A 115,343-nucleotide genomic window follows, 5' to 3' on the forward strand; every position below is an offset into this window, starting at 1 on the left:
GATGGGTGTGCTCTACGAGGATCACGCCTTTTTCGCCGAGCTGTCCGACGAGGTGATGACGCACCAGCATGAAAGCGGCCCGCGCGTCGCGCCTGGCCTGGGAAGAGCTGCGCGCCTACATTCGCGGCAAGATGCGGGACAAGCGCCAGGATCCGGGCGACAACCTGCTGACGGATCTGCTTGCGGCGGTCTACCTGGGCAAGGCGACCGAGGAAGAGGCGATGGGCCTGGCGGCGGGCATGCTGGTGGCCGGGCACGAGAGCGCCGTCGCGCAGATCGAATTCGGCCTGCTGGCCATGCTCCGCCACCCGCAGCAGCGCGAACGCCTGGTCGGCGATCCATCCCTGGTGGACAAGGCGGTGGAGGAAATCCTGCGCATGTACCCGCCGGGCGCGGGGTGGGACGGCATCATGCGCTATCCGAGGACCGACGTGACCATCGCGGGCGTTCATATTCCCGCGGAGAGCAAGGTGTTGGTCGGCCTGGCGGCGACGTCGTTCGATCCGCGCCATTTCGACGAACCGGAAATCTTCGACGTCGGGCGCGACGGAAAGCCGCACCTGGCGTTCTCCTTCGGGCCGCACTACTGCATTGGCGTGGCGCTGGCCAGGCTGGAACTCAAGGTGGTGTTCGGTTCGATCTTCCAGCGCTTTCCCGCGCTGCGCCTGGCCGTGGCGCCGGAAGAACTGAAGTTGCGCAAGGAGATCATCACTGGCGGGTTCGAGGAGTTCCCGGTGCTCTGGTGATGCGCGGACGCCGCCGGGGATCGCGATCTTCTCCGCAATTTGCCGGCGCGCCTCGCGCGCCGGTTAGATCAGGTAGCCAACAGGTAGCCAAGATGGACATGCAAGAAACCACGGCAGCATGCCGGGACGCCTTCGCCGAACTAGCGTCGGCGGCGTGCACCCACGACCCGTATCCGTTCATGCGGTGGTTGCGCGAGCACGATCCGGTGCATCGCGCGGCGTCGGGGCTCTTTCTGTTGAGCCGCCACGCCGACATCTATTGGGCGTTCAAGGCCACGGGCGATGCGTTTCGGGCGCCGGCGCCGGGCGAACTGGCGCGCTATTTCCCGCGTGTGGCGACCAGCCTATCGCTCAATCTGCTGGCGTCCACGCTAGCGATGAAGGATCCACCGACGCATACGCGTCTGCGCCGGCTGATCTCGCGCGATTTCACCATGCGCCAGATCGACAACCTGCGGCCGAGCATCGCACGCATCGTCGCTGCGCGCCTGGACGGCATGGCGCCCGCGCTGGAGCGCGGGGAGGCGGTGGACCTGCATCGGGAATTCGCGCTGGCCTTGCCCGTGTTGGTCTCCGCTGAACTGTTCGGCATGCCCCCGGACGACATGTTCGGGCTCGCCGCCGGCATCGGCGCCATTCTGGAAGGCCTGCGCCCGCACGCCAGCGATCCCCAGCTCGCCGCGGCGGACGCGGCCAGCGCCAGGGTGCTGGCCTACTTCGGCGACCTCATACCGCGCAAGCGCGCCGATCCCCGCCACGACATCGTGTCGATGCTGGTCGGCGCACAAGACGCCGATGCCGACACGCTGTCGGATGCGGAGTTGATCAGCATGTTGTGGGGCATGCTGCTGGGCGGCTTCGCCACCACTGCTGCGGCCATCGACCATGCGGTCCTGGCGATGCTGGCGTATCCCAAACAGCGGCACTGGCTGCAGGGAGACGCCGTGGGGGTGAAAGCATTCGTCGAAGAAGTCCTGCGCTGCGACGCGCCCGTTATGTTCAGCTCCATTCCGCGTATCGCCCAGCGCGACATCGAACTGGGCGGCGCGGTGATCCCGAAGAACGCGGACGTGCGCGTGCTGGTCGCGGCCGGCAATCGCGACCCGGACGCCTTCGCCGATCCCGACCGCTTCGATCCCGCGCGGTTCTACGGCACCAGTCCTGGCATGTCGACCGACGGGAAGATCATGCTGAGCTTCGGCCACGGCATCCACTTCTGCCTCGGTGCGCAACTGGCCCGGGTGCAGTTGGCCGAGAGCCTGCCGCGGATCCAGGCGCGCTTCCCCACACTGGCATTGGCCGAGCAGCCGACCCGGGAGCCGTCCGCGTTCCTTAGGACGTTCCGCGCGCTGTCGGTGCGGCTGCAAGCGCGGGGGGGGGGGGGCTGAGATGCGCGTCGTGGTCGACCAGGATCTGTGCGGAACCACCGGGCAGTGCGTGCTGACGCTGCCGGGCACCTTTCGCCAGCGCGACCCGGACGGCGTGGCCGAAGTGTGCGTAGCGACGGTCCCGCAGGCGCTGCACGCCGCCGTGCGGCGCGCGGCCAGCCAGTGCCCGGTCGCCGCCATTCGGGTCATCGAAAGCGACGCTGGCGATGACCAGCGACCCTGCGCCTTCTCCGGCGGAGGCCGAGCGGCATGCCGCGAAAGACCAACGCAATCCAGGAGGACACGATGAGGCGGTTTGAAGGCAAGGTGGCCGTGGGCGGCAGAGTGGTGGTACCTGCCGCCGAAGCGGCGCCGCGCTGCTGATGGACATGCTGCTCAACCCGCTGGACCGTCGGCACCGGCTGCGGTACGATATTCCGGTCGTGCCCGGCGCTTTCCCCTTGGTCGGGCATCTTCCCGCCATCGTCTGCGACTTGCCGCGCCTGCTGCTGCGCGCGGAACGGACGCTGGGCAGCTGCTTCTGGCTGGATTTCGGCCCTGCCGGACACCAGATGACCTGCGTGGATCCGGATGCGTTCGCATTGCTCCGGCACAAGGACGTGTCCTCGGCGCTGATCGAAGAGATCGCGCCCGAATTGCTTGGCGGAACGTTGGTCGCCCAGGACGGCGGCGCGCACCGGCAGGCGCGCGATGCGATCAAAGCGGCGTTCCTGCCCAAGGGGCTGACCGAGGCCGGCATCGGCGACCTGTTCGCGCCCGTCATCCGGGCGCGGGTGCAGGCGTGGCGCGACCGCGGCGACGTAACCATCCTGCGCGAAACCAGCGACCTGTCACTCAGGCTCATCTTCAGACTCATGGGAATCCCCGCGCAGGACCTGCCGGGATGGCATCGCAAGTACCGGCAACTGCTGCAGTTGATCGTCGCGCCCCGGGTCGACCTGCCCGGACTGCCCTTGCGGCGCGGCCGCGCCGCCCGCGACTGGATCGACGCGCAGCTGCGCCAGTTCGTCCGCGACGCCCGCGCGGATACCGCGCGCACCGGGTTGATCAACGACATGGTGAGCGCCTTCGATCGCAGCGACGATGCGCTCTCCGATGACGTGCTGGTCGCCAATATCCGCTTGCTGCTGCTTGGCGGTCACGACACCACCGCCTCGACGATGGCCTGGATGGTGATCGAGTTGGCGCGGCAGCCTGTGCTGTGGGATGCCCTGGTCGAGGAGGCGAAACGCGTGGGCGCGGTGCCGACCCGGCACGCGGACCTGGCGCAGTGTCCGGTCGCCGAGGCGCTGTTCCGCGAGACGCTGCGCGTGCATCCGGCGACCACGCTCCTGCCGCGTCGCGCGCTGCAGGAATTGCAACTCGGCCAACGGCGCATTCCCGCGGGCACCCATCTGTGCATCCCGCTGCTGCATTTCTCGACATCGGCGCTGCTGCACGAGGCGCCTGATCAGTTCCGCCTGGCGCGGTGGCTGCAACGCACGGAGCCGATCCGGCCGGTGGACATGCTGCAGTTCGGTACCGGCCCACACGTCTGCATCGGCTATCACTTGGTATGGCTGGAACTGGTGCAGTGCTGCATCGCCTTGGCGCTGACCATGCACAAGGCCGGGGTGCGGCCGCGGTTGCTGAGCGGCGTCGAAAAAGGCCGGCGCTATTACCCGACCGCACATCCGTCCATGACAATCCGCATCGGATTCTCATGAGCTGGGATCGCATGCCCCGTGTGGCGAGGCAGCGGCGCCGGCGACGCGCGGCATTGCTGCACTCGGTGCGACGCCGGCAACACCGCGGCGGCTCGGGGCTCGCCGTGGCCGTTTCAGGTACCAAGGAGATGAACAACATGCAGACTGGTTCCACGCTACACGACGACCGAACTGGCGTTTCCGCGCTCGGCGGATTGGGCGCGCATGCACCCGGCAGGCTGCTGCCGGAGATCTGGATGCAGGACGGCGCAAAGCGGGTCGAACAGGCGATGGCGCGTCTTCTCTGCGCCGAACACGACGGTGAGACCGAGCTGATGGCGGCGATGCGCTACGCCACCTTGCATGGCGGGAAGCGCACCCGCGCCTTGCTCTGTCTGGCTGCCGGCGCACTGGCCGATACGCCGGTGCACATGCTCGACGACGTCGGCGCCGCCATCGAAATGATGCACGCCTGTACCCTGGTCCACGACGACCTGCCCGCGATGGACGACGACGTGCTTCGCCGCGACCTTCCGACCGTGCACGTCAAGTTCGGCGAAGCCACTGCGATCCTGGTCGGCGATGCGCTGCAGGCGCACGCCTTCCTGACCCTGGCGAGCCTGGATGCGCCGGGCGACAACCGTATCGCGCTCGTGCGCGAACTGGCGCAGGCGGTGTCCGCCGAGGGTGCCGCAGGCGGGCAGGCCATGGATCTGTCGCTGGTCGGAAAGCACGTCGAGCTGGACAGGATCGTGGCGATGCACCGGATGAAGAGCGGAGCGCTAGTGCGCGCGTCCGTTCGCATGGGCGCGCTATGCGCCATCGCGGAGGATGCCGCGCACGCTGCGCTGTACTGTGCGCTCGATCGCTACACCGCCTGTTTCGGCCTGGCGTTGCAGGTGGTCGACGACATTCTCGACGCGACAGCGGATACCGCGACGCTGGGCAAGACCCCCGGCAAGGACGCGGCGGCGCAGAAGCCGACCTGCGCGTCGATCATGGGGCTGCAGGCAGCTCGCCACTTCGCGCTGGATTTGTTGCGCGACGCCGGGGAGGCCATCGCCCCGTTGGGGCCGCGTGCGGAACGGTTGGCGCAGATGCTGCAGCGGGCCAACGCGTATCTGTTCAAGCACGCGCCATGCGCGTGAGCGCGCCCGTCCGCATGGAGTCGCGCCTGTGCCGCTGCGATCGGCCGGCGGCTGCATGCTGCACTGTGTCCGAGTCCGCGGCGCCGATCGCAGCGGTTGCCCAGCACGGCCGTGGCGCGCTGCGCGCAAGCCTATGCGGCGGACCGACATCGGGGCGCGTCGCCACGCCGGAGCAGGGCGGCCGTCCGGCGCTGCCCATGCGCCGGGCCTGCGGTGACGTGCGCGGCGTCTGCCCGATCCTGGTTCTCGTCAACCGTCTGCAGAAGGAACATCCCGCGTGAACTCGCTGTCCGAACAGATCCTTTCCGAATTGCGCCACCTGCTGAGCGAGATGAGCGACGGCGGCAGCGTCGGTCCGTCCGTTTACGACACGGCGCGAGCTCTGCAGTTCCACGGCAACGCCGCTGGTCGGCAGGACGCATACGCGTGGCTTATCGCACAGCAACAGGCCGATGGCGGATGGGGAAGCGCGGACTTCCCGCTGTTCCGCCATGCGCCCACGTGGGCGGCGTTGCTGGCATTGCAGCGTGCCGATCCTCTTCCCGGCGCTGCCGACGCAGTCCAGGCTGCAATCCGGTTCCTCGAGCGCCAGCCCGATCCCTACGCGCATGCGGTGCCGGAAGACGCGCCGATCGGCGCGGAGTTGATCCTGCCGCAGTTGTGCGGCGAGGCCGCATCCTTGCTGGGCGGCGTGGCGTTTCCGCGCCACCCGGCGCTCTTGCCGTTGCGGCAAGCGTGCCTGGTCAAGCTGAGGGCGGTGGCGACGTTCCCGAGCGGCCATCCGTTGCTGCACTCCTGGGAAGCCTGGGGGACGTCGCCGACCACCGCATGCCCGGATGATGACGGCAGCATCGGCATCAGTCCGGCGGCCACCGCCGCGTGGCGTGCGCACGCCGTGACACAGGGGAGCACGCCGCAGGTCGGGCGTGCCGACGCGTATCTGCAGGCGGCATCGCGGGCGACGCGCAGCGGCATCGAAGGTGTCGTTCCCAACGTCTGGCCGATCAATGTGTTCGAGCTATGCTGGTCGCTGTACACCCTGCATCTGGCTGGACTGTTCGCGCATCCCGCGCTCGCCGAGGCGGTGCGCGTGATCGTCGCGCAGCTCGACGCTCGCCTGGGCGTGCGCGGTCTAGGCCCGGCCTTGCACTTCGCGGCAGATGCGGACGACACCGCCGTTGCGTTGTGCGTCCTGCGCCTTGCAGGCCGCGACCCGGCGGTCGATGCGTTGCGCCATTTCGAAATCGGCGAGCTGTTCGTCACCTTCCCCGACGAGCGCAATGCCTCGGTGTCGACCAACATCCACGCCCTGCATGCGTTGCGACTGTTGGGAAAGCCCGCCACCGGCACCAGCGCCTACGTCGAGGCCAATCGCAACGCGCACGGTTTATGGGACAACGAAAAATGGCACGTTTCGTGGCTGTATCCCACCGCGCATGCGGTCGCTGCGCTGGCGCAAGGCAAGCCCCAGTGGCGCGACGACCGCGCGCTGGCGGCGCTGCTGCAGGCGCAGCGCGACGACGGTGGCTGGGGCGCCGGTCGCGCGTCTACATTCGAGGAAACCGCCTATGCGCTGTTCGCGTTGTACGTGATGGACGGGAGCGAAGAGCCGACAGCGCGCAGGCGCATCGCGCAGGCGGTGGCGCATGCGCTGGAGTGGATGCTCGCCCGCCATGCGCATGCATTGCCGCAGACGCCGCTGTGGATCGGCAAGGAACTGTATTGCCCCACCCGGGTCGTGCGCGTGGCCGAACTCGCCGGGTTGTGGCTGGCGCTCCGTTGGGGGCGGCGCGTCCTGGCCGAGGGAGCAGGAGCGGCGCCATGATCCAGACCGAACGCGCGCTGCAGCAGGTGCTGGAGTGGGGGCATTCCCTGACCGGGTTCGCCGACGAGCATGCCGTGGAAGCGGTCAGGGGCGGCCAGTACATCCTGCAGCGCATCCACACGAGCCTGCGCGACACCAGCGCCCGCATCGGCCGCGATCCGCAGGACGAAACGCTGATCGTGGCGTTCTATCGCGAACTGGCGCTGCTGTTCTGGCTCGACGATTGCAACGACCTTGGCCTGATCGCGCCGGAACAGCTCGCCGCGGTGGAGCAGGCGCTGGGGCAGGGCGAGCCCTGCGCGCTTCCCGGATTCGAGGGCTGCGCTGTGCTGCGCGCTTCGCTGGCCGCGCTCGCCTACGATCGCCGCGACTATGCTCAGCTTCTCGACGATACCCGGTGCTACTGCGCGGCGCTGCGCGCCGGACACGCGCAGGCGGCAGGGGCGGAACGCTGGTCCTACGCCGAGTACCTGCACAACGGCATCAATTCAATCGCCTACACGAACGTATTCTGTTGCCTGTCGTTGCTGTGGGGGCTGGACATGGCGACCTTGCGTGCGCGTCCGGCGTTTCGCCAGGTCCTGCGGCTCATCTCCGCGATAGGGCGCCTGCAGAACGATCTGCATGGACGCGACAAGGACAGGTCGGCCGGCGAGGCCGACAACGCGGTAATCCTGCTGCTGCAGCGCTATCCGGCTATGCCTGTGGTGGAGTTCCTCAACGACGAGCTGACCGGCCATACGCGCATGCTGCATCGGGTGATGGCGGAAGAACGCTTTCCCGCGCCGTGGGGACCGTTGATCGAGACCATGGCGGCCATCCGCGCGCAGTACTACCAGACCTCGACCAGCCGCTACCGCAGCGACGCTGCGGGGGGAGGCCAGCGTGCGCCGGCCTGAACGCGCGGGAGGGCGGCGGCGTGCGCGCGCTGCCGTCGGTCCGATCCGACGCAACGCCGTCGCCCGATGCGACGGATGGAGCGAGCATGAGCGACGCCGCCCTGAGCCAGCGCAAGGACGACCATGTGGACATCGTGCTGGATCGGCGAACGGCGCCGGCCACGGTCGCCGCCGGCTGGGACTACATCCGTTTCGAACCTGCGCATTGCCCGGGTTGGACCTGACGCAGATCGACCTGCGCGCCTCGCTACTGGGCAAGACCATGCGCGCGCCGCTGCTGATCAGCTCCATGACCGGCGGCATGCCACGCGTCGAGGCCATCAACCGGCATCTGAGCGAGACAGCGCAAGCCTTGGGGATCGCCATGTGCGTCGGTTCGCAGCGCGTGAGCCTGCAATCCCGCAACTCCCAGGGGCTGACGCGCGCGCTGCGCCGCCTGGCCCCAGACGTCCCCCTTGCTGGCCAATATCGGCGCCGCGCAACTGCGCGAGGCCGACAGCCTGGACCTCGCGCGCCGGGCGGTGGATGCCGATGGACTCATCGTCCATCTCAATCCGCTGCAGGAAGCCGTACAGCCGGAGGGCGACCGCGACAGGCGCGGCGTCCTGGCGCAGATCGCTCGCGCCGCGCGCAGCGTGGGCGTGCCGATCGTGGCCAAGGAAGTGGGGTCGGGCCTCTCCGCCTCGGTGGCCTGTGCGCTCGTCGAGGCGGGCGGTGATCGATGTCGCCGGCGCCGGCGGCACCAGTTGGGCCGTGGTGGAGGGCCAGCGCGCCCGCGATGCCGCCGACGGTGGCGATGGCGTTCGCCGATTGGGGGATTCCGACCCCGGCCAGCGTGCAGGCGGTACGTCGGGCCAACGGTGAAGCTGATCGCGGGCGGGATCCGCGGCGGCGTCGACGTGGCCAAGGCCATCCGCCTGCGCGGACATCGCCGGGCAGGCGGCCGGCGTGCTGCGCGCGGCTAACGGTTTCCACTGAGGCGGTTGTCGCGCATTTCGAGATCGTCATCCGCCAGTTGGCCGTCGCCTGCTTCTGCACCGGCCGGCTGATCTGGCGCGTTGCGTCAGGCGCGCTTGTTGCCCGCGGTGCATCTGCCCGCCGGTTGATGCCGGCGTCGCCCGCACGTGGCGGCGGGCGCCTAGAGCATTTCATTGCTTAACTGAATCGGAGGGGATTGAACGAAGCCGCTGCCGCGGCGTAGGGGGCAAGGTGGCATAGATCGCCTCCTGGCTGAGAGGATGTGGGTGTTGGAGCCCACCCCCTCAGACAGGAGTATCGAGATGGCCGATTTGAGCCCTCTTCGCCGCCGCATGATCGAAGACATGACCGTCCGCAATCTGTCGCCGGCGACGCAAAGATCCTACATCAGCGCGGTTTCGAAGTTCAGCCGCTATTTTGGCCGATCGCCTGACCGGTTAGAGCTGGAAGACGTCCGCGCCTTCCAGGTGCATTTGGTCTCGACCGGCATCTCATGGCCGGCGCTGAACCAGATCGTCTGTGCGCTACGGTTTTTCTACGGCGTCACGCTCGGCGAGGCGCTCATCCCAGAGCGCATTCCCTATGCGCGAGAACCGCGCAAGCTGCCGGTCGTTCTCAGCGCCGACGAAGTGGTTCAGTTTCTTGAAGCGGTATCGAGCCTGAAGAGCCGCGCCGCGCTCACCACCGCCTATGCGGCCGGGCTCAGGGCCTCGGAGGTTGCGGGACTGCGGATCGAAGACATCGACAGCGCCCGCGGCGTCATCCAGGTGCGCCACGGCAAGGGCGCGAAGGATCGCAACGTGATGCTGTCGCCCCAGCTGCTGGGCATCCTGCGCACCTACTGGCGGCTCGCCCGGCCGCGGCTTTATCTGTTCCCTGGTCGTGACGAAGATCATCCGATCGATCAGACCGTGCTGCATGCCGCCTGCCGGTCGGCGGTGAAGGCTGCGGGCCTGACCAAGCGCGTCACGCTGCACACGCTGCGCCACAGCTTCGCGACACATCTTCTCGAGAACGGAACCGATATCCGGATCATCCAGGTCTTGCTCGGGCACAATAATTTGTCGTCGACAGCGCGCTACACGCAGGTCGCCACCGATACGATCCGAGCGACGCAGAGCCCGCTCGATCGCCTGTCGCTGGAGGTGACGCCACCTGGATGACCCGCAGCGGGATGCGGGTCATGACCCGCTCCGACATCCGCTCCAACAGGCCCGCCATCGAGATTGCCGATATTCTGCGCCGGCATGGCGACGCCTATCGCCGTGTACATGCCGGTCATCTGGGGCGGGTCGAGCGGCGCGTGATGAGCGCGATCGTTGCGTGCCGGACCGAGGCGCTCGGCGGCCACATGCAGGCTTGCGACGACTGCGGCACGACACGCGTTGCCTATAATTCCTGCCGCAATCGGCACTGTCCGAAGTGTCAGGGGAGAGCCCGAGCCGCGTGGCTCGCCGCGCGTCAAGCCGACCTGCTTCCGGTTCCCTATTTCCACGTCGTCTTTACACTTCCCGCACCGATCGCCGCGATCGCTTTCCAGAACAAGGCCGTCGTCTATGCCATCCTGTTCAAGGCTGCCGCCGAGGCGATGACGACGCTCGCCGCCAATCCACGCCGGCTCGGCGGTGCGATCGGCGGCGTCGCCGTCCTCCACACCTGGGGACAGACGCTGATGCATCATCCCCACGTCCATTGCGTCGTTCCGGGTGGCGGCCTCTCGCCCGATGGCGCGCGCTGGACCGCTTGCCGACCGAACTTCTTCCTGGCCGTCAAACCGTTGTCCAGACTATTTCGCACACTTTTTCTCAAACGTCTGTCGGCAGCCTTCAACTCCGGTGCCTTGCGTTTCTTCGGCGATCTCGGAGCTCTGGCCGAGCCGGCTGCCTTTGCGGCCCACCTCGACGCCATGCGACGCATCAACTGGGTTGTTTACGCCAAGCGGCCCTTCGGCGGACCCGCACAGGTCCTGGCCTATCTCGGCCGCTACACCCATCGCGTCGCGATCGCCAACAGCCGGCTCGTCGCACTCGACGACGATCATGTCGCCTTCTCATGGAAGGACTATCGCCAAAACAGCGCGACAAAGATCATGAATCTCAAGCCCGATGAGTTCATTCGCCGTTTCCTGCTTCATACGCCGCCTGACGGCTTCCACCGCATCCGCCACTTCGGCTTCATGGCCAACCGCCATCGCGCTGCCAAGCTCGCCCTTTGCCGCGAACTTCTCGATCATGAGCGAACAGCCCCAAACGATGGCCAGCCGTCGCCTGTGGATTCGGAGGCTCAAACCTGGGCCGAGGTTCCTGCCTGTCCCGATTGTGGTGGCGTCATGCGCATCATTGAGCGCTTTCGACATAGCTTCAGACGCCCCAGCCCTCGAACATCACCGTTCCGATGCGACACATCGTGAGCCAAGTCATGTCGTGCACGACGATCATCATTCGTCATTTCGCTCCCAGCGTCTCGATCATCGCGGACGATGTCGAATCCGTGCTGTCACACTGCGCGACAACAACCGTCCGATGCAGCAAAAGGCCTATCGCGATCTCAGGCGAAGCGCGTCTGATCTCAACTCTTCCAGGATGCGCACTCCTGTGTCTCTGCCTCACGCGCCGAGCCAGCAGATCGGGCATGGCGATCTCGAACAATCCCCATAGCTGCAAAACCGCGAATAGCCTCCCGCGCCTTCGTTCAATCCGGCTTCAATGAGGTCGCGTCATAAGCGCCTGCCGCGCCCTCGCGTGAGCGCGACCTCACAGAACCCTCCAGATTCCTTTTAAGGAGCAAATCAGATTCAAAGCTGCTTTTGGGAGGCAATCTTTGGTGTGATGCAGTGGTTGGTTTTGAGCGATGCGGCGTGGGAGCGGATGGCGCCGCTAATCATCGGTCGGCTTGACCAGAAGGGCTCAACGGGACGCGACAACCGGATGTTTGTGGAGTGCGTACTTTGGATCGTGCGCACAGGCTCTCCCTGGCGTGACCTTCCGGAGGCGTTCGGCGACTGGAACAGCGTGTTCCGGCGCTTTAGCCGGTGGAGCATCAAGCGAGTTTGGGCACGGATTTTCGAGGCGATGTCGGACGATCCGGACTTCGAATATCTGATCGTCGACTCCACCGTCGTCCGAGCGCATCAGCACGCCGCCGGAGCGAAAAAAGGGGTCTGAAGATCAAGCGCTCGGACGCTCGCGCGGCGGCCTGAGCACCAAGATACTCTGGCCGTCCGAGGCCTGGGATGCCCGGTGCGATTCACGCTGACCGCAGGCCAGAAAGGCGACGCGCCGCAAGCTGCCGAACTGATCGAAGGATTGCCTGCCGAGGTCGTCATAGCTGATACGGCCGCCGATCATTTGCGCCAAGCCATCGCAGCCAAAGGGGCACTCGCCGTCATCCCCAACAACCCGTCGCGGGCACTCTAACATCCGCTCGACAAGCATCTCTATGCCCAGCGCCACCTCGTGGAATGCTGCTTCAGCAAACTCAAGCAGTTCCGTCGCGTCGCAACCCGCTTCGAAAAGACCGCCCGAAATTAGCTTGCCGTCGTCACTCTCGCAGCCATCGTTCTATGGATGCGACAAGTGTCCACGCCATCTAGTCTGAATGTGTCGATGAGCGAGCTGCCGGCCGGCAAGCCAATCTGGGCTTTTGGGAGTGCCGAATAGGAGCTCCTCCTAGAGAGAAGGGCTGAACGTATATCTTTTTAACCACAATGTCCACGCGGTAGCCAGCGGCGGGAATCTGGAAGTGCAACTTGGCGAGGCGAGTTGCCTCTCGCCGCTTATGCTCACCATGCTCGGCATCTCTCCTCAAGATGCCCAGCATGCGTTTCGTTCGACGTCTGGCGAGCCATGAACAAGAAGCTGCTTGTGCGACGAAGACCCCAATAGAGAATTGTACAACCCGACGCTACGTCTGATACAAGTTTCTGCGAGCGCGCATGAAAACAATTCGGACTGGAGGTCAAAGCAATCGACGAGCCTCAATTCCGCCACGCTGCTTGTCTCATTGCCACAAGCATCATCACGGATGTACTGATGATGTTGGGGCGGACCCGGCGCACTTCCAACCCCGGCAAAGTGCGTCGGGGCGCCTTGGTTCGACGGCGTCTCGCCCTCGCCGAATTCGGGCAGAATGATCTGTCGAGTCCCTCTATGTTGCGGCGCGAATTGCGAGCTGTCGCCGTGCCCCCGATCACTTTGAACTATCGACAGGATCGATTTCGCCAAACTCGAGCAGATCGATGGCTCTGCATAGGTACAATGAGGACCTTCGAGCCAATCGCGCATGAGTTTCGCGCCCTTCAAGACAAGCGGGTGGTGTTCCTCGCGGATGCTGGATGCGATGGAGGCCGTTCAAGCGTATAATGCGTGAGCAGCAGCGCGAGCAGCTCGCTCCAGCGCAGAGAGCTGCAATTGGGCTGACTGATCTCGATTGATTCGTGCTGCGCCATTGTCGCGTTTCCTCCCGATGTCGCGATCGCTTCAATGTGCCTAAGGCGCGCTAACGCGTCGTCCGTCTTTCAAGCCATTGATTAGACGGATGGTTTCGCGTGGCCGGCAATTGGTCCGACGTTTGCTGTTCAGATGCCACGTCCTCTCCTTTCTGGAGATCTGTATGCAAAGTGTCGTCTGCATCAAGCGAGCCTCGCGCCTCCGCGCATGTAAAGTTGCGCCGCCGTCGCGGCCAACATTTGCGGGCACAACCCCTTCGCGCAGGACCTGCCCGACCTTCCCCGTCCGGCACGGGGCACTGATACTAGGCGGCTACCTTCTGCCTCGGGTAGTACCCCGTAAAGCTCATCGATCACCTCTTCGAGGCCGTCGAAAGGAGAGGACCAGTCACGGGCTAACGGCGCCAGTTCGCTGGATTGGGAGAAAGAATAAGGTTGCTGTCGTTGTCACTGGCACGCAGAAGATCGATGGCAACACCGCGACGTTCGATCCTGGCACCGCCAAACCGATCGGTGTGCTCTATCTCGCCTGGATCGCGCGGCGAAGCTTCATTCGGCAGGACATCGGTTTCATACGGCCCAGTCTGAGCAGAGCCGACGTTTTAGCCGCGGCCTGCCCCCTCAACCCAGGGCGAGCTGGGCAATCGTCAATGTGCCCATGCTTCATCAGATGAGCCGGACAGAACATATTGAGGGGGCATCGGCGCGGCGGTTGCCGCATGCGGTTCAACCTTTGATCAAGAATAGCGGCGGCACCTCGCAATGTTTGAAGGATGCGTCACGCGACCACAGCGGACGGGAGGGTGACAAGTTCGGCAATGGCAGATCTGGCGCAGCATCCGAGCGCTCCGGCCTTGACGAAGAGCAACCCAAGAGTTCAGGTCATGGAATGAAACTTGGCCCCGCCTGAAACAAGCGCAATCGAACACACCAACACCGATGGTGATGGGCGTCCTGAGGCGCCTTTGGATCTTTTTAGCTTCACTGAATGCGCAAACCGGACACATTCTCTCAGAGCCCTGTTCGACCTTCTTGTAAGCTGTGCGAGCCAGGAGGGCTTTACTGAAGTTTCCTATGGATCTCTCAACTTCGTCGAGCCACTTCGGCTGGCGGACTACCCACCCCCGACCGTAGCCGTGAAATGGCCAATAGACTGGTGCGACCGCTATTTTAAACGCAAGTACCATACCATCGATCCGGTGGTCCGGCGCACTCCGCTGCTTTCGCGGCCTTATCTATGGGATCAGCTCGGCCAACAATATCAACTTCAGCCGGACGAAAGACGGGTGCTTGACGAGGCTAGAGAGGCAGGCCTGAAGCATGGTATGAGCGTGCCATTGTTTGGTCCGCTGGGCCGGGTATCTGTCGCCTCGTTTGCGTCTCCATCAGAGAATATTGATCCTCAGCATTGCATCAGTCACCTCAACGCTCTGGCTTGGCAATTTCACACTGCCTATGGTGAAATCGCGCGCCGCGCGGATGCTGACTGCGACAAGAAAGTTGCGCTGTCACAGCGGGAAACCAGCTGCATACGATGGGTGGCCGAGGGTAAATCGTCGTGGGAAATCGGAATGATCTTGCAAATCAGCGAGAACACTGTGAACTTTCATATTAAGAATGTGATGCGAAAGCTGGGCGCGACGAGTCGGATCCAGGCCGCCATCATGGCCGTTCGACTCAATGTCCTTTGATACCGGCTGAGAGCAAACGCCGGCTGTTTCACAACTTTCAATATCGCGCTTGCCACCGAAACTGCCGCGCAACGATCGATCGGGAAAAAGCGCATTGAAATCTGACGCCGCGTCAACTTCGGATCCGCTACGTTGCCAATATGTCGGATGAAAAGGCCCTTGAAAAGGTAATGCGTGCGGAACTGATGAGATCCCCAGACCCGCGGGGCGAGTACAGAAGCGGCTCGTCCAACGCTCCGCCTTTGAGACATCGCCGCATCGTATTGGTCGTGATGCCGACGCCCCCAACAACAAAGTGTCGCTCGATGCATCACTCCAATGAGATCGCCTAGGTTTTTAGTCCCGGCATTTGCTGGAGCGGATTGAGTTTGAATCGTTCTGGCTGGGAAGTCCAGCATTTGCAGATGTATTGGTAGGGTGTGAGGCCCTTCAGGGTCTTCAGCCGCCGAGCGTAGTTGTAGGCGGTGATGAAGTCGGCAAGGTGAGCTTCGAGCTGATCGTGTCGATCATAATGGTAGCGTTGGACGGTCACTTCCTTGATCGTGCGGTTCATGCGCTCGACCTGCCCATTGGTCCAGGGATGCTTGATCTTGGTCAGCCGATGTTCGATGCCGTTCTCTTGGCAGCGCATATCGAACATATGTGTCACGTATCTTGCTGTCGGGCCGTCCGCGTAGCGCGGCAAGAAGGTGAACTGGATCCCATTGTCGGTGAGAACCGTATGGATCTTGTAGGGGGCAGCCGCGATCAGAGCTTCGAGGAAGGCCGAGGCGGAGGTCCTTCCCGTCTTCCTAGCCAGTTGTACGAAGGCGAACTTGCTGGTGCGACCGATTGCGACGTAGAGGTAGAGCTTGCCTTCGGCGGTCTGGAGCTCAGCGATGTCGATGTGGAAATAGCCGATCGGATAAGCCTTGAACTTTTTCTTCGAAGGCTTGCCGCCTTCAACCTACGGCAATCGGCTGATGCCGTGGCGTTGGAGGCAGCGATGCAGGGACGACCGCGTCAGATGCGGGATGGTCGGCTGCAGGGCATAGAGGCAACCGTCGAGCGGCAGCAGTGTATGCCGCCGGAAAGCGACGATGACCGCCTCCTCCTCGATGGAAAGGACTGTCGAGTTGGCTTCCTTGGGGCCTGTCGAACGATCGGCGACGGTCTCGCGCTGCTTCCACTTAGCGACAGTCTTCTGGTTGATCCCGTAGCGCTTGGCGAGTGCTCTCAGGCTCTCTTGACTATTTTGTATTGCTCGACGGACTGCCTCCGTCGTGGTGGCGCAGCCGTGTAAAACTTGTCCCATAGCGCATCCTTCGAACCGTGCGACAAGAATGCACCATCAAAGCCCGGGACTAAACACCTAGGGCAAGGTGGCCGCGCCAGTGGCCTACGTCGTCTGGAGCTGCTTGCGCTCAGTCGGCGAAAACCGGTGATCATCCCGGCATCTTGCTCATAAATTTGGTGGCGCCACGTACACCATTTGATGTTAGCTGCCATTTGAGTGACGTCGCGCAGTCCGTCGAGAGACCGAGCTCGGGATTCAGGAAAATTCGGCCGCGGCGGGGCCGCTGCAGAGAGCGCCTCCTGAAGAAAGAGCCCCGACCCAGGTCGAGGCTCTCGATTCACCGCGCTAGTGCGTAGAGATCATTATTTGCCAAGCACTGGGCTGAGCTTGTAATTGAGCCGCGCTGTGATCAGATCGACGTCCTGGTGGACGCGATCCACGCCGGCACCTGGGAAGGCTACATTGGTGCCCTGCATGAACAAACGGTCATACTCGACGCCGGCGGACCAGCTCGGCGTAAGACTGACTTCGACACCGGCGCCCAGCGCGCCACCCCAACGCACATTGCTGCTTTTGGCAATCTCCGTACCAGTCGCCACTGAGTCGATGTGGTAGGTGTTGCTGGTCACGGCGGCACCGCCCTTGGCGTAAAGCAGCACGGCATTGAATGCGTAGCCAATCTGGCCAGCAAGCAACCCGAACGCATCCGTCTTGGTGCGGAGGGTGTCGGCCGGGAAGGCGGTGCCAACATTGGAGCCGCTGAAGTCGGCCCAATTGCCCTGGCCCTCGATGCCGTAAACCATATTGAAGATCTGCCAACGATAGCCAATCTGGCCGCCGATCGAACCACCTGTCGAATTATGACAGCCCTCGGGAGTGACGCCATTGAAGTTCCAGCAATTATGGCCAGCCCCCCAGCCGCCATTGATACCGATATAGTAGCCGGTCCAGTCAGTGATCGGGGCCGCGATGGGCATCGGCGGCGCCTTTATATTGACGGGCTGCACGGCGAAGTCCGCGCCAAGCGCCGGTGCCGCTGCACTGAGCGCGACAATGCTTGCAGTCAGAATCAGAAAACTCTTCATTTCGAGTGTCGTTCCTTTCGGTGCCCCCCGGCGCTGTGCGTCTTAACAACATCGACGCCGATTGCTGTAACTGCAGGACAACAATCCTTCGGGAGAAATGCGTCGAACCGCACGCAGCGTCAGATTGTGGAGCGTGCAAGGACGTCACGCGCACCCGTCAGCGAAATGGCCGAATCTGGCTGGAGCTCACACGCAAAATACGCCAATGGAAATTCGGATCAGTCAAACGTTGGAAGACGTGAGGCATTATGGTGCAGCGTGCTCCTTGGGACTGCGGTTTCGCACCGCGGTGCGCCGTGATATGGGGTGTAAGCTCCCCGTCAAGAACCAGCGCGAGAGCCGAGCTGCGTAAGTCCTGCCGGTGCGTGATGAGCTGCTTGGCGAGTGCTCTCAGGCGGGCCGCGCTTTATCAAACCGTTGAGGATCACCCGATCGCAGGGCACGTGCGATCACAACGCGCGCGGCGTTGCGGCGCCTTCAGCGCGGCGAACGATATGAGTGGAGGAAGGTCAGATCGGTCACCATCGGCGTCGGCGTTCGTTCTTGGCTGAATGACGGGGCAAACCCGGCGAACCGGATCTCTCTTGCCAGTGGATGTGCGAGGAAGCCTATTGCGTGGTCGCATGCGCAAGCTCGGCGCGCAAATTGCGTATCGCCTCGTTTGCAAGATGGAGTGCATTGCGTTCGCCGTTCCTTACCGAGCTCGCCAGTAAATCGCGCAATCGGCGATGAAGGACGGACTTCAGATTGTGCGCTAGGATCGGATCACTCTCGACAAAGCGCCACGCCTTATCAAACGCCACACTCACGAGAGCCTCTGGCGCCTGGACCTGCTGGGATAAGTCGTGATCCATCTCAAACTCCACTGCAACGCCCTTCAAAGACAAATCAGTTTGCCCCAAACGAAACCGAGAGCATGTGGCCAGCGCTCAAATCGGTTTGCGATCTTGCTCGCGCATCGAGCTACGCTCGGCGCCATAATGGACATCATATAGATGCTTGTTGAAGTTCGGATGACCGAGCGTCGTAATGTCAATCAATTGGAATTGATCTCGGAGCGAGTGAAGCTAACAACGCAGTACAAGCGTCTCTAGCGGTACCGCTTGAGGTCCGCTAACGGTGCAAGGCGTTGTTTCAGGCGATCAAACTTCGCTCGTGCTAGTCGCAGCTTCAACACGACCATGGCGGTCGGGGTCGTCCACCATTTGCAGATCTCAAGCGAACAGCCTGGTCGTTTTCTGAGATGTCGGCTTCCGATCAAGCCCGGTATATTCCGGACAAGTCTTGTTGGTGTTGTGACATGTGTCGGGGCATTATCTTGCTCGCATTATGGATCTAAGCCCCGTACAAGCCGAACACGTTAGAAGAGGATGAAAAACGCCAGCGCCGATCGGGCCGGAATTGATCCAGAGTGCGCCGGATCGGGTCCACGGGCGTGGTGTGGCGCGTTGAGGCGCTCGATCGGGTTGGTCGAGTGCAGGTTGGTTCGATGCTGGGGCAGGAACGTCATGTAGGCGAGCACATCGGTCTCGGCCTCGTCCTGGGTGCATGTTTCGCGGGATCGTGAGCACGGATTTCAGGGGATCGTGAGCAGAGATTTCAGACGATCGTGAGCACGGATTTCGCGGGATCGTGAGCAGCTTTTCAGCAACTCAGCCCGCTTCGGCCGACAACTCAACCGGCTTAGGAACTGCCTCGTCAGTGAACGAGGAAGGCCGATGCCCACCCAGAGATTGTCGATGCGCCGGATCAAAGAGGTTCTCCGCTTAAAACATGTTCAAGGCTTGCCGGAGCGAGCCATCGCGCGCACCTTGGGCATCAGCAACGGCGCCGTGCACAGCTATCTACGCCGAGCCGGGGCTGCCGGGCTGAACTGGCCGTTGCCGGCCGGAATGAGCGACGAGGACCTGGAGCTGCTGCTTTTCCCGGCGCCGAGGCCTGCGTCGCAGAGCCCCCAGCGGGCCGTTCCCGACTGGGGCTATGTCGACAAGGAGCTGCGCCGACGCAACGTGACCCGTCGGCTGCTGTGGGACGAGTATCGCGCCACCCATCCCGATGGCTTCGGCTACACCTGGTTCTGCACGACGTACGAGGCCTGGAAGGGGCGAGCCCGGCCTTCGATGCGGCAGACGCATCTGGGCGGCGAGAAGGTTTTCGTGGATTTCGCCGGCGACACCATCGACGTCATCGATCCCTCAAACGGGGAAGTGCAGTCGATGAAGCTGTTCGTCGCGGCGATGGGCGCCTCCAACTATACCTATGCCGAGGCCTGTCCAAGCGAGGGGCTCGCCGACTGGATCCGGGTCCACATCAATCTTTTCGCCTTCCTCGGCGGCGTGCCGACATTCGTAGTCTGCGACAATCTCAAGGCCGCCGTCACCAATCCCGACCGCCACGATCCCGGCCTCAACCGAACCTATGCCGAGATGGCGAGCCATTACGGCACGGCCATTCTCGCAGCCCGGCCGCGGCGCCCAAAAGATAAGGCAAAGGTCGAAGTTGCGGTGCAAGTCGCCCAGCGATGGATTCTGGCGCGGCTGCGCAACCAACGCTTCTTTTCGTTGGCGGAGCTGAACGCAGCCATCAAAACACTCGTCGTCGAACTCAATGCAAGGCAGATGCGCGACTTTGGCGCCAGTCGCGCCGAACTGTTCGCCGAGCTCGACAAGCCCAAGCTTACAAAGCTGCCGGACCAGGCTTACGCTTTCGCACGCTGGAAGCGATGCCGGATCGGCCCCGACTATCATATCGAGATCGATGGACACTGGTATTCCGCGCCGTATCGGCTCATCCGTGAGCTTGTCGACGCACGCATCGATGACAGAACGGTCGAGATCTTCCACAACGGCCGCAGGATCGCCAGCCACGCCCGCGCGCCCAACCGGCGGGGCCACACCACCATCGCCGACCATATGCCCAGCGCCCATCGGCGCTACGGTCAATGGACGCCCGCCGGAGTGATCGTCGCCGGCGAGCGGATCGGTCCGTCGACCGCCGCCTTCTTCCAGGCCGTGATCGCGGCCCGGCCGCATCCCGAGCAAGGCTTTCGCACCTGCCTCGGCATTCTGTCACTGGTCAAAAGCTACAGCGCGGAGCGCGTCGAAGCGGCCTGCCGGCGCGGCATTCTGATCAAGGCGCGATCCGTCGCCTCGATCCGCTCCATCCTCCAGAACGGTCTGGATCGTACCTTTCTCGACGAGCCCTCCGAACACCAACCCCTGCGCCACGGCAACATCCGCGGCCGCGATTATTTTCACTGAAGCCAAGGAGACCTGTATGCTCAACCATCCCACCCACGAACGCCTGATCGAGCTCGGCTTGAGCGGCATGGCCAAGGCCTTCGAGGAGCAGCGACGATCGCCTGATCTCGAAGCCTTGCCGTTCGAAGATCGCATCGGCCTGCTGGTCGACCGGGAAGCGGCGGAACGCGACACCAGGCGGCTCACCACGCGCCTCAAGCTGGCCTCGCTCCGCCAGAATGCCTGCGTGGAGGACGTCGATTTGCGCACGCCGCGGGGTATCGACCGGGCCGTCTTCGCCAAGCTCGCCAGCGGCGACTGGATCGATCGCCACGAGAATTTGCTCATAACCGGGGCGACCGGATTGGGCAAAAGTTGGTTAGCCTGTGCCCTCGGCCACAAGGCCTGCCGAGATAATCGCTCGGTCCTCTATCACCGCGTCCCAAGATTGTTCGAAGCGTTGGGGCTCGCGCGGGGCGATGGACGTTATGCCCGCTTGCTCAAAACCCTTGGCCGCGCCCAGGTTCTGATTTTGGATGATTGGGGATTGTCGGTGCTCACCGCTGCCGAGCGGCGCGATCTACTGGAAATCCTTGACGATCGCCATGGCCGCTCCTCCACCATCGTAACCAGCCAACTCCCTGTGGACACATGGCACGAAGTTATCGGAGATCCCACGCTAGGCGACGCGATTCTGGATCGCCTCGTCCACAACGCTCACCGCCTCCAGCTTGCTGGCGAAAGCATGCGAAAACGCAACGCCAAAACCATCACCCTTGACGAGCAGCCAGAACGCTGACCCTATCACCGCCTCGGCCGGAGCGAGGCTGCTCACGATCGTCTGAATTCGGCGCTCATGATCGCGCGAAATCGCTGCTCACGATCACTGAAATATGCATCCTGGGCAAAGGCGGTGGCGATGAAGGCGGAGACGACGCGCGGTCCGCTCTTGCCGGCATGCGACCAACGCGTTGCGCATGAAGTGCACGCGGCAGCGCTGCCAAGTGGCGTTGAGCACCTTGCTGATGGCGGCCTTGATGCCCTCGTGCGCGTCGGACACAACCGGCTTGACGCAGCGCAAGCCGCGGCAGGCGAGCTTGCGCAAGAACTCCGTCCAGAATGTCTCGGCTTCGGAAGGGCCAATATCCATGCCGAGAACCTCGCGGTGGCCGTCACTGTTGACGCCGACCGCGACAATCACCGCGACCGACACATGCGGCCATTCTGGCGCACCTTCACGTAGGTGGCGTCGATCCACAGATACGGCCAGTCGCCCTCGATCGGGCGGGCGAGGAACGCCTTCACTTTGTCGTCGATCTCGCCGCACAGCCGGCTCACTTGGCTCTTGGAGATGCCGCTCATCCCCATTGCCTGCACTAGGTCGTCTACCGAACGGGTCGAGACACCCTGCACGTAGGCCTCCTGCACGACGGCGCAGATCCTCTTCATGCGTAAGCGTCGTTCTCAGGCCACAGCTTTGAGGTCTTGACGGCAAAGGCCCACGGAAGCAGTTGATCGATGTCGCTGTTTGGATGGCCGTTGACGATCCTGGTGAGGGCGTCGGTCAGGTAAGCGAGCGGATCGACGTCGTTCAGCTTACAGGTTTCGACCAGGGAGGCGATGGCGGCCCAGTGCTCGGCGCCGCCGTCGGAGCCTGCGAACAGCGCATTTTTCCGGTTCAGCGTGATCGGACTGCGGATTCCGATTTATTCCGGCCGGGTATTCCGACTTGAAGCCGGCCACGATTCCGAAATGAAACCGGCCGGCATTCCGATTTGAAGCCGGCCGGGTTTTGGAAGTCGGCGTTTTCGTTTGGGTCAGTCCTTCAGGCATCAAGTCCCTCGTTGATCCACGAGGGGAAGCGGATGCCGGCCAAGAGAGAACTGACCATGCGACAGATACGACAGATGCTGCGGCTTGCCCGTGATGGGGTGAGCGCCCGGGAGATCGGGCGCACGCTCGGGGTGGCGCGCAGCACGATCCAGGACAATCTCAAGCGTGCCTCGACTGCCGGGCTGGCGTGGCCTTTGGCGGGCGATCTGACCGACGCCGTTCTTGAACAACGTCTGTTTGCCCATGCCGGCGTCAGGCGCGGCTTCCGCCGGCGCCGGGAGCCGGATTGGGCCTCGCTGGCCTGTGAGCTGAAGCGGCCTGGCGTCAATCTGATGGTGCTGTGGGAGGAGTACCGGGCGGTCCATCCGGAAGGTTATGGCTACAGCCGGTTCTGCGATTTATTCCGGGAATTCGAGCGGCGGCTGTCTCCGACGATGCGGCAGGACCATCCGGCCGGCGACAAGGTCTTTGTCGATTACTCCGGCAAGAAGATCATGATCGTTGATCGCGCAACCGGGGTTGTGCGCGACGCGGAGATCTTCGTCGCCGTGCTTGGCGCCTCGAATTACACCTACGCCGAGGCGACCTGGACGCAGACACTTCCGGACTGGATCGAGGCTCATGTCCGAATGTTCCGGTTCTTTGGCGGGGTGCCACGCCTCGTCGTCCCTGACAATCTGAAGTCCGGCGTGCACCGGGCGTCGTTCTACGACCCCGAAATCAATCGCAGCTACGGGATGATGGCGTCCCATTACGGCGTTGGCATCCTTCCGGCACGGCCAAGAAAGCCCCGGGATAAGGCAAAAGTGGAAGCCGGAGTGCGTTTTGCCCAGACCTATATCCTCGGGCGGCTTCGCCGGCAGACCTTCTTCTCGCTGGCTGAGGCGAATGCGGCAATCGCCGCCGCGCTGGAGCGCATCAACGCCCACGTCATGCGCCGGATCGGCGTCAGCCGCCGACAATTGTTCGAGACCGTCGAGATGCCTGTCCTGGCGCCGTTGCCGGATGCCGACTATCAGTTCGCGGAATGGCTCCTGGCCCGCGTCTCGCTCGATTATCACGTCGAGGTCGACGGCTTCTTCTACTCAGTTCCACACGGCCTGATCCGGGAGCAGGTCGACGTTCGCGCCACCACCCGGACCATCGAGTTGTTCCATCGGGGTTTGCGTGTTGCTGCTCACCAGCGCCGTTATGGCGGCCGCCGGCACGGCACTGATCCCGATCACATGCCCAGTGCGCATCGGCGTTACGCCGAGTGGACTCCCGATCGATTCCGGCGCTGGGGGCGGTCGATCGGGCCCAACACCGAGGGGCTCGTTCTCGCCATCCTGGCCAATCGGCCTCATCCCGAACAGGGATTCCGGACCTGTCTCGGCGTGCTTCGGCTGTTCAAGGATATTGATCCCGAACGCGCCGAGCTGATCGCGGCCCGCGCGGTCGCGGTCAGCGCACTGACCTACAAGAGCATCGCCTCCATCATCGCCAACAAGCTCGAACGCAGTTCTCGCGATACCGAGGACGCGATCATCGAACATCCCAATCTGCGCGGCCCCGGTTACTTCCATTGAAAGGATTATCCAGCATGCTCACCCATCCCACCCTCGACCTGCTGCATAGCCTTGGTCTCCACGGTATGGCCAAAGGCTTCAAGGACCTCGATGCCCAGTCCGAAGCGCGCAGCCTCGAACACGCCGAATGGCTGGCGTTGCTCCTGGAACACGAGAAAACGCTGCGCCAGCAAAAGCGGTTCGAAAGCAGAGCTCGAGCCGCCAAGCTGCGTCATGCCGCCTGCGTCGAGGATGTCGATTACCGCGCTATCCGCGGCCTCGACCGCACGCTCTTTCTAAAACTCGCCGCTGGCGACTGGATCCGGGCACGACATAATCTCCTTGTTACCGGGCCGTGCGGCGTCGGCAAGAGCTGGCTCGCTTGTGCCCTCGGCAACAAGGCTTGCCGAGACGACTTCTCAGTTGCCTACCATCGTGTGCCGCGTCTCTTCGCCGCTCTCGCACTCGGCCGCGCCGATGGCCGCTATACCAAGATGCTGCGGGCGATCGCACGACTTGATCTGCTGATCCTGGACGACTGGGGACCAGAACCTCACATGGGATGGTTCGTGTCAAGGTCGTTAATCACAACGCATTAGCATTCTCTTTCACTCTCTCTCACCAACGTATCGGTATCCAGGTTCAAGCCCGACTGCATGACGCGGCTCGTTTGCCGAGCCTGATCAACCTCACATTCGGTCGCCACCTATCGCGGCTGCACCAATATCCCGCTTGCGGCGGGCGGGGCCCAAGACGACGAGACCATTCTCTCTGAAGCGGCATTTAGCCAGGGTTCTGGTCGGTCCGTCGACCTGGATCCGCCAGGACTGATCGGGTCCTGGTAGATTTTCAGAATGACTTGAGCAGAAGCCAGGATCAGGCGTTCTTCATGACCACACCTTCGATAACGACGCCGGCGGCCACGAATTTCCAGAGCGCGACCAGCAGCTTGCGCGCCAGCGCCACGATGGTCGACTTCTTCATGCGGCCACCATTGCGCTGGACGCGCTCCGTGAACCATCGAGCCAGCGCAGAGTCGGGCTGATGACGCAGCCACAGCCAGGACATCTGGATCAGCGTCGTGCGTAGTCTCGGATTTCCTGCTTTCGAAACGCCCTGTTCCCGATCAACGGATCCACTCTGCCAAGGCGTCGGCGCTAATCCAGCGTAAGCAGCAACTTGGCGGCGATTATCAAAATGCCGGAATAGGCCTTCGGACCATAGGATGGCAGCAAACTCGGCTCCGATGCCCTTAATGCCGAGCAGCATGGTAACCGGTGATGGCTTGCTCGCGGCAGCCTCGGCCGTGATCAGCGCGTCACGTTCATCCTCGACGACCTTAATGTGTTTGAGCAGGAGTTCGAGCCGATCCAGCTCCCGGCAAATCTGGGCCTTCATATGCGCAGGAAGTGCACGTCCATCGCCGGTCCGGAGTACGTCAAGCCGTTCCCGTCGATCCTTGCCGAGCGGCTCATAGTTCGCGATTCCTTGCGAGAACAGGAGCCCCTTGATGCGGTTCACATGAGCGACGCGCTCAACAATCAGCGCTTTACGCTCGCGGCAGATCCGGCGATGATCCTCTGCCTCAGGTGACGGAGCCTGCACCATGGCACACACGCGTGGCTCGCCGCGCTTGTAGGCCATCAGGGTCCGCAGCAGCGCTTCGCCGTCAATGCGGTCCGTTTTTGCCCGTCTGCGCCGGCGTGATGTCGTGATCGAAGCTGGATCCACGACGTGGCTTTCGACCCCTTCTTTCTCAAGCACCCGATGAACCCAAAAGCCGTCGAGGCCGGCTTCCTGAATGCAGACGATTGGATAGTTGTGCCCGGTCTTAGTCCGGCTCTTCTCACGCAGCTTCGAAAATCGCGCGAACAATGCGGCTAGGTCCCCTGCCGACACCGAATGCTTCGAGATCTTCTCGCCGTTTCCGGGCGACAATGAGGTTATCAGCCAAATAGAACGGCTGAGCTCTAACGAAACGACAATCGCGCCAAGATCGGTGCGGATGGTGGTCGGCTGTGCGGATCGTCCGGTCGTATGCATGGTCACCCTTCGGGATGCGTGGTTTCTGGGGCGACCCTATTCTCCGGGAATATCGGTCGCGGTCCAGCCCATGGGATCTCTCGACGCCGACCAGCGCCGTGATTTGCTCGAAATCGTCGAGGATCGATACGAAGCCCGCTCGATTATCGTCACCAGCCAGCTGCCCGTCGATCGCTGGTACGAAATCATCGGCAACCCCACCATCGCCGACGCGATTCTCGATCGCCTCGTCCACAATGCCTACCGCATCGAACTCAAAGGAGAGAGCCTCAGGAAGCAGAAGCAACCCGCTCAAGATCAACCGGTCTCTTGACCTTCCCAGCCCTCGACGACATCATGAAATTGACCCATGCGAACGACGCCACGGGTGGCCGGCTTCAGATCGGAATACCCGGCCGGCTTCGAATTGGAATGCATGGCCGGCTTCGTCGGAATCCGCAATCGGACGGATCAAGCGCTCGACGACGTTGTTGTCAAGCTCGATACGGCCATCATCGATGAAGCGCGTCAGGCCATCCCAGCGTGTGAGCGCATAGCGGATGGCGTCGGCCAACTTGCCCTTTTGGCTGATCAACGCGAGCTTTGCGCGGAGCCATCGCTCGAAGGCTTCCGCCAGCGCCCGGATTGTCTGCTGCCGAACGAGACGGCGCTCCTCGGCGCCGCGGCCACGGATGTCCCTTTCGATGGCGTAGAACTCGGCGATATGCTTGAGCGCCTCGCTGGCAATGGGCGCGGGGATGGAGTCACTGTGAAGTGCAACGATTGATTTGAGTTTGGAGAATGCCTCGGCGGGTGTCTTGAAGTCCAGGCATTCGCGTGGGGTATCGAGCCGCCTGAGGGCGGCTGCCGTAATGTACCTGAGGTCGGTTTTGCGTGGTAGAGAGCGTCGTAAGCGCCCGATGGAGTTTTCCACGCCGCCTTTTTGCCAGGGACTATGGGGATCGCAGAAGAAGGTTTGGACGCCGAGGGCGTTGTGAAGCCTGTGATGCTCGGCGAACTCGGTTCCGTTGTCGAAGCTGATGGTTTTGCGGATCGCCTGTGGAAGCTTGCCAAGTTGACGGGCGATGGTCCGAGGGGTGAGGACAGCTTTCCGATCGCGTGGATGCAGCACGATGCTGAAGCGGGCTTGTCGCCGGTGGAGAACCAGCAATCCTTGGCCATATCGCGCGAACAGCATGAAGTCGGCTTCCCAATGACCCGGCGTCCCGCGGCCTTCGACCTCGGAGGGGCGTTCATCGATCGAGCGCCGTTGTTTAATGAAGCTGGCAGGGCTGCCGCCTGGGCGTCGCCGGCGCCCTCGTCTGAGTTTATGGCGCGGCAGCAGGCGGTGCCAGTAATCCTTCTGGGCCGTACGATGATAGATGAAACGATAGATTGACTCGTGGCTGATCATGACGCGACCATGCTCTCGCGCCAGTCGACCAGCGATCTGCTCCGGCGAATGTCCCATCGCAAGGCTTTTGCCGACGCAGTCCCGCAGGGCCGGCTAGCGCGCCAGCTTGAAGCGGCCATCCTGCCGTCGCCGACGTTCGGCCAATTGTTGAGCCCGGACAGGTTCGTAACCGCCCCTCCAGACCTTGGTAGGCCGCGAGTTGCGCTTCAGCTCCCGACTTATCGTCGACGTCGCGCGGTCAAGCGCAGACGCAATATCGTTTCGAGATTTACCGCCTGCAGCCAGGCGGTAAATCTCAACGCGCTCTTCAAGGCTGAGCTGGCCATAACATTGTCCCATCGCCACAACACCCTAGAGCGCTTCACATTTTGACTGAAGCATAACCGACGTTTGCGAAGTAGTTTGGCATTCGCGAGGCTGGATGTCCTGAACGAGGTGACCGATTTGGCGCCAAGTGTCTTCGACGGTGCGCCTCTGAGCCTGCCGCATCCAGTGTTTGATCTTGGAGAAGGCCTGTTCGATCGGGTTGAGGTCGGGCGAGTATGGCGGCAGGTACCAGAGCCTGGCGCCAGCAGCCTGGATCATCTGCCTGACAGCTTTCGACTTGTGGCTTCCGAGCTTGTCGAGAATGACGATGTCGCCTTCGCGCAGGGTTGGCAGGAGAAGGTGCTTCACATAAGCGCAGAAGCATTCGCCGTTGACCGGGCCGCCGAAGACGCAGGGTGTGCCGTGAGTTGGTCATGGCGGAGCGCGCCGAGGAATGTGAGGGTATCGCCAGTGACCGTGCGGGGCGAAGCCGCGCAGGCGTGCGCCCTGGGGCCCCAGCCCCGCAAAGGGGCCATGTTGGTCTTGATCCAAGGGTGAGTAGGCCGGGGGATTTTCACCCCCGGCCTCTCGCAGAACGGTGCGTGAACCTCTCGGTTCACACCGCTCCCGTCAGGTGAACGTGGTCGTTCCGAAGAACTGCCAGTGTACGAACAGCTCCGCGTTATTCCGAGCCAGCTTTCGCAAGAACAGCGAAGCACCGGTTTTGTGGAGCCGGAAGCGCTTGTACTTTCGCATGATCCACGCCTTCAGCTTCTGATTGACGTAGTCGACCAGAGAGAACAGCGCTGAACGGCTGAACCGACCATAATAACCTATCCACCCCCGGAGGAGCGGATTGATCTGTTGGGCAATCTCAGCCAGCGTCCCCGGCGTTTGCCGGGGAATGTGCAAGCTTCGGATCGTTGCTCGCATGGCCTTCAAAGCTGTCGGACTGACCGCCGGGGTGTATCCACAAAAGAATTCCTTCCGCTGTGACGTTGCCACCTGCCGCGGCCTGAACTGATATCCGAGAAAGTCAAACTTGACCCTCTGATACGTTCGCCGACGCCTGTTGTCCATGCAATAGACGATCTGCGTCTTTGTCGGGTGCATCTGAAGTCCGCACACCTCCAACCTCGCTTGAAGCTCCGCCCTAATGGCCTCTGCTTCTTGCTCGGTCCGGCAGTGCACCAGTCCGTCGTCGGCATACCGACACCAAGGGAGGTCGGGATGTGTCCGCGCCATCCAGATCAAGCACGGGCTTGCGGTGACCGCCCATCTTGCCAGGCGCAACCGAGCCGGTCGCCCGCTGCCGCTGTGACCACTTCACAACCGACGAGACCGCAACACCAAACCGTTCCGCCACAGATCGGCAGCTCTCGCCCGCTAAAACCGACGCCACCACACGCTCGCGAAGATCCAGGGAAAGAGGTCGGGTCATGCGATGCTGGCCTCCAATCCAGTCAGCATCTTGAATCATAAACCGCCAAAAACCGGAATCCCCTCCGATTCAGTTAAGCAATGAAATGCTCTAGTTGCAGCGCCAGGCAGATGTGCTTGGCACTCAAGGGCCCACAACGATACGAAACCACCCATCAGCGCCGGGCGTTTGGAACAGACGCCGCCGAAGTGCACGCTTTAAGCAGGCGGGCATTTACTCGCTGGCATGCGCGATCGCTCGTGTCGGCCGGCGCATATCGTGCTCTTCAATCGACCGGAAGATGCGGCCTCGACGCAAGTCCTGTCCTCCGCAAGCAGGTAGAGGCGCCGAGCCGTGCTAGCCTCGGCTTGAGCCGATCAATAGTTTCGAGAGAAACTGTCGAGCGGTGTTACTCAAGAGCGGTCTTACCATCAACCCGAACAGGCCGACCGCCGAGACGGCAACAGCAAAGACACCGAGGGCACTCCAAACAGCCATTTTCATTGCGAGCCGGTCTCCTTGGTTTGGTTGATATGCTTGCCTGGGCAGTATCGCCAAAAAGTGTCCGAGTGACGCCTACCAGAAATGGCTGGCATCACAGAACCACCTCGCGCCGCGAATGCTATCTTATTCGGTGGATCGTTGATTGCTTGGAGAAGGCAGCACAGCGCGCCGTGCGCGATGAACCGGGGCCAGCTTGCATGAAAGCCGTCTGTTCGACCAAGTGGTCCTCGGTGCAAAGGCGGCGTATTCGGATTTGTCGCTGCCCACGCGGAGGGACTTTCGGGATGTCATCCGATGTCCGTGATTGTAGAGCGACTTCTGCATCGAGTATGAACGGGGGGCATGCCGCTAGGCACATTAGCAGATCGCAACATGACGCGAGGTTGACGGAATATCCCTTTTGCCGATAATTGAAGGTGTCGAGGTTCTCCGGTCTCATTAGGCCGGAGCTAAGAGGGAAGCCGGTGTCAATTCCGGCGCTGTCCCCGCAACTGTGAGTGGCGAGCTGTCCAACGAAGGCACTGAAGCCTGACGGTTTCGGGAAGACCGGATAGCAGCGCTGAGCCGCGAGCCAGGAGCCCTGCCCCGCCACTATCTTCGTCCACCGGCGGGTGTCCCGGTGGTGCGCCAAGCAGCGGTCGCTCGCGCGGCTTCTTCTGCCCGCGTCCGCCATGGCCTTTGCCACCAATATGGGGTTAACGCTATGTCTCTTCTCTCTCTTCCGGTTGCCACACTCGGAACGCCACGCATCGGTCCAAGGCGAGAGCTCAAGGTTGCGCTCGAAAGTTACTGGGCCGGAAAAATCGCCGAACAGCAGTTGCTCGAGGATGCAGCTGGCCTACGTGCCGCAAATTGGGCTCGCCAGAGGTCTCTCGGTGTCACCGTGATCCCGTCGAACGATTTCTCACTGTACGACCAGGTGCTCGACACCAGTGTCATGGTTGGTGCCATCCCAGAAGCCTACGAGCCGAATGCCGGATCCATTTCGCTCAAGACATACTTCGCCATGGCACGCGGGGCACAATGCGACGGTCAGGATGGGAGTTGCGGTCACCCGTCGCGTGGATATGGCGCACCCGCGCAGGAGATGACCAAATGGTTCGACACCAACTACCATTACATGGTCCCGGAATTTCACCCGGGGCAGACTTTCAGACTATCCTCTCGCAAACCAATCGAGGAGTACGAGGAAGCCAAGGCCCTTGGCTTTCAGACGCGCCCTGTCCTGATCGGGCCGGTTACACTCTTGAAGCTTGGCAAGAGTGCCGATCCTGCGTTCCAGCCACTGTCACTGCTAGATGACCTGATACCGGTCTATATTGAGCTTTTGAAGGAATTGGCCAAACGCGGGGCAAATTGGGGTCAATTCGACGAACCTTGCCTAGTCCTTGATCTGGATGAGAGTTCGCGAAAATCCTTGGTACATGCTTATGGCCGGCTCGCAGGAAGGGCCGGCCATCAAGATCATGGTTGCAAGCTATTTCGGTGGCCTCTGCGACAATCTGGACGCTGCCCTGCGCCTGCCTGTTGCCGGGCTGCACGTCGATCTGGTTCGCGCGCCAGAGTTATTGAGCCAGATCATTGCGAGTGGCGAGTGACCTCGTCATGTCGCTCGGCGTCATAGACGGTCGGAATTTTTGGCGATCGAATTTGTCGGCGCTCCGCCAGCGACTGGCCTCCGCGATTGCGAAGCTTGGTAAGGACCGCGTACAGATCGCCCCATCCTGCTCGCTGCTTCATGTGCCGGTCGATGTTGAACTCGAGACCGGCTCGCCTCCGACGTCAAGAGCTGGCTTGCTTTCTCGGTTCAGAAGATGCGTGAGCTTGCGACCTTGGCGCGGGCACTCGCAGGCGACCAGAATGTTGCGAAAGCTCTTGTGGAATCGGAGTGTGCCGCAGCCGTCCGCGGGACGTCGCCGAAGATCCGAGATGCCAATGTCGTTGTCCGGCTGAGTGCGATCAACCAGGCCATGCGCCGGCGGGCCAGCCCATTTGCCAGTCGGGCCGAGATCCAACGCAAGCGCTTCGGGCTTCCAGCGTTCTCGACCACGACGATCGGATCGTTTCCTCAGACCTCAGAGGTCCGTAATACCCGGGCGGCGCATGCGCGAGGCGCGATGAGCGACGAGCAATACGACAAGTTCCTCAAGGAAGAGACGGCGCGCGCCGTACGTTGGCAGGAAGACATCGGTCTGGACGTGCTCGTCCATGGCGAGTTTGAGCGCAATGACATGGTGCAGTACTTCGGCGAGCAACTCTCCGGCCTCGCATTTACCAAAAACGGTTGGGTGCAATCCTATGGCTCGCGCTGTGTCCGGCCGCCGATCCTGTTTGGAGATGTCTCGCGGCCGAAGCCGATCACGGTGGACTGGTGGCGCTATGCGCAGTCACTAACCAAAAGGCCGATGAAGGCGATGTTGACCGGACCAGTAACGATCTTGAACTGGTCGTTTGTTCGCGGGGATATTCCCCGAAGCGAAGTCTGCCGTCAGATTGCGCTCGCAATTCGAGATGAAGTCGGAGATCTCGAGAATGCGGGTGCTTCCATAATCCAGATCGATGAGGCTGCACTACGCGAAGGCTTGCCATTGCGTAGTGCGCAGTGGACTCGTTTACCTCGAGTGGGCTGGAGATTGCTTCCGCATCTGCTCATCGGGCGTCGCCGAACAAACTCAGATTCATACCCACGTGTGTTACTCAGAATTCAACGACGTCATCCATGCGATTGCTGCAATGGACGCAGATGTCATCTCGATTGAGACTTCGCGATCGAAGATGGAACTGCTCGACGCGTTCAGGAACTACAACTATCCGAACCAAATTGGGCCAGGCGTGTACGACATTCATTCCCCACGCGTTCCCGAGACCGGCGAGATGAAGGAGCTCATGGCCTTGGCTCTGAAGCGGCTGCAGCGGTCGCAGCTCTGGGTCAATCCGGATTGTGGCTTGAAGACACGCAAATGGGAGGAGGTTCGCCCGGCACTTGTCAACATGGTCGCTGCGGCCCGCGAACTGCGCGCTGCATCCGCTCCAATAGGCCATTGATCCTTGGTCAGGTCTTTCGTCGAGCTGATCGGCTTAAGGAGATCTCGATAGTCCCGGGAGAGCCTTGGTGAATACAAAAGGCCCGGCCGCGTTTAGCGGCCGGGCGGAAGTCGAGTCTGGGAGGAGCGACGCTGCTAGGCATCGCGGCCACTTCCATCGGCAGAGGGAGCACGGCCGACGGCTCGATCTCGGCGAGGACATTCGCCGAAAATCTAAGTCCCAGTTAAGGCACAGGATGATCGTAACTCAATTATGCCCTGGTATGCGCCCAATATAGCCAAGGATTAGAAGACTACACCAAGGTTGTTGCTGATGAGGACTGTCTCAACGACTCGCTGAGTCGAGCATGGGTGGGCGATGATGTGGAGCGATCGCCATGGAAGGCAACGAGCCGCAAAACGTGGTGCGCTCTCCTGCCCGCAAACAATACGCTCAATCACCGAGACATATCAAAATCGCGCTCGCAAGGACCTCATCATCACCAATGAAATGAGCAGCTTGAGTTAGGCCAGATTCGGTCGGTCGTTGGTCAAACCGTTGTCGCCCGATTGGAATCCTCGGTTCCAACGAGTGTTTGAAATCTACGTACGGCTCGACGTAGTGGGTGTGACGACGCTTGTAGATAGCTCGGGACCGGATGCCAAATCGGCGTGCTATCAGCCCTGCGATACTCCTAACCAGAAGCCGATTTGGTGATGTTGATCTCCGATCGGAACCGGATCGGGTTGGCTTCGGTTCAAACCGCCCGACTGTGCGTAGCCCTCGACCCAGGGAGGTGCGCGTCGAACGAAGATGCGACGCTCCGGACGAGAAACTCTGCGCCATCGACCACGGAAAGTCGACCGTCGTCCAGTACGGCAACTCCATCTGCGATCAGGTTGGCGAGTCGAGAACGATCGACGACGGCCAGGCTCGGATCCTTGCCGTAACGACGGCATGTCTCGCAAAGATCGACTGCCATGCCGCACATGAGTCGCTCGATGATTTCGGCGCGGAAGCGATCGTCGTCGGCCAGCAAATAGCCCTTCATGGTGGCCAGCCGTTCCTCGGCGATGCGAGCAAGGTAGTCCTTTATCGACACAGCGTTCGCGACGAACCCTTGTTGCATCTGGCCAATGGCGCTGGCGCCGAGTCCAAGGAGGGTGTCCGCCGAATCATCCGTATAACCTTGAAAGTTGCGCCTCAACCTGCCTTCCTGCCGTGCCAGGGCGAGATTGTCGTCCGGCAGGGCGAAGTGATCGATGCCGATGCGTACATATCCAGCGTCGACCAAAGCTTGCGCGATCGTTTCCGATTGGAGGTGTCGCTCGACGCTGTCGGGCAGAGTGGATCCATCGATCTTGCGTTGATGCTTCTTAAAGAAAGGAACGTGCGCGTAGCCAAACACCGAGAACCGATCCGGATGCAGTGCGAGGCATTTGGAGAGAGTGTCGAGGCAGGAAACGACGGTCTGCTGGGGCAGCCCATAGAGCAGGTCGAAATTAATCCGGCCGATGCCGGCGCGGTGTAGAAGATCGACCGATACTGCGGTCTGTTCGAAGCTCTGCAGACGGCCAATGGCCCGTTGAACAACCGGATCGAGGCTTTGGACACCTAGGCTCGCCCTGTTGACCCCGCAATAGCCTAGCGCCTCGGCCATCGGCTCGGTCAATATGCGTGGATCGATCTCTACGGCGATCTCGGCATCAGGCAAAATTGCGAACGAATAGCGCAACGAGGCGACCAGATCAGCAAACGTTTCAGGTGTCATGATCGTCGGCGTGCCGCCGCCGAAGTGGACATGGGAGACCGGTTGTCGTCGACCGATGGTTTCTCCAATGAGGTAGGCTTCAGTTCGCAGTGCGGTTGCATAGGTCGCGAGCGGCTCCTGGCGTTTCATGACAGATGTGTGGCAGCCGCAGTACCAGCACATGCTTTGGCAAAATGGCACGTGCACGTAAATCGAGGCGGACTGCTGGCCGCCTAACGACTTGAGCCACGCTTGATAGTCGGATTCGCTAACTGACGCCGAGAAATGGGGAGCCGTCGGATAGCTGGTGTAGCGTGGCAGGGAGTGCTGCCCGTAGGATTTTGCCAAGTCGGGTCGCATTCTTCTTCTCTGGGTCCAAATCGCAGATACGCCGGATAGGTTTTTGCGCTGCGTCAGTTTAATGGTGGCTGATGGCAGTGGCGAGTCTGAAGCCAAATTGGTAGGGCATGCCCACGGCGTATATCGTCCCTGGATCGCGATGAGCGCTGATGCCGCAGCATTGGGCGGCATGCAAGCCAGTTCTCGTTTTGATCCAATTGCATGAGCGAAGGGAGAAAGTATTCCTCTCCCGAAGGATACTAGCCGTCCCTCGTGAGGCCATGTAGCGGGCTGCCGGCCATTCCGGAGGAAAGAGCGACCGAACTCCGTTCGGCTTCAGCTTCTTGCTCCAATTCTAGGATATGCGCTCTTAGCGCATCGGAGGTCGCCCTTGCTGCTTCGCTGAATAGGGGATCACCATGATCGGTGAGTGCAGAAGCGATGTCGGACCAATCCTGAGGGGATAGAGCCAGAACGGCGGCGGGAAATAAATCTCGTTCTTCCAACATCATGTGGTGCCGCTCGCGTACGATAAAGTCGCGTACGGTATTGCCGACGTCTTGCCGAACGAGTTCACGATCCGCGAGGACCCATCAATAGCTTGAACGGCGTGGTGCAGACGGTCGACGACTTCCTGGTGTTCATGTGCGAGATTGCCGACGATCGCATCTGGATCGCGAGTCTCGAGCTTTGAGAAAATCAAGTCTTCTTGAGGATGATGGTACATCGCCGGGTAAACCTCGAAGTAGCTGAGGATCGCGCGAATGACCTCATAGTCCGGACGGGTCCCATGCTCGAAAACCTCCAATTCGCGTTGGAGGAAAGTCAGAAGAAGATCAATATTGCGATGCTCTCGAAGCAACAGATCGATGGTCATTGTAGGCTCCATGGAGGAACAAGGTAGCAGGTCGCTCGAGCTAAGGGTCAGTGTCCTTCACGGCGCCGCAATTGTTCGCGCTGTTCTTGCAGAATTCGCATTTTCGCCGCGGCTTGCGACTTAACCCAAGTTCTGCGCATAGCGGCTGGATGATCTGCCGTCACGCAACTCGACTCGGCGTGAGGTCGGTAGGGCAATAACGCCATTCTGCTCAAGTTGGGTAAAGGCGTACGACACCGTCTCGATGGTCAACCAAGGTAATCGGCAACATCCTGCCGTGACATGGGAAGTTCGATCGCAGCGTTCTTGGTAGCGCGGCGAGACATATCGAGCAGAAAGGCCATCACCCGATCTTCTGCGCTGCCGATCAGGAGCATTGAATGTTGCTTGAAAGAGGCAGAGCAGCGCCATACCGTCCCACAGCTGTCGCGTGAGCTCCCTCTCGTGACTGGCGCGAACAATGACGGCGGAGCGCTTCACCATGAGCAGATGCGTCTCACAGATCGCCTCGGCCGAAGAGATATGGCTTTCTCTGGCCTCGAAGCCGAAGATGTCACCGGGCAGATAAAATGCGCCAATCTGACGGCGTCCGTCCTCCAGAATCTTGTAGGTTCGCACAGCACCTGACACCACCTGATACAGGTATTCAGCTGCCTCATCCTCGCCGTAGATCTCGCTGTTGCGAGTGAACCGCATCGGTGCCGCAATCATACCAAACGGACCACAACCATGCGGCTGCCTGCGCAAGACGCTAGTCGGATGTCGGCTGATCTCGTGAGAAGGTGCGGCCAGGCGGAAGCGCAATGCCTTAGAATGTGGCAGGTCGATATCGATCGAGCTGCTGGAGGAGCTGCTCACGGACAGTCTTGCCACCAAAATCACCGGAGAGCGGCCAGGCCAGCCGTTGAGCCGGATCAATATGTCACCCGAGCCAAGTTCTCGGGCTCACGCGTGCGCGCGTATCCGATCATACCAAGCTCGTCGTCCAGGTGGACCTGGCGTAACTGATGAGGGGAGCCGCCAATATGCGCGTTGTCACAGCGGCGGCCGGCCGGTGGCTGGAGAAGGATTATTGGCCAGGTCATCCTAAGGCGGAGAGCCGAAATCGGCCGTGGACGAAGGTGCCGGATCCGCCCATCACCAGCAGGTCGAAGCTTTGGTGCGCCGCGAGCGACAGGAGGGTGCACCCCGCTGACCGGGATGCCGGGAGTGAAACGACCTTTTGCAGCAAGGCCGACTTTGTATTGCCCCAAATGCTCCGTACAATTTTCCGCCGGAAGCCTGTTGGAGCGGCGATCGCGACAACGTGACAAAGCGCGTTTGGCTGACGCGCTGGGCGCTGCAGGCGTGCGATCGATCAGGCAGGTCGTGTATACAGCTGCGCTGCCGGGTTCGAGTTTGAATTTATGCTGTTCAAGGAGAACGCAGACACGATAGAAGAGAAGCCCTTTGACAAATGGGTTCCGTTAACGCGTGGTCCATTCGGTTACTCGATTGCGCGCTCTGTCGCACACCAGGAGCTGTTCGGTGAGATCTTGGTGCTTTGTGACAAGGCCAGAATACCTCTTATCGCGCTGCACTTTGAAACGGGGCCTGGCGTCATTGAAGCGTCACTTCATTATTGTGTTGCTGGAGGCCGCGGATCGAGCATCGCATTCAAATCGATGATAAAGGCGTGGGCGCAAACGCGGGGCATGATGGCCACTTTCATGGCCAAGGTTTCTGAGAAATGGCCCGGCCGGTCCGGACATATTCACATCTCAGTTGCGTCCGACGGTGACAATGCGTTCCACGACCGCGACAGGTTCCGCAGTATCTCAAAACAGATGAGTCAATTCATTGGCAGACAGCTGAAATACATGAGTGTTTTCTGTGTGCTCGCCGCACCGAACTTCAATAGCTACAAGCGGTTGGTGCCCGGCTGCTGGGCTCCAGCCTGTCCAATAGGCGCGGACATGAACCCATATCTCGCGCTCTCGTGCGCGATCGGTTCAGGCATTCTCGGAATCGAAGAAGATGCTGCATTGCGGGCTTCGATCGTCGGTGATGCAAGCGAGAAAACCTGCCATACTTCCGCTAGACTTCCGCAAAGCACCTAGCGTAAGCTCCATGCTGCTCCAATGGTTCGTGATGTCGGCTTGACCTCGGATCCTTGTCAGGATGCACAGCGCCTTGCAAGCCCGCGGGCCCGAGCGTATCGGCGATCGGCATCACCAACCGCACGTTTCCGGCTGTTCGATCGGCCATTCTGTTCCAGTTCGTCAGCTCCTCGAAAGCGAACCTTCTTACCCTTCGAACCTCGGCTCAAGAGGTCGATGCTGCCTATAACCGAACGTCGCGAATCTGGGATGTCCGCTCCGCAAATAGGCTACCGGCGAGAGCTTTATGGTCTTCAGTTGGATAAGCGGTGCTGGCTCGCCAGGAATTCCAACGGAGTACGCCGGCAGAGAGGGGGACAAAACTCTATTCAAGCAGGCCGTGAGCGCCACCAGAACAAACCATGCGGAGATGAAAGCGAAGATTGAGCTGACGCGCGCAAGCGGGCCAGCTGCAAAGGTCGCCGGCACAACACGTGCGTCATCGACGCAATGGTGTAAGTCGGGTCATCATCTGCTCCAACTGTACCGGCAAAGGCTCCGATTTGGAGCTCGAGCGATCCATACGGCAACTTTTCACGGTGACTACTCTGGGAACAACGACGTATGGGGCGCGTGCGCTGGACCTCAGACGATTTCAGCGGGAGCAGTCAACCAGTGGGACTCAGCGGGAATAGCTCCGTTCAGCCAGGCTCGCTCGATTGTCCAGCTTGGAGCATGATGGGCGGTATCGAGGGCGGCTGCTTGGTGATCTTGAGCCGCGTTATGCTGCGCCTGCCGTCGACGCTTACGGGCACGTCGCCATCGATCGTGGCCCGGCGCATGACGCGATGCTGATCGCCATAATCGTTGACCGCGTAGTGCAACGTTGCGCAGTTGTCCCATATCGCGACGTCGCCCTCCGTCCAGTTCCAACGCACGGTGTTCTCGGCTGCAGTGATATGATATTGGAATAAGTCGAACAGTTTCTGACCGTCATATTTGGGAATGTCGACAAAACGCTGTACCAACGCGCCGAGCAATAGCGTGCGTTCACTGGTCTCGGGGTGGACGCGGACGAGAGGATGCTCGGTCTCAAAGATGGTTCTGGTGAAGACATCGTCAAAATGCTTCTTGTCGACTTCGCGGACACGGGCCATTCCGGCGTAATCGAAGAGGTTGCTGTGAACGGCCCAGAGGCCGTCGGCAAGCCGTTGTAGCGGAGGCGGCAGATCGAGATACGCGGCTGCTGTATTCGACCACAGCGTATCGCCGCCGAACGATGGGATTACAACGGCTCGTAGAACCAGAATCTTCGGATATGCGTCGGCAAAGGTCCCATCTGCGTGCCATATGTCAGCGCGACCTCCGCCGCGGGTGGAGTCGAGCTCAAGGAGCGACGCAGTTCCGTTGGCAGCACCGAGCATCGGGTGCGGTACCAGCTTTCCGAACCGAGCTGCAAAGCGCTCCTGCCCAGCATCATCAAGATGGCTCTGGTTACGGAAGAAGATCACCTTGTGCTCGAGTAACAGACCACTGATCGCAGCGATGATCTGGGTCGGCAAATCGCCCGTGAGCCTCAGATCTTTGATTTCGGCGCCGATGCGCGCTGCCCGTTTCACAACGTTGCCGCGCGGAATGACATCATCGATCAAAGGTGTTGCACTCATCGTGACATATCTCCCACGTCTGGTCGTCGCTTCCTCGTCCCAGCCAGTGAATGATCCACAGCAAGCATTGTGCCAGGCGAAGGGACCGCGCCCCAGGCGGCCATGTACGACACGGACACTAAAGGATTGGAATATTTGGCGCGAGCCGGCCAGGGACTGAGCTCAGGCGCAACTATGCCGCTTCTAATCGTGGCTCTAGCCGGGCAAGGCGCGGCCGTTGAGCAACTTCGGATGCTCCAAGGCGTGGATCTGAGCGCTTCTCGTCCACGCATAGCGCCTTCGCTGGCGGGGCGACGTAAAGGCCGACTACATCGGCGGCTTTGGCCGCAACGTTCGGGTCATTGCTCTCCCACCAGACTGGCGAGCCGCGAGGTCAATCTTGTGGTTGTGCAGGGGCCGCCAGACATATTGGACATCAACATCGCCCGGCGCCTCGGCCAGCAGAGGGCGGGTGGTCCAGCGCGCAAACCCTTGCGCGGGGCGCCTTATCCAGCAGCTTGAGAATCCGCTTGTCGGTCGTCTTCGTATAGATCGCAGCTTGCCGGGCCGCGGCTTGTCTTGCAGCCCTTCAAGACGTTGCTCAGCATAGCGATGCCGCCAAAGGCTGACAATCCGCGGCTAGACCCCAACTTCCTTGGCGATCGACCGGGGGCCGCGTCCGGCCGCCGCCAACAGAAGTATCCGCGCTCGCTTCAAATCACGCTGCAATGTCACCGGTGAGGGGCAACAGGTTTCAGGCACTTGCGATCTTTCCTCGAAAAGCGCACTTCTCTTGCTTCGGGTATTATCTCGCTTGAATCACGACTCTCGTTCCACGAAAAGTGGGTGCTAGGGTGAGCAGGGGTTGATCGAGGCGGGTGTGGAGAGCCTTTCGTTCGAGCAGCACAAGAAAGCCTGTTCAATCGAGATCGCGCAGAGTCATCGAAGGGGAATACACCTCAGTTGATAAGCGGTCCAATCGACATGTGAAAGCGGCAGTCGTGACGCCGTCACGGCGACTTCAACGCCTCGTCGATCCAGTTCCGCGGCATCCTTGTAAGCAGATCAACGTCCCCGGGTGTGCCAAGATACTGTGCTCCAACGGTTTCACGGCCGATTGGCCCGGCCGGCTTTGCCGGAGCTTGCGCTCGCCACGCCGGGCCGCGGCAGAAACGGTTGTCAAGAGTCCAAGCCGCGCCGAGCGTCGAAGCTTCTATGGGTGTACCGCGCAAGGCGGAAGCGCGCTGTTTGGAGCTTGGAGGGCTGCGAGAAGAAGGGAGGCGGGCCGTTGTCCAAGACGCTGCAAATCTGCTACTGGCGGGGCGAAGAGCGGCATGATGAGGGCGCGCTGCGCGGTTTACGGAATGTGGAGCGCGTCATGGTCGAGTAGGTTGCAGCTTGGAACAGCAGCGGCGACACGAAGCACGCCGGGTGGAGAATTGTGGACACACGATGCGAGGTTGGCAAAGTTGGCTGGGATTGAAAAAGAGACGCCGAGAGTAGCGTGACACCATGGTCTGGCCTTATTTGAGGCGGAAGTCGCCGGTCAAAAGTGCAGGTGCTATATTGGGAAAGGCGGAATATGTCGAATGAGCGGAAAAGCATTGTCTGCGCAGGACAGATCTTGGTTGATGGCAGTCCAATGCGCTGCAAGGTCCGCCACCTCACGGCATCCTCCGCAATCGTTCAGACGCCTGACGCGCGTTTCATGCCCGCAACCTTTGGGCTGCGCGTTCTAAGCGCGGACGTCGATACGATATGCCAGGTAGTTTGGCGTGATGCGCGCCGACTTGGCGTGACATTTTTGAGTTAGTCGACAACAGTTGCCCAGACGCATCACCGTCCTGAACTCGGACCCTATTGAGTTGTAGGTTTGCAGGACACTTCGACTTGATTTCGGCCGGTGCCGCCGCATGAGGCGCATCGAATCGCTCCTGAAGAGCAAGCGTCAACCACGGAGTGAAAGACCTGAAGACAATTTGAGCTGGACGTGCGGAGCCTTCATCGACCACGCGTCGACGGTCACTCTCCTGCGTAACTGTGAGTACTACAGATATCCGCGAGCAGCGCACCGCTACCGAGCCGATGCCAGTTATGATCTCTCGCTCGGGCAGATGGCCGTGGCGCACCAGCCGTTGGCGGCCATCATCGGTAACCTGCGGCGTGCCTGCCGAGCCAAGCCGCCACTTCGGCCTCCACGGCCTCCATCAGCAGCGCTCGCGCGCCGTTGCGAAAAACCTCGGTAAGCGGGTCCGCGAAACTTCCTGGCTGGGAAAATTGAAAACCGTTAGTGTCGGTCACGGCGTATCTTCCTTCGATAGAAACTGGAGGCTTCGAACACCACCACGATACGCCGCCTTACCTCTTCATGCTGTCACCAACTTTCGCCCATAGCCCATCCGGTCGATCCACTTGGATGACCTTATCGAATCATCGATTCAGCAATTGTCCAGAAACCTGTTCAGCCTCTTCAACGCCTCCGGGATGCGACCTGTCAATAGGTTCCGTCGTATTTGTTTCTGCTGGCGGAGACGCAGGACTTTCGGAAAGGAGTGCGCCTTTTGGAGGTCAAGGACTTCATTCCAACAAAGGTGTACCTACAAGTTCGTTCTTCGAATTCTTTGTTGATTTCTAATGCCTCTGACAGGCTCACGCCTGTCGATGCCAGGACCAGAAAACGGAGCTGATTCTCTTCGGCCAGCTCGGCGTGGCAAAGCTTCATGTCGGCTTCCAAGAGGGGAAGTCTCACAGTTCTAGGCCACGCTCTGCGAGCAGCCGGTGCATGACCTCGCCTTTTATCTCGGCTGCGATTTGGTTTCGGACTTGGGCTCCGAGCACCCGCTCGGCATCGACGTCGCCTACCAGACCATGTTCGGCCAGTCGCTGATCCAGACGGCTTTGAAACTCTTCGCCCATGGCTTCGACAAGCCGGTCCTGCATCGCTGCATGTTCGTCCGGTGCGATGCGCCTCAGCACCGTCTCCCAAGGTTGCCAGCGGGTGGCCATATAGTCGGTGAATTGGTTCGCTTCCCGCTCCCGGACCAGGTCCAGCGCCTCCGTCGCATCATCCTCGCTTACGCGAGAGACCGCCAGGAAGCGCATGTCAGGGGCGACGTGACTGAGCTCCAGCGGCTCGCGCAGCCGATGTTGATAGGCCAAGTAGACTTCCACGTCGTCTATGTCTGGGTCGAGGCTGAGGAGCGAGTTGACCCTGTCGCGCGCGATCTCGTCAAGCGCCTCCAAGCGGAACGCAACACGGCCGCGCTGGATCAGTTCGCCAAGACGATCGTCATAGACGCCGCGCCTCGACATCAGCGTTGAGGCGCGCGGTCTGCATACCGTTCCAGTGCAAGGTAACTCGATCCTCGCAGCTCGCGTTGGCCTCGGAAGCCTGTGTAAAAAACTGCTCGCGCAATCTCGGATTGGCCGCCGCCTGCCGCAGATCATCAGCCACTCTCTGCCGAAACTCGTGATTGCCATAGTTAACGGTTGCATGTTTCGCGGGATCGTGAGCACGGATTTCAGGGGATCGTGAGCAGAGATTTCAGACGATCGTGAGCACGGATTTCGCGGGATCGTGAGCAGCTTTTCAGCAACTCAGCCCGCTTCGGCCGACAACTCAACCGGCTTAGGAACTGCCTCGTCAGTGAACGAGGAAGGCCGATGCCCACCCAGAGATTGTCGATGCGCCGGATCAAAGAGGTTCTCCGCTTAAAACATGTTCAAGGCTTGCCGGAGCGAGCCATCGCGCGCACCTTGGGCATCAGCAACGGCGCCGTGCACAGCTATCTACGCCGAGCCGGGGCTGCCGGGCTGAAGTGGCCGTTGCCGGCCGGAATGAGCGACGAGGACCTGGAGCTGCTGCTTTTCCCGGCGCCGAGGCCTGCGTCGCAGAGCCCCCAGCGGGCCGTTCCCGACTGGGGCTATGTCGACAAGGAGCTGCGCCGACGCAACGTGACCCGTCGGCTGCTGTGGGACGAGTATCGCGCCACCCATCCCGATGGCTTCGGCTACACCTGGTTCTGCACGACGTACGAGGCCTGGAAGGGGCGAGCCCGGCCTTCGATGCGGCAGACGCATCTGGGCGGCGAGAAGGTTTTCGTGGATTTCGCCGGCGACACCATCGACGTCATCGATCCCTCAAACGGGGAAGTGCAGTCGATGAAGCTGTTCGTCGCGGCGATGGGCGCCTCCAACTATACCTATGCCGAGGCCTGTCCAAGCGAGGGGCTCGCCGACTGGATCCGGGTCCACATCAATCTTTTCGCCTTCCTCGGCGGCGTGCCGACATTCGTAGTCTGCGACAATCTCAAGGCCGCCGTCACCAATCCCGACCGCCACGATCCCGGCCTCAACCGAACCTATGCCGAGATGGCGAGCCATTACGGCACGGCCATTCTCGCAGCCCGGCCGCGGCGCCCAAAAGATAAGGCAAAGGTCGAAGTTGCGGTGCAAGTCGCCCAGCGATGGATTCTGGCGCGGCTGCGCAACCAACGCTTCTTTTCGTTGGCGGAGCTGAACGCAGCCATCAAAACACTCGTCGTCGAACTCAATGCAAGGCAGATGCGCGACTTTGGCGCCAGTCGCGCCGAACTGTTCGCCGAGCTCGACAAGCCCAAGCTTACAAAGCTGCCGGACCAGGCTTACGCTTTCGCACGCTGGAAGCGATGCCGGATCGGCCCCGACTATCATATCGAGATCGATGGACACTGGTATTCCGCGCCGTATCGGCTCATCCGTGAGCTTGTCGACGCACGCATCGATGACAGAACGGTCGAGATCTTCCACAACGGCCGCAGGATCGCCAGCCACGCCCGCGCGCCCAACCGGCGGGGCCACACCACCATCGCCGACCATATGCCCAGCGCCCATCGGCGCTACGGTCAATGGACGCCCGCCGGAGTGATCGTCGCCGGCGAGCGGATCGGTCCGTCGACCGCCGCCTTCTTCCAGGCCGTGATCGCGGCCCGGCCGCATCCCGAGCAAGGCTTTCGCACCTGCCTCGGCATTCTGTCACTGGTCAAAAGCTACAGCGCGGAGCGCGTCGAAGCGGCCTGCCGGCGCGGCATTCTGATCAAGGCGCGATCCGTCGCCTCGATCCGCTCCATCCTCCAGAACGGTCTGGATCGTACCTTTCTCGACGAGCCCTCCGAACACCAACCCCTGCGCCACGGCAACATCCGCGGCCGCGATTATTTTCACTGAAGCCAAGGAGACCTGTATGCTCAACCATCCCACCCACGAACGCCTGATCGAGCTCGGCTTGAGCGGCATGGCCAAGGCCTTCGAGGAGCAGCGACGATCGCCTGATCTCGAAGCCTTGCCGTTCGAAGATCGCATCGGCCTGCTGGTCGACCGGGAAGCGGCGGAACGCGACACCAGGCGGCTCACCACGCGCCTCAAGCTGGCCTCGCTCCGCCAGAATGCCTGCGTGGAGGACGTCGATTTGCGCACGCCGCGGGGTATCGACCGGGCCGTCTTCGCCAAGCTCGCCAGCGGCGACTGGATCGATCGCCACGAGAATTTGCTCATAACCGGGGCGACCGGATTGGGCAAAAGTTGGTTAGCCTGTGCCCTCGGCCACAAGGCCTGCCGAGATAATCGCTCGGTCCTCTATCACCGCGTCCCAAGATTGTTCGAAGCGTTGGGGCTCGCGCGGGGCGATGGACGTTATGCCCGCTTGCTCAAAACCCTTGGCCGCGCCCAGGTTCTGATTTTGGATGATTGGGGATTGTCGGTGCTCACCGCTGCCGAGCGGCGCGATCTACTGGAAATCCTTGACGATCGCCATGGCCGCTCCTCCACCATCGTAACCAGCCAACTCCCTGTGGACACATGGCACGAAGTTATCGGAGATCCCACGCTAGGCGACGCGATTCTGGATCGCCTCGTCCACAACGCTCACCGCCTCCAGCTTGCTGGCGAAAGCATGCGAAAACGCAACGCCAAAACCATCACCCTTGACGAGCAGCCAGAACGCTGACCCTATCACCGCCTCGGCCGGAGCGAGGCTGCTCACGATCGTCTGAATTCGGCGCTCATGATCGCGCGAAATCGCTGCTCACGATCACTGAAATATGCAAACTTTCTTGAGGCGACCGCGCCAGCGGATTGCACTGGCCGCGCTGACACCAAAGCGCTCAGCAGCCTGTCGACAGGACATGCCACCGTCAATCGCGGCTACCACCCTTTGGCGAAGATCAACCGAAAGCGCCCTGGCCATACATGCTGGCCTCCCTCGCCAGCATGCAGCTTGAATCTGACTCGCGCCGTTTTGGGAATCCCCACCCGATTCTTTCCGGTCGGAAAATGCTCTATCTGTTGTCCGGAATCGATTGGCGCGACCCGCAAGAAGCACAGCGTCCGACACGGGTCGGATAGCTGTTTTTGGTTTGAATCTGCGGCTTGATCTGATTCAATGGCTTCATGATATCGAAGCCGGACGATCTTCCGTCGGACCTTGTCAGCGGTCTAGCGGCGCTGCAGGCCGAGCGTGAGGCGCGGCTGCGAGCCGAAGCGGTGGCTGCCAGTGCGTTGGCGGAGCTGTCGGACAACGAGGCGCTGATTGCGCATCTTGAGCTACGAATTGAGAAGCTCAAACGCGAACTGCACGGGCAGCGATCCCAGCGCTCGGCACGGCTGCTCGAGCAGTTGGAGTTGGAGCTCGAGGAACTCATCACCACGGCGAGCGAGGACGAGCTGGCCGCACAGGCGGCGGCAGCGAAGACGCAGAACGTCCGTCCCTTCACGCGTAAGCGGCCGGTGCGCAAGCCTTGGCCCGACGATATCGAACACAAGCGCGTCGTTGTTGAAGCTCCAACGACCTGCGCCTGCTGCGGTGGATCGAGACTGGCGAAGGTCGGCGAGGAAGTGACCAAGACCCTGGAGGAGATCCCGCGCCGCTTCAAGGTCATCGAGACGGTGCGCGAGAAGTTCACCTGCCGGGATTGCGAGAAGATCAGCCAGCCGCCGGCGCCGTTCCATGCCACACCGCGTGGCTTCATCGGTCCACAATTGTTGGCGACGATCCTGTTCGACAAGTTCGGCATGCATATCCCGCTCAACCGCCAGAGCGTGCGCTTTAATGCCGAGAGGATCGATTTGCCGTTATCGACACTGGCTGACCAGATCGGCCACGGGACCTTTGCCGTCATGCCGCTCTTCCACTTGATCGAACGTCATGTGCTTGCGGCCGAGCGCCTACACGGCGACGACACCACCATCCGTATCCTGGCCAAGGGCAAATGCAAGACTGGGCGGATCTGGACATATGTGCGGGATGACCGGCCCTTCGCCGGGCCTGCACCGCCGGCTGCGGTCTATTATGCCTCGAGCGACCGACGATGCGAGCATCCCCAAAAGCATCTGGCGGTCTTCGCCGGCATCCTGAAAGCCGACTGCTACAATGGCTTCGAGCCGCTGTTCGATCCGCAGAAGAAGACACTGCCAATTACGCCGGCGTATTGCTTTGCCCATGCACGGCGAGGCTTCTTCGAGCTGGCTGACATTAAGAAAAATGCTTGGGAAGGCACGAAGGACAAACCGGTCTCCCCGATCGCACTGGAGGCGGTCAGGCGGGTGGACGCGTTGTTCGAGATCGAGCGGCCATCAACGGCTGCAGCGCCGACGAGCGACGCGCCGTGCGCCAGCAACAGAGCAAGCCGCTTCTCGACGACATGCACGCCTGGCTGCTGCGCAAGCGCGAAACCCTCTCGCGCTCGTCCGAGGTCCTGAAGCCGATCAACTACATGCGCAGGCGCTGGGAGGGCTTCGCCCGCTTCCTCGACGACGGGAGGATTTGCTTGACCAACAATTGCGCTGAACGCGCTTTGAGAGGCATCGCCTTGGGACGGCGCAACTGGACCTTCGCTGGCAGCCAGCGTGGTGCCGACCGTGCCGCCATCATGCTGACAATGATCACGACGTGTCGTCTCAATGACGTCGATCCAAAGGCCTGGCTTGCCGACGTCCTCGCCCGTATCGCTGATCTTCCTGCATCGCGGCTGCACGAACTGCTGCCCTGGGAATGGAAGCTTCTGCGCCAAGCCGGCAAATCCGACGATCAGCAAGCCGCCTGACCTTCACCCAACGCCATCACATATAGCTCGCCGTGCCCGCGCGCGCACACGGCGATCAGGCGGCCTTCGTCTTAGGCGTACCGAGGAAGTCGCCGTCCCAGTTGTCCATTTCGACGATGCGCCAACGGCCAGCAAAGGCCTTGGCGAAGCCGGGCACCTTGGCCATCAGCGGCCTCCGCGATCAGCTTGGGCAGCCGCACCAGATTGTAGGCGGCGGCAGCGGAGGTAAAGGCCCATCCGACGCGTTCATGGCCAGGGAAGCGGGTCTTCTCTTGGCCGGCGACCGTCTTGATCCAGCCGAATGCCTCCTCGATCCGCTTGCGGATGCGCTGGCTGGCGGCATAGCCCCCGTGCCGGGTCGTTCGCCCGTCGATCGCAGAGCTGCGGCCGCTGGTGTTCTGCGCAACATGCGGCGTCACGTTCATCGAGCGCAGCTCGTTGACGAAGTCTTCTGCGTCGTAGGCTTTGTCGGCGCCAAGCGTGATCGCTGTCGGCCGGTCGGCGCGCGGCTCGATCAGGTGCAGCGCGGCCACCCGTTCGGCGTGCCCGTCGGCCCGCGTCAGGCAGGCGTCGACCAGCAGGCCGTGGCGGTTCTCCATCAGCCCATGCCCGATGAAGCACAGCTTCGTTTCGTTGCCCTTTCCTTTGCGGTAAAGCCTGGCATCCCGATCGGTGGTCGAAGCATGGGTGCCGTTCGAGCGCTTCTGGCCATGGAAGTCCGCTTCGGCGTTGCGCCCGCCGCCTTGCGCCGGCGGCGCGCCAGAGCCATCCTTCGGCTTCACGCTCTTGATCGAGGCCCAGGCCTCGATCAGCGTGCCATCGACCGAGAAGTGATCGCTCGACAGCAGCTTCTTCACCTTGGGCTGCGCCAGCACCGCCGCGAGGAACTTGGCCGCGATGTCGCCTTCCGGCAACCGGTCGCGGTTTTTCGAGAGCACCGAATGGTCCCAGGCTCCGTCGTCGACGCCAATTCCGACGAACCAGCGGAACAGCAGGTCGTATTCCAGCCGTTCGATCAAAAGCCGCTCCGAACGGATCGAATAAACGCTTGCAACAGCATCGCCCGCAGCAACTTCTCCGGCGGGATCGACGGCCGCCAAATCGGCGAATAGAGCGCGGTAAACTCGCGCTCCAGCGTCGACAGCGCCTCGTTCGCGATCGTCCGGATCGCTCGCAGCGGATGGTCACGCCGCACCCGCCTCCAGATCAACGTAGCTGAACAGCTCGCCCGTTCGATTGTCGCCGCCGCGCACGCACCATCTCCGAATCTCGTCGGAGCCAATGAATCACGGTCGCTGGTCGGCGGCGAGCACCTTTTTCAACAGCCTGCTAGTCTTACTGCGTCACAAACGGTGGTCTGTGAAATGGGCGAACTTGATTGCACAACAAGGACATCTCGACAACGTTCGGACCAGCCCTTGTTCGAGTCGCCGTCGCATCGTCGTGATCGAATTTGGAATGTGACGTTGGGTCCGTAGCGGCAGAACCGCGGGGTCTGTAATCCGCGGAAACGCGAGCGAGCGGGATCGGCCGGGCGCGCCGAGCGCCCGAGGGGGGAAACGCCTCCCGCTCGGAGATCAGGAATCCGAAGGCTGCAATGCACATCGTTGCGTGATGATGAAAGCCGCGCCAGCCGCGTCCCTCGAAGTGGCCAAGCCCGACCTCCTGCTTGAGTTCCTGATAGTCGCGTTCGATGCGCCAGCGCAATTTAGCCGTCTCTACGAGAGTCCGGAATGCCACATCCTCCGGCAATGTCGAGAGCCAGTATTTGGTAGGCTGGTCCTCGCCTTTCGGCCATTCGATCAGCAACCATTCCTCCAACCGCTGGGTGGTTTGCCAATAATCACGGTGCGCGGCACGGACCCGCACGCGGGCAAAGCGCGAGCTCAGCTTTTCGTTCGTTCCTTGCCGCCACGTGATGGTGCGCCAAGCTTTGGCCGGCAGGCCGATCGCGAGCGCTTTAACGGCGGCCGGCCGACGCTGACGGTTGCGGCGCATCAGTTTCGGGGGACGGCCGCGGCCCGACCATGGCTTCGGCGGCAAGGGACCGGTGCCGGGCGCCCATACCGTTGTGCTCGACAGAAGACCCGCCACATAGGTCAATCCCAGCGCCGTGATCTCCGTGCGCAGATCGCTGTTGTTGCCATAGCCCGCGTCCATCAGCACGACACCACGCGGAAGGCCGGTCGCACAGGCCCACCGCAACTGCTCCAGCGCGATCTCCGGCTTGGTCCGGAAGCCGACTTCGGCAGGAATGCCCACCTTGCGCCGCCGATCGCAATCCTCAGTCCATTCCTTCGGAAGATAAAGGCGGTAGGCAACAGGCAGGCTGGCGTGGTGATTGGCAATCGATAATGACACCGCCACCTGGCAATTATCCTGCTTGCCGAGCTGCCCGCAATATTGCCGTGCAACTCCAACCGAATGTCGCCCCTGCTTGGGAAATCCGGTGTCATCGATGATCCAAGCTTCGATCGGGCCCTGGCGTTCGATCGCCGGCAGGACCATCTCTCGTACCTTGCCCAGCACCTTCTCATCCGACCAGGCGCCGCTGCCGACGAAATGCAGCAGCGATTGATGTTGGGCGGCCGTCCGTTCCGGAGCCGTCATCGCCGCCATTGGCTCCACGCTCTTACGACCGCCACAGGCCATGAGGCCGACGCAATAGTCGCGCAGCGGTGCCTTCCGATCAGCATGACCGATGACGCTGGCAAGCCCTTCCAAATACGTCGCAAATCGCATCTCACTGGTCTTGGTGCCACGCCCGCTCATGTAGCCTCCTCGGCTGATGGTCCATGCTTCAACCATCGCTGATTCCGGCCGGATAAAGCCTGCGGTTTTGTGACTCAGTCGTACTAGGTCGTCAGGCGCCTCGAAAGCACAAGAGACCTGATCAACGGGTCGCGAATTAGGCTTCTCGCCCGCCGTTGTCAAAACGAACTCTGCCGGCCGGCCGCGCGCAGCATCTCGTTCTGGGCGGTGGCGTAAAGCATCCGCCACGATTCCCTCAGCTCGGGGGTGAAAGAAGGGCCGAATTTGCAATCAAAGCTCCACATCAACGCCTCGCCCATTGCGACGAAGTGCGATGGCTGAACGCAAAGTCTGGCGTGCTTGTGACCTGAAAGCGTGATCAGCGATTGGAACATCGGTCTTTCGTCGAGCGAGGCGGGCAGCGCGGTGATCATATCCAGCGCCTTCATCCGCTGCTGCTCGATATCGCCGCCGAACATATCTCTTGCATCAGGAGCTAGTTCAACGAACCTGTTGTAACACAGGTCAGCGAGGTCGCGACGGACCGCCACATCGCGTCAAACGATATCCTGATAAGGTCGACCAGCTCGGGCGTCATTGGTCAGACGAGCAGGCTCGTAAAGAATGGTTTTGTGATCTCAGCGACTGACGGCTCCCTTTCGTGAGAAGTGACGACGGAGATAAATTGGTGTTTGCAGCTCCAGCAGCGCCAAAGAACCTGAACTTCGTTCGCACTGACGCGTTCATGCCATTCGCTGGTGACTAACCCAGAACCACAGCGAAGGCATTCTTTGTGATGTGGTATTGAGATTGGTGTCATGTGGAACCTCGTTTCGTATGCACAAGCGACGCTAACGGTCGAAACGCGATAGTCGTCCGTTAAGAATCCGAATTGAGCGGGATGGGACATGTGAACGTGCGCCATATCCGGATCAGGAACAGGTCCAAGAAATCTCTCAGCCAGGCGAGGATGCGGCGGAAGTTGTGGCCTACGGCGGAGAGGACGACGTTGGCGGCGTCTCCTGCGCGGCCTTTGAGGTAGCAGCGCCCGAGGTGACCTTCGGCCTTCAGGTGTCCGATGATGGGCTCGATGGCGGATCGGCGGCGCAACTCGCGCTTGATGATCCCGAAGACGCCGCGCTTCTGGCCGGAGATGAAGACGCGACGTGGATTTTGAGCGTCGTGGCCGCGATACCCCTTGTCGACATAGGCCCGCTCGATCGGACAGCCGGTGAGTGCCTCGGTGCGGTCGATGACGTCGCGCAGGGTGTGACCGTCATACGGATTATCGGGCAGCGCCCTGACGTGTAGCACGAACAGACCGCCGGGAGCTCGGCGGTTGTTGGTGACGATGGAAGCCTTGACGCCGAACTCGTACGGCGCGGAGGCCTTGCCCTTGCCGATGCACTCCACCTCCGGGGCATGGAAAGAATAAAGCTTCCAGCCGCGTTGGCGCTGCTGCTGCGAGCGGATCTGGCTGGCCCGGCCAAGCGGAAGGGCGAACGCCTCCTCCAGGGCTGGCTGGCCGTCGATCTTGCGGCGGATATCGCGGATGATCCGGCCGAGCCTTGAGCGCAGGATACGCAACTGCCGCTGATGCCGCCTGAATTGTTTGGCATGGGCGTAGCGGCCCGCCATCATCGCGGCGGCCTTGGCGATCCGAGAATAGGACTGCCGCAGCCTGACGCCGTGCCTTCTCGCCAGGCGATTGAGCCCCTTGATGGCCGCATGCAGCAGCTTGGCGTCGGTCGGAAAGGTGATGGCCTTTGGCTGCACCGTGGTATCGACCGTGACCCGCTTGAGGTCCTGGCCGCGTAACGCGCCGGCCTCGTGCGCCACCCGCAGGCTCTCGGCCAGCAGCAGTTCCAGCTTGTCGCCGAGCCGCTTGCGCCAATGGCTCAGGTCCGATCGCTCGTGCGGGAAGGCGTGCTGGAAGAACTCTTCGCCGGTGAAGTACTGGAAATACGGGTCGTGGACCCAGCGCTCGCAAATCCCCTCATCGGACAGCCCGTAAATCTGCTTGAGCAACAGCAGCCCGATCATGAAGCGGGTCTCGATCCCCGGCCGGCCGTTCTCGCTGTAGAGCGGCGCGATCTCGCCGTCGATCCAGTCCCAATCGATCTTGCCGGCCAACAGAACCAGCTCGTGCTTCAGATTGATGATCTGGTCCAGCCGCGCCCGGAACAGGTCGTTCGATCCCGTCGTCTTGTGCTTCTTCGGTCGCATCGTCCCCTCCGATGCAACACAGAATCATGGTCCGCTGCGAAAGGGAATCTGGAGGGTTCTGTGAGGTCGCGCTCACGCGAGGGTGCGGCAGGCGCTTATGACGCGACCTCATTGAAGCCGGATTGAACGAAGGCGCGGGAGGCTATTCGCGGTTTTGCAGCTATGGGGATTGTTCGAGATCGCCATGCCCGATCTGCTGGCTCGGCGCGTGAGGCAGAGACACAGGAGTGCGCATCCTGGAAGAGTTGAGATCAGACGCGCTTCGCCTGAGATCGCGATAGGCCTTTTGCTGCATCGGACGGTTGTTGTCGCGCAGTGTGACAGCACGGATTCGACATCGTCCGCGATGATCGAGACGCTGGGAGCGAAATGACGAATGATGATCGTCGTGCACGACATGACTTGGCTCACGATGTGTCGCATCGGAACGGTGATGTTCGAGGGCTGGGGCGTCTGAAGCTATGTCGAAAGCGCTCAATGATGCGCATGACGCCACCACAATCGGGACAGGCAGGAACCTCGGCCCAGGTTTGAGCCTCCGAATCCACAGGCGACGGCTGGCCATCGTTTGGGGCTGTTCGCTCATGATCGAGAAGTTCGCGGCAAAGGGCGAGCTTGGCAGCGCGATGGCGGTTGGCCATGAAGCCGAAGTGGCGGATGCGGTGGAAGCCGTCAGGCGGCGTATGAAGCAGGAAACGGCGAATGAACTCATCGGGCTTGAGATTCATGATCTTTGTCGCGCTGTTTTGGCGATAGTCCTTCCATGAGAAGGCGACATGATCGTCGTCGAGTGCGACGAGCCGGCTGTTGGCGATCGCGACGCGATGGGTGTAGCGGCCGAGATAGGCCAGGACCTGTGCGGGTCCGCCGAAGGGCCGCTTGGCGTAAACAACCCAGTTGATGCGTCGCATGGCGTCGAGGTGGGCCGCAAAGGCAGCCGGCTCGGCCAGAGCTCCGAGATCGCCGAAGAAACGCAAGGCACCGGAGTTGAAGGCTGCCGACAGACGTTTGAGAAAAAGTGTGCGAAATAGTCTGGACAACGGTTTGACGGCCAGGAAGAAGTTCGGTCGGCAAGCGGTCCAGCGCGCGCCATCGGGCGAGAGGCCGCCACCCGGAACGACGCAATGGACGTGGGGATGATGCATCAGCGTCTGTCCCCAGGTGTGGAGGACGGCGACGCCGCCGATCGCACCGCCGAGCCGGCGTGGATTGGCGGCGAGCGTCGTCATCGCCTCGGCGGCAGCCTTGAACAGGATGGCATAGACGACGGCCTTGTTCTGGAAAGCGATCGCGGCGATCGGTGCGGGAAGTGTAAAGACGACGTGGAAATAGGGAACCGGAAGCAGGTCGGCTTGACGCGCGGCGAGCCACGCGGCTCGGGCTCTCCCCTGACACTTCGGACAGTGCCGATTGCGGCAGGAATTATAGGCAACGCGTGTCGTGCCGCAGTCGTCGCAAGCCTGCATGTGGCCGCCGAGCGCCTCGGTCCGGCACGCAACGATCGCGCTCATCACGCGCCGCTCGACCCGCCCCAGATGACCGGCATGTACACGGCGATAGGCGTCGCCATGCCGGCGCAGAATATCGGCAATCTCGATGGCGGGCCTGTTGGAGCGGATGTCGGAGCGGGTCATGACCCGCATCCCGCTGCGGGTCATCCAGGTGGCGTCACCTCCAGCGACAGGCGATCGAGCGGGCTCTGCGTCGCTCGGATCGTATCGGTGGCGACCTGCGTGTAGCGCGCTGTCGACGACAAATTATTGTGCCCGAGCAAGACCTGGATGATCCGGATATCGGTTCCGTTCTCGAGAAGATGTGTCGCGAAGCTGTGGCGCAGCGTGTGCAGCGTGACGCGCTTGGTCAGGCCCGCAGCCTTCACCGCCGACCGGCAGGCGGCATGCAGCACGGTCTGATCGATCGGATGATCTTCGTCACGACCAGGGAACAGATAAAGCCGCGGCCGGGCGAGCCGCCAGTAGGTGCGCAGGATGCCCAGCAGCTGGGGCGACAGCATCACGTTGCGATCCTTCGCGCCCTTGCCGTGGCGCACCTGGATGACGCCGCGGGCGCTGTCGATGTCTTCGATCCGCAGTCCCGCAACCTCCGAGGCCCTGAGCCCGGCCGCATAGGCGGTGGTGAGCGCGGCGCGGCTCTTCAGGCTCGATACCGCTTCAAGAAACTGAACCACTTCGTCGGCGCTGAGAACGACCGGCAGCTTGCGCGGTTCTCGCGCATAGGGAATGCGCTCTGGGATGAGCGCCTCGCCGAGCGTGACGCCGTAGAAAAACCGTAGCGCACAGACGATCTGGTTCAGCGCCGGCCATGAGATGCCGGTCGAGACCAAATGCACCTGGAAGGCGCGGACGTCTTCCAGCTCTAACCGGTCAGGCGATCGGCCAAAATAGCGGCTGAACTTCGAAACCGCGCTGATGTAGGATCTTTGCGTCGCCGGCGACAGATTGCGGACGGTCATGTCTTCGATCATGCGGCGGCGAAGAGGGCTCAAATCGGCCATCTCGATACTCCTGTCTGAGGGGGTGGGCTCCAACACCCACATCCTCTCAGCCAGGAGGCGATCTATGCCACCTTGCCCCCTACGCCGCGGCAGCGGCTTCGTTCAATCCACAATCGAATTTGCAGGCTTTGGCGGTCTTTACCTCCCAATCCCTGCAATCTCAAACCGTCTCAAATCCGAAAAACAGACTCTCGCTCAATCGCTTAGAGCCTTGTTCACGGACGACGCGATAATTTGTAAGCCATCACTTGCGCTTCCTTGAGCAGTTGTGCTGGATCAAATCTCCGTTTCAACGCTCGTGCCGATAAGCGAGCATACTGTGACCGACAGCATGCTGGAAACCGGAGCGGGTCACAGTGTCTTGAGGTATTCAAGCAACGCCTTTTTGTCTCGGTCGCTTAAACTGGTCCCGTACTCGTGTCCGCATCGGCTATTTCCAGAATTGATATTACTACAATCCGTGACAGACAGAGTTTCGCTCAGCGGCTTCCTGGGTCGCAGCAAGACCAACGTCTTCAATGTCGTATTTCCGTCCAACGCTGAACTGCGGTTTGCGTATCCCCTGATGGCTTGAGCAATTCCGCCAGGGTAGGGACCGAGCCGTTATGAAGATAAGGTGCGGCGGCCCAAATACCCTGCAGAACACGAGCCTCGTAGGCGCCCCACGGCTGCTCCCTGCCGCTTGGCCTTTTTGATTGCTTCGGAGGTGCTGGCAGTATCGAAAGCCGTTAGCAAATCCTGCAGCGTTGGTGGTAGTCGCACGAGCCCCAGAGACTCCGGTGTGTCCGACGATCCCAGGTCTGGCGCCGCTGCCACCCGTGCGTTAGTGGAAGGTGCGCCGCCGGCCAACAGGTGTTCTGCGATCGAACCAATGATCGAGGTCGCAAGAATGTTAAGGACCTCATCGTTCTCCTTGAGTGGGACGGTCGCGAAGGGATGTACGCTCCCTTCAGCACGCCCGTCTTCGCTTTCCAGGCGAGGACGTCGTATTCTCGTGTATCGTTACCAACGTTCTGGACCGTAGTCCTCCATGTTTTGATGAATGGAATGCGTTGCTCTCCGTCTTCAATCCCGGGGCATTCGCGACATCCCCCTTCAGCGGAATCCCTTTCACCATTGCCTCGGGGGGCTAAAGCAGCGTCAATCTTCCAAGGCCATTTCGGAGTGCCGATTCACTTCACCAAGTTTCAAGCTCGCTCAGGCCGTCGAAATTGGCGGAGTTATTGTCGAGGAAATTGATGATCGCGCCCTGACGCATCGGCTCGAACGTAGTGAATACCCCCAGAACCTCGCCAACGTTCCGAGCTAGCCCCAAGATGTCACTTCCATCTTTGGCGAATCCAGGCCATTGTCTTTTGTCCTGTCGCGGCGAATTCCAAAGGAATGGGTATCTCACGGGAGCGTCCGCGGTTTTCATGTTTTCCGGGATCATGAAGTCGGGTGGCGGGCCGATGTCCAGTCCGGATATGCGCTTGAAAATCATACCTACAGCATCCAGACGGCCAACTCCCCAGCCGTTCTTGGGCAGCGCACGCACCATGAGCGTGTGAAACCGCAAGTACCACCCATCTACCTGTCGACGAAGATCCGCAACATCGGCCGCATCCGGCGTTGCGGACCGCAGAACAGCTGCAGAAAACGGAGCGAACGAGCTGTCGCTGGCGATCACGTCGCCGACTGCCTTGTCCAGATCGCCAAGCAGTGCGTAGAAGTCTCCAAACCCCGGACCGCCATCCACCCGATACACCTTGCCGTCAACTTCGATCTGGCGCGAGTGACATGCCGAGCAGGTCATTCCGACGACCTGGAAGTCTTGAGGGCCAGAAGCGTGAAAGCCGACGGGAAGGTTGGCCGTGTTTGCAGGATTCCGTAGATACCCGTACCGTGACAAGCCATCCGCGAGGAACGGCTGTCCGTTCGTTTGCTTCAGGGCCTGCATCCAAGATAACGAAATCAAACGCGAACCCTGATCGCACGAATAGAAATCCGCTCTCGCTGCCGCGGTCCAATCCATACCTTGGTCAACATAGATAGGGTTGGCGTCGGTACCCTGAGCGCTCGATCTTGTCGTGACGAAACGCTAAGGCAATTAGAATGAGAGTACGGAGCATCGTGTGGCCTACCGCTTCCATTGTCAAAATCGCCCGAAGAGACGTTCGCCGAAACCCCACGCCGTCTCCGGCAAACTTGGGCTCGCCTTTCGGCTTGCAGGTCGCCTGATCATTGGTCATTAGAGGGCGCTCTCCAACTAAGTTCAACCTACCAAGTCTTGGGAGAAGGCACCGGCTAGCGGTGTATCGGTAGCCTTACTAATCGCAGAACCTGCCGTAGCGAACCAGACCCACGCCGATTTGTCTCCAGAGACTGACGATCGCTTTGGAGGCCTGGCTAGGTATTGGCGTGCGCTGCCGGGCAACATGCGTCTCACCGCATCGGGGTATCAAAGTCTCGGACCGTGAAATCGTTGGCCAAGCTCTCGTCTGAAAAGCACAAAGAGTCGTTGGGCAGACCTCTTGTTGCTGATTCCGCAACGAGCGCGGTACGATACGATCGATCATCGTACCGGATCTTTGTGTGTAGGGCGTCGACAATTGATCAGCATCAGCCTCATCGCCCAAGGGCCAGTCCTCTTGCGTCGCCGTTCCCCAGATCGTACGTGCGGGGACATAGGGACGTAGGGGCGGGCGGCGCAAGCGCATCTGCACCTTCGATCGCAACGAATTTTCGTCGCAGGTCGTGTTACGTCGCCCAAGGCCCCGCCCCCCTGACCGATCGGGTTGGATCAACGTAACCGGCATGAAGCCCCCACCTCGCCATCGTGAGGCTCGCCTGCGATACAGCCTGGCATGAGCTGATCGGCGGAGGTGCAACGATGGCAAATACCATGCTTGATGCCAGGCAGGAAGGTGATTCCTATCGTCGGGTCGAGGTGAGCACCGGACAGCGGCGGCGATGGACGGGCGAAGAGAAGGCCCGGATCGCAGCGGAGAGCTTCGAGGAGGGGGCGAACATCTCCGAGGTGGCGCGGCGCAATGGCGTTGCCCGCGGGCTGCTCACGGTGTGGCGACAACCAAGCTCTCCGGGGTAATCGAGATCGAGATGAAATCCAGCTTCGTGCACCGCGTCCTGAAAGCGATCACGTCGTGTACCTGGAGCCGGCTGTTCAGGTCGCTTTCGTCAAGTTCATTGAGCGTATCGTGGAGGGCCGCAAATGACCGAGCGGCTGGCACGTTGATTGCGGAGGCGCAGCGGCTCACTGCGCTGAAGCGCGAGCAAATCGAGTTGGTCGTCGCCGAGACGGCCCGCAGCAGTGAAGCCATCGACCTCGCTGCTATCGACCACATGCACGACAACCCAGTGACGGACGACGACTGCGAAGTGATCGCGTTTGATCGCCATCGTCTTGCGCAACGTCTTCCGCTGCGGATACCGAACCTGGAAGCCGTGATCCTGCCCGCGGGGTCACCTCGAGCGAGTACTCGATCCTCCGCGCCGGGGTCGCGCTCGCCATCGTCTCCTCGCTCGGCGGCACGCTGGGCGCGGCGTTTCAAAGCATCTCGGCGTACCTCAGGGGGGAGATGGAGAGCAAAGAGATCATTCGACGGACGGCGACCGAGTTCATTGAGGCGGTTCGTGCCGGCCTCGTTCAATACATCGAAAAGCACATAGGAGCGTCCATTGATGGCCGTTCTTTGGTGAATACGAGGCGACGATATCCGATGCTCCCGTACGTGTCGTTCCGGCTTGAGGAGGACAGGGGCATGTCCGTCCCGCCAGAACGCCAAGCGCTACTAGCTGAGGTATGGACCATTCTCTCAGCCGCCCGCGATCTCGGAGATATCGTTACGCACTTGGTTGCGCGCCGCATTGTGGACGCTCACTTGACTGACCGTCAGCCCCGCATCACTTCGGATATCGAAGTGATTATGATGTACGTCCGTTGAGCATATCAAGCTATTGAAGATTTGCGGGGCCGGCCACTGCGCCGGCTTTTCGTTTTGGTCGATCTCTTCGCTTTCGCTTATGGTCCGATCACTTGTGCCTTCTCTGTCGGTCCGGACGTGCAGCCGCCATGCTGTGCAAGCCGTATTAACGACAGATACGGCCGCGTCTGCGATGAGAATGCTATAGCTTCGAGAAGCTGGGTTGATGCTCATGTGCGCCTCCCCTCATCGGCAGACGAATAGCAGCCTCGAAGGCCAGTATAAATGTGGTCTGTCCATTGCACCAGCCTCCAGCGATCGTGAGCGCTGGCGTAGGAAGTGACTTTCCGTTTTCGAGGCCGTCTGGGCGGTAGTCAGTTCGAGCTTCGGGATCGCGGCAAGCACGACAGCTGTTGCGACCGTCCCTTGGGACCACTGTGTGAGTGCCTCAATGGCGTTCTTCAACGCCTCTTCACGGGTCATAGCATGATCTCCACGCCGCGCCGCTAGGCCGATGCTACGGAAAGACGCGCGAGCGGCTGGAGGAGCCGCTAGCGCTAGTTAAGGCTGCGCGGACTTGGACATCTCACGGGGGTTGTGCAATAGTATGAGAATCCAAATCCAAACGTCTCTCAGCAACTCGCGTGCCAGACAGTCAGGGAGGCGAAAAGCTGCACAGCCTCTTCACGGGTCATGATCGACACGAAACGCGGCGCTAGGGCGATCAATAAAAAGCGTGCGGACGGCGGAAGGAGCCGCCCGCACGAGTTGCTGGTGGAGACTTGGCCGTCTCACGAGGGTCATCAATAAGCAACCAAGCCAACAGGGCTCAGCAACTCGCGTGCCAGACGGTCACGCTGCAGAGACGCAAAACGGCTTGCTTTCACACCTCGTGCAGACTGACTACCTGCACTGTGGTGGTAGCTTCCGGACGTACATGTCATGAACCGGACGCGACTGAACGAGATCAGACGTGCGGCGCTTTTAGTCACTTCTGGGGCGCGGGATGATTGGATCAACCTCGTCATCGTGTATAGCTATCAGCTCGCCGGGCTCCACGCCGAGCCTTTGCAACTGCTCCTTTTCGATCGGCCAGTTAGCATTGCGGCCTTTGCGCCGCAGTCTTTCAGGGGCAGCTTCACGGCTTCCGCCGGATCGGTGACCGCAACCGCGTAAGTTACATGCCCGAAGTCTTCGTCGTCGTCGCTGTCTTTCTTGAAGATGGCGACAGTCACTATCCAACCATCCACCTTGCTGCCCTCGGGAGCAGCCCTCGTCATGTGAAATCGGCTCGGACCGATGATCCTGCAAATTCGGAGCCATCGGGCGTGCATGCCGTCAACCGATCGCGGCTGCACGCAAACAAGAAACATACCCAGACTAGCCTCAACGGCTCGCGGGAGGCAGGTAACGAGGCATGATGCGCATTGCGCACTCATTAACCTGTGCGTGGAACGCGTCGGCGGTGTCGCTGTTTCCGAAAAATATTCGACGGCGGTCACGGCCAAGAGCTTCGATACAAAATTCGCGCGCTTTGTGGATAGCTCCACGTTCCGCGTCAGTTAGTGCGCTTTGGGCATTCACAGACGAATCGGTCAGGAGGAGGAGCGCGGCGGCGATCAACGGTCGTTTCATATCGGAGGCTCAACAAAGGCGCAGGCGAGATTGGTCCGGAATACTAATCGAGCCATCCCTCGTTGTCGAATTCGGCCGGTCTTGATTAATCCGTATCATCCCGGGAACCTCCTCCACACGAGCCGGGAGTTGCGCTAGGCTCATAGCCCCAAGAGGAGGCGACTGGAAGTGCCGAGCGAGAAGCGGGTCAGTGTTGAAGAGCGGCCGGCAATCCTCCCGCGCCTTCGTCCCATACAGGCGTGACGCAAGGCGCGTTTCCAGCGTCTCCTAGCTGATCCTGACATCGCTCAGAATGATCCGGGGCGGTTCAAGTCCATCAAGGCGGCGCAGCACCACACGGCCGTCGGGATGCGCGCGGAAGCCATCCTGCGCAGGCTGATCGAGAGTTAAAGCGTGTCCGCCCGTTATCGGCCTCGCCACGATGTGAGAGCTTATTTTGAGGATGAAACCGGGGTGCTTCGCGATCACATCATCATCAGCGAGATGCGAGCATAATCAATGGCCGTGACAAACGAACAGATAAAGTCTGTTGCCGTGCTCGGGACCAAAGGTATTGAGTTGCAGCTATCGCTGGCGGACAAGACAGTGCAGGAAGTTCTCTATCAAATCTGGCCATTCGCTTATTGCTACGGAGTTACGACCGCCGTCACTACTGCCTCGGCAGCGCCGACGATCATCCGGCTCGCGATGATGTGATAGATGTCGTTAAGCCAGACCGGCGCCGATTCCGCGATCGCGTCGCTATCAAAGTACTCTTGCGTGCAACGCGCTTGACCAAAACGCCTACGAATGGCGACAGGATCGCGATGATCACCGCCGACCCGGCAAGCACCGTCGGAACCAATACTAGCGCTTCCGTGTTCTCCGCAAGATCTTTCATCATAAACGGCAGGACTGGCGATACAGAACCACTCCAAAAATCGTCATCCATGGGGCAGATGTCAAAATCCATCCCTGCAGCGACCCCGCCTGTCTTGTCATACATTTCCCCTTCTCGTGACATACTTGTTGTGGGCCGAAGTGAGTACGGAGTTTGCGTTCGGTCCACGGACGTGGCCCTGCCACCGCGGAATCGACGTCCGTCCCTTTCCAGCTGACTTCGCCTGCTTCCGATCAGACGGGCGTAGCCAGAAACGCGTAGCCTTCACGAAGAAGGCCCATCGAATGGTCCCGGCCAGCTCCGATTTGCGTTCTTCCCGGCAAATGGCGCATGCGATGTCGTATATGCGACTGACCCTTTGCTCGCGCCGACGGCAATAGGTCACGAGCGAAGTCTACAAGTCGTCGTTGCGATCCAGTTCCTGGGCAAGAACCAGTGCATCCTCGATTGCCATACCGCCGCCGGATGTCATTTGCGGCGTCAACGAATGGGCCGCGTCGCCCAATAGCACGACACGGCCACGGTGCCAGGGGGCTGGCATCATCAAGACATCAAATGGGCGATAGCTATGTAAATGAAATGGGCGGTAGCTTATGTGCTTGTCTTCGCCGATCACCTTGGCAGCCGCGACCAGTTCGGGCGCCGTAAAGGGGGCGAGCAGTTTCGTGGGTCTCCGGTCGGCTGGAGACACACGAAAAAACCTTGTCGCGCGAACAGTGCTCGTGCTCCTGAGCTGACGTTCCGAGATTCGCTGAATTGGAAACACACGCCACCGCGCTTCGATGAGTCCTGCGGAGAAATGAAATTCGTAGTGACCGCCTTGACGTTCCGCCATACCATCGATGACCCATCGGCGTTTTCGATCGGCATCGAGCGTGGGTGCGTATCTGGGGCTCCAGCCCGATTAGCCGGACGGTGGGTATAGGTCTTAGTGCCATATGTCCACTCGTTTCTGAACCTGTGGTCATGGCCCTGAACTAGAACCTGAGCGTCGCGTCCTGCCTTTCCCTCCTTGTGGGCTGCGTCGACCGCGGCGCGGATCGCCTCTTCCTCAGTGGCGTAAGCGCCGGAGTGCTCACAATGAGCGCAACCCTCCACTGGCCTTCATGGCGCGTGACGAAGTACTGAACGCTTTCCATAAAGCTTGGCTCCGGCATCGCCCCCGTGATCGATAGACGGGTCGTACTCTGCAAATCTGCCGCGGTCGCCTCAACTACCGTTTTGGTGGGCCCCCAAGGAGCAGTGCCTTGTAGTGATAGGGCTGGCCTGTTTGCTGTGACCGCGGAGACCAACTGCCGCGCCTTGGCCGCTTCCCTTATTACGAGAGCTGGAACGTAGCGGCTTCAATCGGCGAGATCGAGTATCGAGAGCGAGATGTCGCCTAGCTGCTAGCCAATCTTCTCGCTCTCTCTCGTTGGAGTCGAAGGCTGGATTGATGACGGATTGGGAGACGATCCATTTTTCCATTATGACCGTGATCCCAAGCTCTTTTTCCGTCTCCACCCTTGCTGCGTTGAGGGCTGCGACTGCTTGCGTTTGATCGACAACAAGCTCTCCGGTCCGGTTCTGATAGCGAACCCTTATTGCCAGCGACGATGCTGCCGACCTCGGTTGTGAAACTATGCGATTTTTTGCGCCCAGCGACGCTTCAATCTCCACACCGGCACGCGTTCCGCAACGGCTTCGGCATAGCGGTCTCGTGCAACAATCTGGCCTGGGAATGCGTACTTTCCCGCTTCGCGCAAGAGCTGCTCTAAGTGCGTCCGTTGACGAGGCGACTTGGTATTGAAATTCGAATGTAGCAGGCCGAGATTCTCGTGTCCTGGCGACCGCACCGTCGTTGGACACCGATCACGGTCTGCATCAGGCCTTTAATCTTCCAGGTAAATTGGCGCCAGCGCATGCGAGGCGGCGACCAGGCAAGCGGCGCTGCGAAGCCAAGCGATGGCGGGGTATCGATCATTCAGATATCGAACCGCTCGGCGGCATCGGCGAGATTGCTGTCAGGGTCATGACGGCAGCAGCGTTGCCGCGATCGATATCCGTAAAGTCACTGTCGGCCGGCGCCAGCGTGATACCGTTGTTTTCACCAGCGACTCGGGTCGCCGGCTTGAAGAGATCGGCCGGCGAGATCGCCCCTGTATTCTGCTTGATCGTGTCGGTCGCGCTGCCCTGCGCGTCAACATCGATCATCAGACCCCGGTGGCCAGCTTCCGCCATGAACCAAGCCAGATGCACAGCAAGCGTCGTCTTGCCGACACCCTTTTTAGTCGTCCGTGAAGAGCGGCTAAGCGATTGAGCTGGAATCGCATTTGTCGTTTTGGATTGTTAGGATTGCAGGGTTTTGATGCTTCGGACATCGGAACCTTGCAGTTTCATTTTCGGGTTTCCGTCGAATCGCCAGTCATGATTCCGTCGTTGCGTCGGAGGTGGCGATGCGACCGAAGAAGCACAAGACGACGGGATCGGGCGATCTGTTCCGGGCCAGGCTGGACCAGATCATCAATATGAAGCACGAGCTGGTTCAGCTCGCCGGCAAGGTCGATTGGGACTGGATCGACGGCGAGATCGCGCCGCTCTATAGCGAGAACGGCCGGCCGGGCATCGCGACCCGCTTCATGATCGGGCTGCTGCTGCTCAAGCACATTTACGGCCTGTCCGACGAGGGGGAGCGTTGGGTCCACGACCCGTATTTCCAGTACTTCACCGGCGAAGAGTTCTTTCAGCACGCGTTCCCGCACGAGCGCTCGGACCTGAGCCACTGGCGCAAGCGGCTCGGCGACAAGCTGGAGCTGTTGCTGGCCGAGAGCTTGCGGGTGGCGCACGAGGCCGGCGCGTTACGCAGCCAAGACCTCAAGCGGGTCACGGTCGATACCACCGTGCAGCCGAAGGCGATCACCTTCCCGACCGACGCCAAGCTGCTGCACGCGGCGATCAAGGGGCTCAACCGCCTGGCGAGGAAGCACGGGGTCAAGCTGCGGCAGTCCTATCTTCGCATTGCCAAGACCGCGGCAATGATGGCGGGACGCTACGCCCATGCCAAGCAATTCAAGCGTCATCATCGGCAGCTGCGCAGCCGGCTGGGCCGGATCATCCGCGATATCCGCTGCAAGATCGAAGGTCAGGCTGTGCTCGAGAACGCGTTCGCCCTCTCGCTCAGCCGGGCCACGCAGATTCGCGCGCAGCAGCAGCGCCAGCGCGGCTGGAAGCTCTATTCCTTCCACGCCCCGGAGGTGGAATGCATCGGCAAGGGCAAAGCAGCCGCGCCTTACGAGTTCGGTGTCAAAGCCTCTATCGTCACCAACAACCGCCGGGCTCCCGGTGGCCTGTTCGTGCTGCACGCCAGGGCGCTACCCGATAACCCGTACGACGGTCACACCTTGCGGGACGTCATCGACCGCACCGAGACACTCACCGGCTGCGCGATCGAGCGGGCCTATGTCGACAAGGGATATCGCGGCCACGACGCACAAAATCCCCGTCGCGTCTTCATCTCTGGCCAGAAGCGCGGCGTCTTCGGTGTCATCAAGCGCGAGCTGCGCCGCCGCTCCGCCATCGAACCCATCATCGGACACCTGAAAGTCGATGGTTACCTCGGCCGCTGCTACCTCAAAGGCCGTGCCGGCGATGCGGCCAACGTCATCCTCTCCGCCGTCGGCTATAACTTCCGCCGTATCCTCGCCTGGCTCAGGAAGCTCTTGCGCTTCATCCTGACCGTCCTTTGGCGCGCCTTCGCAACCCCAGTCGCCCTCAATCCCGCTTGTTAACGGACGACTTTTTATTGTTGATGACGATCGTGTTCATTGATGACTATTCCTTCCGATCGTGGCTCCTGCTGGCACGATCTCGATGAAACCGGCCTCTTCTGCGGATTCCGATGATCTCGCCCGGGTGTACCGATTTGATCTCGCCCAGGATTCCGAGATGATCTCGCCCACCATTCCGATTTGATGTCGCCCGGGGCGCGAGGCGTTCTGGCTGTCTGGTTTCTGGCATCGGCGAAGCCGCGTGGTCAATCTTGAATCGCGGCTCGAAGGACTTGTTTTTTGCTGCTCCTGCTGTGGGCATGTGGGCAACGCCCTTCGCGTCGTCCAAGCGCAGCGGCATGTCCACAGGGCCACGGGCTCAGGCCTTTCGGCCAGGCTTACGGGTTCGCCGCAGGCTCTCGCCGTTGAGATCGATCCGGTGGGCGTTATGGACCAGGCGGTCGAGAACGGCGTCGGCATAGGTGGGGTCGCCGATCAGCGCGTGCCATTGATCGACGGGAAGCTGGCTGGTGACGATGGTGGAGCGGTGGCCGTAGCGTTCCTCGAGGATCTCCAGGAGGTCGTGGCGGGCCGCGGCGTCGAGCGGCTCGAGACCCCAGTCGTCGAGGATGAGGAGATCGACGCGGCCGAGCGCGCGCAGCAGGCGGGGGTGGCGGCCGTCACCGCGCGCCAAGGCCAGATCGCTGAACAGTCGCGGGACGCGCTGATAGAGCACGGAGCGATTGTCGCGGCAGGCTTTGTTGCCGAGCGCCGAGGCGAGCCAGCTCTTGCCGACGCCGGACGGGCCACAGATCAAAAGATTGGCGTGGTCGTCGATCCATTGGCCTTCGACCAGCATCGTCAAGAGGCTGCGGTCGAGGCCGCGCGGGGTGCGATAGTCGATGTCCTCGATGCAGGCCTGCTGGCGCAGCTTGGCATATTGAAGCCGCTTCGACAGTCGCTTGTCGCGTCGCAGCGACGCTTCACGTTCGAGCAAGAGCGCAAGCCATTCGGCGTGACCGAGGCTGGCGGCCTCGCCGCCGGCTTCGATGTCGGCGAAGGCCTTGGCCATGCCGTGAAGGCCGAGTTGATGGAGCTGATCGAGGGGCGGATGGGTGAGCAAGGCGTGATCTAGTAGCGCGGCCCGCGGATGTTGGGATGGAGGATCGGCGCGTCGTCCGCGGAGCGCTTGGGTGAAGGACGCCGATCAAGATTGTTGGCGAGGATCGATTTGACCGAACCGTAAGTGCGCGCGCCGATATCGATCGCCCGCATGGCGGCGGCATCGAGCCGCTCTTGCCCGTAGGAGCGGGCCAGCCGGATGATGCCGAGGCAGGCGCGGAAGCCCTGCTCGGGGTGTGTGCGTTCATCCAGGATCAGATCACACAGCGCCGCGGTGGCCGGCCCGATCGTGGCGGCATCCTTGCGGATGCGCTCGATGGTCCAGCCGGCGTAGCGCCGATGACTGGAGGCCATGTGCTCCGGCACGGTCGTGTGCTTGTGGTTGCCGCTCACGCGTTGATGCGCGGCGATCCGCTCGCCCTTGTGGAAAATCTCCACGGTGCGGGCGGTGAAGCGCACCTCGACCTCGGCGCGGACGAAGCGATGCGGGACGCTGTAGTAATGCGCCTCGACCTCGACGTGATAGTCGATGCTGACCCGGCAGATCCGCCACTCGGCGAACACGTAAGGGCTCTCCGGCAAGACCTTCAGTGCCGGCCGGTCGATCTCCTCCAATAGCTTGCGGCGGGTGACGCCGAGCCGCCGGATCGGCCGCTCCTCGTTGAGCCGGGTCATTAACTCGGCGATCGCCGCGTTGACCTCGGCGAGGCTGTGGAAGATCCGGTGGCGCAGCCGTCCGAGCAGCCAGCGCTCGACCATGAGGACCGCCTGCTCGACCTTGGCCTTGTCCCGTGGCCGTCGTGGCCTGGCAGGCAGAATGGCGGTGCCGTAATGCGCCGCCATATCGGCGTAGCTGCGGTTGATCTGCGGATCGTAGAGGCAGGCCTTGATCACCGACCTTGGTGTTGTCCGGCACCAGCAGTGCCGGCACGCCGCCGATCGCCTCGAAGGCGCCGACGTGCCCGCTGATCCAGTCGGCGAGGCCCTGCGTCCAGGTCGCCTGCGCGTAGGTGAAGCTCGATGCGCCGAGCACCGCGACGAAAATCTGCGCGGCGCGCCGCTCGCCGGTGAGCCGGTCGATCACCACCGGCACGCCGTCGCCCGCATAGTCGACGAACAGCTTCTCGCCGGCAGCGTGCGACTGGCGCATCGTCACCGACAGCCGGCCTTCCCAAGCCCGGTAGAGCTCGCAGAACCGCGAATAGCGATACCCGCTGGGTTCGCCCGCGATGTACTCCTCCCACACGATCGACAGCGTCACGTGCTTGCGCTTGAGCTCGCGATGCACCGCCGCCCAGTCCGGCTCGGCCTGCCGCCGATGGCCCCGCCGGGTGCCCGGACCGGCTCCGGCGCTGGCGAACAGCCGGGCCTCCAGCACCGTGTCGGTGACGTCGTCTGGCAACGGCCAGGTCAGCCCCGCCGCCTCGAACCGGCGGATCGTCAACCGCACCGTCGAAGGGGCCGTGCCGACCCGCCGCGCAATCTCGCGGGTCGGCATCCCGGCCGACTTCAATCTGATCACATCGCGCACATGGCGCATCGCAAACCTCTCCGTCGGCATCCAGGTCCCCCTTCGCAAAGCCGAAAGGCGGGACCGTATCGGAGCCAGAAGAGGCCTCGTCACCCCGGGCGACATCATCCCGGAATGGTGGGCGACATCAAATCGGAACGGTGGGCGAGATCATTCCGGAATGGTGGGCGACATCGAGCGGAATCAGCACTCTTCATCCCTGCTGTTGGTTGGAACCAACAGCCGCTACGGACCGGCGCTTTCTAGATAATCTTCAAAGCCCGGCACAAATCCCCTGCCAGAAGAGTCAGGTCGGCCCAGCCAAAGAAAAAAGACGCGCCGGATCGAAAACCAGTCCGCACGGGTCGACAGGCGGTTGACGTTGTCACCGAAGCGCAGCCGCCCTCCCCGGCGGGTTGGTTTGAACTTCCAACACGTTCCGGGCCTGCACCATATAGACAGGAAATCCCTGCTCCGCGCGAGTCAAAGGGTCCCAGCGCGAAGAACACTAAATGGCGTCAGCTCAGTTGGTTGGGCTTTCCATCTGTTGAGCGTAGTGAAGGGGTTGAGAGCCAGGAATTGACTCCCGCAGTTCTACAAAGTTCCAGTTTGAGACATGAACCTTGGCACGCTTTGTGCTGACCCATCCTTGTCGGGATTTTGCATCACCTTCGCGGGGCTGGGAGCCAACGCCGCTCGAATCATTTCAAGCGAGCGGCGTTGTATTGTCGAAGCTCCTCGGCGAGTGATCCTGAATCCACACGTGGGCGACACTCGCCGGACCAGGTATCAACCGCCTTGCCGAGGAAACCCCGCCAAGATCGTCTTTGGCGGCCGACAGCAATGTGAGCGTCCACAGATCGCTAACAAATCCGGAGAGGCTAGCGGGCTTATTTGTTGGCTCGCATGGGGAGCCGTCACTGCCGTCGCTTCGCGCGAGCGAGCCTTTGCGACTTGGTGCGAGACGACAAGCACAATGGCTGAATCTCGAATCTTTAAGAAGCGCCTCCTTCAGCTCGGCGGTCGATTAAGTTGACGATGCCGTTACGCCGCTTGTGCGGCACCAGCAACCGGTCGGCTCTCTGCTGAGATGTTTCGTTGTCGTGCAACACTTCGACTGCAGACGCGCGCGATCGCCACGGCGCGAGATTCGCTGATGGTTCATGGATTTTGCTTTTAGCTCTGATGCCGGTAGCGGACTGGCTGCCGGCGGTTCAGAAACCGTAATCCTGAACGGCCAATGTGCTTTTGGGGTGCCCCTTCGACATGGGCGCACCGTCCCACCGAACGGGGCTGTTATACGCTAGCCCATTGATGGCCACTGATGCTATCTCGGGTTTCTGACACCCAAGTCTACGGTTGCATACAACCTAGACGTTTGCAACAGTCATTGCCTACTCAGGGCGCGACGAAACCGCGCGCTCTCCCTTGGGTTTTCGTGCACACGGCTGCGCTCGGCCGCTCGGCTTTATCAAACCCGAATTGCTCAAGCTCCTGCCGAAAGCGCGGACAACGAACCTGCAAGCCGTGCTGCCGTGGCCTACTGCACTTAGGATCGAAAGCCCGACGCGGATATAGACGCAAAAGACGGCGAACATGGTCAGTCCAAAGACGTGCCGCACTCCTAATTCGCTGCGTCCTCTCTGAAAAGAACGCAGCCTGTTCGTCTTAGAGCCTGACTCAAAATTGCATTGCTGTTTTTATCGCTGCGATGCGCCTTGTCATGAGTTGGACAGAGGCGAGGAAGAGCCAGGCAGTTGCGCTTTCGATGGTTCGCTCGAAGTCCTTGGCCAATCTGCGGTTGCGGCCGAGCCAGGCGAAGGTTCGTTCGACCACCCAGCGGCGCGGAAGCACCTCGAAGCCCTGTGCGGCATCGGAGCGCTTGATGATCTCGACAGTCCACCGGCCGATCTTTTCCAGCACCGCCTTGAGCTTTTCGCCGGCATAGCCGCCATCGGCGAAGATATGGCGCAGCCAGGGGAAGCGGTAGCGAATGCTGCACAGGACATCTGGCGTGCCGTCACGATCCTGGACGTCGGCAGCGTGAACGATCGCTCCGACCAGGAGCCCTTGGGTGTCGGTGACGATGTGGCGCTTTCGACCCTTGATCTTCTTTCCCGCGTCGTAGCCGCGAGGGCCGCCACTTTCCGTGGTCTTGACCGATTGGCTGTCGATCACGCCGGCCGTCGGCGAGGCCTCCCGGCCGATCGCCTCGCGCGCCAGCATCAGGAGTGCGTGGTTGATCGATTGCCACAATCCGCTGTCGCGCCATTGGTAGAAATAGTACTGCACCGTGGTCATTGGTGGAAACAGAGTGGGCGGCAGCATGCGCCACGGCAATCCGCCGCGCAGCAGATAGAGTACTGCCTCGACGATGTCGCGATAGCTCCATTTCGGGCGCCGCCCGCGCTTGGCCCGCACAGGAAGCAACCTCTCCAGCACGCCCCTTCCGCATCCGTCAAGTCGCTTGGCAAACGCAGCTCCTCTCGGGCAAACTGTGCCCGGGTGATATCAGTCCACATTCTCGATCCCTTTGATGCTTCGCAACACCGATGGAATCAGAACTCGCTGATATCACTCAACTTATTTTTCGGTTGGACACTTAGCGATTGTTGCCGGAGATCTATCACAGGCGGACGTGATCAGACCCGCAGGTTTTCTGCGCTGCTTTTGCTCGCTTGGGGGCGACTTTGACTTCGTAAGAAATCTTTTGGCCTTCTGCCAAACCAGAGGGTCCAGCGCGCCCGCCAAGGCTCACCGCGCTTTCGGCAGCAATCGACGCCGATCGATCGCCAGCCTGTTTCGGTCCGGGTTCCTAAACCCGCGGTCAGCCTGCACCTAAAAATCCATCTCCTTTCGGGGGTGCGTTCGCTCGCCCGTTCGGGTTGTATCGTCATCATGACAGAACACCCGGGCGTTTCAGAAAAACCAGACTTGGGAACGAGCCGCCGATGTCACGACCGCCGAAGCGCGATCGGTGCTGTCAATCGTACCCGTCGTCGGACAGGACCTCCAGGAAGTGGTGACAGCGCTCGTCCCCAACCAAAGAGCCGAACGCTTCGAAAAATACCTTCTCCTGCTATCCGACGAGCTCAACAGGCTGGCGGTTGCTTCATAGTCCCCTCCGATTCGCGAGCTTGCGGGAAGGCTTGAAGATAGCTGACGTTTTGAGCCGCAGGCGCTGACCGCAATTACGTCATCGTATGCACGATTGACACGTTTAATTGCGTGGGCCACTTCTTGCAATTGCGAAGGCATCTCGTCCAGCAATGCGCCTACAGTGCAGACAATCAATGCGCCGGGCTGATTATCCCCTTCGCCTAGGTCAAGGACAAACCGCAGTCGGTCAGCTCGACCACGACGTCGGTTGTAGAAATGACGCCTTTGTGATGAGTGATTGCCAGCACGGTCACATCTTCCGCCAGGCTGCGAATACGGTCCAAAATGTCGCGCTCGGTTCGTTCGTCAAGCGCGGAGCTGGCCTCGTCGAGAAGAAGGATCGCCGGCTCGCCATAGAGCGCGCGGGCAATAGCAACACGCTGGCGCTCCCCGCCTGAAAGCTTCAAACCGCGTTCTCCAACGGTTGTTTCAAATCCTTCCGGCAGAGCCTCGATAATGCGGAGAATTGCGGCTTTTTCCGACGCACCGCGAAGGCGCACCTCGTCGCGGGGCCGTCCTAGCAGAATGTTGTCGGCTACCGACTCATTGAGCAACATCACGTCCTGCGGCACAACAGCAACTGCGGCATACCAATCCGTGTGATCGATGGTCGCTATATCGGTTCCATCGACCAGAATACGGCCGCAGTCTGGCTCGATCGATTTCAGGACGAGCTTGAATATTGTCGACTTCCCCGATCCGGATTCGCCGACAAGGAAGGTAATGGCGCCGCGCCTAGCCAGAAACGAGACATTCGTAACGCCACGACCGTTGTCGTAGGCATACCGAATGCCCTCGAAGGATAGCTGGCCAGCGGAGGGCGTGAAATCATGAGCATGAGATGTTCGCCGCTCTTCTGGTGCGACCCACAGTCTGGCGAGAGGAATGAGGTCGGCTCGCGACCGCGCCGCGTCAGAGATCGCGCGCGCGACCATCTCGAAGGGCGTATTGAGTTGGAGTAGAAGCGTGTTGAATAGCACAATATCGCCGATCGTGACCGCGCCGGCCCGGTATTCAGGCATTAGAAGGAGAAGTGTGACGGCAAATTGTAGCGCGATGGCTAAGCCGAGCACGGCTATGTAGGCCAATCGTTGAAACACGTAGGCTCGCCAGTTATCGCGCACCTCCCGCGCCTTCATCGTAAAGCGCTGACTCATCCAGGAATGACTGCCGAAATGGCGCAACGTGTCCATGGAGTTCATGACGTTGCCGACGAAACGCGCATTCTCCTGTCCGGCTTCGATGGCCCGGTCCAGAAACACGCGCGCCCGACGCGTGGAATTCCACCCCAATGTAATCGCGACAGCCCCATAAGCGAGGACGATTGCAGCGACTTGGATATTGACGAGCACACCGAGAGTAGCGAGCGTAAGCAGAAGTTGCGCTGCAGCCGGGATGAATATCATAATTCCAAGCTGGACCAACGTCGTCAACCCGCTGCACCCGCGCGCGGCCGCACTCTGTATCTCCACGGGATTGTGCTCAAGAAAAAAGGCCGAGGTTTTTCTCAGAATGCGATCGAAAAAGCGAGTTGCAGCGATGAAGCCCAGGTTCTCGGCTGTCATGAAGGAAAGATACTGCAGCATGCGCTGCAATGCGGAGGCTATGCCGAGCAGGACCGCATAGCCGGCGAATCCCCAGGCAAGCGCCGACATGCCTTCCCCCCGCGGGAGACGATCAATGAGACTCGAAAATACATAGGGGGCTGCGACGCTGCTCGCGCTGGAGATCAGCACCACTGTGGCAACGATGAGAAGCAAGCGCCGATCGGATCGCCAGTACGCATGCAGAATTTCGGAAACCGGCGACAATGCGCTGTCGTTGACCTGATCTGCGGTTGATCCAGGGAATGGGGCTTTGCTTACACTGAGAGAGCCGACATGGCCTTGCGATCTGGATTCCATACGATCTCACGTAAAGATGCGGCTCTGTGGAATTTGCTGACGTTTACCGTTACTAGACTCCAACCCAGTTTTGTCCAGCACCGTCATCCAACCCCGCCAAATCTTGGTAGGTTGTCGCCCGGGTTCTCACATGAGAGAAGTTATAGTGTGGCTCGACACGCTGCCGCGCCACACGACGAGAAGCCCGATCACGCTATCAATAGGAACAGACATGAAGAGCGCAACTGCAGACACGTCTAAGCGGCCATCGCGGCCCGATACAACTGACCTCCTCTTACCGGTGCTGCCACCTCCCACTATTGTGGGGCCGAAGGGCCCCTCCCTAACGACAGCGCTAACGAAGGCTACCTTTAAGATCATTCTTCACTCCGTTACCGCCTCTCACACGAGAGGCGGTAACGTTTAAGTCGAGGAACAAATGCTCAAGGCCACTCTGAAAATAGCCGACTTGGAAAACTATGGCGTTCATTCGGTCGTAATAGCCCTTGCGTCTACGGATCAGTTTCGTCAGCACTACCAGAAATGCATGTACTGGCCCGCTCGATTTTATCGTGATCGAGGCCGCTCGCCGGGGGCCTCGGTTGCGTGTACGAGCAGGCCATATAGGTAGCCTCCCAATTTACTTCCATGTGGAGGAGCGCACTCGTACGGTTACGCTCTCCTGGGATTTCGTGGATCTTTTGGATAACTCGGGAACGATTGATGCAGAAATCATAGCCCATCATCCATCTATGAGAACGTTCTATTCTGCGCGGCAGGCCTGCGTTGGCGCTAATCAGTTAATCTGCTGCGGCTGCATGGAACATCTCGGCCGTCCCGGCAGCGGCCATGGTGCCGAACGGGGCGTTTGCGTAGGTGATGATACGAACCGCCGCGCGATTTTCGATGGAAACAAGGGCCATCGGCGTCCTCTCTCCTGCCGCGCACCGGCTGCTCGGGGCCGTGGTCTCCATCGGAGGCGCCCTCACATTCTGGATGAACTTTCCAACTTTATAACGGATGCAAAGTGACCGCGGATGAGGGAGCCAAATCGGCATCCGGCGGTCGCTCGAACAAGCTCGCTTGAAAAAGGCTGGCCGATCTCCGCGTTGAGGTGGCCCGGTACTACGTGCCGAAAGACACGCTGGGTGCACCTGAGAAGCGCGTTATCGACGCGATCAATGCCGCCGGCAGTGCATTCACAGCCTGGCGAAACACGGCAGCACTAAGATTCTGTCACTGATGAAAATCGGCTACATTCGATTCTTGTTCTTCAGTGGGCGCAGGGGCTAGAGCATTTTCCGACCGGAAAGAATCGGGTGGGGATTCCCAAAACGGCGCGAGTCAGATTCAAGCTGCATGCTGGCGAGGGAGGCCAGCATGTATGGCCAGGGCGCTTTCGGTTGATCTTCGCCAAAGGGTGGTAGCCGCGATTGACGGTGGCATGTCCTGTCGACAGGCTGCTGAGCGCTTTGGTGTCAGCGCGGCCAGTGCAATCCGCTGGCGCGGTCGCCTCAAGAAAGTTGGCGACATCGTTCCTAAACGCCAGGGCGGTGACCGCAAATCGCAGCGCATCGAAGCGCATTCGCAATTGATTCTGGAGGCGGTGACAGCGAGGCCGGATATCACGCTTGCCGAGTTGCGAGAACTGTTGAAACGTCGTGGAATATCGACTGGCATCGCGTCGCTCTGGCGTTTTTTCCAGCGCAGAAAGATCACACTTAAAAAAAGACAGCGCACGCCGCCGAGCAACGGCGCGGCGATATAAATGCCGCACGTGAGGAGTGGTTCGAAGGGCAAATCGACCTTGACCCTGAGCGTCTCGTCTTCATCGACGAAACCAGCGCCAACACCAAAATGGCGCGGCGTTACGGGCGCTCGCCACGCGGCGAGCGATGTCGTGCAGCTATCCCACACGGACATTGGAAGACGACGACGTTCACCGCTGGATTGCGCTCCGACGGTCTGATCGCGCCGCTTGTTCTGGACGGTCCAATGGATGGCGACGCTTTCCTGGCCTACGTCGAGCAATTGCTCGCCCCATCGCTGCGGCCGGGCGATACCGTTATCATGGACAACTTGCCCGCTCACAAGGTCCATGGCGTTCGAGAGGCCATCCAGGCGGTCGGAGCTAGCCTGCTCTATCTTCCGCCCTACAGTCCAGACTTCAACCCGATTGAAATGGCCTTCTCCAAACTGAAAGCGCTGTTGCGGACCGCCGCAGCCCGCACCATGCCCGATCTCTGGCAAGCAATCGCCAACGCTCTCAAACGCTTCTCACCCGAGGAATGTCAAAATTATCTCGTCGCGGCTGGTTACGACGCAACGTGATCGGAAAACGCTCTAGCGAGCCATCGGCCTGAACGATCATCTTGGGCGAGAGGGGCGCGCCAAGCGGCGGAACTGCCGATCGCCGGATCTGCGGCGGATATCGCCGGGAAAACACCGCAATGAGGCGCTGGCGGCGGCCAGCTTTTTCCACCACCTTCTCGATGGTCTTCTCTTTGGAGCGTAGCGCGGCGCGGTGCGTCGGCGTTGGCGATTCCACTCCTGTACGTCCGTTAACAGCCACATTACCTCACCTGCTGAAGTGCTCGCGCACGGAAAATTTGGCTCTTCAGCCCAACGAGCGATTGTTCGAGGCGTGGTCTTGAAGTGCGCGGCCAGTTGGACCGCTGTCATTAAGATGCCGATAAGGCCGATCGATGTCGGTCCAACATCCGCAGTGATGCTCCCCGTGCTGTCTTTCATTGCTCGCGAGCCGCCCCTAGCCAAGCGACCACGAGCGGGCGGCAGCTTGCCATTCATGAGCGATACTCTTCGTGCACGCCGCGAGAATATGATCTTGATCAGCCTAAAGAGCTAAGTGCTCGTCACCGCGAACTCATCAGGGCCTCCGCGCTGGCGGATGACCTCTCGGAGTGCAGATGGCTTCTCAGGGGCGGAAGAGCGAATAGCGGCCTCGAAGGCCGGTATGAATTTGAGCCGGTCCATTACAGCACGCTCCACAAAGCCATCGTGAGTGTCAGTCGGGGAAACGAGCTTTTGGTTTTGAGGCCGGCTAGGGGGCGGCCCAGTCGCCGTGAGCTGCGCAATCGTCGCGAGAACTACGCTCGTTTCGGTCGTTCCCCCGGACCAATCTCCGAGCGCCGCGATGGCGCCTTCCAAAGCCTCTTCACGACTCATGTGAACTATCTCCCCAGCGAGCCTGTTGCAGAAGACCGGTAGAACCCAGGAAAAGAGGCGCGGGCGTCTGGAGGAGCCGCCCGCGCGAAGTTTGCTACGCCAAGCTTGGCTGCTGGGGTTGCGTGAAATAAACAGCCAAGCCAAAAGGCTCTCAGCAACTCGCGTGCCAGACGGTCACGAACTTCAAGTGTAGAGATAAGCGGTGCCAGTCTTTTCGCCCGTCGTAGCCTGACCTCGACAGAGCATGGCGGCTAGCGCCACGATGGAACCGCGCGGGCGGTAGCTGAGAGACCGCCCGCACGAGTTGCGTTACGCATGATGCTTGGCCCTCAAGAGATTCAGTAAGCGACCAAGCTATACATAGCTCAGCAGTCCGCGTGCTAGATAAACGTAAGGGAACAAGGGACACGCTTTCACACGCAGATCCGCAGGCTGCTCGCGCTGCTGTCCGAGAAAGCATGTTGTCCGCGCCATGCTGCGCAAACCACCTCAACGACCGATACAGCTGCGTCTGCGATGAGAATAGTGTAACTTCGAGAAGCTAGCTTGATGCTCATAGTCCATGCTCCTCATGCGCCGCAACGGAAATGATCGTAAGCAGCCTAAAGAGCGTAAGCGGGTGTTTACGTAAGAGTTCTGTGCTCGCCTTCGCGAACGCGTCACGGCCTCCCGCAGTGCGGCGAGCTTGTCGGGATCGGCAGAGCGAACAGCTGCGTCGAACGCAGGCATGCATGATCTCCACACCGTGCCTCCGATGGCATGAAAAGATGCACGGAGGAGAGCCCCCCTGCGCAGACTTGGCCATCTCATAGAGGTCGCGCGAATTATGAGGAGCCAAGCCCAATTGGCTCTCAGCAACTCGCGGGCCATTCAAGATGCAAGAGAGGCGAAATAGTGCGCACCACCATGAAAAGCGTGCGGGCGGTGCTGACGACCGCCCGCACGAGTTACGGTGTGAGGACTTGGCCCTCAATCAATAAGCGACCAAGCCATACTTGGCTCAGCAATCAATGGGCCAGACGGCCACATTGCGCAGAGAGGCAAACGGCGCGCTTTCATACCTTGTGCAGACTAACTACTCGCGCGAGCGGTGCTTTCCGGACGACAATGTCACGAACCGGACGCAACTGAGCGACATCAGACGTGCCGCGTTAATGACGACGAGCGTGCGAAATAGTCGGACTGATCTCGTCATCGTGCACGATGAGAAGCTCGCCGGGCTTCACGCCAAGTCTTCGCAACTGCTCCTCTTCGATTGGGCAGTTGAGCATTGCGGCCTTTGCGCCGCATTCCGCGATGGTCATCCTCACCACTTCCGCCGGATCGGCGACGGCCCCCACGCAAGTTATGTGCCCGAATTCTTCGTCATCGTCGCCATCTTCCTTGCCGCTGTTACTATCCAACCATCCATCTTGTTGAGCTCCGTGGGCCCTGAGCTGCCGAACCTCTGAAGATCCCGAGGCATCGGACACCGCGGCTGAACACGAGGACTGAGCTGCTGCCGGTTTGATGGACACCGAGATTAGGTGTTTCATGAAGCCGGAGGTGGCGATGAAAAGACGGAAGTTCAGCCGCGAGTTCAAGGTCGAGGCGGTCAAGCTGGTGCGGGACCGTGGGGTGTCGGTGGCGCAAGCCGGCCGTGACCTGGATGTTCATGAGAATGTTCTCCGCAAATGGGTGAAGGAGTTGGGCTCCGACCCGGCGCAAGCCTTTCCCGGCCACGGGCAGATGAAGCCGGAGCAGCAGGAGATCGAGCGGCTGCGCCGTGAGGTCGCCAAGCTGAAGGCCGAGCGGGATATCCTAAAAAAGGCCGCAGCCTACTTCGCGAAGGAAGCGACATGAAGTTCGCCTTCGTCGCGAAGCACCGGACGATCTGGCCGGTGGCATGGCTATGCGATGCGCTGGGAGTGTCGCGGTCGGGCTTCCATGCCTGGCTGAATCGCTCTCCCAGCACCAGATCCCGCAGCGACGAGGAGCTCGGCGGCAAGGTCAAGGCCAGCTTCGCCGCCAGCGACCGCACCTATGGCGCACGCCGGGTGTGGCGTGACCTGCTCGCCGACGGGGCGGATTGCGGCCTGCACCGGATTGAGCGGCTGATGCGCCTGCAAGGCTTGCGGGCGCGGCCGCGACGTCGGCGCTTGCCGAAGGACAGCGGCGATCGACAGCTCGAGACCGTACCGGCGAACCTCCTTGACCGGCAGTTCGCCGCCGAGCGGCCGAACCAGAAGTGGATCGCCGACTTCACCTATCTCTGGACGGCCGAAGGCTGGCTCTATGTCGCAGCGGTGATCGACCTGTTCTCACGCCGCGTGGTGGGCTGGTCGATGAGTGCCGCCATGACGGCACAGCTCGTGACGGACGCATTGTTGATGGCCGTCTGGCGGCGCGGCAAGCCGGATGCACTGTTGCATCACTCCGACCAGGGCAGCCAGTACACCAGCGAGCAGTTCCAGCGCCTGATGGCCGACCACGGCATCGTTTGCAGCATGAGCTGGAGAGCTTCTTCTCCTCGCTCAAGACCGAGCGTACGGCCAACAAGATTTATCGAACCAGAGATGAGGCACGCGCCGATGTGTTCGACTACATCGAACGATTTTACAACCGCGCATCAGAACACCCATCTGTCTATGTTGTTGAAGAGAAGAGACTTTGCTGATTGGGATGCGATCCCGTGGGGTATCTTGGGTTCTGTCGCGCTCGTTCGGCGATAGATTGAGCGGCAGTTGTTATCAGCGAGGCGCGGGCGAAGATCCACGGGCCGTCCGACAGCGGATGGAAGGCTTCGATTTCGCCGGCTTCAGCGGCCAGCCGGAGCGTCTTGGGCGCGATCTTCAGGAGCTTTGCGGCGTTGCTAAGGTTGAGCCAGGGTTCGATCCCGTCATCGGCGGGCTTGAATACCGGGAGGTGGTAGCTCGAGCGCATTGATGTGACGCGCTCGCGGGTCCAGCGATTGCCGTTGCCCGTCTTGAGGCCGTTTCGGTTGAGGAGGCCGGCAATCAGATCGTCGCTGGCGATCAGCACCAGTTGACGCACGGCTTGGATAATATCGGCGGAAGTGCTGTTGCGCTGTCCGCGCCGGCGCTTGGGCAAGCGCAACTCGCTGTGAGCGCCACCCACCCAGTGGACGATGAGAACGATCTCGGACGCCGCGTCGTCTATATCGGCCACGACCTCATGGACGAGGGTGCGTACAATGCGCTTCTTGAGACGAGCATCCGTCGTCGGCGCATCCCAGACCGTTTTGAGGTTCGAGGCCAGTACGCCGAGCGAAGCTGGATCAGCAATGGGTGCGGGCGTCGCCGCATCATGCATGGCGATCTTGCCCTCGACCTCCGCCGCGTGAGCGAGTGCCCTGTTCCAGCGCGCTTCCAGCTCACTCGCCACCAACCGGTTCGCGGGGTCAGCGGCATCGTATTGCCGGAAAGCCCGGTCGGCGGCATAGCGCGCCGCTTCCAGATCGCGACTGAGCGCATCGCGCACCTGATCCCGCCGTTCCCTGGCTCCTTCGGCGGCAGCGGTTGCAGCGGCGATAGCGCCCGGACCGACGACGCCAAGCAGTGCGTCCTCGATTGCATCATCGACACGCAATCCGCCGAAGGCGATGCAGTGGGCCCCGCCATTGTCCATCCAGGCGCGGCTGCAGCTGTAGCGCGGGATATGGTTTTCCATGCCGGAGTACCGGAGTGTGAGCTTGCGGCCGCAGCGCTTGCACCGGATCAGACCGGCCAGCAGCGCGTCCCCATGCTTGGGTGCGCCGTGATGCCGACCGGTGGGAACGTTGCTGCTGACCATGGTGCGGATCGCCTCGAACCTCTCCCAGCTCACATACCCGTCGTGGGTGTTGGGCATCAGCGCCAGCCATTCGTTCCGCGTCTTGCGGCGGATCTTCACGCTCACGCCCCCGGCGCTGTATCCCGCCGCCACAGCCGTCTTACCATAGGCATAGGCGCCGCCGTAGACCGGGTTCTCAATGATCCGGTGGATGGCGGAGTAACTCGGTCGCCGCCAGGCTGTGTCGCCGTTGGACTGCTTCACTGGTAGATCGAGATTGTACTCGTGGAGCCAGCAGAGCGCCTGTCGCGCGCTGCCCAGTTCCTCGACCTTGTCGAACACCAGCTTGATCGCTTCCTGGACACGCCGATCCGGATCTTTCTCATAACGGTCGCCGGCCTTCACGAAACCGACGGGCGCCGCCACAACCAACTCGCCCCGGCGCGCCTTCTCGTAGCGGGCCGAGAGCGAGCGTTGGCGCAACAAATCCAGTTCGTACTCGTTGAGGCTGCCCTTGAGCCCGAGTAGCAGGCGATCGTTGCCGTGCCTCGGTGCATAGATCGTCTCCTGATCGACCAGAACGGTATCGACCACGCGGCACATCTCGATGAGTTGCTGCCAATCCCGGCTGTTGCGGGCGAAGCGCGAGACCTCGCGGGCGCAAACCGCACCAACCTTACCGAGGCAAACCTCCGCTACCATTCGCTCGAAACCGGCGCGTTGCACGCCGCCGGCGGCTGAACGACCGAGATCATCATCGATCACTTCGATCTCTGACCACCCGAGTGCCGTCAGCCGGTCCCGCATGGCGTATTGCAATGCGCTGCTCTCGCGATTGTGCAACACCTGATGTGCTGAGGATTGGCGCACGTAAAGAATCGCCTTACGCTCCAGATGATGAGGCCTGACCTTGTCAGAGATCATGATCGACCCCCTTCGCGGGCGGCGTCGCTGTCATCGCAGCATGGTCGAGGATCAACTGCGTCATCAGGCTTGTGAGGGCCGCCCGGGCTTCCGCCGGCAACTCCGGCCATGCTGGCGCGCGGATGGCGCCGTTCGGCAGGCCGCTCCCGAACAGATCCATCTGTTGCTGCGGCCGCGGTTGTCGATTGTGTCGGTATCCGCTCCCTGGCATTGCCGTCTGCCGTGACATGGGTCTCTCCCCGATTCTGGTCGTGAGAGGCTCTGGATGCGCTAGAAAGCAGGGCAGCTGATGGCGTTCGATCCATCAACACCAGATCGAGAAGCGCAGAAAGCGCTGCAAGTGCGGTTATGCTGACAAATGGCCGAGCTGCCAAAAGCTCCGCCTCAGGGCATGCCGTCCGGTCGAACATCCATGCTGGAACCTCCAGCCAACGATCTGCTTGCGATCCATCCAGTGTGCAGCGGAAGGCGACATCGCCAGCCTTGTCGACGGCCCCATGAACGCAAACTCGGCAACCAAACCAAGGATGATATCGATAAAGAACCACGCGAAGAGCGGTCCTGTGGGCGTTCTCAAACCTCGTTGTACAACCGAACAAGGCTCCATTCCGCCGTGGGATATATCGCCCCGATCGAAATGGAGCCAAAAGCCGCCTAAACCAGTCCACTTTCTCGGGGGAAGATCAGACGCAGAGTGCGCAGACTGGCGAGAGGTAGCGGAGAGTATTGCGCATCAATCCTAAACGCGAGCCGCAGCGCGCCCGCCGAGCGTATGAGACGTATATCGCCCGGACCAAGTGGATGACTAATCAAGGATACCGGCACATCTTGCGTGACGGCGGCCCGGCCGTCGTGGATAACTAACTTCAGGTATCCATGTTCTTTAGCCCGCAATTGCTTTGTTGAGCAGGCTTGCCTGAGGCCATCCACATATTCGGCTGTGTCAACGGCCTCGGAGCCGTCCACCGCATGGACGCGGACTTGGCGACCTCAAGATCTGCCAAAAGCTGATCAATGTTCGCTCGCTCTCGCTGCAACTCTTCAATGATCGAACCGTGTTTTGTCATCCCGCTTCCTTACTCATCAGGTTTGACTGTGTGTTCGCAGCCACCGTTAAACTCGACGAGCGGGCGTGTTCGGTGATCGTATCGCCAGCACGCTCGGGAGTGTGGCCGATTGTGAACGTGCCGCGATACCCGAAGAAGAAAAGATGCATGTCGCCGAAATCGGGGCGGTCACCTTCGTAGTCGTCAAGCTCCACTTCATTCCACGCAAGTCCGTCATCCAGATCATTGCGGGGCTCGCCAGGCATGAGGACAGCAGAGCTCGCAGGGGGATGGTTGTGGTCGTAGTTGACCGGAGCTGGCGGCTCTGCGTGCACGCTCAGGCTTACTTGCATAGCTTCGATGACGGCAGGGAGCTTCCCATAGTTTGCGACCGAGTAGGAAGGCCATACCCACCGCGAAAGTGGCGACCGTAAGCAAGCAACCTATAACAATCTCGGGCACTCAGAACTTCATACTCGCTCGTCTGATTGAGAGGTGCCATTGCGTCCGTACAATCGAAGGGTGCTGCACCAAATGGTGGTTCAATTGAATAGCTGGCTTCCAGCCCGATCCCTATTGGGATTCGGTTGCGGGAGGACGGACCTTCTCCCCGCGATGCGTCAACGAGATACTCCGCAGGTTGAGCGCGTGCTAACGTCTAATGGCGTCGCCGTCAGGTTGGCACCTATGCAGACAAGTAGGTGTAGGGCTCGGGTTGCCGTGTCAGGGTGCGGAACGCGTGCCGGCCTGTGCTGGTGTGCCGCGTCTCGGAGTGCAGGCTCCGTCAAGTGCTGGAGCTGTGTAGTGCGTGGCGACCTTCCGTATATCGCATACGTCATTTTGATAGGACTAACCTCGCTCGCCATCGCCGCGGTCGTAATATTTATGCAATGAGGTGGCCGTCTGAGCTGCTGCCGGTTTGATGGACACCCGGTTAAGCTAATCCCACCTTGCGCTCGAACTCAACCGGGCTGAGATAGCCGATGGTCGAGTGCCTGCGGGTCGTGTTGTACAACGAGGTTTGAGAACGCCCACAGGACCGCTCTTCGCGTGGTTCTTTATCGATATCATCCTTGGTTTGGTTGCCGAGTTTGCGTTCATGGGGCCGTCGACAAGGCTGGCGATGTCGCCTTCCGCTGCACACTGGATGGATCGCAAGCAGATCGTTGGCTGGAGGTTCCAGCATGGATGTTCGACCGGACGGCATGCCCTGAGGCGGAGCTTTTGGCAGCTCGGCCATTTGTCAGCATAACCGCACTTGCAGCGCTTTCTGCGCTTCTCGATCTGGTGTTGATGGATCGAACGCCATCAGCTGCCCTGCTTTCTAGCGCATCCAGAGCCTCTCACGACCAGAATCGGGGAGAGACCCATGTCACGGCAGACGGCAATGCCAGGGAGCGGATACCGACACAATCGACAACCGCGGCCGCAGCAACAGATGGATCTGTTCGGGAGCGGCCTGCCGAACGGCGCCATCCGCGCGCCAGCATGGCCGGAGTTGCCGGCGGAAGCCCGGGCGGCCCTCACAAGCCTGATGACGCAGTTGATCCTCGACCATGCTGCGATGACAGCGACGCCGCCCGCGAAGGGGGTCGATCATGATCTCTGACAAGGTCAGGCCTCATCATCTGGAGCGTAAGGCGATTCTTTACGTGCGCCAATCCTCAGCACATCAGGTGTTGCACAATCGCGAGAGCAGCGCATTGCAATACGCCATGCGGGACCGGCTGACGGCACTCGGGTGGTCAGAGATCGAAGTGATCGATGATGATCTCGGTCGTTCAGCCGCCGGCGGCGTGCAACGCGCCGGTTTCGAGCGAATGGTAGCGGAGGTTTGCCTCGGTAAGGTTGGTGCGGTTTGCGCCCGCGAGGTCTCGCGCTTCGCCCGCAACAGCCGGGATTGGCAGCAACTCATCGAGATGTGCCGCGTGGTCGATACCGTTCTGGTCGATCAGGAGACGATCTATGCACCGAGGCACGGCAACGATCGCCTGCTACTCGGGCTCAAGGGCAGCCTCAACGAGTACGAACTGGATTTGTTGCGCCAACGCTCGCTCTCGGCCCGCTACGAGAAGGCGCGCCGGGGCGAGTTGGTTGTGGCGGCGCCCGTCGGTTTCGTGAAGGCCGGCGACCGTTATGAGAAAGATCCGGATCGGCGTGTCCAGGAAGCGATCAAGCTGGTGTTCGACAAGGTCGAGGAACTGGGCAGCGCGCGACAGGCGCTCTGCTGGCTCCACGAGTACAATCTCGATCTACCAGTGAAGCAGTCCAACGGCGACACAGCCTGGGGGGATGTCCCGATCGCTGTTGAACTACGTCGGGTCGACGTTGCCGGAATGAATATTACGCAGCCCTCGTGACGTGGGCAACGGACTTGATTGTCATGCGATCGTGGTGAGCTTGAAGGGCCGCACGCAGAACCGACAATTGCTTATGCGCCTTCAATCGTCGGAAGCCCTTGTTGGCCTCGATCATACCGGCCGCGACCCATCGCAAGGCCATACCGGCATCCCGCCAGCGTTTAACGTTGCGCGTGACGCGGCGAATGGTGCCCATCATGTTCTCGGCGATATTGGTACAGGCGAGCGATCGGCGAAGCTCCTTCGGCAACTTCAACCGGACGACAGTCAGGATTTCGTCGAGGCCTTCGAGGATACTGGCCGCAACGCCGGGCCATTGCTGGTCGAGTCGACGCGCGAGATTGCGGATCAATTTTTCAGCCTTGTCGGCGTCATCGAGCTCCCAGGCCTGGCGCAGCACCCGGCGGGTGGCCGCATGATGCTCTTTCGGCAGGCGTTCCATGATGTTGCGCGCCTTGTGGATCTGGCAGCGCTGGATCGCAGCGGCCGAACCGAAGGTGCGGCGGATCGCCTTCGACAACGCCTTCGCGCCGTCGGCGATGAACAGTCTTGGCACCGTCGGGTCGAGCCCGCGCGAGACCAGGTTGTCCAGCAGGGCCTGAACCGTTGCTGCATTCTCGGTCGCCCCTTCCACCAGCGCCAGCGGATGCTTGTTGCCTTCGCCGTCAACCCCGATCGCGGCCACCAGCACGAGATCGTCGTCGAGATGCAGCCCGTCGATTTGGACCACCAGAAGGTCGAGCGCGGACAGATCGGCAGCCATGAAGTCGGCCAGCCGCGCCGCCGACAGAGCCACGAACCTCCGCGAGGCCGCCGACTTCGAAATCCCCGATCCGGGCGGTGCCGGCACGTCACCCTCGGGCAGCCGGACGGCGCGGCCGAACCGGCGCGTCGACACATTGATCAGCATCAGGTTCATCGCCCAGCGACCGAGCCAGTCCTCCTGCGCCGCCGTTTCCCAGCTCGGGATCGTGACCTCGCGGCCGTCCATGCCCCGGACCCGCGGGCGATCGACCTCGATCTTGCCGCCGTGGAAACCGATCCGCCCCCGCGTTCGGCCCCAACGGTGCGCCCGCCGCGCCGCATCACGACCGTGGCGCGGCCCGCAGGCCGCTGTCACATCCGCCTCCATCATCGTGCCGAGCGCCTCGATTCCTGCCGCAAGGCAGAACCGATCGAAGCTCGCTCGCACTTCCGCAAATGATTTCTCCACAGCCCCGGTCGCCGGCCAACCAGCCGGTGTGATATCTCTCGTCATGGCGTTGCTCTCCTTTGTGGAATCAGCACCCCGAGCCTACCGGCTCAAGGTGGGCAACGCCGACCTCTTCAGAAATTCAACAGAACCCGGGACATCCCCCAGCCTGGCGGCGACCGAGTTACTCCGCCATCCACCGGATCATTGAGAACCCGGTCTACGGCGGCGCCTATGCCTATGGTAAGACGGCTGTGGCGGCGGGATACAGCGCCGGGGGCGTGAGCGTGAAGATCCGCCGCAAGACGCGGAACGAATGGCTGGCGCTGATGCCCAACACCCACGACGGGTATGTGAGCTGGGAGAGGTTCGAGGCGATCCGCACCATGGTCAGCAGCAACGTTCCCACCGGTCGGCATCACGGCGCACCCAAGCATGGGGACGCGCTGCTGGCCGGTCTGATCCGGTGCAAGCGCTGCGGCCGCAAGCTCACACTCCGGTACTCCGGCATGGAAAACCATATCCCGCGCTACAGCTGCAGCCGCGCCTGGATGGACAATGGCGGGGCCCACTGCATCGCCTTCGGCGGATTGCGTGTCGATGATGCAATCGAGGACGCACTGCTTGGCGTCGTCGGTCCGGGCGCTATCGCCGCTGCAACCGCTGCCGCCGAAGGAGCCAGGGAACGGCGGGATCAGGTGCGCGATGCGCTCAGTCGCGATCTGGAAGCGGCGCGCTATGCCGCCGACCGGGCTTTCCGGCAATACGATGCCGCTGACCCCGCGAACCGGTTGGTGGCGAGTGAGCTGGAAGCGCGCTGGAACAGGGCACTCGCTCACGCGGCGGAGGTCGAGGGCAAGATCGCCATGCATGATGCGGCGACGCCCGCACCCATTGCTGATCCAGCTTCGCTCGGCGTACTGGCCTCGAACCTCAAAACGGTCTGGGATGCGCCGACGACGGATGCTCGTCTCAAGAAGCGCATTGTACGCACCCTCGTCCATGAGGTCGTGGCCGATATAGACGACGCGGCGTCCGAGATCGTTCTCATCGTCCACTGGGTGGGTGGCGCTCACAGCGAGTTGCGCTTGCCCAAGCGCCGGCGCGGACAGCGCAACAGCACTTCCGCCGATATTATCCAAGCCGTGCGTCAACTGGTGCTGATCGCCAGCGACGATCTGATTGCCGGCCTCCTCAACCGAAACGGCCTCAAGACGGGCAACGGCAATCGCTGGACCCGCGAGCGCGTCACATCAATGCGCTCGAGCTACCACCTCCCGGTGTTCAAGCCCGCCGATGACGGGATCGAACCCTGGCTCAACCTTAGCAACGCCGCAAAGCTCCTGAAGGTCGCGCCCAAGACGCTCCGGCTCGCCGCTGAAGCCGGCGAGATCGCAGCCATCCATCCGCTATCGGACGGCCCGTGGATCTTTGCTCGCGCCTCGCTGATAACAGCTGCCGCTCAATCTATCGCCGAAGGAGCGCGACAGAACCCAAGATACCCCACAGGATCGCATCCCGATCAGCAAACTCTCTTCTCTTCAACAACATAGACAGATGGGTGTTCTGATGCGCGGTTGTAGAAGTCGAGGTATCGGCCGATCGAGGCACGAGCTTCGCTGACGTTCTCGTAGGCCCGCAGATAAACCTCCTCGTACTTGACGCTGCGCCACAGCCGTTCGACAAACACGTTGTCTCGCCAGGCTCCCTTGCCGTCCATGCTGATCGCAATGCCGTTGTCGGCGAGCACGCCGGTAAAGGCCTGTCCGGTGAACTGCGAGCCCTGATCCGTATTGAAGACGTCCGGCTTGCCGTGACGAGCCAGGGCATCCTGAAGCGTCTCGACACAGGACGTCGCCTCCATGGTGATCGATACGCGCCACGACAGCACGCGGCAGCTGAACCAGTCGAGCACAACCGCCAGATAAACGAAGCCGCGGGCCATCGGGATGTAGGTGATGTCCATCGCCCACACCTGGTTCGGCCGCGTGATCTCCATTCCGCGCAGCAGGTACGGGTAGATCTTGTGGCCCGGCTCGGGCTTTGTCGTGCGTGGACGGCGATAGAGCGCTTCTATCCCCATCCGCCGCATCAACGTCTTCACATGCCGACGGCCGATCTTGCACCCATCGGCAGCCAGCAGCCCTCGCAACATGCGAGAGCCGGCAAAAGGGAACTCCAGATGCAGCCGGTCGAGGCGCTGCATGATCGCAAGGTCGGCGTCCGGCACCGGCCGCGGCAGGTAGTACACGCTGCCGCGGCCGATGTTCAAAGCCTCCGCTTGCCTGGTGATCGACAGCTCGTGCTCACGGTCGATCATCGCTTTGCGCTCAGCAATCCCGCCGCTCCTTCTAAAAAGCTATGCGCGGCGCTGCGCTCCCCCTGTGGGATAGAAACGGACCGGCGCTAGATTGCCGACCGGGAGGGAGCGGCCGATACGATTTTGGTGGCACGTGACCCCGTTAAAAAACCTGGTCCATGGGTTGTCGCGCACTTGAGAGTGGTGACGCCATCCGGCGATCCCGTTTAGGAATCTGACGGATAGCGCAGCCCAGCCTTCCGCCGCCGTCAGCAGGAGGATTAGAGATGAACCCCAAAAGATCGAAGTCGAGGAACTGAGCTGCTGCCGGTTTGATGGAGATGAATCTTCAGCTGCACCACGTCGTCACCGACATCACCGGCGTGACCGGCCTGCGTATCATACGAGCGATCCTTGCCGGCGAGCGCGATCCTGAGGCGCTGGCGTGCTTGCGCCATTATAGTTGCCGCTCCAGCGCCGAGACGATCGCGAAGGTGCTCACCGGAAGCTACCGCGCCGAGCATCTGTTTGCGCTCGAGCAGGCACTTGCGCTTTACGACGCCTACCACGAGAAGGCATCTGCCTGCGACGCCCGAATTGAAGCCGTGTTGAAGGAACTGAGCTTCCATCGCGGTCATGGCCACGGATCAGCGCCGCAGGTCTCGCGGCGTCGGAATCGAACCGATCAGGCGAACGCTCCAGCTTTCGACGTCCGCGAGGCGCTGTTCGCGTTGCTCGGAAAGGACCTCACCGCGATCGACGGCCTCGGTCCTTTACCTCTCGCTGAAGCTGATCGCTGAATGCGGCGACGACCTCTCCTCGTGGCCAAGTGCAAAGCATTTTACCTCCTGGCTGGGACTGGCGCCGGCGGCAAAATGCTCTCGTCCCGAACGCGCCGATCCGGCGGCCGAGCGGCGGCACTTCTGCGCCTTGCTGCCGTGACCGTGGGGCGTACAGACACTGCGCTCGGCGCCTTTTATAGACGGCTCTCAGTGCGCATCGGCAGGGCCAAGGCCGTGACCGCCACGGCCCGGAAGATCGCAGTTCTGTTCTACAATGCTGTGCGATACGGAATGGACTATGTCGATCCCAAGGCCTCGTCCTACGAGACGCGTTACCGGACGCGAGTGGTCAACAATTTGCATTGGCGTGCCAAGCCATTCGGCTTTGTTCTCCATCCCTTGGAGCCGAAAAGTAGATGCTGCCGTTTCTTAGTGTCTGTTCCAAAACATGTTGAGTCGAATGAATCGGTTGTGATTCAAGGTGAGCGGCCTGATTCGATGGGGACGCGCCGCCAATGTGGACTACCGAGAACCGTGCACGCTACGACCGCAGCCGCCTGCGCTATCCGAGCGACTTGACCGACGAGGAGTGGGCGCTGATCGCGCCTCGCATCCCGCCGGCCAAGCGCGGCGGCAACAAGCGTACGGTGGACCTGCGCGAGATTGCCAACGGGCTGATGTACATCCTGAGCACAGGTTGCCAGTGGCGCGCGATCCCCAAGGACCTGCCGCCGCGCTCGACGCTGTATGGCTACTTCGATCTGTGGAGCTGGAACGGCACGCTCGATAAAATTCATCACGCCCTCTATGTCGAATGTCGCGAAAGGGCCGAGCGCGAGGCTTCTCCCACCGCCGCCATCATCGATAGCCAGAGCGTGAAAAGCGCTGAAAAAGGGGGCCTCATGATCTCCATGGCTACGACGCGGGCAAGAAGATCAAGGGCAAGAAGCGGCACATTCTCGTCGACACGCAAGGCCTCTTGATGCACGCCATCGTGCATGCGGCGGACATCCAGGATCGCGACGGCGGCGTGCTCCTGATGGCAACGTTGTTCGGCCTCTATCCCTTTCTTCTGAAGCTCTACGCCGACGGCGGATATCAAGGGCCACATTTCCAGAAGGGGCTGCGTAGCGCTCTGAAGCGCGTGAACCTCGAAATCGTCAAACGCTCCGATCAGGCTCACCGTTTCGTCGTCTTGCCCAAACGCTGGATCGTCGAGCGTACCTTTGCCTGGCTCGGGCGATGCCGAAGACTGTCCAAAGATTGGGAATGCTTCAATCACAGGGCGCTCGCCTTTCTCAAGCTGGCCTCCATCCGACTCATGCTGCGAAAGCTATGCAATCCAAGGTAATCTTTCCGGACAGACTCTTAGGAATCGTTCTCCAGCGTCAGTTCGCCGATCTTGGCGTGCAGCGACTTCACATCGATGGCTGCTTGTTCCGCTCCGGAGCCGCCGCCGGGACCGAACGCATCGGCGGCCTTGCTTTCAAGCTGAGCCTTCCACGCCGTGATCTGATTGGGGTGGACGTCGAACTGCTCGGCAAGCTGAGCCAGCGTTCGATCGCCCTTCACGGCGGCGAGCGCCACCTTCGCCTTGAAGGCCGGTGTGTGGTTCCGGCGTGTTCTTCTGCTCATTGTCGCTCCTGATTCGCAGGCACAGCGTGCCCGCTGTCAGGCAGAAACTCCACTTATCGCCCTGTGCAGAATTCCGGGGCCGGCTCTGTTGACTCTGAGTACGTGATCGACTGCGGGCGCACCTTCCCAAGCGTGAACTCTGCAAGCAGCCGCTTGGCTTCCGTCCGAGCTTGGGAGAGGGAAATCGTGGGGAAACGGCCGATCGTAATGAGCGAGTTCTTGCGGTTGAGGACGAATGTCTTGGAGCCGCCCTGCGACACACGAAAGCCAAAGCTCGGAAGCTTATCGTCCCAATAGCAAATCTGGCCCTTGGGAGGCGGCGATATGCTCCGGAGGCCAACATCAGAAAACGCCATCTTAGCCATCGGCTAGCCATTACCAACGAGGGGAATGGAGCGGCAATCTATGATGCACCAAGGCGGTAATTCTTCAATAGAATTAAAAAAGGTAGCGGTCGCTATGGCGCAGTATGTTTTAGGATGTAGATGCGAAAATTAGGAATCATAATCCTGGGGTCGGGGGACCAATCCCATTGAAAGCACCTTCGCCACCGTGCGCCACCACACGATCCGATCGAAGGGCTGCCTGTCCAACACGACCGCGCTAGCTTCTTCAAATTGCTTGAGGGCGCACAGAAAAGCTGGCGACGGCTCGACGGACACAACCAGTTGCCAAAACTCGTTCTCGGTGTGACATTCAACGACGAGATCGAGGTCATCGCCAAGCCGACCGACCGTCAGCCCGCAACCGCCGCCGCCTGACCGGCCCGGTCGTCTCCAAAAATTGGCGATAGCTCATTGCGGGCTTCTGCTAGCGTGGCGCCCGAAACCCTCAGAACTTACTGAACATCAAGGCTGCGGTGAGATGTTTCCTCACCAACGACGCGCACGCGGCAGATAACTGCATTGTCCGGCTCGGCTACGGCCCTTTGGCCATGTCAGGTTCTCGAAAGCTTGCTCGAGTAGGAGGCCTGCTCAAGGTGATCAGACATGAGGTTAGCGTGGACCGTCAAAATTTTGACCCATTTAATCTACCGGCTTGGTTACAGGTGGAGCACGCTGTCTCGGAAGAGCCCCAGACGGACCAGGCCGGGCAAGACGGCTTTGAGCAACACTTGGCCGAGGCAAACCAGACCGATTCTGCTCCCGTCGCCAGTGAGGGACGAGACAACCAGTTTTACCCCCATCTGTCTGAAGAAGACCGGGACATTATCGATAGGGCGATTACTCAGTATGCGACTCAGAAAAATCCACAACCGAGCACGATTAAGTTTTATACTCAGGCACTTCGTCGATTGGGGAATGATCTCCGCGCTCGTGGCCAAACGACTGATCTAAGGGACCACCGGTCCCTGCTCGATCACGTAAATAGCTACTTTCCGAGAGACGTAAACATGAAGACAGGGGTGGGCGTCCTTCGCGCGTATCACGATTCCGGCCATATCGTTTCTCGCGGGCGGCCGCGCACGATCCCCTCAGCGAAAGACGCGTCTAGCGAAGGCCAGCCGTTCTGGGACGAGCCGATGGTTGCACTCGCCAGGAGCAACGTCCTGCCAAGCGAGGAGGTCCTCATCAACTTTGAGCAGGAGGCAGCTCAGTCGAGAGCAGCGAAGAGGCCGAGGAAGCTAAATAACTCGCAAACGGTTGTAATTGAGCGGCAGCCGACCGAGATCGCGACTTCAGGAGAGGGGGGTGGAGCAATGCCAGCGGCCTCGGCGCTGCAGCCGGCTGAGTCAACGGGAATTGTCGGGCAGAGGGACGAGCAGCCTCTTTATCCGGAGGATGCTCCAGATATCTTGAGGCTTAAGGACGCCCTCATCGAAGGCGGGATGACCTCCGCCGCGGCGAAGCAATATGTAAGCTGTCTTCTTGGCTTTAGCCGTTGGCTGTTCGCAAAAAACAGACCGAGCATCGTTGCTCGGATGGACAGCAAGTCGCTGAGCGACGGCGGTGACATACACGAGTTCGCCGGAGAGGGTACGAAGAAGAAACTCCTTGCAGCATTAGGGCATCTCCGCACCCTTCGGTCAACTGGTGCGCCGATCGTACGCCCAGGGCGCGCTCGCGCCAACCACAATCCTCCTCCCCCGAACGTGGTCCTCACTAATCCCGAAAGCACGGCACTGGTTGGTCCGAGGCGCCTCGACGATGCCGCCGCGCAGCGCAACGCGCCGCACGAAGCTGATAGTCGGCTAGAAGAGCTGCAGGAACAACAGGATGATCAACCCGCGCCGTCGGTTTTCGGCCAAGAGCTCGCCGCATTTGATCCAGAGCAGCTTCCTCAGGAGCAGCTTCGGCGAGTGCTGGATCATCTGGATGATAAACGCATTCCTTCGCCACTCTCCGTCGTTCCAGAGGAGCTTCAGCGACTGGAAAAGGACCTCCATGAGGAGCTTCACGGACGACGGGACAACCATCCCGCGCCTTCGTTCTCAGTTGATCCTGAAGAGTTCACTTTCAATCCAGAGCTGTTCGCCCCAGGGGAGCTTTGGCGACTGCTTGGTGATGAATCCGCCTCGGAGCTTGAGGGAGGGCGTGATGATCAATCGGCTCACCCGTCGGTTTTCGTCCAGAGGCAGGTCGCGCTCGATCCAGAGCAGCTTACTCCGGAGCAGCTTCGGCGAGTGCTGGATCATCTGGATGATCAACCCATTCCTTCGCCAGTCTCCGTCGCTCCAGAGGAGCTTCAGCGACTGGAAAAGGACCTCCATGAGGAGCTTCACGGACGACGGGACAACCACCCCGCGCCTTCGTTCTCAATTGATCCAGAAGAGTTTACTTTCAATCCAGAGCTATTCTCTTCAGGGGAGCTTTGGCGACGATGAATCCGCAGAGCAGGAAGGGTGAGATGATCACCTCGCCCCGTCCGCTTTGGTCCAGGGGGATGTCGCATTCGATGCAGAGCAGAGCTCTCAGGAGGGAGCTAGGGCAAGTGCTGGATCATCTGGATGACCATCCCCCTCGCCAGTCTCCGTCCTCTCAAAGCGGCTTCCCGGTCGCATCGTCCCCGGGGAACCAAAGGCGGCGTCCCGTTTCGGGATCACTTCCAGTCGGCGCGCCGTCAAATCCGACGCGAGCGTGGTATCGCTCCAGCGTAGGCCGCCTTGCGCGGTGTGGTGCTTAGCCCGTCCTATTCGTGAGAGTGCGTTTTTTTGGGTCCGATTGATGTGGCCGCACATCTGCTCTGACGAGGCGCGCGGGATTGCCTTCGGCTTTTCATCGCCTGACGACCGGTACTTTGCAACGCGCTTGAGGTGTAGGTTGGGCGAACGGGGGCGGACGCCTCGCCGGTCAAGGACCGAGCGGCAGCAGCGCGCCTGGCAAGCCGCGGATCAGGTCGGCTTCGGGACATGCCGCGGCAAACGCAAGGCGAATGCGGCTCGTGGTCTCGACGACACGGGCAGCGAGTTTCAAGAGACGAAGACGCAGCGTCGCGAACTCGGCTGTGGCCAATTCCCGGGCTTTGGGAATCGCGTCGCGCACGGTCAGCATCAGCCAATAAGCGGCGGTGTCGAGAACGAGGCGGACTTGATTGGCGAGCGCCGAACGGCAGCTGGTGCGATCGGAGGCGAGCTGCGTCTTATGCAGCTTGATCAGATTCTCGGCTTGGCCGCGCGCGCAATACAGGCTGTCGTAGATCCACTCGGCCGAGCCGACATCGAGGCTGGTGACGACGAAACGGATGTCGAGGCCGAGCATCGTCGCCTCAATACGGGCGACGGTACGTCGTTCGCGATCCCAGGACTTTGCCTTGTGGCGCGTCTCGGTATAGCCACGCAGAACCGGCAGGTTCTCGATGGCGCGTCGCGTGCGGATGCCGTCGGCGGCCTCGTCGACTTTTCTGGCGAGCGGCTTGGTGCCGGACAGACCGAAGATGTAGTCGATGCCGTTGGTCTCGCACCACGCCATTGCCTCCGGCCGGGCATAGCGCCCGTCGCCACGGAACGTAATTCGCGTGTTGTGCCACCGCGTCCGGATATGCCGTATCAGGCGGCGCAGATGGGCACGCACCTCGACGCCGCCCGGCGTCTTGCCGGGCCGCAGCACGACCGCCACGGGCCGGCTCTTCTCCGTGTCGTAGACGTAGATCGGCAGGAAGCAGCGTTCGTCATAATGAGCGTTGAACAGCGAGAGCTGCTGATGGCCGTGGACGACATCGCAGGTATCATCGATGTCGAGCGTGACGGATGCCGGCTCGCGCGGGTAGCTATCCATCCATGCGTCGAAGGCGCGGAGCATTCTCCAGCCGCGACAGCGTCGGTTGGGAACACAGATCGCGACCCGTGTCCGGCAGCCGTCCGCAGGCCAGCTTGAATGCGGGATCGGACCGCGGATGATCGAGGTCGTCGGCGTCCTCGCCCACATCGCCGACCTTCCGCATCGCGTCTGCACGAACTGCTGCCCTAGGAATGGAAGCTCCAGCACCAAGCCGACAAGCCCGGCGATCAGCAGGCTGCCTGACCTTCACACGCTATCATAGAGCTCGCCGTGCCCGCGCGCATGCGTTGATCAGGCGGCCTTCGTCGTTTTACGATTACCCACATCTTTTGCGGTGCACTGAGCCGAAAACTTGAGTCGCCAGAATCGCTAGTGATTCTTTGATGTACCAACCGCTGGTACATGCCGATTCCGAGGCCCAGAAAATTGGAACTATGCCTCATGATATTTGGATTCATGGCATGATAATTGGAACCATGTCGGCAGCGCCTTTGAGGTAGGCGATCGAGGGGTAGGCCTTTCCCTTGACCGGCGCTCCAGTCACCGGCACGCCCCTTCTGCGGGGGCATCCCACAACGCTCCGAGAGTGTGGGCGCGGATGGGCCTTTTCGTGACGGGTTGAAGGCTGGGAGAAAGCCTCCCGGCGCCGTCGCGGAGCCCCCTGCGATGTCCAGCGAAACCATACGGCCTTGACAACGCCAACCGGACGAGCCTTTAGCCTGCCCTGTTCTCCCTCTCTTCGAGGCATCTGAGAGCCCGTTGGTATTCAAATTCGCACCATGCAAGCTCGAAAGGTTCCATCAGTGTCTCTACCCACGCCTCGGCAAAGGCTGCCATTCCGACGAAAAACAGAATCCGCGACCTCCTGACTGACTATCGTTGACGTCGCCGGCGAAGTCGAATGAGATGTCCGCCACGGCCAGCGACATATGCAGCTAAGAGGATCGCCATCAGCGCTTCAATTGGACCTTGGTAAGCGTTAGGCAACTCAAGGAAGGCTCGGAACGATACGAAGGTTTATGGCGATCCGTTCGCCTGGCACGCCTAACAACTTCCACGTATCCAACGGCTGGCCGAGCAGCGAAATCGACCGCGCTTATGCGAGGAACCACCCGCCTGACGCCTCAGCTTGCCGCTTACGGGGAACAGGTTGCATTCGGGGCGAGGATAGCGAAAACTGTAGCGCTGATAAGAAGGCGGTGGCGCAGCACAATGCGGAATTGCCCGGCTAGGTGGTTGCGGCGTAAGCGCGACTTTCTCGTCACATTGAATCTCGCGTAGAATCTGGAGGGTTCTGTGAGGTCGCGCTCACGCGAGGGCGCGGCAGGCGCTTATGACGCGACCTCATTGAAGCCGGATTGAACGAAGGCGCGGGAGGCTATTCGCGGTTTTGCAGCTATGGGGATTGTTCGAGATCGCCATGCCCGATCTGCTGGCTCGGCGCGTGAGGCAGAGACACAGGAGTGCGCATCCTGGAAGAGTTGAGATCAGACGCGCTTCGCCTGAGATCGCGATAGGCCTTTTGCTGCATCGGACGGTTGTTGTCGCGCAGTGTGACAGCACGGATTCGACATCGTCCGCGATGATCGAGACGCTGGGAGCGAAATGACGAATGATGATCGTCGTGCACGACATGACTTGGCTCACGATGTGTCGCATCGGAACGGTGATGTTCGAGGGCTGGGGCGTCTGAAGCTATGTCGAAAGCGCTCAATGATGCGCATGACGCCACCACAATCGGGACAGGCAGGAACCTCGGCCCAGGTTTGAGCCTCCGAATCCACAGGCGACGGCTGGCCATCGTTTGGGGCTGTTCGCTCATGATCGAGAAGTTCGCGGCAAAGGGCGAGCTTGGCAGCGCGATGGCGGTTGGCCATGAAGCCGAAGTGGCGGATGCGGTGGAAGCCGTCAGGCGGCGTATGAAGCAGGAAACGGCGAATGAACTCATCGGGCTTGAGATTCATGATCTTTGTCGCGCTGTTTTGGCGATAGTCCTTCCATGAGAAGGCGACATGATCGTCGTCGAGTGCGACGAGCCGGCTGTTGGCGATCGCGACGCGATGGGTGTAGCGGCCGAGATAGGCCAGGACCTGTGCGGGTCCGCCGAAGGGCCGCTTGGCGTAAGCAACCCAGTTGATGCGTCGCATGGCGTCGAGGTGGGCCGCAAAGGCAGCCGGCTCGGCCAGAGCTCCGAGATCGCCGAAGAAACGCAAGGCACCGGAGTTGAAGGCTGCCGACAGACGTTTGAGAAAAAGTGTGCGAAATAGTCTGGACAACGGTTTGACGGCCAGGAAGAAGTTCGGTCGGCAAGCGGTCCAGCGCGCGCCATCGGGCGAGAGGCCGCCACCCGGAACGACGCAATGGACGTGGGGATGATGCATCAGCGTCTGTCCCCAGGTGTGGAGGACGGCGACGCCGCCGATCGCACCGCCGAGCCGGCGTGGATTGGCGGCGAGCGTCGTCATCGCCTCGGCGGCAGCCTTGAACAGGATGGCATAGACGACGGCCTTGTTCTGGAAAGCGATCGCGGCGATCGGTGCGGGAAGTGTAAAGACGACGTGGAAATAGGGAACCGGAAGCAGGTCGGCTTGACGCGCGGCGAGCCACGCGGCTCGGGCTCTCCCCTGACACTTCGGACAGTGCCGATTGCGGCAGGAATTATAGGCAACGCGTGTCGTGCCGCAGTCGTCGCAAGCCTGCATGTGGCCGCCGAGCGCCTCGGTCCGGCACGCAACGATCGCGCTCATCACGCGCCGCTCGACCCGCCCCAGATGACCGGCATGTACACGGCGATAGGCGTCGCCATGCCGGCGCAGAATATCGGCAATCTCGATGGCGGGCCTGTTGGAGCGGATGTCGGAGCGGGTCATGACCCGCATCCCGCTGCGGGTCATCCAGGTGGCGTCACCTCCAGCGACAGGCGATCGAGCGGGCTCTGCGTCGCTCGGATCGTATCGGTGGCGACCTGCGTGTAGCGCGCTGTCGACGACAAATTATTGTGCCCGAGCAAGACCTGGATGATCCGGATATCGGTTCCGTTCTCGAGAAGATGTGTCGCGAAGCTGTGGCGCAGCGTGTGCAGCGTGACGCGCTTGGTCAGGCCCGCAGCCTTCACCGCCGACCGGCAGGCGGCATGCAGCACGGTCTGATCGATCGGATGATCTTCGTCACGACCAGGGAACAGATAAAGCCGCGGCCGGGCGAGCCGCCAGTAGGTGCGCAGGATGCCCAGCAGCTGGGGCGACAGCATCACGTTGCGATCCTTCGCGCCCTTGCCGTGGCGCACCTGGATGACGCCGCGGGCGCTGTCGATGTCTTCGATCCGCAGTCCCGCAACCTCCGAGGCCCTGAGCCCGGCCGCATAGGCGGTGGTGAGCGCGGCGCGGCTCTTCAGGCTCGATACCGCTTCAAGAAACTGAACCACTTCGTCGGCGCTGAGAACGACCGGCAGCTTGCGCGGTTCTCGCGCATAGGGAATGCGCTCTGGGATGAGCGCCTCGCCGAGCGTGACGCCGTAGAAAAACCGTAGCGCACAGACGATCTGGTTCAGCGCCGGCCATGAGATGCCGGTCGAGACCAAATGCACCTGGAAGGCGCGGACGTCTTCCAGCTCTAACCGGTCAGGCGATCGGCCAAAATAGCGGCTGAACTTCGAAACCGCGCTGATGTAGGATCTTTGCGTCGCCGGCGACAGATTGCGGACGGTCATGTCTTCGATCATGCGGCGGCGAAGAGGGCTCAAATCGGCCATCTCGATACTCCTGTCTGAGGGGGTGGGCTCCAACACCCACATCCTCTCAGCCAGGAGGCGATCTATGCCACCTTGCCCCCTACGCCGCGGCAGCGGCTTCGTTCAATCAGTCGGCCCCTACGAGAGCCAGTGGATTCGCTGCTGGACGAGAGATTATGTTATATCAGGCCGGGTTTTCGGCGCTGCGGCTTTTGGGGAAGTTGAGAGGGAGTAGATCTTCAATATCGTCGTCGTCGCGGCGCTGGGGCAATTCGGTGAGGACATGTCGCAACCATGCGAAGGGCTCAACGCTACAGGCGCGACAGGTCAGCACCAGGCTATAGACAACGGCACTGGCGCTGGCTCCATCAACGGTATCGCTGAAGAGCCAATTTTTCCTGCCACAGGCGAAGATTCTGATGTCGCGCTCAAGAAGGTTGTTGTGGATCGGCATCTCGCCGTCCTCGTTGTAGCGCGTCAGATATTCCCACTGATTGAGCGTATAGGAGACAGCATCGCCGAGCTTGGTGTCGGGCACGACCTTTGCGGCGATTGCTTCGAGCCATGCCTTGAGAGTGTTCAGGACAGGAATGCTGTGTTGCTGGCGGAAGCGGCGCCTGTAATTGGCCCGCGTTTCGCCGTCATCCGGTTTTTCTTCACGCACCTGTCTTTCAATCCGGTAGAGTTGGTCGAAGAACTTGAGGGCTTGCGCCGGCAGCCCGCCGGGTTTCTTCCTCGCTTTGAGGGCGTCGACAAAGCGCCGCCTGGCGTGGGCCACGCATCCGATATGCGTGGCGCCTTTCAACGTGCGCCAGGCCGAGTAACCGTCACTCATCAAGATGCCGCGGTAGTCGCCAAGGAAGGTCTGCGGGTGTTCCTGCCCACGACCAGGCTGATAATCGAACAGCACAATCGGCTGCTCACTGTCCTCGCCGCTGCAATAGGCCCACATGTACGAGGTGCTGGAGGCTTCCTTGTCCTTTTCCTTCAATACCTGAACCGTTGTTTCGTCGCCGTGGATGAGGGCCTGGCACGCTCGGGTGCACAACCGTCACCCGCAGCTTCTGTCCTTCTTCCATCACGTAGTGTCCACCTCACATTTGGTGGCCACCTCATGCATCAGCTCTCTCAACATAAAAGGTACGCGAATGAGGAAGCTAAAGTCCTCGCATTTTAAATCGCCGTCCAAGGAAACGGTAGTGAAGCGATCGATTACGATGTGATGGCTGCCGCCTATCGGGCTGACAATGAGCACGGCGCTTGGAACACGCTATACGAAATGTGCGCCATTCTCACCTTATTCGGCGCTTGCCTATACCCAACGATCGAGACGATGGCAATCGACAGGATCGAACGACGGAGCGCATCGCTCTGTGCTCACTCCGGCCATCATCGTGCCATCAACGTGTGGTCATCGCGATCGCTGTCGATCGACAGCGTTGCTCCATCGTCTCATACGTACTCTCAGCCCCTCTACTTCATGAAGCGCGATTGAAAAAAACGAACGATGGGGTTTATGCGTCGGCCAATCTCTGCGACAAGGCACCGAGTCGCTTGAAGGCACAGCCGTCGGCTGGTTTGCAAAATGAATAGGAGGCATCGGGTTGCTAATAGATTTTCCGCGCATCAATCGGTCTAAGGCTGTCTTCGATGATATTTATGCTTCGGATGATCCCAGGGCATATTTCACCGTGCTGGGAGACCTGGATTATATGATCCCGGACGTGGCTGAGCCGGTTGTGCGCCAGATTCTCGCGGCGAACGCATCGGCAACTGGCGTTAAGCCGACCGTGCTTGACATTGGCTGTTCATACGGCATCAACGCTGCTGTGCATCGGTTTCCACTGACGTTCGGGGGCTTGCGTCATCGCTACGCTCGGCGCGAGATGAGGGCAATCAGCTCTGATACACTGGTGCGTCTTGATCGCAGTTTCTATGCGTCTTGGCCGGATGTCGGACTGGCACGATTTATCGGTCTCGATGTATCGGCACCGGCGATCAGCTATGCAACAGGTGTCGGTCTCCTTGAGCAGGGTATTGTCGCTGATCTTGAAAAGGAGACGCTATCGACGGACAGCGCGCACATCATCCGCCCCACTGACGTTATCATGTCGACGGGGTGCATCGGCTACGTTACCGAGAAGACGTTCAGCAAAATTCTCGATGCGACAGAGAAGCGTCCATGGATTATCTCATTCGTGCTACGAATGTTCCCATTTGATTCTCTTTGCTGCAACGCTCGCGAAGCGTGGCCTTGTAACGGAACGTCTTACCGGCGCGACATTTATCCAGCGTCGCTTTCGCGATGCTGAAGAGTTTGAAAGTTGTTTGGCCACCTTGGCGGCTCTTGGCGTCGATACTACCGGTCTTGAGTCGGAAGGGCTGTTTCACGCCGATTTGCTCTTGTCCCGCCCTGAGATGGATGCTCGCGCCACCCCTCTCGAAAACATTGTCACCGTCGCCAGCGGCAGGGGTCGGCCTATCGGGCCCCGTTATGTGCATATTGGAGGCAACGCGGGCTTGCAGGTTGCGTTGGAGCCGTGACGGGTTCCTTTTCCGAGGATAGTTGTGGGTATGCCCCAAGGAACTGTACACCGAAGTGGATCATACCCTGACTTCCTGAATGATTACTTTCTATCAGGTCGGTAGTCTTACAGAGAAGCCTTGGTTATGACTACTTCGCCGATTGCGAATCCATGTGTTGCCGTGCCGTATGATCGAGGTCGCCGCTGCGTCAGATTTCTACGATCGAGTGCGGCGTATTGCCGTTTCCAACGTATCGTTCGAAGTGCGGCAAGCGAAGAAGTTCGCACTGCGGCCGACGCCAAGGCTAGGGCGAAATCGATAGCAAAGGTCAGCACGAGCCAGCCGATTAGCGCGCCAGCCAGAGCCTGTTCCAGGCCAGCCAGATCACGCCCGCAATCGCGGCCCAGAAATGGAAGCCGGTCGCGTACGAAGACGAATTTGTCGGCCGCCGCAAGAGCCGCGCCGTTGGCCGCGGGGGCATGCACTGTATAGACCGGCTTCGAACGCTCCGCCGAGGATGGACTCTTACTTACAGCATGATCTTCCGGAAAACCGGCACGACCTTTTCCGGATCATGCACCCGGAGATCAGCCGCCGAGCTGCCCCTTGGTTGAGACGCCAGCATGCATTCGCTGTGGTCTTCCATGCGAGCCTGCAGGAAGACGCCGTCTTGAGGTCTGAGGTCGAATACCCGAGCGGGTCTCGCATCGGACCCGCCTGACGACAGGAGGGGGGCGCTCCGATTCTGTCGGCACTCGACACCGCCGCTTATTGGCTGATGCTGACCGTGCGCGACGCGATTCCCAAAGCCCGGGAATTGGCGACAGCCGAGTTCGCGACGCTGCGTCTTCGTCTCTTGAAACTCGCTGCCCGTGTCGTCGAGACCACGAGCCGCATTCGCCTTGCGTTTGCCGCGGCATGTCCCGAAGCCGACCTGATCCGCGGCTTGCCAGGCGCGCTGCTGCCGCTCGGTCCTTGACCGGCGAGGCGTCCGCCCCCGTTCGCCCAACCTACACCTCAAGCGCGTTGCAAAGTACCGGTCGTCAGGCGGTGAAAAGCCGAAGGCAATCCCGCGCGCCTCGTCAGCAGATGTGCGGCCACATCAATGGGACCAAAAAAAACGCACTCTCACGAATAGGACGGGCTAAAGGGTAGTTTGTTGCTGATTCCCAGCGTGTCAAATTCGAGCCCGGCTTCGAAGGCCTATATTTTGAAAGTGAGAACGGATGGATTTCCCCTCGACGAAGTGGGTGAGCACGGGCCCGCAAGAGAGTTCACCCGCGGCGCCGTCCGCAGATACGGCGACCTTTGAGCGGCAGCTGAGCGAGATCGCCAATTCAGGTGGAGGTGGTGGAGCAATGCCGGCCGCCTCGGCGCTGCAGCCGGCTCAGTCAGCTGGGGTTTTGAAAGGGCACAGCAAGCAGCCTCTTTATTCCGAGGATGCTCGCCTTATTTCGGGGCTTGAGGAGGCCCTCCGCAACGGCAACGCCGCCAACCACACCGCCAGGGATTATGCAGGTTCTCTTCTCAGCCTTGGCCGCTGGCTCTTCGCAAATAACAAAGATCCGATCGCTGCTCGGCTCGACGACCAGTCGCTAACCAATGATGCGCGCGAGGCCATCAAAAAGGGTCCTAACAGGAGACGACTCCTTCTGGCAATAGACCATCTCCGGACCTTCCAGTCGACGGGCGTCGTGCCGATCACAGGCCGGGCTGAGCTAAATCCTCACCCTCAGGACGTAGCTCTCATCAAAGAGTACAAAAACGAAGCAGCGACAGGGACCGGCAGAGGGTATGCAACTGTTCTTCGCAGTTTCAGTGACTACCTGCGTGAAAACAACAAGAAGGGCATTTCTGCTCGGCTTTCCGGCAAGGCGTTGGATGGAGATGTCGAGAGCTATAGGAAAGACGCCGGGGGTAATCGGAATATCGGTGCCGCACTGGCTGATCTCCGAAAATCGCAGGCTGGCGCTAAAGCGATGGAGCGCGAGCGCCATATTTCCCCCGTTCCTGATCCCGAAGACGCGGCACTGATGGAGCCGATGCCCGTCGGCGGCGCCGCTGCGCAGCACAGCGCGTCGCAGGACGCGGGCAGTTGGCCAAAGGAGCTGCTTCCTGTAGAAGGCTACGATCAGGATTTGCTTTGGGAGCTGATGGACGAACCCGGCCCGTCGTCATCTCTTCTTGAGCCAGCCGCGCGCCATGACCAGTCATCGGATCCCGGAGAGTCCATTCGTCCCTTGAATTGGGGCTACGACCGCCAGCAGTTCCCGGACGAGCCGATCGGTGCACTTGCCAAGAGCAACCTCCTGCCAAGCAAGGAGGTCCTCATCAACGATGAGCATGACACAGCTGAATTGAGGCCAGCGAAGAGGCCGAGGACCCTAGACAATCTGCACGGCGTTGCCATTGAGCGGCAACTGAGCGAGCGTGGTGGAGCAATGCCGGCCGTCTCGGCGCTGCAGCCTGCTCAGTCAGCTGGAGTTTTGATAGGGCGGAGCAAGCAGCCTCTTTATTCCGAGGACGCTCGTCTTATTTCGGGGCTTGAGGAGGCCCTCCGCAATGGCAACGCCGCCAACCACACCGCCAGGGATTATGCAGGTTCTCTTCTCAGCCTTGGCCGCTGGCTCTTCGCAAATAACAAAGATCCGATCGCTGCTCGGCTCGACGACCAGTCGCTAACCGATGATGCGCGCGAGGCCATCGAAAAGGGTCATCACAGGAGACTCCGTCCGGCAATAGACCATCTCCGGACCTTCCAGTCGACGGGCGGAGTCGTGCCGATCACAGGCCGCGCTGAGCTAAATCCTCATCCCCAGGACGTGGCTCTGATCAAAGAGTACAAAAACGAAGCAGCGACAGGGACCGGCAGGGGGTATGCAGCTGTTCTTCGCAGTTTCAGTGACTATCTGCGTGAAAACAACAAGCCGAGCATTGCTGCTCGGCTTTCCGGCAAGTTCCTGGATGGAGATGTCGAGAGCTATAGGAAAGACGCCGGGGGTAAGAATATCGGTGCCGCGCTGGCTGATCTCCGAAAATCGCAGGCCGGCGCTAAAGCGATGGAGCTCGAGCGCCATATTCTCCCCGGTCCTGATCCCGAAAACGCGGTACAGTTGGAGCCGATGCCCGGCGGCGGCGCCGCTGCGCAGCATGCGTCGCAGGACGCGGGCAGTTGGCCAAAGGAGTTGCTTCGTCCCTTGAACTGGGACTACGACCGCCAGCAGTTCCCGGACGAGTCGATCGGTGCACTTGCCAGGAGCAACCCCCTGCCAAGCGAGGAGGTCGTCATCAACGATGAGCATGACACAGCTGAGTTGAGGCCCGCGAAAAGGCCGAGGACCCTAGACAATTTGCACGGCCTTGCCATTGAGCGGCAGCTGAGCGAGATCGCCAATTCAGGTGGAGGTGGTGGAGCAATGCCGGCCGCCTCGGCGCTGCAGCCGGCTCAGTCAGCTGGGGTTTTGAAAGGGCACAGCAAGCAGCCTCTTTATTCCGAGGATGCTCGCCTTATTTCGGGGCTTGAGGAGGCCCTCCGCAACGGCAACGCCGCCAACCACACCGCCAGGGATTATGCAGGTTCTCTTCTCAGCCTTGGCCGCTGGCTCTTCGCAAATAACAAAGATCCGATCGCTGCTCGGCTCGACGACCAGTCGCTAACCAATGATGCGCGCGAGGCCATCAAAAAGGGTCTTAACAGGAGACGACTCCTTCTGGCAATAGACCATCTCCGGACCTCGCAGTCGACGGGCGGGATCGTGCCGATCGCAGGCCGCGCTAAGCTGAATCCTTATCCCCAGGACGTGGCTCTCATCAAAGAGTACAAAAACAAAGCTGCGACAGGTACCGTACGTACCTATGCAGTTGTTCTTAACAGTTTCAGTGACTACCTGCGTGAAAATAACAAGAAGGGCATTGCTGCTCGGCTTTCCGGCAAGGCGTTGGATGGAGATGTCGAGAGCTATAGGAAGGACGCCGGGGGTAATCGGAATATCGGTGCCGCACTGGCTGATCTCCGAAAATCGCAGGCCGGCGCTAAAGCGATGGAGCTCGAGCGCCATATTTCCCCCGGTCCTGATCCCGAAAACGCGGTACTGATGGAGCCGATGCCCGCCGGCGGCGCCGCTGCGCAGCACAGCGCGTCGCGGGACGCGGGCAGTTGGCCAAAGGAGCTGCTTCCTGTAGAAGGCTACGATCAGGATTTGCTTTGGGAGCTGATGGACGAACCCGGCCCGTCGTCATCTCTTCTTGAGCCAGCCGCGCGCCATGACCAGTCATCGGATCCCGGAGAGTCCATTCGTCCCTTGAATTGGGGCTACGACCGCCAGCAGTTCCCGGACGAGCCGATCGGTGCACTTGCCAAGAGCAACCTCCTGCCAAGCAAGGAGGTCCTCATCAACGATGAGCATGACACAGCTGAATTGAGGCCAGCGAAGAGGCCGAGGACCCTAGACAATCTGCACGGCGTTGCCATTGAGCGGCAACTGAGCGAGATCGTCGCTTCAGGCGGTCGCCTGCTGACGTCGGCCCCCACCCATCAACTGGGTGCATCGCCATGGCAGGCGCAGCCGACGATGCAGGGGAGTGGGTACCAAGATGCCACGGCGCTGCAGCGAGCTGTCAGTCGGCCATTGGTCCTCCCGGAAGGTTATGATCAGGATCTGCGTTTGATGGTGGAAGACGGCCCACCGTGGCCCGGGGTTCCCCCGGAGCAGGCGCAGGACATAGTCCAAGCTGGACAGCAGGAACCTGCCTGGTCCGCCTCAACCTGGTCGCCGCAGATGCCGCTCAACTTTGATTGGAGTATGTGGCCGATGCTGGAAGCATCGCCAGCGCAGGCTGCCAGGGCTCGTTCAAGCACCTACGCTGGTCTTGAGCCATTTCTTGCTCTGAATGCGCCGACACCGTCCGAGTTGGGCGACGACGCTCACTTTGCGCCAGCGCACTCTACCAGGGCTCCCTCAGACATCTACGCTGGTCTTGAGCCATTTCTTGCTCTGAATGCGCCGACACCGTCCGAGTTGCGCGACGATGCTCACTTTGAGCCAGCGCAGGCTGCCGGGGCTCGCTCAAGCACCTACGGCGGTCCTCCATTGGTTGATCTGACTGCGGCCACGCCGTCTGAATCACGCGACGATGTTAATTCTGTGCCGGCGTTTCCGAGCACCTCCTACGATGCTCAGATCGGGGCTTTAGGTCCGACAGCCTCGCCTCACGGCCGCGGGCTGGTGCTCGAGGACACGGAATGGCTGGGCGACGAGCATGTCCTGAGAGATTACCAGCTCCTGGCGCAAGAGTTGCGGGGGAACAATCCGAATCTCGCCGCCCGGACGCGGTTCGTGGATCCTCTCATAACCCTTGTTAGCCTGCGCTTGGGCACCGAGAGCGAAATGCTACGCGCATTCCAGCGCATCGTCCATGATCAGAATGGTGACGACACAGCCGACTTCCTGTTCCTGCCAGTGAACAATGCCCGTGCTACGAATCTCCCCGGCACCCATTGGTCGTTGCTGTTTGTTGATCGCCGCGACCGCGAAAGGCCGGTTGCCTATCGCTACGACTCCATGGGGGAATACAACAACAGGCCCGCAGCAGAGCTCGCAGCAAGGCTGGGCGCCCGCCTGGAGTCACGCGGCATGACCCAGCAGCTGAACACTTATGATTGCGGCGTCTTCGTGGTGGACGGCACGCGGGCGCTGGTTAGGCAATTGGAGCAAGGACGAGCACCACACCTGCTGAACCTCAGCAGCCTCGTTGCCAATCGGCAGGCGCTGCAGAACCGACTCAGCGGCTGATGTCGTACGCATACGACGAAGCTTTCAATTACCCATAATTTCGCCGACTCGCGCTGATCCGCGAAATCTTGAATCGAAAGTATCACTTGTGATTCCTTGCTGAGCACTTGATTCGCGAGGGGGCGCTCTATGGGGCTGACATTAAGGGATCAATCCGCAAAAGGCTGTTTGCGGTCCTGGAAAGGCGAATGTTGGATTGATCGAGAGAGTAGTGGATGCGAGTTTAGGGACGCGGGCTCGGCGACAGATTCCGCAAACTGCTCACGCAGATTGGAAGCGCCATGGGACAAAGCATCCAGCTCGTCTGCCAGGATTGGGCGAATACCAAGGCAGCCTACCGCTTCTTCTCCAATGACCGGGTCAGCGAAGCGGACATTCTGACCGGCCATTTCCAATCGACACGTGATCGTGTCGTCGCCGCTGAAGGTTTGGTTCTTGTGCTGCACGGTACAACCGAGTTCAGCTATCAACGCGAGAAGTCAGAAGTGATCGGCATCACCAAGAGCATAAACAGTGGACGGGATAAGGCGGGAATTGCGTCAAATTCCGCTTACGAAGCTTCTCGCCGAGAGCGTTGACGAGCTTCGCGAGGAGCTATCGCTGAAAGTTGGTGACGGCGGGAATCGGGAAGGCGGCATATCGTGGGGGTGCTTGACGCCTCCACTTCTCCACCGAAGGAGCGATATGCCGTGTCCAAAGATAACATCATCAAGTTGATTCAGCCAGGAAACGTCGACGATCAACTCACCGAAATCTTGCGCAATGGGGCGCGTGCTCTGTTGGCCCAGGCGGTCGAGGCCGAGGTCGCGGACTTTCTCGGCAAGCATGCCGATTTGAGGACTGCGGACGGCCACCAGCGCTCGTGCGCCACGGTCACCTGCCGGAACGCGAGGTGATGACCGGTATCGGTCCGGTCGGCGTCCGCCAGCCGCGTGTACGCGATCGCGAGGCGGAGGCTACCGATCCCGACCGCATCCGGTTCTCTCCGTCGATCCTGCCGCCCTACATGCGCCGCTCGAAATCGATCGAGACGCTGCTGCCGATCCTTTACCTGATCCACTTCTGGTTCGGCCGCTCGGCGGCGAACTGCCGGTCAAGGAGGTTCGCCGGTACGGTCTCGAGCTGTCGATCGCCGCTGTCCTTCGGCAAGCGCCGACGTCGCGGCCGCGCCCGCAAGCCTTGCAGGCGCATCAGCCGCTCAATCCGGTGCAGGCCGCAAACCGACTGACCGTCAGCCCATAACCGCCGCCGCCTGACCGGCCGCGCCGTCACCAAAATTTGGCGATAGCTCCTTCGCGAGGACGTCGGAGAGCCAGTGCTCGGCGCTGACGCTATTGAGCTTACAGGTCTCGATCAACGAAGCTAACTAATCTCAAACCTTTGAGAAGCGCTCCTTCGGCTCCCGGTCGATTAAGTTGACGATGCCCCGCTACCTCCAGCAGCACCCCAGACGCCATAGAATTGCAACCCATGGTGAGCTGGGTTTTCCTGTGCATCCGGGGAAAACGCTCTTGGTCAGCTTCTCGTCAGCCGAGCTGTCTATCCAAACAGGCTGCGCATTATGGACCTGATTGGAGGTGGAAGATGGCGGGCATTGTTGGGCCTTCAGGAGCCGACAGCGCATGGGGATCGAGCAGTTCGAGCCCGGAGCCCGGTCCCGCCCCTGGGGAAGGCGGGCAATCTTTCGACAGGGAATTGGAGCGGATGCGCTCCGGAGGAACCGCGCTCATGAGTGAGCCACCCGCGTCCGGTGTGGCAGTCCGGATGCCCTCGAGTGTCGACGGAATCAAGGCAGCGAAGCAAAAAATGCGCAGCCTGCTTGAGGGCCTTGATAGTTCTCGAAATGCAGCCACACAAGCCCGGAATCCGTCGGAGACGCAAGAGCTGATCGATCAAATCGTCAAGGCGGGCTCGGAAGTTCTGGAGTATTACGCGAGCCTCACCCCGGACATGGCGCGCAGGCTTCTTTCCGACAGTCAGGCTCGTCAAGTCCGCGCCGAAACTATCGCTGCGGGAGACGAATGCAACATCGCGGCCACCTGGATTGTCAACAACCTGGAGGCGAACAGGAGCAAAGCAGCAGCCGTGCTCGGCCGGATGCGAGATGCCGGCGCTCCGTCCGACCAGCTGGGCCGGGCGGTATCCAGCGTGGCGAAGCATTACGAAGCCTGCTTGGATTGGTGGGGAAAGAAGGTGTTGCGCTCGGAGCGGATGCGGTCCGTTTATACGGACACCGCCAACTTGCCCAGCACCACGTCCAAGATGCGGGAGGAAGAAGAGGCCGCGCTACGCCAGCATACCGGCTGGGCACTGTATACGAAGTGCATGTACCTGGAATCGCGCATCGCTCTCGCGCGACTCTTGATCGAGTCGAAGGCGGCCACGTTCGGCCCAGCCGTGAACGACGCCCTCATGGGTGAGGATGGGCGGGTGCGACTGCTTGGGACCTTTATCGCGGATTTTTTTCCGGCATTCAACTCGACTTCCCACGCCGTTCTGGAGGGAGCGGCGCTCGACGCAGACCACTGCACCGTTCTGGAAGGAGTCATGGAAAGGCTTTCGGAATTTGCCTCAGGGGTGCACGGCATCGTTACCCGACTAAGGGGCGCCGGAACGGATGCCGACCTTCCGTTGGAACTGTTGGGCCAGATCGCGGAAGGTGCATGGGTCACCGCGGACGACGTCACGCGTCTTTTGGTCGTGCAGCCAAAGACGCCCGCCATGATTGAGCCGCTGGCCCGGACTGCCGTAGTGGTTGAAGGGGGCGCGGCGCGGAGGAAGGGGAAAGGCAAGCGCGCCCCGGCCGCAGGCGAGCGAAGTTCGGCGGCCGGGCTGCGCGAGCCGCAGCTCGCCACGCCCGACGCTGCCACGGCCCCAACAGGCAAGGTGATCGTACTCTCGGATTTGGGTACAAAGAAACTCGCGAGCGCGGAGGAGGCAGACGCGAGGGTGTCATCGTCGGCGACTGGGCACCTGGAGATATTGCAGGCTCCGCCCTCCAGGAAAGCACTGACCGGATTAATCGAGCGATTGGACGAACTTTTGCAGTTCGATCTGCCCGCTCAGCAAAGCACCGTCTCGCAAGCGCGCCAGATGAAGCCCGAGGACGCCGATCACGTCGTGGATCTCGTCGTTAAGCGACTGCAGACGCAGGCCTCCGAGATTGAGGCCAGTGTAGTCGCGCTGGAGGAGCCTCGCCGACGTGTCCTACTCACGCCTGCGCAAGTGCCGGAAGTGCATGACAAAATAACCCGGCTCAAGGCGATGTTGTCCGAGGTGCAGGGACAGGCGAGCTCTTTGAAGGCGCGAAAGGTGGCGATCACGATCGATTGCATGAAGACCTACGCGTTTCCGTCCCAGAAGTATCTTGAACAGTTGCGGGCGGCCGGGGAGCTGGCGTCTGTGAATCCACCGCGCGCCTTGAAGGATGATCCGGGGACACTGTTCGAGATCAAGCTGCAGCCCAAGGCCCTGCGCAATGGCGCGATGCCAAGCCCGATGTGGGTGCACATCCATACCAAGCGGCCGGTACATGCCTGGCAGTTGGCAACGCTGAGCGATGCCGAGTTCGCCGCTTGCCACGTGAAGTCCAATGACCAACGCGGCTACAATCAGGACTGGCAGAGCGCTCGAGCTGCGACGGGGCGCGAGAACGTCGTGATCCACCGCGGGAAGCTCACGCCGGCGTTCTGTAGGTCCTTGATGAGCACCGCAGTTGGTGGCCATCCGTGGTATCCCCTTCCCGAGACGGAGCACATGTCGACCCAGATGGCGCGCCTGGGGATGTAGCTACAGGTGGTTTGTCTCGCGCCGGAGCGCCGCTGTGGTGACACGATCAAGTGGCCGTTATCACCGAGAGGAAATCCTCGATGAGCTCGAAGTCGGCACGAACTCCTCGAACAGATCGACAGCGGGGTCCGATTGAAATTCGATCGGGAGCGTCGTGACCACGGACTTCCTTTCGCTTGGCGGCTGAACCGTCAAATGCCGGCGCTCAAGTCCAGACGCATACGATCAGCGCTCCTGGCCCTTCATCTTCGAAAGTGAGTACAGATGAACTTCGTCTTAATGAATCGCGTGCGTCAACAAACGGATAGCGTGGACGCGCAAGATGCCTCTCCGGCCGACTCGTCGGCAGAGGCGGCGGCCTTTCACCGGCAGCTGAGCGAGGTCGCTGTCCCGTCCTCTCCCGTGCTCATGCAGGTCCGCGCCCATCAAGCGGATGCATCGCGATCTGAGGCGCGGCCCATCATGCGGGCGAGCGGGCAACCATATACGCCGGCTACGCACGGTGAATGCGGTGGAGCGATGCTGAATGCGTCGGCGCTGCCGCTCGGCCATGCAAATTTGGCCTTCGCAGGTAGCAGCATGGATCCTGTTTATTCCGAAGATGCGTCTCTTATTGAGGGGCTCGGGCCGGCACTCTTCAAGGCTGGGGCCTCCGAGCGCACCGTCAGGCGCAATGTACGTTGTCTTCTCGGATTGGGGCATTGGCTCGTAAAGAACGGAAAGCCGGGCATTGCTGCCCGGCTTTCCGAAGAGTCGCTGGACAAGGATGCCCAGGAGTTCGGCAAGCAGGAGGGGCAGGCCATCGCTACGCCACTGGATCATCTTCGAGCCGCCCAATCGCCGGGCGGCATCGCGCCGATTGCAAGCCGGGTTGAGCTGAATCCCTATCCCCAAGATGCGGATCTCATCAAAAGGTACAAGGAAGATGCAGCGTCAGGCACCGCCAACACCGTCAGGACCTATGCAGCTCTTCTTATCGATTTCAGTGATTACCTCCGTGAAAACGATAAGCCCGGCATTGCTGCTCGACTTGGCGACGGCTCGCTGGATAATGATGTCAGCCAGTATAAGGAGGCGGACCCCCGTGGCCGCAGAAAAGCCGGGGCCGCACTGGCTCATCTCCTGAGGTCGCCGGCGGGTGCTAGAGCGATCGAGCTCCGGCCTCATATTCGCCCCGTTCCTGATCTCGAAGACGCGGTTCGCGCCGAGCCGAGGCGGACCCGGGCCGCGACTGCACAGCACAGCGGCTCGAATGGAGCTATCAGCTGGCCGGAGACTCTGCCTGCGAACCAGCAGGATCTGCTTTTGGAGACGATGGACGGACCCAGCTCCTCGCCGCCTCTCGAGACAATCGCGCACCATCAACAAGCAGCGGATGCAGGAGGGTCTTTTCGTGACTTGAACTTGCCCCGCGACGACCATGGGGTTCCACCGCGGCATAGCCTGGCATTGGATCCTGCAGAATCCCTTCGCCCCTTGAACTGGCGCCACCATGATCACGAACTGTCGGATGAACGTCACAGGAACACCCTCGTGCCAGGCGAGCAGGTTCTCATCAGCGATGAGCATGATACAGGGGAGTTGAGATCAGCGAAGAGGCAGAAGACGCTAAGCAACCCCCAGGGCGTCGCCGTTGAGCGGCACCTGGTGCAGACCCCATCCCATCAACTGGCGGCGTCACCATCGCAGAGGCAAGCGCCGATGCCGTCGCGTGCGCACGAATACGCCCCAGCGGCACATTCAGTAGCGAGGCATGTCCGAGACACCGCTAGGCGGCACGACGCATCGCGTGACGCCGTCAGGAATCAGCTTTCGGTGATGGTGGAAGGCGGCCCATCATGGTCCGTCTTGGTCCCGCCTGAGCGGCTCCAGGGGGCAGAACAAGCCGGACCGCAGGAACCCGCCGGGTCCACCTCAACTTGGTCACCGCAGATGCCGCTCGACTTTGATTGGAGCATGTGGCCGAGCTCGGAAACTGCGTCATCCTTGCCTGTCCCAGCTCAGCTTCCATCCAGATCGTACCAGTTGCGTGATGATGCTACCTTTCGGAACACACTGAACACGTTTGCGCCCGAAAGCCTGCGGTCGTCGGACGGACTAATCGGCGAGCAGCTCCCGGGCGAAGACGAGGAGCTCTTGGCGAAGTTTCGTGTAGACGCCGAGCGGCGCAAGCTCACCCCAGGAGCCATCAAGAACAGTGTTTCCGGGCTTGGGATATTTGTTCGCTGGGTCAACGCAAGTCATAGGGGGCCCGTAGCTTCTCGGCTGCGAGGCGGTTCATCGCTGGATGAGGAAATTGCGGCGTACAGGAGCTTGGGGCGGGACCGTCAGAACAGCATCAAATCGAATCTGAATGTTCTCCGGCGGCTCTTGCGTGGGAGTGAAGAAGCCGAAGCCCCCGAACCCCGAGTCCTTGGTCGCCCCCGTCGCGTGGTTCCTCATCCCGAAGACGCCACCTTCATCGAGGGAGCGCTCGGCCAAGCCTTGAACGATCTTAGAACCACGATTGCGGCGCAGAGGCAGTCTGCGCAGAAGCGGGCTACACGTCTTCGTGCGCTGAGTGCGTGGCTTAAAGAAAACGGCAGGGGGAGCATAACTGGGCGACTTAACGGCTCTAGCAAGGAGCAGTTAACGCTGGACAACGATGTGCTAGCGTTCCAGCGGACTGGAAGCAGAATACACGGTCCCGATTTGTCGCATCTTCGCAGCTACTTAAAACTCATCGAGGCGAACCGAGGGCTGGGGTTGCCAGGCCCTGAGCAGCCGAGCTCGCCGGCCGCGCAGTGCGATCGGCATTCCGGCTCGGCGCAGGATCTTCCCTCAACGCCAGCCAGCGCGGGAGCTTGGGCTTGGTTGGGTGAACAGCTGCAAGAATCAGCATCACCATCCAGGCCCCCGTCACATGCTAAGGGCAGGCTTGAGCCATCTGTTGATCTGAATGCGCCGACGCCGTCCGAGTTGCGCGACGATGCTCACCTTGAGCCAGCGCAGGCTGCCAGGGCTCGTTCAAGCACCTACGCTGGTCTTGAGCCATTTCTTGCTCTGAATGCGCCGACACCGTCCGAGTTGCGCGACGACGCTCACTTTGCGCCAGCGCACTCTACCAGGGCTCCCTCAGACATCTACGCTGGTCTTGAGCCATTTCTTGCTCTGAATGCGCCGACACCGTCCGAGTTGCGCGACGACGCTCACTCTGCGCCAGCGCACTCTACCAGGGCTCCCTCAGACATCTACGCTGGTCTTGAGCCATTTCTTGATCTGAATGCGCCGACACCGTCCGAGTTGCGCGACGACGCTCACTTTGCGCCAGCGCACTCTACCAGGGCTCCCTCAGACATCTACGCTGGTCTTGAGCCATTTCTTGCTCTGAATGCGCCGACACCGTCCGAGTTGCGCGACGACGCTCACTTTGCGCCAGCGCACTCTACCAGGGCTCCCTCAGACATCTACGCTGGTCTTGAGCCATTTCTTGCTCTGAATGCGCCGACACCGTCCGAGTTGCGCGACGACGCTCACTCTGCGCCAGCGCACTCTACCAGGGCTCCCTCAGACATCTACGCTGGTCTTGAGCCATTTCTTGATCTGAATGCGCCGACACCGTCCGAGTTGCGCGACGACGCTCACTTTGCGCCAGCGCACTCTACCAGGGCTCCCTCAGACATCTACGCTGGTCTTGAGCCATTTCTTGCTCTGAATGCGCCGACACCGTCCGAGTTGCGCGACGATGCTCACTTTGAGCCAGCGCAGGCTGCCAGGGCTCGCTCAAGCACCTACGGCGGTCCTCCATTGGTTGATCTGACTGCGGCCACGCCGTCTGAATCACGCGACGATGTTAATTCTGTGCCGGCGTTTCCGAGCACCTCCTACGATGCTCAGATCGGGGCTTTAGGTCCGACAGCCTCGTCTCACGGCCGCGGGCTGGTGCTCGAGGGCACGGAATGGCTGGGCGACGAGCATGTCCTGAGAGATTACCAGCTCCTGGCGCAAGAGTTGCGGGGGAACAATCCGAATCTCGCCGCCCGGACGCGGTTCGTGGATCCTCTCATAACCCTTGTTAGCCTGCGCTTGGGCACCGAGAGCGAAATGCTACGCGCATTCCAGCGCATCGTCCATGATCAGAATGGTGACGACACAGCCGACTTCCTGTTCCTGCCAGTGAACAATGCCCGTGCTACGAATCTCCCCGGCACCCATTGGTCGTTGCTGTTTGTTGATCGCCGCGACCGCGAAAGGCCGGTTGCCTATCGCTACGACTCCATGGGGGAATACAACAACAGGCCCGCAGCAGAGCTCGCAGCAAGGCTGGGCGCCCGCCTGGAGTCACGCGGCATGACCCAGCAGCTGAACACTTATGATTGCGGCGTCTTCGTGGTGGACGGCACGCGGGCGCTGGTTAGGCAATTGGAGCAAGGACGAGCACCACACCTGCTGAACCTCAGCAGCCTCGTTGCCAATCGGCAGGCGCTGCAGAACCGACTCAGGGGCTGATGTCGTACGCATACGACGAAGACCGCCTGATTGAAGCGTGCGCGCGGGCACGACGAACTCTATGATGGTTTGCGTGAAGGTCAGGCGGCTTGCTGACCGGCGGGCTCGGCGCAGGGGCTTCCATTCCCAGGGCAGCAGTTCGTGCAGATGCGATGCGGGAAGATCGGCGATACGGGCGAGGACGTCGGCGAGTCAGGCCTTGGGATCGACTTTGTTGAGGCGACAGGTCGTGATGATCGTCAGCATGATGGCGGCACGGTCGGCGCCACGCTGGCTGCCGGCGAAGGTCCAGTTGCGCCTTCCCAAGGCGATGCCTCTCAATGCGCGCTCAGCACAATTGTTGGTCAAGCAGATCCTGCCTGTCATTCGGCCCAAACAGGGCTCTGCGTCGAGGGTAGAGGGGGGATGTCCCGATCGGTGTTGAACTACGTCGGGCCGACGTTGCCGGAATGAATGTTACGCTGCCCTCGTGACGCGGGCAACGGGCTTGGTCGTCATGCGATCGCGGTGAGCTTGAAGGGCCGCACGCAGAACCGACAATTGCTTATGCGCCTTCAATCGTCGGAAGCCCTTGTTGGCCTCGATCATGCCGGCCGCGACCCATCGCAAGGCCATACCGGCATCGCGCCAGCGTTTGATGTTGCGCGTGACGCCGCGAATGGTGCCCATCATGTTCTCGGCGATGTTGGTACAGGCGAGCGATCGACGAAGCTCCTTCGGCAGCTTCAGCCGGACGACAGTCAGGATTTCGTCGAGGCCTTCGAGGATGCTCGCCGCTACACCGGGCCATTGCTGGTCGAGTCGACGCGCGAGATTGCGGATCAATTTTTCAGCCTTGTCGGCGTCATTGAGCTCCCAGGCCTGGCGCAGCACCCGACGGGTGGCCGCATGATGCTCTTTCGGTAGGCGTTCCATGATGTTGCGCGCCTTGTGGATCTGGTAGCGCTGGATCGCAGCGGCCGAATCGAGGGTGCGGCGGATCGCCTTCGACAACGCCTTTCGTGCCGTCGG

At 60.9% G+C, this 115,343-nt stretch carries 61 protein-coding genes, 37 pseudogenes and 1 riboswitch (2 of these 99 cut by a window edge); of the genes and pseudogenes, 43 read left to right on the forward strand and 55 right to left on the reverse strand.

The window, feature by feature from the left end; all coding sequences use genetic code 11:
* From HAP41_RS06565 to HAP41_RS06625, 13 genes and pseudogenes are all read left to right on the forward strand, one after another.
* Positions 1-746: pseudogene (locus HAP41_RS06565) on the forward strand (cytochrome P450); it begins 452 nt to the left of the window's first position.
* Between the two features lie 92 nt (positions 747-838).
* Complete coding sequence (locus tag HAP41_RS06570; protein WP_166104110.1) at positions 839-2,134, forward strand: cytochrome P450; 1,296 nt, start codon at positions 839-841, stop codon at positions 2,132-2,134.
* 1 nt (position 2,135) lies between these two features.
* Positions 2,136-2,433 (forward strand): annotated as a pseudogene (locus HAP41_RS06575) (ferredoxin).
* Between the two features lie 63 nt (positions 2,434-2,496).
* Positions 2,497-3,840: a cytochrome P450 gene (locus HAP41_RS06580; RefSeq protein ID WP_166104107.1), complete on the forward strand. Its 1,344-nt coding sequence runs from the start codon at positions 2,497-2,499 to the stop codon at positions 3,838-3,840.
* Positions 3,841-3,977: 137 nt separating this feature from the next.
* Positions 3,978-4,967 (forward strand): polyprenyl synthetase family protein, encoded by a 990-nt coding sequence (locus HAP41_RS06585; RefSeq protein WP_166104103.1) that lies wholly within the window; start codon positions 3,978-3,980, stop codon positions 4,965-4,967.
* A gap of 65 nt (positions 4,968-5,032) precedes the next feature.
* The gene (locus HAP41_RS06590; protein ID WP_166104100.1) at positions 5,033-5,248 is read left to right on the forward strand and encodes a hypothetical protein; all 216 of its coding nucleotides are present in this window, start codon (positions 5,033-5,035) and stop codon (positions 5,246-5,248) included.
* A complete protein-coding gene (locus HAP41_RS06595; protein WP_166104097.1) occupies positions 5,245-6,792 on the forward strand; it encodes a hypothetical protein in 1,548 nt (515 codons plus the stop codon). Before HAP41_RS06590 ends, HAP41_RS06595 begins: the two co-directional genes overlap by 4 nt.
* A complete protein-coding gene (locus HAP41_RS06600; RefSeq protein ID WP_166104093.1) occupies positions 6,789-7,691 on the forward strand; it encodes a terpene synthase family protein in 903 nt (300 codons plus the stop codon). Before HAP41_RS06595 ends, HAP41_RS06600 begins: the two co-directional genes overlap by 4 nt.
* 86 nt (positions 7,692-7,777) lie before the next feature.
* A pseudogene (gene fni, locus HAP41_RS06605) lies at positions 7,778-8,797 on the forward strand (type 2 isopentenyl-diphosphate Delta-isomerase).
* 174 nt (positions 8,798-8,971) lie between these two features.
* On the forward strand, positions 8,972-9,832 hold the full coding sequence (locus HAP41_RS06610; protein ID WP_029085027.1) for a tyrosine-type recombinase/integrase: 861 nt from the start codon (positions 8,972-8,974) through the stop codon (positions 9,830-9,832).
* A 20-nt stretch (positions 9,833-9,852) separates the two neighbouring features.
* The gene (locus HAP41_RS06615) at positions 9,853-11,079 is read left to right on the forward strand and encodes an IS91 family transposase (RefSeq protein WP_166053869.1); all 1,227 of its coding nucleotides are present in this window, start codon (positions 9,853-9,855) and stop codon (positions 11,077-11,079) included.
* A gap of 418 nt (positions 11,080-11,497) precedes the next feature.
* Positions 11,498-12,199 (forward strand): annotated as a pseudogene (locus tag HAP41_RS06620) (IS5 family transposase).
* A 1,882-nt stretch (positions 12,200-14,081) separates the two neighbouring features.
* A complete protein-coding gene (locus tag HAP41_RS06625; RefSeq protein WP_166106170.1) occupies positions 14,082-14,807 on the forward strand; it encodes a LuxR family transcriptional regulator in 726 nt (241 codons plus the stop codon).
* A 328-nt stretch (positions 14,808-15,135) separates the two neighbouring features.
* On the opposite strand, the pseudogene HAP41_RS06630 reads toward HAP41_RS06625, so the two are convergent.
* The 4 genes and pseudogenes from HAP41_RS06630 to HAP41_RS50530 all read right to left on the reverse strand — a co-directional run.
* A pseudogene (locus HAP41_RS06630) lies at positions 15,136-16,101 on the reverse strand (IS481 family transposase).
* Positions 16,102-16,445: 344 nt separating this feature from the next.
* Positions 16,446-17,168, reverse strand: a complete 723-nt coding sequence (locus HAP41_RS06635) for an outer membrane protein (RefSeq protein ID WP_166104089.1) — start codon at positions 17,166-17,168, stop codon at positions 16,446-16,448.
* Positions 17,169-17,776: 608 nt separating this feature from the next.
* The gene (locus HAP41_RS06640; RefSeq protein ID WP_029085045.1) at positions 17,777-18,022 is read right to left on the reverse strand and encodes a hypothetical protein; all 246 of its coding nucleotides are present in this window, start codon (positions 18,020-18,022) and stop codon (positions 17,777-17,779) included.
* A 593-nt stretch (positions 18,023-18,615) separates the two neighbouring features.
* Positions 18,616-18,708: pseudogene (locus HAP41_RS50530) on the reverse strand (transposase); the annotation flags it as partial.
* 178 nt (positions 18,709-18,886) lie between these two features.
* Between HAP41_RS50530 and istA (HAP41_RS06650) the strand changes: the two are divergent.
* Both istA (HAP41_RS06650) and istB (HAP41_RS06655) read left to right on the forward strand, forming a co-directional pair.
* Positions 18,887-20,428, forward strand: coding sequence for an IS21 family transposase (gene istA / locus HAP41_RS06650; RefSeq protein WP_166065845.1), 1,542 nt, complete (start codon positions 18,887-18,889; stop codon positions 20,426-20,428).
* A 16-nt stretch (positions 20,429-20,444) separates the two neighbouring features.
* The gene (gene istB / locus HAP41_RS06655; protein ID WP_166063422.1) at positions 20,445-21,206 is read left to right on the forward strand and encodes an IS21-like element helper ATPase IstB; all 762 of its coding nucleotides are present in this window, start codon (positions 20,445-20,447) and stop codon (positions 21,204-21,206) included.
* A gap of 98 nt (positions 21,207-21,304) precedes the next feature.
* On the opposite strand, the pseudogene HAP41_RS06660 reads toward istB (HAP41_RS06655), so the two are convergent.
* Both HAP41_RS06660 and HAP41_RS06665 read right to left on the reverse strand, forming a co-directional pair.
* Positions 21,305-21,868 (reverse strand): annotated as a pseudogene (locus tag HAP41_RS06660) (IS256 family transposase); the annotation flags it as partial.
* Positions 21,853-22,098: pseudogene (locus HAP41_RS06665) on the reverse strand (transposase domain-containing protein); the annotation flags it as partial. The pseudogenes HAP41_RS06660 and HAP41_RS06665, both read right to left, overlap by 16 nt.
* Before the next feature lie 198 nt (positions 22,099-22,296).
* Between HAP41_RS06665 and istA (HAP41_RS06670) the strand changes: the two are divergent.
* Together istA (HAP41_RS06670) and HAP41_RS06675 are read left to right on the forward strand one after the other, a co-directional pair.
* Positions 22,297-23,808, forward strand: coding sequence for an IS21 family transposase (gene istA / locus HAP41_RS06670; RefSeq protein ID WP_166105319.1), 1,512 nt, complete (start codon positions 22,297-22,299; stop codon positions 23,806-23,808).
* Between the two features lie 14 nt (positions 23,809-23,822).
* Positions 23,823-24,341, forward strand: a pseudogene (locus tag HAP41_RS06675) (ATP-binding protein); the annotation flags it as partial.
* A gap of 322 nt (positions 24,342-24,663) precedes the next feature.
* Here HAP41_RS06675 and HAP41_RS06680 read toward each other — a convergent pair.
* On the reverse strand, positions 24,664-25,830 hold the full coding sequence (locus HAP41_RS06680) for an IS110 family RNA-guided transposase (protein ID WP_166104086.1): 1,167 nt from the start codon (positions 25,828-25,830) through the stop codon (positions 24,664-24,666).
* An 85-nt stretch (positions 25,831-25,915) separates the two neighbouring features.
* On the opposite strand from HAP41_RS06680, the pseudogene HAP41_RS06685 reads away from it, so the two are divergent.
* Positions 25,916-26,143: pseudogene (locus HAP41_RS06685) on the forward strand (ATP-binding protein); the annotation flags it as partial.
* Between the two features lie 123 nt (positions 26,144-26,266).
* On the opposite strand, the pseudogene HAP41_RS06690 reads toward HAP41_RS06685, so the two are convergent.
* From HAP41_RS06690 to HAP41_RS06710, 5 genes and pseudogenes are all read right to left on the reverse strand, one after another.
* A pseudogene (locus HAP41_RS06690) lies at positions 26,267-26,566 on the reverse strand (IS66 family transposase); the annotation flags it as partial.
* A 9-nt stretch (positions 26,567-26,575) separates the two neighbouring features.
* Positions 26,576-27,562, reverse strand: a pseudogene (locus tag HAP41_RS50970) (IS30 family transposase); the annotation flags it as partial.
* Between the two features lie 22 nt (positions 27,563-27,584).
* A pseudogene (locus tag HAP41_RS06700) lies at positions 27,585-28,080 on the reverse strand (IS630 family transposase); the annotation flags it as partial.
* Positions 28,081-28,159: 79 nt separating this feature from the next.
* Positions 28,160-28,774: a group II intron maturase-specific domain-containing protein gene (locus HAP41_RS06705; protein ID WP_166106168.1), complete on the reverse strand. Its 615-nt coding sequence runs from the start codon at positions 28,772-28,774 to the stop codon at positions 28,160-28,162.
* A 4-nt stretch (positions 28,775-28,778) separates the two neighbouring features.
* Positions 28,779-28,970, reverse strand: a pseudogene (locus HAP41_RS06710) (helix-turn-helix domain-containing protein); the annotation flags it as partial.
* A gap of 888 nt (positions 28,971-29,858) precedes the next feature.
* Positions 29,859-30,055: riboswitch (cobalamin riboswitch) on the forward strand.
* A 101-nt stretch (positions 30,056-30,156) separates the two neighbouring features.
* On the opposite strand from HAP41_RS06710, the pseudogene metE reads away from it, so the two are divergent.
* A pseudogene (gene metE, locus HAP41_RS06715) lies at positions 30,157-32,498 on the forward strand (5-methyltetrahydropteroyltriglutamate--homocysteine S-methyltransferase).
* A gap of 736 nt (positions 32,499-33,234) precedes the next feature.
* Here metE and hemN read toward each other — a convergent pair.
* From hemN to HAP41_RS06730, 3 genes are all read right to left on the reverse strand, one after another.
* Positions 33,235-34,587, reverse strand: a complete 1,353-nt coding sequence (hemN, locus tag HAP41_RS06720) for an oxygen-independent coproporphyrinogen III oxidase (protein WP_166104083.1) — start codon at positions 34,585-34,587, stop codon at positions 33,235-33,237.
* 487 nt (positions 34,588-35,074) lie between these two features.
* Entirely contained in the window at positions 35,075-35,443 is a 369-nt protein-coding gene (locus HAP41_RS06725) for a hemerythrin domain-containing protein (protein WP_224580942.1), read from the reverse strand.
* Between the two features lie 120 nt (positions 35,444-35,563).
* Positions 35,564-36,301 (reverse strand): cyclic nucleotide-binding domain-containing protein, encoded by a 738-nt coding sequence (locus HAP41_RS06730; RefSeq protein WP_224580941.1) that lies wholly within the window; start codon positions 36,299-36,301, stop codon positions 35,564-35,566.
* A 548-nt stretch (positions 36,302-36,849) separates the two neighbouring features.
* Between HAP41_RS06730 and HAP41_RS06735 the strand changes: the two genes are divergently transcribed.
* Positions 36,850-37,542: a glutamine synthetase gene (locus HAP41_RS06735; RefSeq protein ID WP_248577184.1), complete on the forward strand. Its 693-nt coding sequence runs from the start codon at positions 36,850-36,852 to the stop codon at positions 37,540-37,542.
* A gap of 680 nt (positions 37,543-38,222) precedes the next feature.
* On the opposite strand, the gene HAP41_RS06740 is transcribed toward HAP41_RS06735, so the two are convergent.
* The 4 genes and pseudogenes from HAP41_RS06740 to HAP41_RS06755 all read right to left on the reverse strand — a co-directional run.
* Entirely contained in the window at positions 38,223-39,188 is a 966-nt protein-coding gene (locus HAP41_RS06740; protein WP_166104080.1) for a TauD/TfdA dioxygenase family protein, read from the reverse strand.
* A gap of 198 nt (positions 39,189-39,386) precedes the next feature.
* Positions 39,387-39,976, reverse strand: a pseudogene (locus tag HAP41_RS06745) (helix-turn-helix domain-containing protein); the annotation flags it as partial.
* 1,245 nt (positions 39,977-41,221) lie between these two features.
* Positions 41,222-41,468 (reverse strand): annotated as a pseudogene (locus tag HAP41_RS06750) (IS256 family transposase); the annotation flags it as partial.
* A gap of 444 nt (positions 41,469-41,912) precedes the next feature.
* Positions 41,913-42,657: pseudogene (locus tag HAP41_RS06755) on the reverse strand (NEL-type E3 ubiquitin ligase domain-containing protein); the annotation flags it as partial.
* Between the two features lie 173 nt (positions 42,658-42,830).
* On the opposite strand from HAP41_RS06755, the gene istA (HAP41_RS06760) reads away from it, so the two are divergent.
* Both istA (HAP41_RS06760) and istB (HAP41_RS06765) read left to right on the forward strand, forming a co-directional pair.
* The gene (gene istA, locus HAP41_RS06760; RefSeq protein WP_166063394.1) at positions 42,831-44,372 is read left to right on the forward strand and encodes an IS21 family transposase; all 1,542 of its coding nucleotides are present in this window, start codon (positions 42,831-42,833) and stop codon (positions 44,370-44,372) included.
* A gap of 16 nt (positions 44,373-44,388) precedes the next feature.
* The gene (istB, locus tag HAP41_RS06765) at positions 44,389-45,150 is read left to right on the forward strand and encodes an IS21-like element helper ATPase IstB (protein ID WP_166063422.1); all 762 of its coding nucleotides are present in this window, start codon (positions 44,389-44,391) and stop codon (positions 45,148-45,150) included.
* Positions 45,151-45,261: 111 nt separating this feature from the next.
* On the opposite strand, the pseudogene HAP41_RS06770 reads toward istB (HAP41_RS06765), so the two are convergent.
* Positions 45,262-45,390 (reverse strand): annotated as a pseudogene (locus HAP41_RS06770) (helix-turn-helix domain-containing protein); the annotation flags it as partial.
* A gap of 203 nt (positions 45,391-45,593) precedes the next feature.
* On the opposite strand from HAP41_RS06770, the gene tnpC (HAP41_RS06775) reads away from it, so the two are divergent.
* Positions 45,594-47,245 (forward strand): IS66 family transposase gene (tnpC, locus tag HAP41_RS06775; protein WP_166104076.1). Its coding sequence is split into 2 segments (ribosomal slippage): positions 45,594-46,773 and positions 46,773-47,245, totalling 1,653 coding nucleotides; the frame shifts between segments, so codons are not numbered across the junction.
* A gap of 167 nt (positions 47,246-47,412) precedes the next feature.
* Here tnpC (HAP41_RS06775) and HAP41_RS06780 read toward each other — a convergent pair.
* The 8 genes and pseudogenes from HAP41_RS06780 to HAP41_RS06810 form a co-directional block, all read right to left on the reverse strand.
* Positions 47,413-48,498 (reverse strand): annotated as a pseudogene (locus tag HAP41_RS06780) (IS5 family transposase); the annotation flags it as partial.
* 82 nt (positions 48,499-48,580) lie between these two features.
* On the reverse strand, positions 48,581-50,017 hold the full coding sequence (locus tag HAP41_RS06785; RefSeq protein WP_166105276.1) for an IS701 family transposase: 1,437 nt from the start codon (positions 50,015-50,017) through the stop codon (positions 48,581-48,583).
* A 158-nt stretch (positions 50,018-50,175) separates the two neighbouring features.
* Positions 50,176-50,475 carry a globin domain-containing protein gene (locus HAP41_RS06790; RefSeq protein WP_224580940.1) on the reverse strand — a complete coding sequence of 100 codons (300 nt, stop codon included), beginning with the start codon at positions 50,473-50,475 and terminating at the stop codon, positions 50,176-50,178.
* Positions 50,476-50,875: 400 nt separating this feature from the next.
* Positions 50,876-52,222, reverse strand: a complete 1,347-nt coding sequence (locus tag HAP41_RS06795) for an IS5 family transposase (protein WP_166053956.1) — start codon at positions 52,220-52,222, stop codon at positions 50,876-50,878.
* 407 nt (positions 52,223-52,629) lie between these two features.
* Positions 52,630-53,856 (reverse strand): IS91 family transposase, encoded by a 1,227-nt coding sequence (locus HAP41_RS06800; RefSeq protein ID WP_166053869.1) that lies wholly within the window; start codon positions 53,854-53,856, stop codon positions 52,630-52,632.
* 20 nt (positions 53,857-53,876) lie between these two features.
* The gene (locus HAP41_RS06805) at positions 53,877-54,737 is read right to left on the reverse strand and encodes a tyrosine-type recombinase/integrase (RefSeq protein ID WP_029085027.1); all 861 of its coding nucleotides are present in this window, start codon (positions 54,735-54,737) and stop codon (positions 53,877-53,879) included.
* Positions 54,738-55,252: 515 nt separating this feature from the next.
* Positions 55,253-55,456 (reverse strand): c-type cytochrome, encoded by a 204-nt coding sequence (locus tag HAP41_RS50535; protein WP_349770486.1) that lies wholly within the window; start codon positions 55,454-55,456, stop codon positions 55,253-55,255.
* A gap of 458 nt (positions 55,457-55,914) precedes the next feature.
* Complete coding sequence (locus HAP41_RS06810; RefSeq protein ID WP_224580939.1) at positions 55,915-56,751, reverse strand: di-heme-cytochrome C peroxidase; 837 nt, start codon at positions 56,749-56,751, stop codon at positions 55,915-55,917.
* An 858-nt stretch (positions 56,752-57,609) separates the two neighbouring features.
* Between HAP41_RS06810 and HAP41_RS06815 the strand changes: the two genes are divergently transcribed.
* Positions 57,610-57,825 (forward strand): transposase, encoded by a 216-nt coding sequence (locus tag HAP41_RS06815; RefSeq protein WP_166104072.1) that lies wholly within the window; start codon positions 57,610-57,612, stop codon positions 57,823-57,825.
* Between the two features lie 95 nt (positions 57,826-57,920).
* On the opposite strand, the gene HAP41_RS06820 is transcribed toward HAP41_RS06815, so the two are convergent.
* The 3 genes from HAP41_RS06820 to HAP41_RS06830 all read right to left on the reverse strand — a co-directional run bounded on the left by HAP41_RS06820 (position 57,921) and on the right by HAP41_RS06830 (position 59,940).
* On the reverse strand, positions 57,921-58,136 hold the full coding sequence (locus tag HAP41_RS06820) for a hypothetical protein (protein WP_166104068.1): 216 nt from the start codon (positions 58,134-58,136) through the stop codon (positions 57,921-57,923).
* Between the two features lie 416 nt (positions 58,137-58,552).
* A complete protein-coding gene (locus HAP41_RS06825) occupies positions 58,553-58,894 on the reverse strand; it encodes a hypothetical protein (RefSeq protein ID WP_166104065.1) in 342 nt (113 codons plus the stop codon).
* A gap of 806 nt (positions 58,895-59,700) precedes the next feature.
* Complete coding sequence (locus HAP41_RS06830; protein WP_224580938.1) at positions 59,701-59,940, reverse strand: hypothetical protein; 240 nt, start codon at positions 59,938-59,940, stop codon at positions 59,701-59,703.
* Positions 59,941-60,793: 853 nt separating this feature from the next.
* Here HAP41_RS06830 and HAP41_RS06835 point away from each other — a divergent pair.
* Positions 60,794-60,991: a hypothetical protein gene (locus HAP41_RS06835; protein WP_166104062.1), complete on the forward strand. Its 198-nt coding sequence runs from the start codon at positions 60,794-60,796 to the stop codon at positions 60,989-60,991.
* Between the two features lie 578 nt (positions 60,992-61,569).
* Here HAP41_RS06835 and HAP41_RS06840 read toward each other — a convergent pair.
* From HAP41_RS06840 to HAP41_RS06845, 3 genes and pseudogenes are all read right to left on the reverse strand, one after another.
* Positions 61,570-62,010 (reverse strand): FAD-dependent monooxygenase, encoded by a 441-nt coding sequence (locus HAP41_RS06840; RefSeq protein WP_224580937.1) that lies wholly within the window; start codon positions 62,008-62,010, stop codon positions 61,570-61,572.
* A 158-nt stretch (positions 62,011-62,168) separates the two neighbouring features.
* Positions 62,169-62,273 (reverse strand): annotated as a pseudogene (locus tag HAP41_RS50670) (hypothetical protein); the annotation flags it as partial.
* Between the two features lie 861 nt (positions 62,274-63,134).
* Entirely contained in the window at positions 63,135-63,395 is a 261-nt protein-coding gene (locus HAP41_RS06845) for a ParA family protein (protein WP_231168619.1), read from the reverse strand.
* Between the two features lie 215 nt (positions 63,396-63,610).
* Here HAP41_RS06845 and HAP41_RS06850 point away from each other — a divergent pair, with 215 nt between their 5' ends.
* Complete coding sequence (locus HAP41_RS06850; protein ID WP_166072938.1) at positions 63,611-64,942, forward strand: IS5 family transposase; 1,332 nt, start codon at positions 63,611-63,613, stop codon at positions 64,940-64,942.
* Positions 64,943-65,300: 358 nt separating this feature from the next.
* Here the strand turns inward: HAP41_RS06850 and istB (HAP41_RS06855) are convergent, their stop codons facing one another.
* The 5 genes and pseudogenes from istB (HAP41_RS06855) to HAP41_RS49975 form a co-directional block, all read right to left on the reverse strand.
* Complete coding sequence (istB, locus tag HAP41_RS06855; protein WP_166104059.1) at positions 65,301-66,044, reverse strand: IS21-like element helper ATPase IstB; 744 nt, start codon at positions 66,042-66,044, stop codon at positions 65,301-65,303.
* An 8-nt stretch (positions 66,045-66,052) separates the two neighbouring features.
* Positions 66,053-67,583 (reverse strand): annotated as a pseudogene (gene istA, locus HAP41_RS06860) (IS21 family transposase).
* Between the two features lie 1,650 nt (positions 67,584-69,233).
* Positions 69,234-70,075 (reverse strand): IS5 family transposase gene (locus HAP41_RS06865; protein ID WP_206706213.1). Its coding sequence is split into 2 segments (ribosomal slippage): positions 69,234-70,000 and positions 70,000-70,075, totalling 843 coding nucleotides; the frame shifts between segments, so codons are not numbered across the junction.
* Positions 70,076-70,873: 798 nt separating this feature from the next.
* Positions 70,874-72,616, reverse strand: coding sequence for an ABC transporter ATP-binding protein (locus tag HAP41_RS06870; protein ID WP_166104056.1), 1,743 nt, complete (start codon positions 72,614-72,616; stop codon positions 70,874-70,876).
* A 779-nt stretch (positions 72,617-73,395) separates the two neighbouring features.
* Positions 73,396-73,518: a hypothetical protein gene (locus HAP41_RS49975; protein WP_256459633.1), complete on the reverse strand. Its 123-nt coding sequence runs from the start codon at positions 73,516-73,518 to the stop codon at positions 73,396-73,398.
* A 461-nt stretch (positions 73,519-73,979) separates the two neighbouring features.
* Here HAP41_RS49975 and HAP41_RS06875 point away from each other — a divergent pair.
* The 3 genes and pseudogenes from HAP41_RS06875 (at position 73,980) to HAP41_RS06885 (ending at position 78,437) form a co-directional block, all read left to right on the forward strand.
* Positions 73,980-74,926 (forward strand): IS630 family transposase gene (locus tag HAP41_RS06875; protein ID WP_166063836.1). Its coding sequence is split into 2 segments (ribosomal slippage): positions 73,980-74,319 and positions 74,319-74,926, totalling 948 coding nucleotides; the frame shifts between segments, so codons are not numbered across the junction.
* Positions 74,927-76,776: 1,850 nt separating this feature from the next.
* On the forward strand, positions 76,777-77,232 hold the full coding sequence (locus HAP41_RS06880) for a hypothetical protein (RefSeq protein ID WP_166104051.1): 456 nt from the start codon (positions 76,777-76,779) through the stop codon (positions 77,230-77,232).
* A 100-nt stretch (positions 77,233-77,332) separates the two neighbouring features.
* Positions 77,333-78,437: pseudogene (locus HAP41_RS06885) on the forward strand (IS3 family transposase).
* Here HAP41_RS06885 and HAP41_RS06890 read toward each other — a convergent pair.
* The 3 genes from HAP41_RS06890 to HAP41_RS06900 form a co-directional block, all read right to left on the reverse strand.
* Complete coding sequence (locus HAP41_RS06890; RefSeq protein WP_166065785.1) at positions 78,407-80,476, reverse strand: recombinase family protein; 2,070 nt, start codon at positions 80,474-80,476, stop codon at positions 78,407-78,409. The pseudogene HAP41_RS06885 and the gene HAP41_RS06890 sit on opposite strands and share 31 nt — an antisense overlap.
* Complete coding sequence (locus HAP41_RS06895) at positions 80,466-80,636, reverse strand: hypothetical protein (protein WP_206706209.1); 171 nt, start codon at positions 80,634-80,636, stop codon at positions 80,466-80,468. The genes HAP41_RS06890 and HAP41_RS06895 overlap by 11 nt, the downstream gene beginning before the upstream one ends.
* Positions 80,637-81,539: 903 nt before the next feature.
* Positions 81,540-81,788 carry a hypothetical protein gene (locus HAP41_RS06900; RefSeq protein WP_166104048.1) on the reverse strand — a complete coding sequence of 83 codons (249 nt, stop codon included), beginning with the start codon at positions 81,786-81,788 and terminating at the stop codon, positions 81,540-81,542.
* 1,172 nt (positions 81,789-82,960) lie between these two features.
* Here HAP41_RS06900 and HAP41_RS06905 point away from each other — a divergent pair.
* Positions 82,961-83,131, forward strand: coding sequence for a hypothetical protein (locus HAP41_RS06905; RefSeq protein ID WP_206706209.1), 171 nt, complete (start codon positions 82,961-82,963; stop codon positions 83,129-83,131).
* Positions 83,121-83,882, forward strand: a complete 762-nt coding sequence (locus tag HAP41_RS06910; RefSeq protein WP_166104045.1) for a recombinase family protein — start codon at positions 83,121-83,123, stop codon at positions 83,880-83,882. The genes HAP41_RS06905 and HAP41_RS06910 overlap by 11 nt, the downstream gene beginning before the upstream one ends.
* On the opposite strand, the gene HAP41_RS06915 is transcribed toward HAP41_RS06910, so the two are convergent.
* The gene (locus tag HAP41_RS06915; RefSeq protein WP_166064748.1) at positions 83,866-85,140 is read right to left on the reverse strand and encodes an IS256 family transposase; all 1,275 of its coding nucleotides are present in this window, start codon (positions 85,138-85,140) and stop codon (positions 83,866-83,868) included. The two genes, HAP41_RS06910 and HAP41_RS06915, sit on opposite strands and share 17 nt — an antisense overlap.
* Positions 85,141-85,154: 14 nt before the next feature.
* Between HAP41_RS06915 and HAP41_RS06920 the strand changes: the two genes are divergently transcribed.
* Entirely contained in the window at positions 85,155-86,627 is a 1,473-nt protein-coding gene (locus tag HAP41_RS06920) for a recombinase family protein (RefSeq protein WP_224580936.1), read from the forward strand.
* On the opposite strand, the pseudogene HAP41_RS06925 reads toward HAP41_RS06920, so the two are convergent.
* A pseudogene (locus HAP41_RS06925) lies at positions 86,597-87,418 on the reverse strand (IS3 family transposase); the annotation flags it as partial. The gene HAP41_RS06920 and the pseudogene HAP41_RS06925 sit on opposite strands and share 31 nt — an antisense overlap.
* Positions 87,419-87,705: 287 nt before the next feature.
* Between HAP41_RS06925 and HAP41_RS50675 the strand changes: the two are divergent.
* A pseudogene (locus HAP41_RS50675) lies at positions 87,706-88,554 on the forward strand (transposase); the annotation flags it as partial.
* A 116-nt stretch (positions 88,555-88,670) separates the two neighbouring features.
* Positions 88,671-89,506 (forward strand): annotated as a pseudogene (locus tag HAP41_RS06935) (IS5 family transposase).
* A gap of 23 nt (positions 89,507-89,529) precedes the next feature.
* On the opposite strand, the pseudogene HAP41_RS06940 reads toward HAP41_RS06935, so the two are convergent.
* Both HAP41_RS06940 and HAP41_RS50680 read right to left on the reverse strand, forming a co-directional pair.
* Positions 89,530-89,790, reverse strand: a pseudogene (locus tag HAP41_RS06940) (transposase); the annotation flags it as partial.
* Between the two features lie 53 nt (positions 89,791-89,843).
* Positions 89,844-90,155, reverse strand: a complete 312-nt coding sequence (locus HAP41_RS50680; protein WP_414643363.1) for an Arm DNA-binding domain-containing protein — start codon at positions 90,153-90,155, stop codon at positions 89,844-89,846.
* A gap of 151 nt (positions 90,156-90,306) precedes the next feature.
* On the opposite strand from HAP41_RS50680, the pseudogene HAP41_RS06945 reads away from it, so the two are divergent.
* Positions 90,307-90,551 (forward strand): annotated as a pseudogene (locus tag HAP41_RS06945) (IS256 family transposase); the annotation flags it as partial.
* Between the two features lie 239 nt (positions 90,552-90,790).
* Entirely contained in the window at positions 90,791-92,614 is a 1,824-nt protein-coding gene (locus HAP41_RS06950; protein ID WP_224580935.1) for a hypothetical protein, read from the forward strand.
* Between the two features lie 466 nt (positions 92,615-93,080).
* Here HAP41_RS06950 and HAP41_RS06955 read toward each other — a convergent pair.
* The 4 genes and pseudogenes from HAP41_RS06955 to tnpC (HAP41_RS06970) all read right to left on the reverse strand — a co-directional run.
* A pseudogene (locus HAP41_RS06955) lies at positions 93,081-94,146 on the reverse strand (IS1380 family transposase); the annotation flags it as partial.
* Positions 94,147-95,650: 1,504 nt separating this feature from the next.
* Positions 95,651-96,877: an IS91 family transposase gene (locus tag HAP41_RS06960; RefSeq protein WP_166061603.1), complete on the reverse strand. Its 1,227-nt coding sequence runs from the start codon at positions 96,875-96,877 to the stop codon at positions 95,651-95,653.
* 20 nt (positions 96,878-96,897) lie between these two features.
* On the reverse strand, positions 96,898-97,758 hold the full coding sequence (locus tag HAP41_RS06965) for a tyrosine-type recombinase/integrase (protein WP_029085027.1): 861 nt from the start codon (positions 97,756-97,758) through the stop codon (positions 96,898-96,900).
* A 163-nt stretch (positions 97,759-97,921) separates the two neighbouring features.
* Positions 97,922-98,767 (reverse strand): annotated as a pseudogene (gene tnpC, locus HAP41_RS06970) (IS66 family transposase); the annotation flags it as partial.
* Positions 98,768-99,347: 580 nt separating this feature from the next.
* On the opposite strand from tnpC (HAP41_RS06970), the pseudogene HAP41_RS06975 reads away from it, so the two are divergent.
* Positions 99,348-100,281, forward strand: a pseudogene (locus tag HAP41_RS06975) (class I SAM-dependent methyltransferase).
* A gap of 328 nt (positions 100,282-100,609) precedes the next feature.
* On the opposite strand, the gene HAP41_RS06980 reads toward HAP41_RS06975, so the two are convergent.
* Positions 100,610-100,744 (reverse strand): DUF2628 domain-containing protein, encoded by a 135-nt coding sequence (locus HAP41_RS06980; RefSeq protein ID WP_371821700.1) that lies wholly within the window; start codon positions 100,742-100,744, stop codon positions 100,610-100,612.
* A gap of 273 nt (positions 100,745-101,017) precedes the next feature.
* Between HAP41_RS06980 and HAP41_RS06985 the strand changes: the two are divergent.
* The 4 genes and pseudogenes from HAP41_RS06985 to HAP41_RS07000 form a co-directional block, all read left to right on the forward strand.
* Positions 101,018-101,242 (forward strand): annotated as a pseudogene (locus HAP41_RS06985) (transposase); the annotation flags it as partial.
* A 247-nt stretch (positions 101,243-101,489) separates the two neighbouring features.
* A complete protein-coding gene (locus HAP41_RS06990; RefSeq protein WP_224580934.1) occupies positions 101,490-106,055 on the forward strand; it encodes a Ulp1 family isopeptidase in 4,566 nt (1,521 codons plus the stop codon).
* Between the two features lie 281 nt (positions 106,056-106,336).
* Entirely contained in the window at positions 106,337-106,633 is a 297-nt protein-coding gene (locus HAP41_RS06995) for a transposase DNA-binding-containing protein (RefSeq protein ID WP_231168567.1), read from the forward strand.
* Positions 106,634-106,744: 111 nt separating this feature from the next.
* Positions 106,745-107,109: pseudogene (locus HAP41_RS07000) on the forward strand (transposase); the annotation flags it as partial.
* On the opposite strand, the pseudogene HAP41_RS07005 reads toward HAP41_RS07000, so the two are convergent.
* Together HAP41_RS07005 and HAP41_RS50685 are read right to left on the reverse strand one after the other, a co-directional pair.
* Positions 107,109-107,303 (reverse strand): annotated as a pseudogene (locus tag HAP41_RS07005) (IS3 family transposase); the annotation flags it as partial. The pseudogenes HAP41_RS07000 and HAP41_RS07005 sit on opposite strands and share 1 nt — an antisense overlap.
* Positions 107,304-107,346: 43 nt before the next feature.
* Positions 107,347-107,421, reverse strand: a pseudogene (locus HAP41_RS50685) (transposase domain-containing protein); the annotation flags it as partial.
* A 218-nt stretch (positions 107,422-107,639) separates the two neighbouring features.
* Here HAP41_RS50685 and HAP41_RS07010 point away from each other — a divergent pair.
* Both HAP41_RS07010 and HAP41_RS07015 read left to right on the forward strand, forming a co-directional pair.
* Positions 107,640-109,844, forward strand: a complete 2,205-nt coding sequence (locus HAP41_RS07010; RefSeq protein ID WP_166104034.1) for a T3SS effector XopP-like protein — start codon at positions 107,640-107,642, stop codon at positions 109,842-109,844.
* A gap of 264 nt (positions 109,845-110,108) precedes the next feature.
* On the forward strand, positions 110,109-114,332 hold the full coding sequence (locus tag HAP41_RS07015; protein WP_224580933.1) for a Ulp1 family isopeptidase: 4,224 nt from the start codon (positions 110,109-110,111) through the stop codon (positions 114,330-114,332).
* Positions 114,333-114,434: 102 nt separating this feature from the next.
* Here HAP41_RS07015 and HAP41_RS07020 read toward each other — a convergent pair.
* Positions 114,435-114,692: pseudogene (locus HAP41_RS07020) on the reverse strand (transposase domain-containing protein); the annotation flags it as partial.
* Between the two features lie 96 nt (positions 114,693-114,788).
* Positions 114,789-115,343 (reverse strand): annotated as a pseudogene (locus tag HAP41_RS07025) (IS256 family transposase) (it continues 713 nt past the right edge of the window).

It is taken from the genome of Bradyrhizobium barranii subsp. apii, assembly GCF_011516635.5.
Taxonomy (GTDB): domain Bacteria; phylum Pseudomonadota; class Alphaproteobacteria; order Rhizobiales; family Xanthobacteraceae; genus Bradyrhizobium; species Bradyrhizobium barranii.

Coding starts and splice junctions, on each gene's coding strand:
- HAP41_RS06615 (WP_166053869.1), top strand. CDS start 9,853: ATGACCCGCTCCGACATCCGCTCCAACAGGCCCGCCATCGAGATTGCC.
- HAP41_RS06805 (WP_029085027.1), bottom strand. CDS start 54,737: ATGGCCGATTTGAGCCCTCTTCGCCGCCGCATGATCGAAGACATGACC.
- HAP41_RS06800 (WP_166053869.1), bottom strand. CDS start 53,856: ATGACCCGCTCCGACATCCGCTCCAACAGGCCCGCCATCGAGATTGCC.
- HAP41_RS06735 (WP_248577184.1), top strand. CDS start 36,850: ATGCTGTTCAAGGAGAACGCAGACACGATAGAAGAGAAGCCCTTTGAC.
- HAP41_RS06905 (WP_206706209.1), top strand. CDS start 82,961: ATGGATCTGTTCGGGAGCGGCCTGCCGAACGGCGCCATCCGCGCGCCA.
- istB (WP_166063422.1), top strand. CDS start 44,389: ATGCTCAACCATCCCACCCACGAACGCCTGATCGAGCTCGGCTTGAGC.
- HAP41_RS06980 (WP_371821700.1), bottom strand. CDS start 100,744: ATGCCCCCGCGGCCAACGGCGCGGCTCTTGCGGCGGCCGACAAATTCG.
- HAP41_RS06815 (WP_166104072.1), top strand. CDS start 57,610: ATGGCAAATACCATGCTTGATGCCAGGCAGGAAGGTGATTCCTATCGT.
- HAP41_RS06895 (WP_206706209.1), bottom strand. CDS start 80,636: ATGGATCTGTTCGGGAGCGGCCTGCCGAACGGCGCCATCCGCGCGCCA.
- hemN (WP_166104083.1), bottom strand. CDS start 34,587: ATGCGACCCGACTTGGCAAAATCCTACGGGCAGCACTCCCTGCCACGC.
- HAP41_RS06840 (WP_224580937.1), bottom strand. CDS start 62,010: ATGGCGGAACGTCAAGGCGGTCACTACGAATTTCATTTCTCCGCAGGA.
- HAP41_RS49975 (WP_256459633.1), bottom strand. CDS start 73,518: ATGGCCCTTGTTTCCATCGAAAATCGCGCGGCGGTTCGTATCATCACC.
- HAP41_RS06825 (WP_166104065.1), bottom strand. CDS start 58,894: ATGAGCATCAACCCAGCTTCTCGAAGCTATAGCATTCTCATCGCAGAC.
- HAP41_RS06580 (WP_166104107.1), top strand. CDS start 2,497: ATGGACATGCTGCTCAACCCGCTGGACCGTCGGCACCGGCTGCGGTAC.
- HAP41_RS06850 (WP_166072938.1), top strand. CDS start 63,611: ATGCGACCGAAGAAGCACAAGACGACGGGATCGGGCGATCTGTTCCGG.
- HAP41_RS06890 (WP_166065785.1), bottom strand. CDS start 80,476: ATGATCTCTGACAAGGTCAGGCCTCATCATCTGGAGCGTAAGGCGATT.
- istA (WP_166105319.1), top strand. CDS start 22,297: ATGCGACAGATACGACAGATGCTGCGGCTTGCCCGTGATGGGGTGAGC.
- HAP41_RS06740 (WP_166104080.1), bottom strand. CDS start 39,188: ATGAGTGCAACACCTTTGATCGATGATGTCATTCCGCGCGGCAACGTT.
- HAP41_RS06910 (WP_166104045.1), top strand. CDS start 83,121: ATGATCTCTGACAAGGTCAGGCCTCATCATCTGGAGCGTAAGGCGATT.
- istB (WP_166063422.1), top strand. CDS start 20,445: ATGCTCAACCATCCCACCCACGAACGCCTGATCGAGCTCGGCTTGAGC.
- HAP41_RS06705 (WP_166106168.1), bottom strand. CDS start 28,774: ATGGCGCGGACACATCCCGACCTCCCTTGGTGTCGGTATGCCGACGAC.
- HAP41_RS06835 (WP_166104062.1), top strand. CDS start 60,794: ATGGCCGTGACAAACGAACAGATAAAGTCTGTTGCCGTGCTCGGGACC.
- HAP41_RS06680 (WP_166104086.1), bottom strand. CDS start 25,830: ATGCATACGACCGGACGATCCGCACAGCCGACCACCATCCGCACCGAT.
- HAP41_RS06820 (WP_166104068.1), bottom strand. CDS start 58,136: ATGGCGATCAAACGCGATCACTTCGCAGTCGTCGTCCGTCACTGGGTT.
- HAP41_RS07015 (WP_224580933.1), top strand. CDS start 110,109: ATGAACTTCGTCTTAATGAATCGCGTGCGTCAACAAACGGATAGCGTG.
- HAP41_RS06795 (WP_166053956.1), bottom strand. CDS start 52,222: ATGCGACCGAAGAAGCACAAGACGACGGGATCGAACGACCTGTTCCGG.
- HAP41_RS06870 (WP_166104056.1), bottom strand. CDS start 72,616: ATGGAATCCAGATCGCAAGGCCATGTCGGCTCTCTCAGTGTAAGCAAA.
- HAP41_RS06990 (WP_224580934.1), top strand. CDS start 101,490: ATGGATTTCCCCTCGACGAAGTGGGTGAGCACGGGCCCGCAAGAGAGT.
- HAP41_RS50680 (WP_414643363.1), bottom strand. CDS start 90,155: ATGGCTAAGATGGCGTTTTCTGATGTTGGCCTCCGGAGCATATCGCCG.
- istA (WP_166063394.1), top strand. CDS start 42,831: ATGCCCACCCAGAGATTGTCGATGCGCCGGATCAAAGAGGTTCTCCGC.
- HAP41_RS06915 (WP_166064748.1), bottom strand. CDS start 85,140: ATGACGAGAGATATCACACCGGCTGGTTGGCCGGCGACCGGGGCTGTG.
- HAP41_RS06830 (WP_224580938.1), bottom strand. CDS start 59,940: ATGACGAGGGCTGCTCCCGAGGGCAGCAAGGTGGATGGTTGGATAGTG.
- HAP41_RS06600 (WP_166104093.1), top strand. CDS start 6,789: ATGATCCAGACCGAACGCGCGCTGCAGCAGGTGCTGGAGTGGGGGCAT.
- HAP41_RS06635 (WP_166104089.1), bottom strand. CDS start 17,168: ATGAAGAGTTTTCTGATTCTGACTGCAAGCATTGTCGCGCTCAGTGCA.
- HAP41_RS06845 (WP_231168619.1), bottom strand. CDS start 63,395: ATGGCGGAAGCTGGCCACCGGGGTCTGATGATCGATGTTGACGCGCAG.
- HAP41_RS06640 (WP_029085045.1), bottom strand. CDS start 18,022: ATGGATCACGACTTATCCCAGCAGGTCCAGGCGCCAGAGGCTCTCGTG.
- HAP41_RS07010 (WP_166104034.1), top strand. CDS start 107,640: ATGGCGGGCATTGTTGGGCCTTCAGGAGCCGACAGCGCATGGGGATCG.
- HAP41_RS06610 (WP_029085027.1), top strand. CDS start 8,972: ATGGCCGATTTGAGCCCTCTTCGCCGCCGCATGATCGAAGACATGACC.
- HAP41_RS06965 (WP_029085027.1), bottom strand. CDS start 97,758: ATGGCCGATTTGAGCCCTCTTCGCCGCCGCATGATCGAAGACATGACC.
- HAP41_RS06810 (WP_224580939.1), bottom strand. CDS start 56,751: ATGGATTGGACCGCGGCAGCGAGAGCGGATTTCTATTCGTGCGATCAG.
- HAP41_RS06960 (WP_166061603.1), bottom strand. CDS start 96,877: ATGACCCGCTCCGACATCCGCTCCAACAGGCCCGCCATCGAGATTGCC.
- HAP41_RS06585 (WP_166104103.1), top strand. CDS start 3,978: ATGCAGACTGGTTCCACGCTACACGACGACCGAACTGGCGTTTCCGCG.
- HAP41_RS06790 (WP_224580940.1), bottom strand. CDS start 50,475: ATGTTCGGCGGCGATATCGAGCAGCAGCGGATGAAGGCGCTGGATATG.
- istA (WP_166065845.1), top strand. CDS start 18,887: ATGCCCACCCAGAGATTGTCGATGCGCCGGATCAAAGAGGTTCTCCGC.
- HAP41_RS06725 (WP_224580942.1), bottom strand. CDS start 35,443: ATGACCATCGATCTGTTGCTTCGAGAGCATCGCAATATTGATCTTCTT.
- HAP41_RS06995 (WP_231168567.1), top strand. CDS start 106,337: ATGGGACAAAGCATCCAGCTCGTCTGCCAGGATTGGGCGAATACCAAG.
- HAP41_RS06785 (WP_166105276.1), bottom strand. CDS start 50,017: ATGAGCGGGCGTGGCACCAAGACCAGTGAGATGCGATTTGCGACGTAT.
- HAP41_RS06570 (WP_166104110.1), top strand. CDS start 839: ATGGACATGCAAGAAACCACGGCAGCATGCCGGGACGCCTTCGCCGAA.
- HAP41_RS06900 (WP_166104048.1), bottom strand. CDS start 81,788: ATGCCTGGCGAGCCCCGCAATGATCTGGATGACGGACTTGCGTGGAAT.